Here is a 110,436-nt window from a genome sequence, read left to right on the forward strand (position 1 = left end):
TGCATACTTGGTAGCGTCGCGCGAGGCGCGCGCAAGCGGTCAGGCGGGCACCGCGTCAAATGCGACGGTCAACCGATAGTCGCGGCTCTTGAACGGGATCGTCCCGTGCCAGAAATAGGACGGGAACAGCACCAGTTCCCCCGGCCGCGGGATCTCAACGCGCCGCGGCGGCAAGTCCAGGCCGAGGCCGGCCTCCGGAATGCCAAAGGCCAGGGAACCGGGCGGTGCGGCGACTTCCGACGGCGTACCGACTTCGGGTGGCAAGGCGATGTGCATTGCCGAGCTTAGCCAGCCTTGCTGATGGATGTGGCTGACGTGAAAACCGCCGCTTCGCAGCCGCACTGACCAGCTGCCGAGGAAACGCGTGCTGCCCGTCGTCCGGGACAGAAACGGATGCGTGGGATCACGGGGAAGGCCTGCAATGCCCGCCTCGACTGCCTGCCGAATCGACGTGGCAAGCTGACGGACGCGCGGGCTGCGCTTGTCGAACAGATTGCCCCTCGTCTGCGTGCCCTGGCGAAGCGACTGATCGGCCGGATGGTCCTGGCTGTGATGAAGCGCGGTCAGCTCTTCAGCGACAGCAGACATGAAGTCTTCGCGGCTGCTGAATTCCGTCGGAGGCTCGAGCGGCACGCGCATCACGAGGCGCTCGTAATCGGCAAGCCAGCGCTCGCGCTCGTCTTCCAGCAAGCGCCAGATGATGGTCAGATACGACCATGCCGCCTGATCAACGGCGTTTGCCTCGGTCGCCGCCAGAGCGTGGCGTTCGGCCGCCTGCAAGTCCCCGGATTTCAGACGGTAATAAGCCGACGGCGATAGCGCCGGAGCGTAACCGGCGGCGCCAAGGGGTTCGATGATTGATAGCGCTTCAGCCGTGTCGCCGGCCAGGCCGTAAGCCATGCCAAGCATCATCCGCATCTCGGGCGAGTCGCCAAACTGTTGCAACGCGATCTTGGACCAGCGCTCGAGCGGGGCGGGCTGCTTCAGGTCCCAGGCCGCCTGAACGGCGGAGCGATAGAGTTCGATGCTCGGTTGACGCCTCAGGGCGTCCTCGTATGCCTGGAGCGCCTGATCCGCTTGCCCAATTTGCGGGAGCAAGCGTGCCAGAAGTTCATGCGCCTCGATGGACGATGGATTCTCGGTCACGATGGCGCGATAGCTTTCCGCCGCTTCCTGCAATCGCCCGACGTCCGCGATCAGATGCGACCTCAGAAGCCGGCTCTCCGGAGCATTAAGGCCGCGCGAAATCGCGCCTTCAAGCAGATCCAGCGCCTCAGCCGAACGATCGAGCAGCCGCAGCGTCACGGCGCGATTATGCGCTGCACTGAGTATCTCTTGGTCAATCTCCAGGGCGCGCTGAAGGCTTGCGTCCGATGCTTCGAGGTCACCCGCCTGCTGTTGCGCCGCGCCGAGCGCTGCCCATGCGGCAGCATTGCCGGCGTTTCTGTCGATCACCTTCGACAGCGCTTCGACGGCAGACGCGGCTTGGCCGGTCGAAAGAAGAGCGATGCCAAGATTGTACCAGCTACTTTCGCTCGTCGGCGCCAGCGCAACGGCGCGTTCGAGCGCGGGCACCGCTTCTGCTGCCCTGCCCGCGTCGATCAGCAGCCGACCGAAATGCGCCCATAGATCGGCCCGCTCGTCATCCTGCTGAATCGCAAGCTGGACGGCCCCGACTGCCTCGGTGGACAGTCCAAGCTGGTCGCATGCAGTTGAATAATTGAACAGCACATCGGGGTGCCGGGCGCCGGCGCGAATGGCTGTCGCCAGCGTCTCGGCCGCCTTCCGCACCGCGCCAGACGCAAGAAACCGCGACGCTTCCTGAAGCGCCGCGGTCTCTGAATACGTCAGCGGAGCCGGCACGACGAATGCCGGTCCAAAGCCGTTAGGCTTCGGTCTTGGCGGCCTCGCGGCGCGGGTCGCGGCGCTCGGCGATACGCGCCGACTTACCGGTGCGGCCACGCAAATAATAAAGCTTCGCGCGGCGAACGGCACCGCGGCGCACGACCTCGATCTTGTCGATGATCGGCGAATAGAGCGGGAAGACGCGCTCGACACCTTCGCCGAACGAAATCTTGCGGACGGTGAAGCTTGAGCCGACGCCCTTGTTGGCGCGGGCGATGCAGACGCCTTCGAACGCCTGGACGCGGCTACGGTCGCCTTCGATGACCTTGACGCCGACGCGAAGCGTGTCGCCAGGGCGGAATTCGGGAACGGGCTTGTCCTGGGTCAGCGCGTCGATTGCTTCGCGCTCCAGGGTCTCGATCAGGTTCATTTCAAATCAGCCTTCGTATCTCGTCGCCGCGCGCCAGAGGGCGGTGCCTGCGATGCGCCCCCGTGGCGCTCGATCAGGTCCGGCCGCCTTAGCCGTGTATCGTTGACCGCTTGCTCGTGTCGCCACGCCGCGATCTTCGCATGATCCCCCGATCGCAGCACTTCGGGGATCGTGCGTCCTTCCCATGTCACTGGTCGGGTATAGTGCGGATATTCCAGGAGCCCTTGTTCAAAGCTCTCTTCCTCTCCGCTGGAGGCCGCGCCCATTACCCCGGGAAGCAGCCTTACGCAAGCATCGAGGATCAGCATCGCGCCAAGCTCGCCGCCAGACAGGATGTAGTCGCCAATCGACACCGGTTCGATGTCCCGCGCCTCGAAAATCCGCTCGTCGAATCCCTCGAAACGCCCGCACAACAGGATCACCCCCTCGCCCGCCGCGAGCTCGCGGACGCGAGCCTGCGTCAGTGGCGCGCCGCGCGGCGTCAGCGCCAGGATCGGGCGGTTGTCGGCGACGCTGTCCACGGCGCTCGCGAGCACGTCCGGACGCAGCACCATCCCTGCGCCGCCGCCTGCCGGGGTGTCGTCGACGCTGCGATGCTTGTCGGTCGCAAAGTCGCGGATGTTCCAGGTATCGAGCGTCCAGGTTCTCTCGCTGAGCGCGCGGCCGGCCAGGCTCGCCCCCAGTGGTCCGGGGAACATGTCCGGGTAGAGCGTCAGGACCGTTGCGCGGAAGGTCACCGCTCGACCCGGCGGCTCGCCAGCGTGGCACCAACGAGCCCGCCAACCCATGCCAGCAGCGCAAACCCGCCTCCGAACGTGACAAGTGCTGCCAGTGCCAGGTCGGTCATCCGCTCGCCTTCGCCGTGGTCGGCGGTCGCCACGATGATCATGCCGATCGCGGTCGCAATGATCGTGATCGCTGGCAACACGACGGCGGCCGTCAGGCGACGCCGGCGCGCCGTCCATTCCGGACGCACCGTTTTCAGCAGCGAAACCAGCGCCGAACCCATGAAAACGGCCATTGCGAAGCCGATTAAAACGAAACCCCAGTTCATCGCCGTAGCGGCTAGTCGGGAACCGCCGGTGCGGCAATCCATTGGGCAGCGAATGGATCAACCCGTTCTTGACTGCCTGATCGTTGGCGGCGGCCCCGCGGGCCTCACCGCCGCCATCTACCTGTCGCGTTATCACCTCGACATCCTGGTGATTGACGGCGGCAAGAGTCGCGCGTCCTGGATACCCACGAGCCACAATCACGCCGGCTTTCCCAAAGGAATTCACGGGTCGGATTTGCTGGATCGGATGAAGGAGCAAGCGCGGCTCTACGGCACGCGTATCGAGGAGGGGCAGGTCACCCGGATCGATAAATGCGACGACGGGACTTTCGAAGCCGAGTGGGGCTCAGGGCCTTTTCGAGCGAAAACCGTTCTGCTTGCGACAGGGGTTACCAACCGCCGCCCGCCAATGGACGAGGAACTGCACGACGCGGCGATGGCTGAAGGGCTGATTCGCTACTGTCCCATCTGCGACGGCTATGAGGTCACCGACAAGAAAGTCGGCGTGCTTGGCAATGCGGAACGCGGACCAGCGGAAGCGATATTCCTGCGTAGTTATACCGCGGATGTCACCCTGATTGAGCCAGATGGCCCGCTAGCCCTCACGTCGGAAGACCGCGAACGCCTTCGACGCGCAGACGTAAAGATGATCGACGGACCCGTCTCGGTGATCGAACCCGGAGAGGGTGAGATCCACGTCGAAACGCCCTCCGGCTGTCTGAGCTTTGCCAGCATCTACCCGGCTCTCGGCAGCGACGTGCACAACAATCTCGCAAAGATGCTCGGCGCCAACCTCAGCAGCGACGATTGCGTTGTTGTCGATGATCATCAGCGCACCAGCGTTCCCGGCCTCTATGCCGCAGGCGACGTGGTGAAAGGGCTCGACCAGATCAGCCACGCCATGGGCGAAGGCGGCGTCGCCTCCACGACGATCCGGAATGATCTTTGCAAGGAAACGCCGCTGTACCGCGCGCCGGCGTCGTCGATGGAGAATGCCGAGGAAGGCAGTTAGGCGAGGAAGGCAGGGTCCAGTACAATGCGCCGGTCCTTGAGGTCCGCTATTCCAGCGCGGTAAGGAATCAGCGACCGCTTGCCATCCGCGAGCTCGATCTCGAGCAGATCGCCGGCCCCGTAGTTCTCGACCGCAACCACGGTGCCGATTTCTGCGCCTTCGGCGTCAGCCGCCGGCAATCCAATCAGGTCAGCGTGATAATATTCGCCCTCCTCGAGAGGAGGGAGGGCTGACCGATCGACCTCGATCAGCGTTCCTCGCAAGGCCTCGGCAGCGGATCGGTCGTCGACGCCCTCGAAGCGCGCGACACCTCCCTTGCCGGCCTCACGAACAAACAGGAGGCGCCGTTCGACGCCTCCTGCAAAGACCATCTTCTGCCGGGCCAGGCTTTCGACGCTATCGCTGAACAGCTTCAGCCGCACCTCGCCCTTGATGCCATGTGCGCCGGCGACCGCGGCAAGCGCGATCCGCTTTTCCGAAGCCGCCGGCGACATGATTACTCGGCCTTCGCGCCTTCCTCGGCGGCTTCCGGCGATTCCTCGGCCGCAGCCGTGGTCTCGGCCGTCGCTTCCTCAGCAGGGCCTTCAGCCGGCTCCTGGCTCGACTCACCCGTCACTTCCGCAGGTTGGTCACCGGCGTCGCTGTTCGGGGTCGCCTCATTGGCGTCCGCCGGAGCCTCTTCGCCAGTCGAAGCTTCAGCCGCGGCGTCCGAAGCGGCCGGCTCATCAGCGGGAGCTTCTTCCTGCGGCGCGGCGGCGGCCTCTGCGGCAGCGGCTTCGGCATCAGCAGCCTTCTTGGCGCGCTCTTCGATACGCTCCTTGGCCTTTTCGCCCGGCTCCGCCTTCTTGGGATTGTTGCGCGCAGCGCGTTCCTTGATGCCGGCCGCATCGAGGAAGCGGAGGACGCGGTCCGACGGCTGCGCGCCGACGCTCAGCCAATGGCTGATGCGGTCCGCGTCGAGCTTCACGCGCTCCGGCGAATCCTTCGCCAGCAGCGGGTTGTAGGTGCCGACCTTCTCGATGAAGCGGCCATCACGGGCGTTGCGGCTGTCGGCCACGACGATCCGGTAATAGGGGCGCTTCTTGGAGCCGCCGCGCGAAAGACGAATTGCAACTGCCATTATAACTTCCTTTCGTAATACGTTCTATTTCTTGATGAATTTGTCGAAACCTGGGGGCAGATTGAATGGCGCCTGGCCGCCGAGACCGGGGAGACCTCCCCCAGCTCCACCGAGCCCCGGGAGGCCGCCCGCGCCACCAGGTCCGCCGGCACCGCCTAGACCCCCGAGGCCCCCGCCACCGCCGAACATTGCCGCAAGCTTGCCGAGGCCGCCCATCTTCTTGAGCCGCTTCATCACCGTCGACATTTCCTGATGCATCTTCAGCAGCTTGTTGATTTCCTGCACCGTGGTGCCGCTGCCCTTGGCGACGCGGATCTTGCGCTTGGCGTTGATGATGTCCGGGCGCGCCCGCTCCTTGGCGGTCATCGACGACAGCATCGCTTCCATGTGCACGAGCGCCTTGTCGTCCTGCGCCTTGTCCATGGCGCCCTTCATGCCCTTGAGGCCCGGCATCATGCCGGCCAGCGCGCCAAGGCCACCCATCCGCTGCATCTGGCGAAGCTGGGCCCACAGGTCGTCGAGGTCGAACTTGCCCTTGGCCATCTTGGCCGCAAGCTTCTCCGCTTCCTCAACCTGAATCGTCTCCGCGGCACGCTCGACCAGGCTGACCACGTCGCCCATGCCGAGGATGCGTCCGGCAACGCGCTCCGGGTGAAAGGCCTCAAGCTTGTCGATCGCCTCGCCGACACCGGCGAACTTGATCGGCTTGCCGGTCACCGCGCGCATCGAGAGCGCCGCACCGCCGCGCGCATCGCCGTCCATCCGGGTCAGCACTACGCCGGTCAGGTCGACTTCGGCCGCGAAGCCCTTGGCGACGTTGACCGCGTCCTGGCCGGTCAGGCTGTCGACGACGAGCAAGGTTTCCGCCGGGTTCGACGCGGCTGCGACAGCCTTCATCTCGCCCATCAGCTGGTCGTCGACGTGCAGGCGGCCCGCGGTGTCGAGCAGGACGACGTCGTAGCCCTGCAACCGCGCCGACTGCAGCGCGCGCTTGGCAATGTCGACCGGCTGCTGCCCGGCGACGATCGGCAGCGTATCGACGCCTGCCTGACGCCCTAGCACCGCCAGCTGCTCCTGCGCCGCCGGACGGGCGACGTCGAGCGAGGCCATCATGACCTTCTTGCGCTCGCGATCAGTCAGGCGCTTGGCGAGCTTGGCCGTCGTTGTCGTCTTACCCGAACCCTGCAGGCCGACCATCATGATCACCGCCGGCGGCGCGACATTGAGGTCGAGCTCGGCCGTTTCGGCGCCCAGCGTCTCGACGAGCGCGTCGTGGACGATCTTGACGACCATCTGCCCCGGCGTGACCGAGCGCAGCACTTCCTGGCCGACCGCTTTCTCGGTGACCTGTTCGACGAAATCGCGCGCAACCGGCAGCGCGACGTCGGCTTCGAGCAGGGCGACGCGCACTTCGCGCATCGCGCCACGCACGTCAGCCTCGCTGAGCGCGCCGCGCCCGCGAAGCCGGTCAAATACGCTGCCGAGCCGATCGCTCAACGTGTCGAACATTCAAATCTCCTCAGTCGATGCGCGCCCATATGGGATGCGAAACGCAAAAATCGCCGGCGGACGAAACCTCGTCGGCCAGCGTGCACCCGTGAGCGCTACATCGATGTCTGTCCTAGGGACCCGGGGGCGCTTAGCGGCATCCGGCCCTAAGTTCAACCGCGGGGCTTGCCGCCTCCCGGTCCACCGCGACCGCCACCGCCGCCGGGCTTGCCGCCACCATTGCCGTTCCCGCCTCCGCCACGCGGCGGACGGCCGCCACGACGATGACCTTCGGCCGGACCACGCGGCGGGCCGCGGCGATCCGGACGCTGCCGCTCCGGCACGCGGTCGATCGGGCGCGACTGCTGCATCTGCTGGCGCGGGCCGACGGCATAGCCTTCCTTCAGCAGCTGCGTGAACGCGGTGCGGGTGGTCTCGGCGATCGCGTCCTGCAATTCCTTGGGCAGGTCGGCGAACGTCACATTGGCGTGGATCGCCTGGACGTCGCGCAGCAGCTGGTTGGGGAGCCCGCCTGACGCGCGCTTCAACGCCGCAATGCCGTCCAGCACCGCGGAGAAGATGATCGATTGCATGACGTCGTTGGCGGCTTTTTGCATTTTGGCCTCGTTGGTGGACTTGGGCATGGACCGCACCTAAGTCACGCGCCCAATGCGGCGCCCCTTCCACAAGATGCATGGCCTCGGCAACGATTTCGTGATCGTCGACGCACGGGATGAGCCGTTTGCGGTGACCCCGGCGCTCGCGAAGGCCCTTGCCGACCGCCGTACGGGCGTGGGCTGCGACCAGCTCATCGTGCTGGAGCCGAGCGATACCGCCGATCTCCGCATGCGCATCTGGAACAGCGACGGCAGCGAGGTCGAAAGCTGCGGCAACGCCACCCGCTGCGTCGTCCAGCTGACTGGCGCCAACGACATCGAGACCGACGGCGGAATGCTCACCGGCCACGCGCTGCAGGGTGAGGTCGAGGTCACACTGCCGGAGCCGCGCTTTGGCTGGCAAGAAATTCCCGTTGCCTATGCCATGGACACCAATGCCCTTCCGCTGGCGTGGGATGGCCTGGAACATCCCATGGCCGTCAACGTCGGCAATCCGCACGTCGTGTTCTTCGTCGCCGACGCCAGCAAAGTGCCGCTCGACGTGCTCGGCCCGCACATTGAGCATGACCCCGCCTTCCCCGAGCGGATCAACGTCAACGTCGCAACAGCTACTGACAACACACTGAACTTACGCACTTTTGAACGCGGCGCGGGGGAAACGGCAGCCTGCGGAACGGGCGCCTGCGCCACCGCCGTCGCCGCTATCGCGAGCCGGCGCGCGCAGTCACCGGTGCAAGTCCACATGGCGGGCGGCACCCTGACGATTGCATGGGCCCCGGGTGAGCCGATCCGGATGCGCGGCAAGGCCACGCATGTCTTCTCGGGCGAACTTGACCTGGACGCGCTGCAGTGAGCGTCGAGACCATCACCCTCGGCTGCCGCCTCAACTATGCGGAGAGCGAGACGATCGCGCGCACGGCGCCGGCCGACGAGGACTGGATCGTCGTCAACAGCTGCGCGGTGACCAATGAAGCGGTGCGTCAAACACGTCAGGCCATCCGCCGCGCGCATCGCCAGCGTCCGGAGGCTCAAATCATGGTCACCGGCTGCGCGGCGGAGCTGGAACCGAAAGCCTTCGCGACCTTGCCTGGCGTGTCGCGAGTCATTGGAAACGCGCGTAAACTCAAAGGCTTGGCAGCCAATGACGTCATGCCGCCAGTTCCCGCCGGCTTCATGGGTCATGTCCGCAGCTTCGTCGCGATTCAGACCGGGTGCGATCACCGCTGCACCTTCTGCTCGATCTGGCAGGCGCGTGGTCCCAGCCGATCGTACAGCTTCGAAATGATCCGCGATGCGGTAGCGCGCGAACTCGATCGCGGCGCGCGCGAGATCGTTCTGACCGGCGTCGACATCACCGATTACGAGGATGGACTCGGTAAGCTGTGCCAGCGCCTGCTCCATTCCCAACCTCGGCTCAAGCGCCTTCGCCTGTCTTCGCTCGACAGCATCGAAATCGACGATGCGTTGCTGGAACTTATCGCCGGCGAGCCGCGATTGATGCCGCACTTCCACCTCTCGCTTCAGGCCGGCGACGACATGATCCTGAAGCGCATGAAGCGCCGACATAGCCGCGCCGACGCGGTTCGGACGGTCGACCGCATCCGTTCGCTGCGAGCGGACGCCACCATCGGCGCCGACCTGATCGCCGGCTTTCCCACAGAAACTGAAGACATGGCCTTGAACTCACTGAAACTGATAGAAGATTGCAGCGTCGTGGCTGCACACATCTTTCCTTTTTCGCCTCGACCCGAGACGCCGGCCGCGCAGATGCCTCAACTTGGTCGCGAAGTCGTGAAAGCCCGCGCAGCGCGCCTCCGTGAAACGGCTGCTGAGCAACGCCGACGGTGGCTGGACGGTTTGGTTGGTTCGACCCAGCCAGTGCTCATCGAGAACAATGGCAAGGGCCACTCCGACAATTTCGCTCCCGTTGCGATTGCGGACTCCAAGCGCGGTGACGGCGGGCCGGCGCGTATCACGTCGTGCGAAGGCGACCTGTTGCAGGCGGTGTGGGCATGAGCTGGCTTGATCGTCTTCGCGGTGGTTTCGCCAAGACCGCCGAGCGCGTCGGTGACAACCTCACCGGCCTGACCAGCCGCGCTGCCCTCGACACGTCGACCCTCGACGACATCGAGGAAGCTTTGGTCGCGTCCGACCTCGGCCCCGAAGCCTCGCACCGCATTCGAGAAGCCATTTCGCGACAGAAGTTCGAGCGGCTCGACGAGCGCGGCCTTCGGTCGATCCTCGCCGACGAGATCGAAAAGATCCTGGCGCCGGTCGCGAAGCCGCTGGAAATTACCGGCTTCCCCCGTCCTCACGTCATCCTCGTCATCGGCGTCAACGGCTCAGGCAAGACCACCACCATCGGCAAGCTCGGCCACTGGCTGCGCGAGCAGGATTATGGCGTTCTGCTCGCGGCCGGCGACACCTTCCGCGCCGCAGCGATCGAGCAACTCCAGATCTGGGGCCAGCGCATCGGCGCGCCGGTGATCTCCGGGAAGGAAGGCGGCGACGCGGCCGGCATCGTGTTCGACGGGGTCAAGCAGGCGACCGCCACCGGCGAGGACGTGCTCATCGTCGACACCGCGGGCCGCCTCCAGAACAAGTCGCATTTGATGGAGGAGCTGGCGAAAATCCGGCGCGTCCTCGGTCGCCTCAATCCGGAGGCCCCGCACGACATCCTGCTCGTGCTCGACGCCACCACGGGTCAGAATGCGCTTGCTCAGGTCGAGGTGTTCCGCGAGACCGCAGGAGTGACCGGCCTCATCATGACCAAGCTCGACGGGACCGCGCGCGGCGGCATCCTGGTTGCCGCTGCCGAAAAGTTCGGCTTGCCCATCCACGCCATCGGCGTCGGCGAGAGCGCGGATGACCTTCGCCCGTTCGATCCGCGCGCCGTCGCCCGCGCCATCGCCGGGTTGCCACCCGAATGACCGCAAGGGCCGAGCCGCAGGGCGGCGCCAAGCTGTTGATCGACCTGGGTCCGCTGCTGGTCTTCTTCCTCGTCAATTTCTTCGCGCCCGTCCCGGCCGTGATGAAGATCTTCGTCGCCACCGGCGCCTTCATGATCGCCATGGTTGCCGCGATGCTGTTTTCGGCCATCCGCTACCGCAGCATCTCGCCCCTGTTATGGTTCTCCGGCGCGATGGTGGTGATCCTCGGCGGCCTGACGATCTGGCTGCACGACGAGACCTTCATCAAGATGAAGCCGACGATCTACTACGTGCTGGTCGCAGGCCTACTCGCTTTCGGTCTCGCTACCGGCAAGCCGCTGCTGCAGCGGGTATTAGGCTCAGCCTACCCCGGGCTGGACGAGACCGGCTGGAACAAGCTCACGCGCAACTGGGCAATTTTCTTCGCCTGCATGGCCTGCCTGAACGAAGCGGTCTGGCGAAACAGCAGCACCAGTTTCTGGATCGGATTCAAGCTGTGGGGCGCCCTGCCCCTCACCTTCATCTTCGCGGCGGCTAACATTCCAATGCTCATGCGGCACGGCCTCATGAAGGAAGATGCAGTTCCAGTTGAGCCCGGGCCGGTTGAATGAGCCAGCCGATCCTTTCCATCCGCCAGCTGCGCAAATCCTATGGCTCTGGAACGGAAGCGCTGAAGTCCGTTGACCTCGACATCAATCGCGGCGAAATCTTCGCCCTTCTCGGCCCGAACGGCGCGGGCAAGACGACGCTGATCAACATCATTTGCGGTATCGTCACGCCAACATCGGGCGAGGTGCTGATCGACGGCCGCAATTGGCAGTCCGATTATCGCTATGCCCGGGAGCGGATCGGCCTGGTGCCGCAGGAGCTGACGACCGAAGCGTTCGAGCCGGTGCAGCGTACCGTCACCTTCTCGCGAGGGCTATTCGGCAAGCCGCGCGACGACCGCAAGATCGAGGACCTGCTGAAGCGCCTGTCGCTGTGGGACAAGCGCAAGACGATCATGATGCAATTATCGGGCGGCATGAAGCGCCGCGTGATGATTGCGAAGGCGCTGAGCCATGAGCCAGCAATCCTCTTCCTCGACGAGCCAACCGCGGGTGTCGATGTCGAGCTCCGCCGCGACATGTGGGATCTCGTTCGCAAGCTCCGCGATGACGGCGTCACGATCATCCTTACGACGCACTACATCGAGGAAGCCGAGGAAATGGCAGACCGCGTCGGCGTTATCCGCCGCGGTGAGCTGATCGCCGTCGACGAGAAAAGGGCGCTGATGGCGCAACTCGGCCGCAAGACGCTCGACATCATGCTCGCCGACCCCCTTTTCGCCGTGCCTGCCGAGCTGTCCGACTGGAAAGTGAGCATCAAAGAGGACGGGCACGTGCTGTCCTACGAGTTCGACAGCAACGCGGAACGGACGGGCATCGCTTCGCTCATGCGCCGGCTGACCGATCTCGGCATCGCCTACAAAGACCTGTCGACCCATCAATCGAGCCTCGAGGATATCTTCGTCGAGCTGGTGCACCGCCCGAGGACCGACGCATGAACTGGCACGGGATCGCCGCCATCTACCGCTTCGAAATGGCGCGCTGGGGACGCACGCTCTGGCAGAGCCTGATCACCCCGGTGATCACCACCGCGCTTTACTTCGTGGTGTTCGGTTCCGCGATCGGCAGCCGGATGACCGACATGGACGGCGTCAGCTTCGGCAGTTTCATCGTTCCCGGCCTCACGCTGCTGTCGGTGTTTATGCAATCGATCTTCAATGCCAGCTTTGGCATTTATTTTCCGAAGTTTACGGGCACGATCTACGAGCTCTTGTCAGCCCCGATTTCGAGCTTTGAGGCAGTGCTCGCCTACGTTGGGGCAGCGACGACCAAGTCCGTGATTCTCGCCTTGGTAACGATCGCCACCGCGGTGTTTTTCGTCCCCCTGAGGATTGATCACCCGTTCGCGATGGTCCTGTTTCTGCTCGCGATTTCGGCCGGCTTCTGCCTGTTCGGGTTCGCGATCGGCGTCTGGGCGCAGAATTTCGAGCAATTGCAGATCATCCCGATGCTGATCATAACGCCGCTGACTTTCCTTGGCGGTGCCTTTTATTCGGTGAAGGCGCTGCACGAGCCGTTCCGGACGATCACGCTCTTCAACCCGGTCGTCCATCTGATCAGCGGGTTTCGCTGGAGCTTCTACTCGATTGCCGACGTGCCGGTCTGGTCCAGCATCGCCGTGACAATAGCGCTAATCGCCCTCTGCCTCGCAGTGATCGCCTGGATGTTCCGCACCGGCTATCGTCTCAAGCAGTAACAGCATTCTTCAGGGGGCTCATGTTGCGTAAGATTATCCTCTGCTCGGCGATTGCCGTCGTGCTGCCGCTGTCGGCCGTGGGCGCACAGCCGGTCCGGCCGATTCCCCCGCCCATTCCCACGCTCGTCCCACCGCAGCCGCCCCTCGTGAGAGCGAGCGGCCAGGTTCAAACTGGCGAAGGTGTTGTGGACGTCGATCTTCTGGTTCTTAACGATGACGCGGCGCTGCGTTTACGATGGCCGGGCGAGAATGATCGCGAGCTCAACTGGCTGACCAAGCCCGGGGACGTTCTGTCGCTCCTTGCCGACAAGAGAATGGCGTTTCTCTGGGCGCCACTTACCGAATGGGCAGGCCCCGCGCTGGAACGCATGCGTGACCGGCGCCTCGCGAAGCTTCAGGCCGCCGCGGCAGTTGGCGAAAGCGCTCAGGCGGCAGCCGCCACGATCGAATCGACGGTGCGCCCCCGCACCCGCGCCATCCTCCAACTTGCCGGCTTTCTGATCGAAACCGGGCAGCCGAATGAAGCCGAGCGCATCCTGCAGGAGCGCTTGGCAACGATGCCGCTCGCGCGCGACAAATCGCGCTGGAACGAGATCGAATGGTTCACGGTCGCGTCACGGATTGCCACCGCGCGCACCGCGCGGGGCGACATCCGGGGCGCATTGGCTGAATATGATCTGGCGCAAACCACACTCGGTGACAGTCCTTACGCAATCAACGCGCTCGTCAATCGAGCCGCCCTGCTTTTGCGCGATCGACGTTATGCCGAGGCCTTGAGCGTCATCGATCCCGCTTGGAAGCAGTGGCAAGCCACCCGGTCCGACGACAAGGTCGGGGGAAGCGAACGGCAGTTTGCGTGGATCAGGGCCTGTGCGCTCGAAGGCCTCGGCCGACGGGCCGAAGCGGACGAGGCATTTCAGCCGGTTCTGGCGGCCAAGGACAGCTGGGATCGCGATTTCGTCATCGACTCCGATCAGAAGCTGCAAATGCGCGGCCTGGTCTGCATGCGACGGACCGCCGCCGTCAAAGCGATGATCGCGGAAAATATCCGCAACGGCTTTTCGAGCAACGCGCTGCTGATCTTCCAGCCGGCTTATCGTCCGCTTTTCGATGCCGATTTCTGGGCCACGATCACCTCCGACCCGGAACTTCAAAAACTGGTTCGCGAGCGGATGCGGGAACTACCGCCGGAGTTGGCGCCAGCGCTGAACGGCTGGCGCCTCTAAACCTGCCTCCTAGGAGGCAAGCTCCGGGGAATGCGCGCCTTCGCCCTGGTTGGCCCGCTCAAAGCCCTGCCCATCCAGGTTCTGGGCGACGAAATCCCAATTGACGATCTTGGAGAGCACGGTCGACGCGAAGCGCGGACGCTCGTTGCGATAATCGATGTAGTAGGCGTGCTCCCACACATCGAGCGTGAAGAGCGGGACCATGCCCTCATGAACGATGGGCGTGTCGGCGTCGTGCAGTGACGTCACCCGCAATGCGCCGCGGTCGAGCACGAGCCAGGCCCAGCCGTTGGAGAAATGGTTGACCGCCTCTTCCTGAAGCTTGTCGAGCAGCGCCTGCGGCGTCCCGAAACCGTCCTCGATCAGCTTGGCAAGCTTGCCCTCGGGCTGCTGGCCCTGCGCTGGCGCCAGACATTGCCAGAAGAAGCTATGGTTCCACAGCTGGGCGCTGTTGTTGAACAGCTTCTGGTTCCCGCCCGCCTTGGCCTGCTTGACGACCTGCAGCAGCGATGCGTCGCCCAGATCCTTCTCCGCCTGGAGCAGTTCGTTCGTCTTCGTGACGTACGCCCGGTGGTGCTTGCCGTGGTGATATTCCAGCGTTTCCGCCGACATCACGGGGTCCAGCGCGTCCTTGGCGAAGGGAAGTTCGGGAAGTTCGAAGGGCATCGGGCACTCCTAAAGACATGAAGACCGCTCAGCGACGGCCTCGATTGCAAAGCCCCCGCCCGCAGAACTCCCCTCTGCGCTCGCCGCATGAAAATACAAGCCTGAAACGGTCGAAATGAGCGCGAGATCAGGCGGCGCTGTCCTGCAGCTTGTGCCGCTTGAGCGCGTGTCTTAGCTGGTCGTAGCTGAGGTTGAGGGCGGCCGCGGTTGCGCGCTGATTGAAGCGATTCCGCCGCAGGGCGTCTTCCAGCAACTGCCGCTCGTAATCCGCGATCGCTGCACGAAAGTCGCTCGTCGTGGCAATTGGCGTTGGAGCAGCAGCGGGCGTCAACGAAGGCTCCTCGCTGTCGGCAGTGCTCGATGCCGGGGCGATGGGTCTGCTCGAGGTGGGCGCCCACGGCGAATGGAATGGATCGAAGTTGATCTCATCGACCTGCCGTTCGGGGTCCTCGTGCCGGTACACGGCCCGCTCGACGACGTTGCGCAGTTCTCGGACGTTGCCGGGCCAGGAATAGGCTTCCAGCGCGGCGCTCGCCCGCGAGGAGAAGCCCGGCCAGTTGGACCAGTCCAGTTCCACTGCCATTCGCCGGCCGAAGTGCTCGGCGAGCAGCGGCACGTCGCCCTGACGCGCGCGCAGCGGAGGTAGCGTAATGACCTCGAACGACAGCCGGTCGAGCAGATCCGCGCGGAACTTGCCCTTGTCGACCTGCGAGGGAAGGTTCTCGTTGGTCGCCGCAACGATGCGCACGTCGACCTTGACCGGCTTCGAGGCGCCGATGCGGGTGATCTCACCATATTCGACCGCGCGGAGCAGCCGGTCCTGCGCGGGCATCGAGAGCGTACCGAGTTCGTCGAGAAACAGGGTCCCGCCGTCCGCTTCCTCGAACCGGCCATGGCGGGTTTTCGATGCCCCGGTGAAACTGCCAGCCTCGTGCCCGAACAACTCTGCCTCGATAAGGTTTTCGGGCAAGGCGGCACAGTTCATGATGATCAGCGGCCCCGCCCAGCGCGAGGACAGGTGGTGAAGTCGTTCGGCGATCAGTTCCTTGCCGGTGCCGCGTTCCCCAATGACCAGCACGGGACGATTTAGAGGGGCGGCACGGCTCGCCCGCTCGACCGCATCGAGGAACGCCAGGCTCTGGCCGATGAACTGATCGGAACGCTCCATTGATCCCCGTCCGGATTTGGCCGACTGTTGGTGGCGAATCCCACCATTTGGCAAGGATTTTCAGCCTTGGTTGTCGCCATTTTTCGACGAACTACAGGACTTTCGCCCTTTCGTTGATTTTGGCACGCCTGTTGCTTCTTAAAAGGCAAGTTAGGGCCCTAATTCGAATGCGGAGTGCTGAATGAGTATCTTTTCCCGGACGCGGGATATCTTCGCGGCGAACATCACCGAGATGCTCGACCGGTCGGAAGACCCGGCAAAGATGATCCGAATGGTCATCCTCGAGATGGAGGAGACGCTGGTTGAGGTTCGCGCCTCGGCAGCGCGCTGTATCGCGGATGGCAAGGAAATGCGCCGCGCCTTGTCGCGCCTCGACGAGCTGCAGCGCAGCTGGACCGAGAAGGCCGAGCTCGCGCTGAGCAAGGACCGCGAAGACCTGGCGAAAGCCGCGCTGATCGAGCGTCAGAAGGCGGCCGACATGGGCGAAGGCCTCCGCGACGAGATCAAGGTCATCGACGATACGCTGAAGAGCTACGAGGGCGACATCGCCAAGCTTCAGGGCAAGCTTCGCGAAGCGCGCGCGCGGCAAAACGCCATTGCGGTTCGGTACGAAAGCGCGGTCACCCGCGGGCGCGCTCGTGAGCTTCTGAATGGCGGCCGCACGGAAGATGCTTTCAGCCGGTTCGAAATCCTCGAACGCCGCGCCGATTTCGCGGAAGGACGTGCCGATGCGCTCGGGATGACCGGCCCGAAGAGCCTGGAAGAAGAGATTGCCGAATTGAGAGCCTCGGAATCGGTCGATGCCGAGCTGGAAGCCATGAAGGCCGCACTCAAGGCCAAGGGGAAGTAACTGATGGACGAAGTGATTATCCCGATCATGGTGGTCGGAATGCTGTTCATCGGCCTGCCGTGGCTGGTGTTCCACTACATTACCAAGTGGAAGACGTCGGCGACGCTGACGACTGGTGACGAAAAGCTACTCGACGAGCTCCATGAAGCCGCCCGCCGCCTCGATGACCGGCTGTGCACGATCGAGCGGATCATGACGGCCGAAAACCCGAACTGGCGTCAGCAATGCATGCCGGGCCGCGACGACCAGCGTCAGCGACTGCTTGCGGACGGAGAGTGACGATGGCCTACGATCGCTATCCAGCGCCGCAGGAACGCTCCAACCGGCCGCAATATGTGACGGAAAAACCGCAATACCTCAGCGAACAGCCCGCGAGCCGTACGCGCTTCTACCGCGACAAGCGCAATGGGAAGATGTTCGGCATTTGCGCCGGCATCGCCGATTACACCGGGTTTGACGTCGCCATCGTCCGCGTCTGCTTTCTTGCGGCGATGTTCATGAGCGGCGGCGGCATCCTTCCCTTCTACCTCATCGCCGCGATGGTCACGCCAACGAAGCCGCTGGCCCTCGAACGCGTCGACAGCGAGGACAAGCAATTCTGGCAGGGTGTCCGCGCCTCACCAACACGCGCCGCGCGCGACATTCGTTCGCGGTTCAAGGACATCGATCGCCGGCTGGCCGATATCGAAAGCTACGTGACCACCGAGAACCGGTCGCTCGCCCGCGAGATCGAGCAGCTTCGATAAACTTTCAAACAGGGGCTAAAGATGGATTCGTACGCACTCATTCCCATTCTCGGAATTCTTGTTGGCCTGGTCGGCGTCTGCGGCTGGGTACTGACCACCTGGATGCGCATTCGGCATGGCTATCCGCTCGATGGATTCGGCAAGCAGGTCTACCCCGCAAGCGATCGCGAGGCGGTGGAACGGGTCAGACTGCTCACCACCGAAAATGCTCAGCTTCGCGCCGAGATCGGCTCGATCAAGGACCGGCTCGAGACCGTCGAGCGGATCGTAACCGACAAACCCAGCAAGCTGAGCCGCGAGATCGAGGCGCTCCGCATTGGCCAGGAAGGGAATGCGTGATGGGACCGGGTGACGTCATGGCCCTGTTGATCACGGTTTTCCTGCCGACGGTCTTCCTGATTTACATCGCCCGGCGCTTCTTCATGTTCAAAGAGAAGCAGCTGGAGGTGAACGCCCGCATCGCGGCGGAAAAGGCCGCGGAATATGCGACGAGCAACAGCGAGCTGGAGCAGCGTGTGCGTGTGCTAGAGCAGATCGTCACCGACCAGGGCGCCCAGACCGCGGCCCAGATTGAGGCACTCCGCGCGCCGAAGCGGCTAACCTCGTCAGACGTAGCGGCTTGACCGGACGGCCGTTCACTCCGACATCGCGCGCATCGATCCGAAAGACCTCGATCAATGAATGACGTTGCCAGTTGGATTTGGGTGCTGATCCCCCTCGCCGCCATCGGCATCGCGCCGTTCAAGATGTGGCTGCGGATCAAGGAAAAGCAGATCGAGTCCCAATCGAATCTCGCCGCTGAAAAGAGCGCTCAGTACGCACAGCACATGGAGCGAGTAGAAGCGCGCTTGCGCGTGCTCGAGCAGATCGTCACCGACAAGGGCGTTGAAACCGCGGCGCAAATCGAAGCGCTGCGCGACCGTGCCCGCATTCCTTTGGAAGGCAACCAATGAATCCGTTCGAGTTCGTAATCGCCATCATTTTTCTGACCGGCATTTTCGCGCTCATCCGCCAGCGCATGGGTGTCCGCCATATCTGGGAGCGGCCCGCAAGCGAGGACAATCAGGAAGCGCTGCGCCTGCGCGACGAGGTCAAGGAGTTGAAGGAGCGGCTGAAGGTTCTCGAGCGGATCACGGTCGACAAAGAGAATAGTCTGGCCAACGAAATCGAGTCGCTCCGCGACCGCTAGCGATGTAGGGTCGGCCGATGGCTGGCCTTCCCGCGCTCAAGGACATTTTGGAAGAATATGAGCTGGTTGATGCGGAAGATCGCTACCGGCTGCTGATTGACCTCGGCCAGCAACTCGAGCCCATGCCGGAAGCTCTTAAGACCGAGGCTACCAAGGTGCGCGGCTGCTCGGCGTCGGTCTGGGTCTATCCGACAGAGCGTAACGGCCGCTTGCACTTCCTCGCTGACAGTAACGCCGCCATCACGAAGGGGATCGTCGCGCTGGTGCTGAGCGCGGTTCAGGACCGCCCGGCGATCGAGGTCGCGCGGCTCGATGTCGCCGCCTGTCTTGCGCCTTTCGATCTGTCGAAGCAACTGAGCGCGAACCGAACACAAGGTGTCCCCAACATGATTGCACTCGTCCGGGAAACCGCGGAGCGTCTCGCCGATGCGTGACGCCGTCCCGGCCAAGGCCTTCAGCAACCCCGTCCTTGACCACGACTTCCCCGATCCCGCCGTCATTCTGGCTCCGGATGGTTTTTATTATGCCTATGCGACGCAGACCTTGCGCGACGGCCACTGGATCAACATCCAGGTCGCCCGGTCACCGGACCTGATCAGCTGGGAGCATCTTGGCGACGCGTTGCCGACGAAGCCTGCGTGGGCCGGCGAGACGCAGGACTTCTGGGCCCCTTCGGTCATTCGCGATGGCGATCGCTACATCATGTATTACTCGGCGACGCCCGACGTATGCCACGAGCCTCAGCGCGGTCATTGCCTCGCGATCGCGACCGCAACGTCACCCACCGGACCTTTCGTCGACATGGGCATGCCGCTGCTTCTCGGCATGGGGTTCGAATACATCGACCCAATGGCGTTCCACGATCCCGCGACGGGCAAAAATCTGCTTTACTGGGGGTCGGGCTTCCAGCCGATCAAGGTGCAGGAACTCAGCGCTGACTGGATGTCCTTCGCGCCGGACAGCTCGCCGATCGATCTCATCTGGCCGAACCCCGTCGAGAATGCGTTTCCGCGGCTGGTCGAAGCCGCCTGGCTCGTCCTTCGCGACGGCTATTATTACCTGTTCTATTCAGGCGACAATTGCTGCGGCCCCGACGCCGAATATGGCGTGATGGTCGCCCGTTCGCGCAGCGCCATGGGCCCGTTCGAAACGCTGGAGGAAGCACGCGGGGTGCCACACAGCCTGATGCTCGTCAGGAACGAGCAATGGCTGGCGCCCGGCCACAACGCGATGGTCGAGGACAAGGCCGGCCAGCTGTGGATCGTCTATCACGCGATCGACGTGAACCGGCCCAAACAGCGGCAGGAAGATCAGGAGAACAGCCGGCGCATTCTTCTGATCGACCGGGTGGAGTGGCACGACGGCTGGCCGCACGTCGGTACGCCGACCAGCGGCCCCCAACCAGCGCCCGTCACCTAGCCGGCGGCGGCAATCTTTGTGGCTGGCACATCAAGCTCCTCGAAGAGAGCACGCTGCGCCTGCATTTCTTCCAGCAGCGCCGCATCGACATGCCGCGAGCCGTCGGCGGTCACAGTCGACAACAGCCCCGCCTCCGCGTGCCGGCTGTTGTCCCACCCCGGATAGGCTGTGATCGGGTACCAGCAGATCCCGCGCAGATCGACGCCGCGACGTACCGCTTCGCGTGCTTCGCTGCAGACATAGTGGAACCAGGATGGCCTGCCCGATCCTTCGGCGCCCGTCTCCGACAGGAAAACCGGCTTGCCGTAGCGCTGGCCGACTTCTTCCAGCATGTCGGCAAGCGGACGATATTCGTGGTGCCCAAGCGGGATGGTCGGGCCGTCGAGATACCATTGGTTGTGCGGGTAGAAATTAAGCCCGATGGCGTCCGCGAACGCTGGATCGCCGCCAAGTTCAGGCAGCGCCTTCCCCAGGATCCAGTCGTACGCCTCAAACTGCCCCAGCCGCGCCGCTTCCGCGTTGCGCTTCTCGCGGCGGTCGTGGCTGCGCGGCGCGACATGCACCAGCGGCTCCGCCCAGACGATCCTGGTCTCGGGCAATTGCTGCTTGATCGCCCGCGCCGCCGAGATACCGGCCTGCACAAGGTGCCGCTTGAGCCACCCCTTCTCGTCAGGCCCGCAGCGCGGGAAATATCCAACCTCTACCGCCCAGGAGAGAAAATTGATCTCGTTGAGCGGACAGACGGTCGCGGCACGCCCGGAAACGCGTTGCTGCTGCTCCAGCGCGGCCATGGCGAAATCCGTGAAGCGCGCAGCGAAGTCGGGAGATGCCTGGTCGACGTGATCGGGCGAACCGTAATGGAATAAGTCCCAAATCACCTGCACGCCAACCTCTTCGGCGGCTTCCAGCGCGGGCATCCAGCTCGACCAATCGTAGTTCCCGGGCGACTTCTCGACCAAATGCCAGCGCACGCCGTCGCGCAGCGTCGCGAGACCCAGGCTTTTGCACAGGCGATAATCGCGCTGGACGTGGCGATCGTGCGTGGTCGCCCGGATCAGGTCCAGCCGCACGCCGTCCTTGCGGCGATGGGACGAGCATTCGAAGCCCGCCATGAAGAAGCTGTCAAAATTCATTGCTAATCATCGGCCCCAATGACCGCCACCAATGCACGAGCGGCGGTTTTGAGCCAAACAGCCGTGCTTAGGCCGCCTTGCCATTCTTGCGGTCTTCGGCCTTCCGGAGGACGTCATAGGCAGCCTGAACCTGCTTGAATCGCTTCGCGGCCTCTTCGTTCCCGGGATTAGCATCGGGGTGAGTTTCCTTGACCAGGCGCCGGTGCGCGGATTTCACGGCGGCGAAATCGGCATCGCTTTCCAGTTCCAGCGCGTCGAGCGCACGCATCTCGTCGCGTGTCCGCGTCCCGTCTCCCGGCCCGGCCCACTTCCACTGCGCCGACTGGCGAAAGCCCTTGGCATCGGTTTCCTCGTCCGCGGCTCGACGGGCCGCCTCCTCCGGGCTCAAGCCCGCGAAGTAGTTCCAGTTACGGTTGTACTCGGCTGCGTGCGGCTCGCAGAACATCCAGCGCTCGCGGCTGTTCGGCGCCTTGGGCGCCGGCCGGTCGCCAACCTCGCTGCACCCCTCGCGGTCGCACAGGCGGATCTTGGCCGCCGTCCGGCCCTTGTCGCCATAGGAGCGCCAGCGAGGAAAGCCCCAGTCGTTCGATCGCGTTTGTTTGGCCATGCTTCCTGCGGTGTAAAACGCCGGTCGCGGAGAAGCGAGCCGACGCGTGAAGAATTTGCCAGAGGGCCTGTAAGCCGGGTTCTGTCCATCGCGCCGTCGCCGGCGTGACTGTGCGGCCATTCCTCTAGGCGACGGGTTGCCCCGCCGCTCCAGCAACCAACCCGGGCAGCGAGCCGGAACCAGGCCCATTTGCCGCCCCTATTCGGTCTTGCACCCGATGGGGTTTACCGTGCCGATCCTGTTGCCAGCATCGCGGTGCGCTCTTGCCGCACCCTTTCGACCTTACCTGGCCGAAGCCCGGCGGTGTCCTTTCTGTGGCACTATCCCTCGACCCCGAAGAGCCGGCCGGGCGTTACCCGGCATCGTGGTCCCATGGAGCCCGGACTTTCCTCGCCCCCGCTTGCGCGAGGCCGCGGCCGCCCGGCCCTCTGGCGGGGCGGATATAAGCTGACGTCGACTAGGATGCCAGCCTCCGACCTATGTATGCATTGGGTGAAACGCGGACACTAGCCTTCCGCACTGCTAACTATCGGCGTTCGGGCGCAAGGAGTGAATTATGAGCCCATCAGAACGGAGGAGGAAGACAGACCTCTTCGAAGCTAATGCCGGACAGGTCCTTGCCCCGTAACCGCTCGATGAAAGCGAGCTCCGCCTCGCCGCTTCGACCGGGAAGTTTCACAATCAACCCAGGCATCGGGCTCGCGATGTTCAAATATTCGAAGCCGCTTTGCAACGCGAGCGCCCTAACCCGCTGAAGATCCTTCTCCTTGCCGGAAAAGCGTAGATGGCAATCTCTCGAGACATTTTCGAAGATCGGCATGGGAGGAGGAATAACGACCGACAGCGGTTGCGCTGAAGACGCTTCAGTCACGGCGCAGATACCAAGCGCCAGAGAAAGCCGTGGATGCATGACCACTCTCTGTCAGAGCTGAAGCGAGAGCTGCAAGAGGGTCGAAGCCGGACGCGAGGCCGATGTCTGCTTTGGGTGGATAGCGACGCTAGCTAACGATCTTCTCGACCCGACAACTTCGTGCAACTTCTTTCGCGCGTAGATCGCAGGATAGGCGCACTTCGCGGGGATAGGCTGAACCGTTCCAGGTCACGCCGCCAACGATCGGATTGCCGTGCCTATCAAAGTCACGGACTTGGAGGCTTTGCGTCCTGCGGATACCGCTGCGGATGCCAGTGACCGCCGCATCGGCGGTGCACGTTCCTTCGTAGTCGGGGTAGCAAAAAGACACATGCTGATCGCGCCTCAGCGTTCCGTTCCGGAAAGGATCGCTTCCCTCGTCACCATAGATGAACATGAAACCTTTACGGACGGCACCCGAGCCATCGTGAGCTACTAGCTTAATCTGAGGCATTGCGGGTGCCCAATGCACGGTTGCGGCGAGTGCGCCGCCCGCGAGCAAAACCATCGTCGCAATGCCTGTGGCGAACAAAGTCATGCGCATGTCTTATCTCCGCCGAGCAATCACCTTCTATGCTGGCGAAGCTAATGTCCGCAATGGGTCGAACGCAGACGCTCCACCGTTGGCGTCGATTACCCGTGGAGACAGAGTAAAAGGAACAGCCCGAACGTTAGTGGGCTCGCGACGATGCCAAAGGGGCCATATGGTCGTTTCGAGAACTCCTCCCGGCTGTCGAACTCCGTGCCGTGATAGAACGGCACCAGCGCTCGTTTCATGATGAGCAACATCAGCGCGTTTCCAAACGCCACATAGAGGCTTCCTGCCGCTAATGCGGATAGCACCACCCCGGCGACCCCCAACTCAACGCCTCGCGTGGCGGCGAAGGTGATTAGAGCGGCGAGCCCGAGCGCACTTAGTTTGGCAAGATTCTCGCGCATCACATCACGCACTAATCTAAGCCGGTTACGCTCTCGCTAATGTCATCTTTGGGTGGAAAGCGGACGTTTTGCCATTGTAGCGAAGCTTAGTTTTCTGCTCTCACTTTCGGCGGAGCTAGCCGCTCACCTAGGAGAACTTTTTCGTTAGCAGTCTGGTAGAATGAGACCCAGTTTACCAAGCTCTGTTCAGCGCTCCTGAGCCGATAAAGCGAATGGACGGCCCGAGCGCATGATTGTGCATCCGAAGCACCCGCACGCAGGGCACTAACCGCCGCTTCGGCGTCGTTGAAAGACACCTGTGCATCTTGAAGGATTGGAATGAGCTGCTGGCCCGTGGCATCCAACTTCCAGTAGTTGTCGACAACATCCTTCGGCATCATCGGCAAGAGGGCGCTATCGCGAACGCCGAGCCATGCAGAGTCGGTGGCGAGAAGGACAAGCGGCCTTTTTACTGGAGGGAAACTGGTGACGTCCAAAGGGGCTCTGCAGCCATTCAGCATGCTAAGCTGATTGTTGACGGCGTTCAGCGACTTGCGGAGGCTCGCCAGATCGAAGTTCATACCATCGCGGTTTTCAAGGCTTTCCCTTCGTAGCCGAGCGGACATCTCATCGACCTGGCTTAAATGATTGGTCCATTCGACGAGTTGCTGCGCGCCGAGTGCGATGAGCACGCCCAGAACGATGATGCCGACCTCCCCGGCAAACTCTCGCCAGCCATGTATTGGCTTCGGTATGCTCAATTTCACGACAACGCCCCCGGGAAGAAGCTACTCGCGTTTATTGGAAATGGCTAATGTCCGCTTTGGGTCGAAAGCGGACATTGCCGCTCGCGAAAATGCTGTCCTGCACGCGATCTTTGCGACAGATCAGTTTGGTGCATGCTTTGCCAATTCGTTGAGAGCGGACACGCGATTTTCGCGCCGTCACCGTGAACATTCGGAACATTCGCCCGACACGACCGCTCGGCCGGATCGGTGACGGGTGTGTTTATTGCGGCCTGGGGAGCAGCAGCGACAGCAGCTTGGCCCGGCACTCGCCGTCGATGATGCCGTCGATCATGTCGGGACGAAAGCGGCGCTGAAACGCGATGACCGCCTTCTGCTCGTCGCTCACGTCGTAGCCGAACCGCTCAAGCGCGAGCAGGAAGCCGGCATCGGTCCAGTAAGGGTCAACCAGATCGCGGCTGGGGCTCGGCAGGGTGAGACGCCGCTTGGCCAGCTCCCACCAGGGGAACAATTCGCCGGGGTCTTCCTTGCGCGCCGGCGCGATATCGGAGTGCCCGACCACATTGCCGCGCCCAACACCGTGCCGGGCCTTGATGTCGGCAACAAGCGGGATGACCGTTGCCATCTGCTCGTCGGGAAATTCGCGATAGCCGAATTCGTGACCCGGATTGACGATCTCGATCCCGATACTGGCCGAATTGACGTCGGTAATGCCTCGCCAGCGCGATTTGCCCGCGTGCCAGGCGCGCTTTTCCTCGTCGACCAGCCGGTACAGCGTGCCGTCTTCGTCGACGAGATAATGACATGATACTTTGGCTTCCGGCGACGTGAGCCGGTCGAGCGCGGCCTCGCCGCTCGTCATGCCCGTATAATGGAGCACGATCATCGACACCGGCAGCAGCCGGTCGTCGAAATTGGGTGACGGCCGCTCGATGATGTCGAATTCCACGCCGCTAAGGCACACGGCTACGGCCGTTCGGTCAAGCCCCCGTCGCGGTGCGGCGGTCAGGGCCCGAGCGTTTATTGGTCCGCGCACCATCCACGAGCCGGTATAGCCCGCGCGCATTGATGTCGGCGCCGAAGCGGGTCGTCTGTCCGATCACCGTCTCGCCCGCGCCAAGCATCAGCCAACCGTCCGGCGCAAGCGCACCGGCAATGCGCTCGAACGCCAGGGTCTTCTTTTCCGCACTGAGATAGAGCAGCACGTTTCGGCACAACACGATGTCGAACGCGCCCGGATGCGGTGCCGGCTCAAGAATGTTGTGAACCTGGAAACGTACTGGCCGACGAAGCGCCTCGACGGCTCGCCAGCCATCGGCGCTCTCTTCGAACCATTTGATCATCTGGCCGATGCCAAGCCCGCGCTGCACCTCAAACTGGCTGTAGGTCCCGGTCCGCGCGCGCTCGACACATCCGCTGGAAACATCGGTGCCGAGCACGTCGATGGTCCAGCCACGCCATTGCTCGGGGTTCTCGGCAAACAGCATTGCCAGCGAATAGACTTCCTGACCGGTGGAGCAGCCGGCCGACCAGATGCGGAGTCGCTTTGATTGAGCGCGAGTCTTCGCAAGCTGGGACAGCACGTTGCGGTCCAGCACATCGAACGGCGCGCGGTCCCGGAAGAAATAGGTTTCGTTGTTCAGGAGCGCCTCGACGACCCGCTGCGACAAGCTTGGCTCGCGGCCCATCACCAGGATGGTGATCAACTCGTCCAGCGTGGCAATGCCGCGTTCGCGCATGAGTGTGGAAAGCGCAGTTTCAATCCGCCACCGGCGACTCATCGTCAGTTGCTGGCCGGTGCGCGCTTCGAGCAGTCCGGCGAGGATGCGGCTTGAACTGTCGCTTATTTGCACGCGGTAAAATCCTCTACGCGGGCGCCGATACGCCGCCCAATCTTGTCCGGCGGCAGTACCGCGCACGCCAAGCCCGCCTCCAGCACCGCACGCGGCATGCCCCACACGGCGCAGCTTGCCTCGTCCTGGGCCATGACACTGCCGCCGCAGTCGATCAGACGCGACGCGCCTTCCACTCCGTCGCGCCCCATCCCCGTAAGGACGACACCCAGTGCGCGCGATCCATAAAGCGAACCTGCCGAGGCGAGCATTGGGTCGACCGACGGCATGCAACCGCTGTTGCTGCGTCCGTGAAGCAAGCGAATGACCGGCGCCGGACTGCTGGGCTCAAGCGTCAGGTGCGCATCGCCCGGCGCAATGAAAATCCGGTCGGCCAACAGCTTCATGCCGTCCTCCGCCACGACGGCGTCGCGGCCGGCAACGACGCCAAGCTGGCGGGCGAAGACCGGCATGAAGGGGGCCGGGAGATGCTGCGTAACGAGGATGGGTATGCCAATCCTTGGCGGAAGCGCGGCGAACAGTGCGCCAAGCGCGTGGATGCCACCGGTCGAGGCGCCGACGGCGACGATGCCGATCGGGTCGACTGGCATGGCCCTGAGGGCGCCCTGCGGGCGGACGGATGCAATGGGCGTTCGCGCCGATTCGATGGACGCGTGACCCAAGGCCTTCAGCTTGGCGACGAGGATCTCGGAGAACTTGCCGTTGAACCGGCCGGTCCCGGGCTTTGGCATCGTATCCGCCGCGCCAAGCGCCAGCGCTGCCACGGTCTGCTCCGCGCCATCGTCGGCAAGCGATGATACGATCATCACCTTTGCGCCGTTGGCCGCCGCGATGATGCGGGGGATCGACTTGAGACCGCCGGCACCCGGCATCTCAAGGTCGAGAATGACGATGTCCACCTGGCACTCGCCCAGTGCATCGATCGCGTCTTCGGCCGTTCCGGCGACGGCAGAAATCTCGAACGCCGGATCGCTTTCGACCATCCGCGACAACACCGCCCGGGCTACCGTCGAATCGTCGACGATCATCAGGCGGATACGGCGAAGCATATTGCGGGGATCCGTCAGGCGGTCCCGCGATCTGGCGAGCGCCCGCTCCACGGCGGCGCCCTCAGGCGACGCCGACGAGCTGAAGCTTGATGTGCAGCGTTTCGCGGTCGAACGGCTTCATCACATATTCGTCCGCACCGGCTTCCAGCGCCGCGCGGATGTGGGCCATGTCGTTCTCGGTCGTGCAGAACACGACCTTGGGCTGGTCGGAATGACCACGTTGACGCAACAGCTTCAGAAATTCCATGCCGCTCATGACCGGCATGTTCCAGTCGAGCAGGACGACGTCCGGCATCTTTGCTTCGCAGCGGGACAGGGCCTCCTGGCCATCACCGGCTTCTTCAACCTCGAACTCGAGTGTTTCCAGGATGTGCCGCGCAACTTTGCGGATCACCTTGGAATCATCGACGATCAAACAACTTTTCATGCCTGACTTCCCACTCCGAGCGTGAGGCGTGTGATTAAACGCTAAGGGTAACGAAGACCTTAAGCCGCGGCGCGCACGTCGGGTCCGGCGATCAAGGCCGTTACATCGATGAGCAACAGCGGACCCGCCTCGGTCTCGACCATGCCGGTCGCCACGCGATCCCAGCCCGGCTCCATCGCTGCGCGCACGGAAGCAGGTTCGGAAAGCGCCTCGACGACATCTTCGACCTGATCCACGATCAGGGCGTAATGATGTGAATCGAGTTCGATGACTGCGGCCTCGCGGATCCCGTCCGCGCAGTCGGTGTCGCCCAATTCGAGCGAGCGCATGCAATCGATGACGGTCAGCACCCGGCTCCGAAGGGCCGACAGACCTGCGACATGGTGCGGCGCGCGGGGCACCGGCGTGAGCGTTTCAAGCTCGACGACGGATTCGACCGCCGCCGCCGGCAGCGCCACGCGCTCACCCGCGATCGTCACGATCAGCAGCAATTCATTCATCGGCTGTTCCCCCCGGCCGCGGACTTGAGCGCCATCAGCAGACCAGCACGATCGTACCGGTAAATGCTGTCGTCCTTTCCGCCCGAGGCCTCTGCATCGGACCGCAGGCGAATGGTGCGGTTTCTATCTTCCGGTGCCACTTCCGCATCGTGCGACACGATCGCCAGGTCCGCGAGCGCCTTGTCGTCTTCGTCGACCACCCGGTAGCCCGCCGCTTCGACAATCGGGCGAAGCATGTTCTGCATCCAGGGGTCTCCGGCAGGTAGGCGACAAACAGGCGGATTCCCTGTCCTGGCCGCGCAACCGACATGGTTCGCGAACAGCCAGTGCGCGTCGATAAGCTCGGCTGGTTGGTTGTTGACGAGCGATACGCCACTCACCTCGCCGGGCCGGTCGGCGTGAATAATCTCATGTTCGATCGCGGCGAAGTCGATGACCTCCGCGAACGCGTACCCCATCTCCTGCACCCCATCATTGAGGCGGAACAGGCGCACTTTGTCGGCGGCAATGTCGGCCTGGCGAGCACCGGCAAGCGGCAGGATCGTCTCACCGACCTGCACCCTGAGCTGTCCCGCCGCCTCGGTTACCGCGCTTGCGTGAACCTCCTCGATCCGATCGACGATGGCCAGACGGAGCGCGCGACGGCCTCCATCAAGTCCACGGAACAGCAAGACGGGCGTGTCCTGCGAGGGGGGAGAAGCAGCATTTTCAGCGATGCGCGCGCCCCGCTCGAGCGTCTCCAGCCGGATCCCGCCTACTTCCGCGAGCCCCGCCGGATCCATCAGCAAGATCGGACTGCCGTCGTCGGCCAACGTGGTGCCCGCATAAAGACCTGTCGCCATGATTCCCGGCGCTGCAGGCTTCACGACCAGTTCCTCGTGATCGTGAATGCGATCGACCGACAGGGCATAGACGTCGCCTCCGGCCGGACGCAGCACCACAAGTGTCCGGTCTGCTTCGGCGACGTCGCTGTCGAGGCCTAGGATCGTTGCAAGGGAGACTTCAGGAACGCGGCGTCCGCGGATCGTGGCTACTCCGGCGCCGCCGAGATGCTCGAGCGTCACGCTCTCGCCATTGGCGCGAACAATTTCCTCGATGGCGGACCGCGGGATTGCGAAGTGCTGGCCCGCAATCGACACGGTGAGCGCGGGAATGATGGTCAGGGTCAGAGGAACTCTGAGTGTCATGCGGGTGCCTTCGCCCAGTCGGCTGTCGACTTCGACGATCCCACCGATGCGTTCGATGTTGGAACGGACGACGTCCATGCCAACGCCGCGGCCGGATATGGCGGTCACCTGTTTGGCGGTCGAGAGACCCGCTTCGAAAATGAGCGCTAGCTGCTCGCGGTGTGACAGTTGAGCTGCGTCATCCTTGGCAACCGCGCCGCTTGCGATGGCCTTTTCGACCAATTTCTTTCCGTCGATCCCGCGTCCGTCGTCGTGGATGTCGATCAGGATCTGATTGCCGGACTGGCGCGCGGAAACGGCAAGAATGCCGATCTCACGCTTGCCCGCTTTCAACCGGTCGGACGGTGCTTCGATGCCGTGATCGACGGCATTGCGAATGATATGGGTCAGCGGATCGCGGATCATTTCGATCATCTCGCGATCAAGTTCGACGTCGCCGCCTTCGATATCGATCAAGACTTGTTTGCCGAGTTCGGCAGACAAGTCGCGAACCATACGTGGCAGACCGACGAACAGGTTTTCGATGCGCTGCATGCGTGTCCGCGTGATCGCGTCCCGCATCTCCGCAATGATCGAGGACAGGCGCTCGAAGGCACCGTCCACCGGCACGTCGGAGGCCGACTCTCGAAGTCGCCGGGCCAACTCGTTCCTGGCAAGGACCATGTCCGACACGGTACTCATGACCCGGTCGAGTAGCTCGACCGAAAGCCGGATCGTTCGTGGGGCTGCTGACGCTTTTGTAGCCCCTTCTAAAGCAGGAGCGGCCACCGGCGCAGCGGCGGCGCCCTCCGCGCCTCGCTCCAACGACGCGATCAACGCGCTGTCATCGCCGGCCGGCAATTCCTCCCCGGCCTCGATGGCAGCGACCATCTCACCAATGCGATCGATGACGGCCAGCACCGCGCTCACGAGCGCGCCATCAGGGTGGCGTCGACCCGCCCGAACATCTGCGAGCGCATCTTCCGCCGCATGGCTCAGCGCCTCAAGACGCGGAAATTCGAAGAACCCGCAATTTCCTTTGACGGTGTGGACAAAGCGAAAGATGCTATCGAGCCGCGCACGGTCATCCGGCTGCGCCTCCCACGCGACGATCTCCCCGCCCAACGCTTCGAGCATTTCGCGGCATTCGGCTACGAAATCGGCAATCAGGTCGTCCATCGGCGAATTCGCCCCTCGCGCTGCAGTCGAGAGGCTTATGCCGGGCAGGAGTTAATGCGGCGTTAGCCCTGTGCGGGCCGTCGCTGAACGTAAGTCGCACCGATCGTCAGCGCTTCCGCGCTAGCGTCCGACAGCTGGATTTCACCTTCCGCGCTGTCGACAAGATCGTGCGCCAGCCAGGCACAGACGGCGCGAGGTTCGATCTGGCCACCGCCGCCGCCGACCAACGTGTCCCGCAGGACAGGATCAAGCAGGATGCGAGGGCCCTCTGCCCTCACGGCCAACTCCACTTTGTCGTCTCGGCGCTCAGCGCCGACGTCAAGACGGCCTCCGCGAACGAGCGCGTCGCCGGCAATCATCGCCAAGTTCAGCAATAGCTTCACCGCATCCTTCGGCAGCTTCTCCTCGGCGACCCCCCAGCCCAGCTCGATTTTCTTTTCTGCTCCGAACAAGCCATTCAATGCGATCTGCGCCTCGTGCGTGTCGATCTCCTCGCCGAAGCTGCCGGCGGCACCGAATGCCAGCCGGAAGAACTTGAGCTTGTTGGCGGAGGCGCGGGCACTGTCGGCCAGCAGCTCCAGACAACGCTCACGCATCTCCTCGTCAGTTTCATCAGCAAGGAGTTCGATTCCATTGTTGAGTGCGCCAATTGGCGACAGAAGGTCGTGACACAGGCGCGAGCACAGCAAGCTGGCAAGTTCGGTCGGGCTCATCACCCTAGTTTGTGGGGCACGCGGACCGGAGGCGCAAGCTACCCAGGATTGAAGCTTAAATGCCGAATACCCATATCCCAGTCCGGATGGGGGGAATTCAGACGATCGATGTCCGCCTTGCGCCGGCTCATGCAGGCTGGCGTCTCGATCGTGCGCTTGCCGACGCCCTGCCCGCGCTATCGCGTGAGCGGCTCAAAACGTTAATTCGCACCGGCGCCGTCGAGACTGAGGGTAAGCCGGTCCGCGATCCGGCGACAAAGGTCCGCGGAGAAGAGGCCTTGCGCGTCGCAGTGCCGGAACCGACGCCGGCGCACAACGAAGCGCAGGACATTCCGCTGAACATCGCGTTCGAGGATGAGCACCTGCTCGTCGTCGAAAAGCCCGCCGGTTTGGTAGTGCACCCCGCCGCCGGCAATTTCGACGGGACGCTGGTCAACGCGTTGCTGCATCATTGCGGCGGATCGCTCTCTGGAATCGGCGGGGTTGCGCGGCCCGGCATCGTCCATCGAATCGACAAGGATACTTCCGGCCTGTTGGTCGTCGCGAAGAACGATGTGACCCACGAGGGTCTGGCGCGCCAGTTCGCCGCTCATTCGATCGACCGGCGCTACCTGGCGATCGTCAACTGCTTGCCGCTGACGGTCCATGGCACCGTCGATGCGCCACTGGCACGGTCAGCGGCAAACCGGAAAAAGATTGCAATCGTGCCTGAGGGCCGCGGCAAACGTGCCGTTACCCATTGGCGCCGGCTGGAAACCTTGCGCGATGCGGCTTTGGTCGAATGCCGGCTGGAAACTGGCCGGACCCATCAGGTTCGGGTCCACATGGCCTCGATTGGGCATCCGCTGGTGGGCGATCCGGTCTATGGCCGTTCGGGCAAGACCCATGGGAAGATACTGAAAGAATTGCAGTTTCAACGGCAGGCCCTGCACGCAGCGGAGCTTGGGTTTACGCACCCCGTAACCAAGGCCCAGCTGTCGTTTTCCAGTCCCATGCCGAAGGACATGCAGGAACTGTTCAACGCGCTTCGTGTATAGATTATGTGGCAAGGGCGATTTCCCGCGCGTACGGGCGTCCTTGCGAAGGGAGAAAGACGCTTAAGATGGCTACGCAAAAAGGGATTGTCTCGCTCCCCTCGTCCGGTGGGGAGGCCGGGCTCAACCGCTACCTCGCGGAGATCAAGAAGTTTCCGATCCTCAGCCCTGAGGAGGAATATATGCTCGCCAAGCGCTGGCGTGAGCATGGCGACACGGAGGCTGCCGCCAAGCTGGTGAACTCGCACCTGCGGCTCGTGTCGAAGATCGCCATGGGGTACCGCGGTTACGGCCTGCCGGTCAGCGAGCTGATCAGCGAAGGCAATATCGGCCTGATGCAGGGAGTGAAGAAGTTCGAGCCCGATCGTGGGTTCCGTCTCGCGACCTATGCGATGTGGTGGATTCGCGCCTCGATCCAGGAGTTCATCCTGCGCTCGTGGTCGTTGGTGAAGATGGGCACCACAGCCGCGCAGAAGAAACTGTTCTTCAACCTGCGCCGCATGAAAAACCAGATCGATGCCTTCGAGGAAGGCGATCTCAAGCCCGCCGACGTGACCAAGATCGCGACCGACCTTGGCGTCACCGAGGACGAAGTCATTTCGATGAACCGCCGCATGGGTATGGGCGGCGATACCAGCCTCAACGTCTCGCTGAAGGGCGATGAAGGCGGCGAGAGCCAATGGCAGGATTTCCTGGTCGATTCGGGTCCGCTCCAAGACGAGCGGATTGCGGAAGACGAAGAGACCCGCGTGCGCCATGATTTGCTGATGAGCGCGCTGGAAGGCCTCAACGACCGCGAAAAGCACATCTTGATGGAGCGCCGTTTGGCGGACGAGCCGAAGACCTTGGAAGAGTTAAGCCAGGTCTATGGCGTCAGCCGCGAACGGATTCGGCAGATCGAGGTGCGAGCATTCGAGAAGCTGCAGGCGGGGCTGTTGCGTCTCGCCGGCGAGCGGCGACTACTTCCCGCCGCCTGAGCCTTCGTCGCAGGCCAATTGTGGTGCTGCGGCGGTGAGACGCTCGCCCTCGCGAGACTCCTCAGGGCGATCCTGCACCTTGGCATCGCTAGCGACATTGTCCGCTGCCCACGCGCCGCGCCTGCCTAACGGTTTTGGCCTCCCGACGGTGCTGTCGTGCGCCGTCTGGTGCTCAATTTCGCTGTTGAGCTCGGCGCCAAAAATGAAAGCGTAGGCCGATAAATACATCCAGCTAAGCAGGGCTACGACGGTTCCAAGAGAGCCGTACGTGCGGTCATAATTCGTAAAGCGAGCGACGTAATAGCCAAAAGCCACCGTCAGGATCAGCAAGGTGATCGCCGCGAAGATCGATCCTGGAGAGATCCACTTCCAACGAGCCATCGTTCGTGACGGGCCGAAGCGGTACAGGGTTGCCGCGACGGCCGCGCCAAACAGCGTTACGAACAGGTAGCCCGCCGCCTTGCCCGCGAGCACGCTTCCGTAAGACGCCGCCGGGAAAAAACGCTGCAGCCCCGAGACAAGCGCCACCGCGACCAGCGCGACAAGGGCAAGAAGGAGTGCGCCAACCGTCATGCCGACGGCGAGGATGTAGAAGCGTAAAAGGCTCCGCTTCTCCTTCTCCTCGTAGGCGATATTGAGTGCCGTCAGGATCGCTGCGGCACCGTTAGTCCCGCCGTAGATCGCCACGGCGAATGCAAGCGCGATGGCAAAGCCCTTCGTCCCTTCGGAGGCTTTGACCGCATTCATCAGCTGATCGCCAATAAGCAGCGCCACGTCCCGGGGCAGAACGCCAGTGAGCGTCCGCATGTTCGTGATGACCGTATGGGGATCGGCCACCATGCCGTAGCTCAGCACAATCAAGCCCAGCAGCGAGAGAAGCGCGAAGAAACCGTAAAAGGCCACCCCTGCGGCAACGATTCCAACATTGTCGTCCCACGTTCGCTTGTAAGTCCGCGCCGCAATGTCCTTCCACGCTGCGGCCGGCATTCTCCACGGCGACTTCGCGAGATGCCCTTTGGGATCGATCATGGCTGCACAACAGCAGCGGCCCGATGCCGTTCCGCGACGAACCGTCAGCGATATTGGTAAGACCTCTTGCCAATCGCCGAAAACAGGCGGACGGTAAATCTTTCCAGATCGGCGCCGAAGCGCCTCTGAGAGAGCGGCTCGAGCGCCCGTGAACCGGACGAAGGAGAGTCGCATGGCTGGAGAATCTGCAAAAGGCACCCGAGTGATCGCGCTGGTGGGACCCGCCGGCGCGGGAAAGACGAGCCTTGCCGAGGCAATGCTGTTTGCAGCCGGTGCGACCGATCGCCTGGGATCGACGGCCAACGGCTCCAGCATCGGCGATTTCAGCGCGGAAAGCCGCCAGCGCGGTGGGTCGACCGAACTCAACCTCTATCATTTCGATTATCTCGGCGACCATTTTGCCATTCTGGACTGTCCCGGTTCCGTTGGCTTCGCTGCCGATGGCGCCAGAGCTCTCGCGATTGCTGACGTCGCGATCGTTGTGGTCGACCCCGATCCGGCGCGGGCGCCGCTTGCGGCGCCGGCGCTCCGCGCGCTTGATGAGCTGGGTATCCCACACCTTATCTTCGTCAATCGCATCGACCAGGCGCATGGCCGCATTCGCGACCTGCTGACCGCCCTGCAACCGATGAGCGTCTCTCCCCTCATCGCACGGCAGGTGCCGATCCGCGAAGGCGAGAAGATCAGCGGCTTCGTCGACCTGGCGTTGGAATATGCATTCAAATATCGCCCCGGCCAGGAATCCGAACGGATCGAAATCCCTGCGGACCTCCATGAGCGTGAAGCGGAAGCCCGCGCGCATATGCTCGAACAGTTGGCGGATCACGACGACGAGTTGCTTGAGCAACTGCTGATGGACGAGGCGCCATCCCGCGAGAAGATCCTCCAGGACCTCGCGCGCGAAACCGGCGACAATCTCGGCGTCCCCGTCCTGTTCGGCTCGGCGAACAGTTCCTGGGGCGTGCGCCGGCTGCTTAAGGCAATACGGCACGAAGCGCCGGGCCCGAGCGCCGCAGCCGACCGCCTGAGCGTTTCCAAGCCGTCGCTCTACGTGTTCAAGATCATTCACGGATTGATCGGACGGCTTGCCCTTTCGCGCATGCTGGGCGGCCGCATCAGCGAGGGTTCCGATCTGAAGACGGCGTCCGGGGAACACGCCCGGCTCGGTGCCCTCTTCCATGTTCAAGGCGAGAAAACCGCAAAGGTCGGCGAGGCCAACGATGGCGACGTCGTTGCGGTGGCGAAGATCGACAACGTTCGAGCCGGTGAATGGCTCGGCTCAGGCAAGCTGCCGCCGTCCGTCGACATCGGCTATCCAGCGCGCAATTGCGCGATCGCAATCGAGCCGGCCGACCGCAAGGATGACGTCAAGCTATCCGGTGCCTTGCAACGGCTCAGCGAGGAAGATTCGGCGCTAATTATCGAGCATGACGACCATAACCACGAGATCCGTCTGCGTGGCGTCAATGACGAGCATCTGAACACGGTTCTGGCGCGGCTGAAGCGGCGTTATGGCGTCGAGGTCAAAAGCCATCCACCCAGCGTCGGCTATCGCGAAAGCATCCGGAAATCGGTGACCCAGAAGGGTCGTCACAAGAAACAGTCCGGCGGGCATGGCCAGTTTGGCGACGTGATCATTGAGGTGAAGCCCCTCCCCCGCGGTTCGGGCTTCGTCTTCGAGGAGCGCATCCACGGCGGCTCCGTGCCCAAGCAATGGATTCCAGCCGTCGAAGAAGGTGTTCGCGAGGCCATGACCAAGGGCCCGCTTGGCTTCGAAGTGGTCGATTGCGCGGTCAGCCTTGTCGATGGCAGCTACCATAGCGTCGACAGCTCCGAACTTGCCTTTCGCCTCGCGGGCCGCATCGCCATGCAGGAAGCGCTGAACGCAGCGGGACCCCACTTGCTGGAGCCAATGCACAAGCTCACCGTCGTCTGTCCCACCAATGCCACGAGCCGCGTGACTTCGGCCGTAGCCGGGCGCCGCGGGCAAATGCTCGGCATGGCACCCCGCGACGGTTGGACGGGCTGGGACCGGATCGAGGCCCTCATTCCAGAGGCCGAGTTATCGGGCCTGGAGGCGGAGCTTCGCTCGCAAAGCCAGGGCCTTGCAACGTATGAAGCCCAGTTCGACCATCTCGCCGAACTGAACGGACCGCTGGCGGAGAAGGTCGTCCAGCAAAGGATGCCTGAGCCGGCGTAGCTTGCGCTCGCGGCCATGGCGGCTACGGCGCGGGAATGAGGCACTGGTTCAAAGACCAGCATTTCCGCTCGCTGCTCAAGAACACGAGCTATCTCGGCGCGTCGAAGATCGTTGCCGCGGTCTGCGGCGTAGCAACGCTGGCCCTCGCGGGCCGCGGGCTCGGCGTGCTGCTCTTTGGCACGCTGATCCTGATCACCAGCTACGTGAAGGCCGTTAGCGGCATTGCGAAGTTTCAGTCGTGGCAGCTTATCGTTCGCTACGGCGGTCATGGCCTGTCGCAGGGCGACCCCGAGCATTTCAAGGTCGCGACCGGGTTCGCCTTCGCGCTCGATGTCGTCAGCGGGATCGGCGGAATGCTGGTCGCGGTCATTCTCTTGCCGTTCATCGGCAATTGGGTCGGCATCAGTCCGCAGTACCTGTGGCTCGGCATGGCCTATTGCGCGCTTCTGCCGATCATGACCTCGGCAACCCCCGACGGGGTGCTGCGCGTTCTCGATCGGTTCGATCTCATCAGCTGGTCGGGCACGTTGAGCCCGATCGTCCGCGCAGTGCTTGCCGCGATCGCCTTCGCCACCGGCGCCTCGTTTCCTGTCTACGTCGCAATCTGGTTCGCAACCGACCTGATCGGCAATCTCTATCCCTGGTATCTTGGCTGGCGTGAGCTCCGGCGCAATGGACTCCTGGATGGCATCCGCCCAACTCTGCGGCCGGCAGCCCTCGAGGGCGCCTGGCGCTTTGCCATCGACGTCAATCTGGCGAGCAGCGTGCAGGCAGTCTGGGGACCTATCGGGCGACTGGTCGTGGGCGGGCTGCTCGGCCCGGCTGGCGCGGCGTTGTTCCGCGTTGCATCGACGCTCGCTGACAGCGCGCAGAAACCGGCCGATCTGCTGGGCAAAGCTTTTTACCCCGAAATCATGCGGATGGACCTGACATCAAAGAAGCCATGGAAGCTCATGCTCCGCGGCACCGCGCTGGTCAGCGCGGTCGCTGTGCTCGCAATCCTCATCCTGCTGGTCGGCGGGAAGCCACTGATGGTGCTGCTGTTCGGCAAGGATTTCGCCGGCGCCTACGTGCCCCTGGTCATCATGATGATCATCCCGTTACTCGGCATCTTCAGCTTCCCGTTAGCGCCGATGCTTTACGCCCTTGGTCGCTCGGACGGACCGCTAAAGGCAAAGCTGCTGGGGAGCGCGTTGTTCTTCATTACCATCGCGCCGCTCTCGTGGCGCTGGGACGTCATAGGCGCCGCCGTGGCGCTGGTCTTGGCCAATGTTGCCAATACTGGGGTGATGTTGCTCCAGCTCCGCACGGAGCACCGCCGCGTCCGGCCGCGAACGACCTAAAGCTGCTGCTCCTCGAAACCGCGCTCCTTAACCAGCCGATCAAGGTCCACGAGCGTCCGGAGTAAAGTCTCCATCCGATCGAGCGGCCAGGCGTTCGGACCGTCCGACTTGGCGTTGGCGGGATCGGGGTGCGTTTCCATGAACAATCCCGCGAGGCCGGTTGCGACGGCCGCCCGGGCAAGCACCGGCACAAACTCGCGCTGTCCGCCGGAGCTGGTCCCCTGTCCGCCTGGCAGCTGAACGCTGTGCGTGGCATCGAAAACGACAGGACAACCGGTTTCCCGCATGATCGCGAGACTCCGCATGTCGCTGACCAGATTGTTGTAGCCGAATGACGCGCCGCGCTCGCAGACCATGATAGTCTCGTCTGCGACGCCCGCGGCCCGCGCGGCGCCACGCGCCTTTTCGACCACGTTTGCCATGTCCTGAGGCGCCATGAACTGCGCCTTCTTGATATTCACGGGCTTCCCCGAGGCCGCAACCGCATGGATGAAATCCGTCTGCCGCGCCAGGAAGGCCGGCGTCTGGAGGATGTCGACAACCTCAGACACTGGCGCGATCTGCGAAACGTCGTGGACGTCGGTCAGGACGGGCAGACCCAGGGCGTCTTTGACCTTCTCGAGCACGCGAAGGCCCTCATCCATCCCCGGCCCACGATAGCTTCTGTCGGAAGATCGATTGGCCTTGTCGAAGCTGGATTTGAAGATGAAGTGAAGGCCCAGCCGTTCCGCGATTGCCTTCAGTCGCTCCGCAGTGCGTAATTGCAGCTCTTCGCTTTCGACCACGCAGGGCCCGGCAATCAGGAACAGGGGCTGGTCGAGCCCGACGTCACGTCCGCAGAGTTTCATTGTGCTCCCCTAGGCGAGGGAGTCGACAATCGCCACAGGCTGCCAGTCGCCCAGCCCGTGGTCGGCGCCGAAGTTCTCCGGAAATTGCTCGCCTGCATGGATCCCGCCAGTCACGAAGACGGCGTCGATTCCACGGCGAGCAGCGCCGAGCATGTCGGTCAGCAGCCCGTCCCCGATCGCGAGCACCTGTGCGGCGTCAGGATCGCCGGCACGGCGCAGGGCGTGCTCGTAGATTGCTGAGTGGGGCTTTCCGTACCAGGCAACTTCGCCGCCAAATGCCTCGTAGACGTCGGCTAGCGCGCCCGCGCACGGCTCGGAAACACCGCCGCGGATCACAACCCGGTCCGGATTCAGGCAATGCAGCGTCACGCCGCGCGCCGCATATTGCTCAAGTTCCTCTGCATACTCAGCCACCGTTGGCTTGTCTTCACTAAGGCCGGTGCAGGCTAGGTTCGCGAACATCTCATCAGCGGCGATCCGCACGCCGCGGCCCTCGAGCACCGCCCGATCGCCCTGCGTTCCGATGAAACCGACCGGCTCATTGAGCGCACGCAGGCCCTCGATACCTGCCTCGCCGCCCGTTTCGACAAAATCATAGGCATCCCTCGGCAGTCCCAGGCGCGCAAGTTGCGCGTCAACCTCATCAGCCGTTCGCGGCGCATTGGTAATCAGTACGACGCAGCGGCCCTCAGTCCGCCAAGCCCGTAAGCGTTCCGCCGCACCGGCGTACAGCGTCACCCCGTCATGGACGACGCCCCAAATGTCGCACAGGATAAGCCGGTAGCGCGCGTCCAGCGCGTCGAGGCTGCTCACTCGAGCCCTGCATCGACGAGCGCCTGCTCAATCGCCTCCATGTCCTCCGGGTTGTTCAGCTCGCGCAGTGCGAACGGCGGCGTCGCCACATCGACGACGGCAATCTTGATGCCGGCCGCCAGGAAGCGAAGCTGCTCGAGCCCCTCAAGCATCTCCAGTTCGCTCATCGGAGCCGAGACATACCGATCGAGTGCTTCGGGCCGATAGGCGTAAACGCCAACGTGCAACCGCACCGGTGACATCGCGCCCTCCAGCGCTCCCTTTGGAAGATGGGGGATCAAGCGCTTGGAAAAATAAAGTGCGTGCCCTTGGTCGTCAGTAACCACCGACGTCCCGCCGACCCGACCGACGGCCTCTTCGTCCTGAAGCGCGCGAGCCTCGCTGCTGCGAAGCCGCATGGCCGGGGTGGCGACGAGCGCATCCTGGTCCTGATCCATCCGGCCGATCAGCGCTTCGACGAACCCGGGCGGAGTCAGCAGCGCATCGCCCTGAAAATTAATGACGAGGTCGGGGGCGTGCAGCGACTTCAGCGCCTCTGCGCAACGTTCGGTGCCATTGCGGCATTCCGGCGAGGTCATGATCACGCCAACACTGAGGGCTGAACATGCGTCAGCGATGCGGTCGTCATCGGTCGTCACGAAGACTTCGGAAACGCCCGCTACGCGCCGCGCTGCCTCCACGCTCCGCTGAATCAGCGACTTTGCAGCTCCGTTCGCCCCCCTTATTTCCGCCAGCGGCTTTCCTGGATAGCGCGTCGATTGATAGCGCGCCGGGATTAGGATGACCGACTTCATCGGGCGGCGGGGCAGTCGTGGATGTGAAGCACGCCGACCGGTCGTTTTCCGCTCTCCTGCTCATCGACCACGAACAGCGCCGTGATCTTATATTCGTCGAACAGTGGCAGCGCGTCATCGATAAGATCGTCGGGGTGCACCGTCTTTGGATCGCGGGTCATGAAGTCTGCTGCAGGATGATCAAGGCCACGCTCGATGTTACGGCGAAGGTCACCGTCCGTGATTACCCCGATCAGAAAGCCATGTTCGTCAGTGACGCCAATTACCCCCAGGCGTTTGGCCGACATCTCGACGATGGTGTCGTGCATCGAGCTATCGGCGCGCGTTAGCGGAATTGCATCTCCGCGGTGCATGAGGCGGTGAATTGGGCGGAGGCGCGATCCCAGGGAGCCGCCGGGATGAAGCCAGCTGAAGTCGGTCCGGGTCACGCCCTTCTGCCGCATCACCGTCATCGCGAGCGCATCACCGAGCGCGAGCGTCATCGTCGTCGACGTCGTGGGAGCTACCGATTCCGGGCCCACCTCGGGCCAATGCGGCAGGAGGAGCGTGGCGCTTGCTGCGTCGGCGAGCATCGTCCCGGGATGGCCGGTAATGCCGATGATCGGGATCTGCGCACGCTGGAAATGATCGATGACCGGCTCGAGCTCCGCCGTCTCACCGCTCTGGGAAATGAGGATCGCGACGTCGCCCTTGGCCGCCATGCCCAGATCGCCGTGGATCGCCTCGGCCAGGTGGAGGAATACCGCGGTGGTCCCGGTGGACGCGAAGGTGGCGGCAATCTTGCGCGCCACGTGGCCCGACTTGCCGAGCCCGCTGACGATGAGCTTTCCGCGGCAGTCGTAGATGAGGGAGATGGCGCGTTCGAACGGCTCGCCCAAGCCGTCGGCGAGCGCATCGAGCGCCCGCGCTTCGTCGTGAAGGATCGCCCGTCCAAACTCGAGCACGCCTACCGGGGACGGATTGTCCGCTGCCATGATGCGCGCCCTAGCCACCTGCCTGCCCGCTGTGAAGCGCTTGACGTCAACAGCCGCAGCGGCTTGGGTCGGCGGCTTGAGGGGAGCCACATGGCCAAGAAACTGACGCGTTACATCCTGATTGCCTTGGTGCTGGGCATCATCGCCGGCTGGGCGATCAACGCTGCGATCGACGACGGCACGCCGGCCAGCGCCGCGCACCTGAAGTCGATTGCGGACTATCTGAGCATCGTAACCGCGCTGTTTCTGCGATTGATCAAGATGATCATCGCGCCCCTCGTTTTCTCAACGCTCGTGGCGGGCATCGCGCACATGGGTGACGTCGCGGCGCTCGGGCGCGTGGGCGTGCGCTCTCTCGCCTGGTTCATTTTGGCGAGCCTCGTCTCGCTGACGCTGGGCCTGCTGCTGGTGAACTTCCTTCAGCCAGGCGTGGGCCTGTCGCTGCCGATCCCTCCGACCACTGCCGCAAGCGGAGTGGATGCTGCCGCCTTCAACCTGAAGGACTTCGTCACCCACCTCGTGCCCGCATCAATCTTCGAGGCAATGAGCAAGAACGAGATCCTGCCGATCGTCATCTTCTCGATCTTCTTCGGCGTCGCCCTGACGGCCATCGGGGAAGCCGGGCGCCCAATCGTCAAAGGCGTCGAATCGCTGGTGAAGGTCATGCTGCAGGTGACCGACTACGTGATGCGCTTTGCGCCCTTCGCGGTGTTCACCGCCGTAGCCAGCGCCATCGCCGAAAAGGGCCCGGAAATCTTGTTCACCTTCGGAAAGTTCGTCGGCAGCTTCTATCTCGGCCTGGCAATCCTCTGGTGCCTGCTGATCGGTGCCGCGTTCGTGATCGTCGGTGGCCGGACCCGGCACCTGGTTCGGTATATCCGCGATCCGGTCGTGCTTGCCTTCTCCACGGCGTCGAGCGAGGCAGCTTATCCCCGGACGCTTGAGGCCTTGGACCGGTTCGGTGTGCCGCCGCGAATCGCCAGCTTCGTCCTGCCACTCGGTTATTCGTTCAATCTCGACGGCTCGATGATGTACATGACCTTCGCGACGATTTTCATCGCGCAGGCCTATGGGATCCATCTGAACTTCGGCCAGGAGATGACTATGCTCCTGGTAATGATGGTAACGTCGAAGGGCATGGCCGGAGTACCGCGTGCCAGCCTCGTCGTCATTGCCGCGACGTTGGGCATGTTCAAGATTCCCGAAGCCGGACTTCTGCTCATCCTCGCAGTCGACCACTTCCTGGACATGGGTCGTTCGGCGACCAACGTCGTCGGCAATGCCGTGGCCTCGACGGTCGTCGCCCGATGGGAGGGCACGCTCGACGCGCCTGAGCCTGCGGACATCGAACCACCGCATGCGCCGTCCCACCGCCCTGGCCCGGCCAAGGCGGAGGATCATTTCTAGGCGAAGGGCTGGTCGATCGACGGAGGCGGCGTCGTGAACCACTTTGGACCGGCTTCCGTCATGTGGAAGCAGTCCTCGAACCGGATGCCGAACTTGCCGGGGAGGTAGATGCCTGGCTCGTTGGAAAAGCACATGCCCGCGGCAAGCGGCGTCATCTCGCCGTGGACGAGATTGACCGGCTCATGGCCTTCCATGCCGATGCCGTGGCCGGTGCGATGGGAGGTTCCGGGCAGCTTGTACCCGGGGCCGTAGCCCCAGCTCTCGTATGCACGGCGCACCGCATCGTCGACGCTGCCCGCCGGCGCGCCGACCTTCGCGGCGGACATGGCGATGTCCTGACCACGACGGACCCGTTGCGCGACCTTGCGCTGCTCGGGTGTCGGGGCGGCGCCAAAGATGAAGCTGCGCGAGATATCCGATTGATATCCGTGCACAGAACAGCCGCAATCCATCAGCACCACTTCGCCGCGCCGCACTGCCTGCGGCTTATGGCTCCCATGCGGATAAGCCGAGGCTTCGCCGAGCAGGATCAAGCCGCCGTCATAGGCGCCACCCATTCTCTTGTGCGCAGCCGCGACCAGCGCATCGACATCGGCCGGACTCATGCCCTCGCGCATATGCTGTCCGGCGTATTTCAGCGATGCTTCGGTGATATCGGCTGCCGCCTGCATCAGAGCGAGTTCGGCGGGCGTCTTGATCATTCGGCAGCCGCGAACAACCGGATTTGCGGTCACCGCCCGCAGCTTCGGAAGTTGCTGACGAAGCCTGTCGAAGATGAAGAAGCGGTCGGTTTCCTCAAAGCCCACGGCACCGTCGGCCACGCGCCGTTCGCGAAGGACGTCAGCGACGAATTTCAGCGGCTCCTCGTCTTCGTTCCAGGTTCGGATCTCCGCCGGCACCGAAAGACTTTCCGCTACCGAAGGGCGCTCGAAGAACGGTGTAACGATGATGGGATCGCCCCGCATTGGGATGACCGCGGCGGTGAGGCGCTCGGAACGCCACCACTGCACGCCAGTGAAATAGTCGAGGCTGGCGCCGGGCTCGACAATGATCGCGCCGATGCCGTGCTTCGCCATCAGCGAGCGGGCCTTGGCGAGACGCGCCAGACGCTCGGCCGAAGTGATCGGTGGCGGTAGCGTAATCTTCGGCAGCTCGTCAGCGGCCTGGGCAAAGACGCGGTCCAGCGGCACGGTGAGCGCTGCGGCCATGGCTCCCGCACCTTGCAGGAAATGGCGGCGGCGAACTTTAGTATCGAGCATCGAAGAACCCCCGAAAGAGATCCGGCACTGTTGCACGGCGCAAGGCAATCGGCCAGCAGGCGCCGCTCCATGTTCGACTCCCTGGCTCATGACGGCGTGAAGCGCCCCGGCACCCGCGAGATGACCTTCATGCTCGCGGGGTTAATGGCGCTCAACGCGTTCGCAATCGACGCCATGGTTCCCGCGCTGCCGGCGATCGGCGATTCGCTTCGAGTAACGACGGAAAACGACCGTCAGCTGGTAGTGATCGCTTACTTCGTCGGCTTCGCCTCGACCCAATTGTTTTGGGGACCGCTCGCCGATCGGTTCGGGCGCAAGCCGATCCTCGCCGCCGGGATCAGCCTGTACACCTTGTTCGCCCTCCTCTGCGCGTTCGCAGGCACCTTCCCGCTGCTGATCGCCTCGCGGTTCGCAATGGGCGCCTCGGCCGCGGTGACACGGGTGCTGGTGGTCGCCATGGTGCGCGACCTGTTCGAGGCCGAAGCCATGGCGCGCGTGATGAGCCTGGTGTTCATGACCTTCATGCTGGTGCCGGTGCTGGCACCGAACATCGGGCAAGCCATCTTGCTGGTCGCCTCCTGGCGGGCAATCTTCATCGTGCTTGCCGGATACGCCCTTCTGATGCTGGCTTGGTCGGCGTGGCGTTTGCCCGAGACGTTGCACCCTGAATTCCGTCGCTCACTGCGATGGAGGGAAATGGGCGGCGCGATGATGGAAGCGGTGCGCGATCCCCTCTCTCGCGGCTACACGCTGGCGCTCGCCTCGACCTTCTCGGCCCTGATCGCCTATATCTCGTCCATCCAGCAGATCGTCTTCGATGTGTTTGACGAGGGCCGCTACATCGGACTGGTGTTCGCGGGGATCGCGGCGCCGATGGCCCTCGCCTCCTGGCTCAACTCCCGATTCGTCGGACGCTTTGGACTGCGGCGGGTCGGGCACAGCGCCGCGGTGATGTTCGCCGTCATCACCAGCCTGCACGCGCTGATCGGCCTGACGGGACATGAGAGCCTGCCGGTGTTCGTGGTGATGCAAAGCCTGGCGATGGCGAGCTTTGCCTTTACCTCGTCCAACCTTGGCACGCTGGCGATGGAGCGAATGGCGCCGATCGCCGGCACCGCTTCATCGATCCAGGGTGTGGTCGGGACGCTGGGCGCGGCGATTGTCGGCTTTGCGATCGGCCAGGCGTTCGACGGAACGGTGCGCCCGTATCTGATCGGCTGCGCGCTCGCTGCCATCGCCGCGCTCATCATCATCGTGCTGACCGAGCCGAAGCGGCTCTTCGCCCGGCTCGAGCCCAGCCGGCCGGCGACCTTCGGTGGCTGCGATCCCGAGGACCTTTGCTAGACCAGCTTGGCGGAAAGCGCATTGGACCGCTGCCCGCCGCTGGGGATCTTAACCGGCGACTTCTTCTTCCTCGGGTCCGGCCATGAGAGCCTCGCCCACTTCCTCGGTCTTGCCGCGGATCGCGTTTTCGATGCGCCGCGCGATCTCGGGGTTTTCCTTGAGGTAGGTCTTGGCGTTCTCGCGGCCTTGACCGATGCGGATCGAGTCATAGCTGAACCACGCGCCCGACTTTTCGACCAGACCGGCCTTGACGCCAAGGTCGAGGATTTCGCCGACCTTGCTGACGCCCTCACCGTACATGATGTCGAATTCGACCTGCTTGAACGGCGGCGCGACCTTGTTCTTGACGACCTTCACCCGGGTGGCGTTGCCGACGATGTCGTCGCGGTCCTTGATCTGGCCGGTGCGGCGAATGTCGAGGCGGACCGAGGCGTAGAACTTCAGCGCGTTGCCGCCCGTCGTAGTTTCCGGATTTCCGTACATGACGCCGATCTTCATGCGGACTTGGTTGATGAAGATGACCGTGCAGCGCGAGCGGCTGATCGAACCGGTCAGCTTGCGCAGGGCCTGGCTCATCAGGCGGGCCTGAAGGCCGACGTGACTGTCGCCCATTTCCCCCTCGATCTCGGCGCGCGGCACCAGCGCGGCGACGGAGTCGACCACCAGCACGTCGATCGCATTGGAGCGGACCAGCGTATCGACGATTTCCAGCGCCTGCTCGCCCGTATCGGGCTGCGACACGATCAGCTCGTCGATGTTGACGCGAAGCTTCTTGGCGTAGACCGGATCGAGCGCATGCTCGGCGTCGACGAAAGCGGCGGTGCCGCCCGTCTTCTGCGCCTCGGCAATCGCGTGGAGTGCCAGCGTCGTCTTGCCCGAGCTTTCCGGCCCGTAGATCTCAATGATGCGGCCGCGCGGAATGCCGCCGACGCCAAGCGCGATGTCCAGCCCGAGGCTGCCGGTCGAAATGGTTTCGATCTCGATCTTTTCGCGGCTGCCAAGCTTCATCGCCGAGCCCTTGCCGAAGGCGCGATCAATCTGCGCAAGGGCGGCTTCAAGGGCCTTCTGACGGTCCGTGCCTGAGCTGTTCAAGGTACTGTTTTCCAATGCGTTGCCAATGACTTTAAGCGTCGCTGCCATGTCCCTTGCCTCCGTTCAAGCTGCAATCGATGGCGGCCGAGCCCCGCCTGTGGAGAAGTGTTCGTATCCGATTTGTTCTCGTGGAACAAGTGTGGAACGTGCTTATCTTCATTAAGTTCACGCCGGGCGGCCGCATTTGCGTGAACTTAGGCCGCGCAGCCCTCTACAAACGGCGAATTCGCGGGCCATTCATGGCCTTTGCTTTCGCCAACATGCGGTCCAGTTCTTCCTGATAAGCCCGCGCGGCTTCCTCGCGCGCTTGGCGCTCGGCGGCGCGCTGTTCGTCGAGCGCCTTCATCTCCATGAAATAGGCATGACGGTTGAGCGCGTCGTTGCGGTAGTATTTGACGTCGTTGCAGCGGCCGCTGAGCAGGGCGAACGCAAGGCGGTCATTGCGGCGATGCTCGATTCGGACCAGCCGGCCCTTACGATAGACAGGCACCAATGAACCGTTCAGCGCACGGTCGAGCGCATCTTCGCGCATGCGATCGAGGCCCTCCTTCGCCGCCTGGTCCCAAGCGACCGCAAAGCCGTCGGCTCCCTCAACCCGAAGCAGGCGGTAAGCGCTACTGACGCTTCGTCCCACGGCGCGGGCGGCGACGCTGACACAGCCCGTCTGCTGCAGGCAGGCGATGAATTCGCGCTGCACTTGCTCCGACCAGCCACCGCGGCGGTTCCGAAGTCGGGGCACCGGATCGAACGCGATTGGATCCGGCGCCGGCTCGGCATCGCGGTCCGCGAGCAGGTCGGCGGCGGTCACAGTGACCGGGATGCGGGCAACAAGCTGATGGCTTAGCGTGAGGCGATCGGGTTTGTGCGTCATCCGCGAGGATATGCGGGATCAATCACCATGTAGGAAAGGCTTCGCGCGGCAACGGGACCATCGCGACGAAGCAGCGGATTGCTACGGGGTGCTGGGGGCAGGTCAATGGCCGCCCGCCCCCAGCGGGGGGCTCATCTCGACGCGCCAGCGATGCTGATCGTCATCACGAGCGGCGTGCCGAAACTTGCAGCACGAAACGCTTGCCGGATCTGCGGCCGCGCACCCGCCCAGGCGCCGTCCTGGCAATAATGGCGGTCGTAATCGGCGGTGTCGTCCACGCGGTCTGCCGTAAGTCTGACCGGGCAAACCTCGTCCACGGCCGCGTAAACGCGGTGAATTAGCAGCCGCTTGCCCTCGCGTGAAGTCAGCGACAGGTCGGCGTACGAAACGTAGCGAACCATCGGATCAACGCGCTTCGAAATGACGACGGGCTTGACCGGTCTGGCGGTTGAAGTTGCCGAGAACAGCATCGAACCGGCAAGGGCAGCTCCGACGAATGCTAATTGCCGCATGGGCATGCGAGCTCTCCTTGATTGTGAGTTCCTGAATTGCCGAAAAAAGGCCGGGGCAGGCCGGCGGCGGCCTGCCCTCGGCTCCCGCTCTACTTCTGCGCTCCCGTGATCCCGAGCGTCATGACGAGCGGCGTTCCGACCTCCGCTGCGCGAATGGCCTTGCGGATCTGCGGCTGCGCTCCGCGCCAGGCATAATCCTTGCAGTAGAGCCGGTCATAGGTCACCGCGAACTCCGCTTCGTCCGACGACAGGCTCAACGGACAGACTTCATCCACCGCCTGACCAACCCTTCGGTAAAGGAGGTGCTTCCCCTCCTTGGACGTGAGCGACAAGTCGGCGAACGACACATAGCGGGTCAGCGGGTCGATATGCTTTTCAATGACCACCGGCTGGCTGTTTTTCGCCATGGAGGCGGTGGCCGTGACGAGCAGCGATCCAACGAAGGCGGCTGCCCCGATACATGCGAGTTGACGTGCGTCCATGTTCTCTCTCCCTCGCTCTGCGGATTACGATCCGCGAACTCCGGAGATGAACCTTTCAGTTTATTGACGGAGGTTAATTTCGACGGGTTTCGGCGGTTTTTCAACGATTGGCACTTCCATCGACGAACCTTGCTCGGCGAGGGCACGAACGGTCTCGGCGGCATGAGACTTGGAAACGGGCTCGACCGACCCGTCGCTAAGCAACACCTCCCAATGACGGTGGTGATGCAGGAGTCGTTCGACATGCTGGCGGTTCACAATCGTCGAACGATGAATGTGTAAAAATCCCCATCCGTCGAGCATTTGCTTCATCTTGTGGATGGTGGTGTGGAGCAGCCAGCTGACATCGCGGGCATGGACCCGCATGTAATCCCGCTCCGCCGTAACCTTGATGATCGAGGAAAAATCAACGCGTTGCCGTCCGTCGGCGCAGGGCACCCACAAGCATTCGTCACCATCCGCGGAACGGACGAAGCGCTTGCAGACAAAGCTCGTTTCGTAATGGGTTACGAACTGGCGGAGGTCGGCGGCCATTAAATGCAACGTTTCGTTGAATTCGAGCAGAGACGAGAAGCGAAGCTGGACGATGAAATCGAACGCCCCTTCGGTCTCCAGCGACACTTCAGCCAAGGAAATGATGCTGCTTTTGAAGGCAGCAAGGCCAGCGGGATCCGCCCGGTGATCTATAGCCAGGCATAGCAACACCAGCAGGCCGTCATCGATGACTGCAAGTCTCGATGTCATAAGGCGCACCCCCTTCCGGCCGAGCCCGGAAGCGAGACTAATTTAACAGAAATCTAACGGCGGAGCGAATAACATCGCGCGGATTTGCGCGTGATGCGTGAACTATCTTTCCCGCAACTCGACAAGGGACTGCCGCGCGAGATCGATTTCCTTCTTCGTCAGGGGCCGCGCATCGGCCGGAACGCAGCGGCGGCCGAGGCTGTCGGACAGGGCGACGCACATCGCGATACCGTCGCGCAAAGCGTTGCTGAAATAGTTGAGGAAGACGACGTGCTGACGCGCGGCCGCAGCAATCTTGTTCTTGAACGCATGGTCCGCGCACAGGGCCTTTGAGTCATACTGGATCGCCAGCGGCTCACCGCCGGTGTCCGGACTGAAGCGGATCATAACGCGCGGATCGGTATTCGGGACCGGGTCCATGCTGATCGCGAACGACCGGAAATAGTCGATCTGTTTCTGGCTGAACTGCAGGGTCGACTGAAAGCGGGCGATCGCGGTGCGCACCTCCTTGCGTTCGATCGAGGCCAGGCCGCCCGCCCCCATCAACTCCTGATAGACCGACGTCGGGGCGGCGATCGCGGGCATCATGCCGAAGGTGTTGATCGCCTGGAAATCATCGGCCGACGGACATTCCCCGTTACCGAGAGCGGCGGCGAAGATCTCTTCCCGTCGAACGAACGGCGCCATCTGGTCGTGCATGTTGCGGATGACCGCGACGTCGCCTTCACTCTCCTCCTGCAACCGCTCCATCAACTCGTGATGACGGGCGGCTTCGCTGCGTCGTTGTCCCCACTCCTGCAGTTCGAACGCGATGAGGATGCCCGCAAGGACACCGAGCGTCTCCAGCGCGAGGAGCAGCCACTCGCGATCGTCGATGCGCCGGAATGCGTCCCCTACGCGACGGAACAGGACCATGTCGCCCGACCCCCGTGGTTAACAATTCGAAGGATGATTTCGATTGGAGCCGCACGCAAGAGGCGCGTCGAAGGAGAGTGACGAGGGGTCCGCCAAGATTTGTGTAACATATTGGCACAGGCGGTTTTTAACCAATGCAATTCAACTGGCGTTTAATTAACACTGCGGTTAACAGCTACTCACCTTTGTAGGGGCAACACCAAATGAAGAAGTTAGTTCTCGCGCTCTGCGCAATGGGCGCGGCTACCCTGGCGACGCCGGCGATGGCTGCCAATACCGTGGACACCACAATCGTCGATCCCTGCTCAGCGGGGTATGTGCAAGGTGCCGTCGCCTGCCAAGGTTATTATGGAAAAAATTGGATCACGGGCGGCGTCGGTTCGGCGACCACCCAGGAGCAGATGGACGCAATTTATGCTTTGCTGAACGGCACGGCGCAGGTTGGTGATCTTAAACCGACTGACAACACTAATTCGTACACGCCGCCTTACACTGGTGACTTCAGCCACGTCCTCGCAGCGGTGACCGGACTCAGCGGAGCCAATCAATTCGTTTTTTCAAACTTTTATATGACCGGCCTCACAGTCGTTGGAGCGCACTTCGGCAATAATACCGACAGCGATAAAAATAACGTGACAGCATTTTGGTTAGTTGACCTTGGGGCGACGCCGACAAACGCAATTTCACTGAATGGTTCTGGCGACGGGACCTCGAATGCGCAGGTGTTCGCGACAAATGTGCGTCCGGCGGTTCCGGAACCGGCGACCTGGGCGATGATGCTGCTCGGCTTCGGCGCCATCGGCATGGCTTCGCGCCGCAGCCGCAAGCCGGTGCTCGCGCAGATCGCCTAAGCTCAATTCCTGACTATCGAAGACGACGGGCGGTCCTCACGGGCCGCCCGTTTTCGTTTGGCAATCGGACGAATGAACAGCAGAAGCGGCGCATGACCGTGCGCACCGTTGCCATGCTGACCGCGGGGGGTCTCGCGCCATGCCTGTCGGCGGCGGTCGGCGGACTGATCGAGCATTATACCGAGGTCGCGCCCGACGTCCGCATCATCGCGTACCTCAATGGCTATGCCGGGCTGCTGACGGGCAAGTCGGTCGAGGTGACCGACAAGGTGCGTGCGACGGCGAAGCGGCTCCATGCTTTCGGCGGCAGTCCGATCGGCAACAGCCGGGTGCGGCTGACCAATGCCGAGGATTGCATCAAGCGCGGGCTGGTCCAGCCGGGCGAGGATCCGCTGCAAGTGGCGGCGGAGCAGTTGCGGCGCGACGGTGTCGACGTGCTCCACACGATCGGCGGCGACGATACCAACGGGACCGCGGCCGACCTCGCCGCCTTTCTCGACAGCCATGGCTATAGGCTGACGGTGGTCGGGCTGCCCAAGACGATCGACAATGATGTGATTCCGATCCGCCAGACGCTCGGCGCTTGGAGTGCGGCGGAACAGGGGGCGCTCTATGCCCGCAACATCATTGCCGAAAGCTCGTCCAATCCGCGGGTGCTGATCGTGCACGAGGTGATGGGCCGAAACTGCGGTTGGCTGACCGCGGCGACCGCGCTGGCGCATCACCAGTGGGTCAAGGACGCCGGGTTCGCCGAGTGGCTGGAGAACAGCGCGGCGCGATGGGACGTGCATGGGGTGTATGTGCCCGAGCGTCCGTTCGACATCGCCGAGGAAGCCGCGCGTCTGCGGCGGACGATGGACGAGCAAGGCGGGGTGAACCTGTTCATCTCCGAAGGCGCGGGCGTGCGCGAGATCGTCGCGGCGATGGAGACGGCTGGCGACCCCGTGCCCCGCGATCCGTTTGGCCACGTCCAGCTGGACAAGGTCAATCCGGGCGAATGGTTCGGCCGGCAGTTTGCCAAAGCGCTCGGTGCGGAAAAGGTGCTGGTACAGAAGAGCGGATACTTCGCCCGGTCCGCGCCGGCCAACGACGTCGATCTCGCCCTCATCCGCGCCTGCACGACTTACGCGGTCGACGCGGCGTTGCGCGGCGAATCCGGTGTCGTCGGCGAAGACGAAGAGCGCCGCAACGAACTGCGCGTCATCGAATTCGAGCGGATTGCCGGCGGGAAGGCGTTCGATACGTCGGTGCCATGGTTCACCCAGCTGCTGCGAGAATTGGGACAAGCTTGATCCCTGCGGCGGGTGACGGCGGGATTAAAGGTTGGTCACACTGAAACTGCCGATGAAGCGCGCCCGTTGAGCGAGCGGCAACGCCAATATCAACGAAGTATCGAGTATGAACCGCATCATTGCCGCGATCGTTCTGGGTTCGGCCGCCACGGCGCCCGTCATGGCCCAGATGCCGCAGCCCCGCCCACCGATGATGGCGTGGAATCCTGGCACCTTTTGGCGAGGCGCACCGGCCAATCCCTACGATCGCATCCAGTTCCTGCAGGAGCGCGTGAACCGCGGGGTCCGCAACGGGAGCCTCGACCGGCGCGAGGCCATGCGAGTCAATCGCGAGCTTGCCGGCGTGCGGGCCTGGATCCAGCAGAAGCATTGGCAGGACGGTGGGCGGCTGACGCCGCCGCAACGAGCGATGATCCAGGGGCGGCTCGACCAGATCAGTCGTCAAATCCGGTGGATGAAGCGGACCGACTGGTAGAACGACAGGCGCCCGGCCCAGCGCCGGGCGGCTAGCTGCTCGGGATAGTTGTGTTCGGCCCCGCCCCGCGCTGCTGCCAATAGGTCGTCAGCCCCAGCTCGTCGCATAGGGCAGCGAAGCGCCTGTCCTGGCGTACGCTTGCGAGCGGCGGCATGAACAGCCACTGCGTCCGGCACCAGCTTGGCGCGTTGGCGTTGAAGCTGCGCGGCTCGACTGGCCGACTGGCCACCAGCGGCCCTTTGCTGAACAGGAGCCCGTTGATCACGTCATAGGCCTCGTCGACAGCGCCCATCTGCGCCAATGCCATCGCCGCATATGCAGCCTGACCTGGATATGCTCGTGCTGCCGCCAAATTGGCTGTTGTCGCCGCGGCCACGTTGGCGGGCGTAGGATGCGCGAACGCATCCAAGGTGGGCGCCCATTGGGCAGGCTTGACCGGATGCGAGTTTCCGAGCGGCCCGGTTTTGTCGTTCATCATCGCGGCGGCTGCGCCCGTCCGGCCGCTGAACGCCAGGATCATGAACCGCGCATTCCAGACCAGCGAATGGCGCGGCCACAGAGGGATCAGCCGCTCGGACAAGCGAAGCGCGTCGTCGGTTCGGCCCCCGGTCCAAAGCCGCAGCGCGCGGCGCCAATGCGGGGTTGGCGAGCTCGGCGCGATCGCCGCGGCCTGTTCGTTGAAGATCCATGCCTGGGACAAAATTCCGGCGGCCTGAAAGAGGGACGATAGCGCACCGACGATATGGAAGTTGGTGGGAGCATCACGCCGAAGCGCCTGCAGCCCAGCCTCCGTTTGCGACCAATCGAGGCTGCCCGCCTGCATATCGAGCATTGCAAGCCGAGCGTGGGGTTCGCGACGATCCAGGCGAAGCGCCGCGCGCGCCTGCTGATCCGCGTCGCGCAAGGCGTCAGCAGCATTGGGACCGCCATTGAACGCCTGCGTCTCGTTCGCCAAGGCGGACAGGCCGAGCGCCCGGACGTTCGCGGGCTCCAGCGCAAGCGCCTGCTGCAAGGGCGGCAAGGCTTCACCCGCCAGCATCGGGGCGGCGTCGCGCAGCAACGTGTCGCCGCGATCGACGAGACGCGTCGCCCGTTGCGCCTTGTTCTCGCGAGAAATCCAAAGCCCGGCACCGCCCGCGCCAACCGCCAGGGCGGCTGCGCTTCCCGCCAGCACCGAACGACGCGTGATCGCGGGTTGCTCTTCGTCTTTCGTAGGCTCAGCGATGAGGCGGTAGCCGGTGCGAGGAACGGTCTCGATGACCACCTCGCCGCTGCTTGTCCGCTCCAGGACCTTGCGCAGTTCGGCGACGAGCCGATTGAGACTGGCGTCACCGACCTGCGCATTGCCCCACAGATGGCTGAAGAGCTCCCGCCGCTGCACCACTTCACCTGCGCGGTCAGCGAGACGAAGAAGCAATTGCATGACAAGCGGCTCGACCGCTTCGTCCCCGCCTTTCCCGCACACATGGCGGCGATCAGGATCGATCGTCAGCCCGGCAACACAAAGCGGGAAGTTTGCTGGAGCGTTCACGACACTCGGCCCCCTGATCAGCCCATCATCGTTTTCTGATCATGGGCCAATCGGGGCAAACCGCCAAGTCCCCGGATGCGGCGGGGAAGCGTGTTAGGCGGGCGTAACCTCACCGGCGCCAGTGCCCGCATCGTCGCCGGCATCGGGACGCTTGTCGAAGACGACGTCGATGAGACCGAACGCCTTGGCTTCGTCCGCCTCCAGGAACTTGTCGCGGTCCATCGCCTTCTCGATCTCCTCGAGCGGCTGGCCGGTGTACTTGGCATAAAGCTCGTTGAGGCGCTGGCGCATGCGGAGAATCTCGCGCGCCTGGATCTCGATGTCCGCGGCCATGCCCTGGGCACCGCCGGAGGGCTGGTGAATCATGATTCGGCTATTGGTCAGCGCGACGCGCATGCCGGGCTCGCCAGCGGCGAGCAGGAAGCTGCCCATCGAGGCGGCCTGACCGATGCAGACGGTGCTGATCTTCGGCCGGATGTATTGCATGGTGTCGTGGATCGCGAGGCCGGCCGTCACCACGCCGCCCGGCGAGTTGATGTACATGAAGATGTCCTTCTTCGGGTTCTCGGACTCGAGGAAGAGCAGCTGGGCGGTGATCAGCGAGGCCATGTGGTCCTCGATCGGGCCGGTGATGAAGACGATGCGTTCGCGCAGGAGCCGCGAGTAAATGTCGAAGCTGCGTTCGCCCCGGTTAGACTGTTCAATAACGATGGGGACAAGCTGCGAAACGATGTCTTGATGGTCGATCACGGGTGTGCGGTCCTTTGTTTGGTACAGCCTACATCGGCGCGAATGCTTCAAGGTTCAAGCGGGCGGCAAATGCGAAAAGGGCGGCCCGTTTCCGGACCGCCCTCTCCCCTCGCGTAATGCGAATTCTACTTGCCGCGCTCCGGGGTTGCTGCCGGCGGTGGCGGCGCAGACGGTGCCGGCACCGGCTCGACAACCGGCGCCGGCTCGGCCGCTGGTGGCGGCGGCGGGGCCGGCGGCGGCGTGTAGGCGACGGGAGCCTCGCGGCGTGCCCCAAGCTTCACCGCGAGCCGCGCATAATAATAGCGGCCCGGGGTGTCGTAGACGTTGGCATCGAAGTTGCCGCTAGTGTCGCAGCTGAGGCAGCCCGGCGTCTTCTTGTTGAAGAGGTTGTTGACGCCGACGGCCAACTCCAGGTCCTGCAGCAGGAAGTTGAAACGTGGCTTCAGACGCACCTGCGCATCAGTGTAGAAGACCGATTTCAACCGATTGTTGTTGTTCAGGATTTCCTTGAGCGACGAGATGTAGCGCCCGGTTACCGTGGCGCCGACGATGCCATAATCCCAGTCCAGCACGCCGATCGATTTCCACTTCGGGAAACCCTGCGTCGGCGAACCAAGCTCAAGCCCGGCGCGCTGCTCGACCGCTGTACCAGTCGCCGTCGGCGTGGTGACGTCGTACTTGGTAAGGAACGTGTTGTTCCAGGTCAGCCCAACCGTCCCCATGTTCGACAGACGTGTGCGGTACGCGAGGTTAAGGTCGATGCCGGTGGTGCGGATCGACGCGATGTTCTGCAGCACACCTTGAATCTGCAGGACGTTGCCGGTGCCCGGCGCACGCGAAACCGCAGCGCAGGCCAGCGGATCGTTCTGGTACACGCAACGGTACAAGGTGGTGGTGGCGCTGATCGACTGGATCGCGTCCTTCACCTTGATGTTGTACCAGTTCATTTCGGCGGTGAAGCCACGGATCGGATTGACGACCACGCCGAGGATGACGCTGGTCGAGGTCTCCGGAGTCAGGGCTTCGTTGCCGCCCGTGATCACCGACAGCTGATCGTTTGGCCCTGTGGTGGAGCCCGTCGCCGGCACGCCGCGCGCGACACAATTGGCGCGAACCGTCGCGTCGTTACTGAACCGACGCGCCTGAGCGCTGGCATTGGAGCACGGATCGTCGATCTGCGAGTCAAAGCGCGAAGGCGAACCTTCAAGCTCACCGATCGTCGGCGCCCGGAAACCCTCCGCGTAAGACGCGCGCAGGCGAACCGCGTCGACGGGCTTCCAGTTTAGGTCGGTCTTGAACACGCTGTGCGAGAAAGTGCGGCCGGAGTCCGTCTTGTAGTGCGAGTAGCGTCCCGAGCCGTTCAACTCGAGCAGCTCGGCGCCCGGACGCCCCTTGATGAAGGGCGCGTTGAACTCCGCATAGACCTCAGCGACCTTGTAGCCGCCGCGTGAAGCCTGGGCAGGAATGTCAGAGCTGTTGCCGGCCTGCACGACCGGATCCGGATCGAAGCGGCCGGTCAGCCGGCGATATTCCGCACCGACTGCCACGCCAAGCGGGCCGCCGCCGACGTCGAACCATTTGCCAGAGATGTTGGCCGAGGTGCCCCACAGCTTCTGTTGACTGGTATCGTGTTGATCGAAGCCGATGAACGCGAGCATCGCCGGGGTGATCGCACCGGGGGTGCCGAAGACGTTGAGCGGGACGCATGAGCCGGTGCAATTGGCGATCGGACCAAGGGCCTGGGCAACTTTGGCGGCATTCAGGTTGCCGTACATGACCTGGCTGGCCTTGTTCCTGCCCCAGATGCCGTTGACGTCCCAATACCACTCGCCGCCAAGGCGGCCGTCGAGGGTGGCGCTGCCATAGTAGGTCTTGACCGTCTGTTCGAAGCGGCGTGGGCCGGCTTCGACGACGCGGCGGCGGATGTCGTTGTAATTGCCGCCCGGCTGCCCGTTCGGGATGAGGTCGAAACCGAACGGATTGTACGGGTTGGTCCGCGAGATGGTGATATTGTCGAGCGGCGTTCCGCTGCCGGTGTCGGGACCGACGCCGAGCGGGATCGGCGCGGCCTGGTTGACCGATTCACGGCGGTTCCACAGCGCCTTGATGCGCAGGTGGGTATCGCCGTTCAATTCCTGCACGAGGTTGCCGAACAGGCCGTAGCGCTTCAGCGGAATATCCAGATAGTTGTACGGCGCGAAGTTGAAGCGATCAGTGACGGCGAATGGCCGGAAGCTGGCCGGATATGGCGGCGCGGTCGTCGTGAACGGTGCGTTCAAGGTCAGCGGTCCGCCAGCGAACACGAAGCTGTACCGGCCAGTCAGTGGATAGCTGGAGCAGGAAGAGCTGCACGCCGTGGTGTAGGGGCTTGGAAATGCCGAGATGGCGCGATCAGCGGCGAGGACGCCGTCCGACTTCACATAATTGCCGCCGACGACGATCTGCGTCGAGCTGTTGCCGCCATTGCCCCAGCTTAGCTGGTAATTTTGCGTCCAGCCGTCGTCATGATCTAGGTACGAGCCGACCTGCGCGGATGCGGCAAAGCCTTGCTGGCGTTCCTTGGTGATGATGTTGACAACGCCGGCGATGGCATCAGACCCATAGATGGTCGACGCGCCGTCCTGCAGAACTTCGACGCGCTCGATCATGCTTTCGGGGATCGAGTTAAGGTCGACCGACCCCGGCACGCCGCTGGCGGACGCGCCATTGAGGTAGCGCAGGCCATCGACCAGCACGAGGGTGCGGACCGAACCGAGATAGCGCAAGTCGATCTCGGCCGAACCTGCGCCGACACCCGCACCGTTCGGCGGATTGCCGAGATTGCCGGAGTTGTTGAATTTCGAGTTGATGCCACCGCCCGCGCTGGGCAGGCGCTGGAGCACGTCGTTGACCGAATTGAGGCCCGTCTTTTCCATGTCCGCTTTGTCAATGAACACGCGCGGCGCGTTGAGATCGAGCGGGCTGCGGCGAATGCGGGAGCCGGTGATCACAATGTCGTTACCCGCCGTCGGGACGGACGCCTCGGGCGGCGCGGCCGCCGGATCGACGGTGCCTTGCGCACTCGCCGTGGCGCCGATGGACAGCGCGGCAAAGGCCACGCCCGCATGAAGAACCGAGTTCAACCGCATCATATTCCCCCTTCTGTCGCGCATCTGACGGCGCGTTTCACAGCGAGCGGAATCTAACTCAGGTGAAGAATCGGCGGAAGGTGAGTGTCACGAGCCCGACACAAATGTCGGCGGGTGCGGCTATTCCGCGACAGTTATCGCGGAGCCTCTAACGAAAGATAGGCGAGCCTTCGGACCTCCCGACGGCCCCTTGTAACGGTGTCGAGAATAAGGCCCGCGAAGAAACAAAGCACCGCGATAATGATCATTCCCGTGACCAGGATCGCAGTCGGGAAGCGGGGCACAAGGCCGGTGTGCAGGTAGGTGATCACCAGCGGAACCGCGAGCACGATGGCCAGCGCAACGAGGAGCGCGCCGATGCTTCCGTAAAACAGAACGGGGCGTTCGACGCGGTAGAGCGTGCCGATCGTCTTCAGGATGCGCCAGCCGTCGCCGTAGGTGGACAGCTTCGAGGCGGAGCCCTCGGGCCGCGCGCCATAAGCTGTTTCAACTTCTCCGACCGGCATACGGAGTTCCAGCGCGTGAACACTGATCTCGGTCTCGATCTCGAAACCCGAGCTCAGCACCGGGAAGCTTTTCACGAAGCGGCGCGAGAAAACCCGGTAGCCGGAAAAGATGTCGCTAAAACTGCGGCCGAACAGCCCAGAAAGAAGGCCGGTGAACAGCTTGTTCCCGAGCACGTGACCGCCGCGATACGCACTTGCCTCTTCGTGCTTGCGCGTGCCGACGACCATGTCGAGCTGTTCGGAGAGCAATTGGTCGACCATCGCCGGCGCGGCCTTGGGATCGTAGGTCAGGTCGCCATCGGCCATCACGTAAACATCGGCATCGATGTCGGCGAACATCCGACGGACGACGTGACCCTTGCCCTGCTGGCGCTCGGTGCGGACGACGGCGCCCGCCTCCGTCGCAACCTCGCGGGTGCGGTCGCGACTGTTGTTGTCGTAGACGTAGACGGTGGCGCCGGGCAGCGCGGCGCGGAAGCCGGCGACGGTCGCGCCGATGGCCGCTTCCTCATTGTAGCACGGAAGCAGGACGGCGATGCGCGGTTGCTGACTTGCCAAGATCGTCCCCCGTTCGGGCTGAGCCATGTCGAAACCCTGCCCTTCTCTCGCGGTGTAGAAAGAAAGGCAGTCCTTCGACAAGCTCAGGACGAACGGACTACTTCTTCTTGGCCGGGGCCTTCTTCGCGGCCGGCTTGGCTTCGGCCTTCGCCTCGGGGGCCTTGGCGGGGGCCGCATCCTTCACCGGCTTGGCCGCCTTGGGCTTGGCCGAAGCCTTTTCGACCGGGCCCTTGGCCGGCGCTTCGGCAACGGCCTCGTCCTTGGCAGCCGCCTTCGCCTTGCCCTTGGCAGCCGTCTTCTTCGCCGGCTTCTCGCCGTGGTCGTGGCCGCAGCCTGGACCATGGACGTGGCCTTCTTCGGACTCGAGGTCCGCTTCCAGCTCGGCGCGGGTCGCCTTGCGGTCGTTGATCTTGGCCTTCGCGAACAGGAAGTCGACGACCTTGTCCTCGTACAGCGGCGCACGAAGCTGCGCGGCGGCCATCGGCTCCTGCTGGATGTAGCGGACGAAATTCTCGCGGTCCTTGGGCGCATATTGCGACGCGGCCTGCATCACCAGGCGCTGCATTTCCTGCTCGGTCACGTCGACGCCGTTAGCCGAACCGATTTCCGACAGAAGCAGGCCAAGGCGGACGCGGCGCTCGGCGATACGGCGGTAATCGTCCGCATCGGCCTCGATTTCGGCCAGCGCGGCCTTTTCGTCTTCCTCGTGGCTGGCTTCGTGGCGCAGCTGGGCGACGATGTTCTGATATTCGGCCTCGACCATCGACGGCGGAACCGGGAAGTCGTGACGCGAGGCGAGCTGGTCGAGCAGCTGACGCTTCATGTGCGTGCGGGTCAGGCCGTTAAGCTCCTGCTCCATCTGGCCGCGGATTAGGCCGCGGAGCTGCTCGAGGTCGGTCAGGCCGAGCGACTTGGCGAAATCGTCGTCGATCTTCTGCTCGCCGGCGGTCTTCACGTTCTTGACCGTCACCGCGAAGGTCGCGGCCTTACCGGCGAGGTTCTTCGCCTGATAGTCGTCGGGAAACTTGACTTCGACATTGCGGCTGTCGCCGGCCTTGGCCCCAATGAGCCCGTCCTCGAAGCCGGGGATCAGGTTGCCCGAGCCCAGCTCGACCTGCATGTCTTCGCCCTTGCCGCCTTCGAACGGCGTGCCGTCGATCGAGCCTTCGAAGTCCATGACCACGAGATCGCCGTTGGCGGCGGCGTGCTTCTTGGGCGCGTCTTCCCAGCGCTTGCTCTGGCTGGCGAAGGTCTTGATCTGCTCTTCCAGTGCGTCGGCGTCCGGCTCGACCGTCAGACGGTCGAGAGCGATGTCGTCGATCGATGGCGTCGGGACGTCCGGCAGCGCTTCGAGATTGACGCGGACTTCGGCGTCCTTGCCATGGGCATAGCCTTCGTCCAGCTCGACCTGCGGTTGCATGGCCGGACGGATCTTCTGTTCCGTCAGAAGCTGCTGAACGCCTTCCTGGACGGAGGCATTGAGCGCGTCGCCGCGGAGCGAGTCCTCGTGCATCTTTCGGATCAGGTTCGGCGGCACCTTGCCGGGACGGAAGCCGGGCATGCGCACCTGCGGCGCGATGCGCTTCACTTCCTGGTCAACCCGCGCTTCAATGTCCTTAGCGGGGATGGTCAGCATGAAGCCGCGCTTCAGGCCTTCGTTCTCAGTCTCGACAGTCTTGATGGCCACGTTGTTCGTTCCCGATGAAATCTATGTCTTGCGTGGATCACGCACTTTGCCCGTCCGCGGATGGGCAGAGTGGCGTGATGGTGCGGGCGAAGGGACTCGAACCCCCACATCTTGCGATACTGGAACCTAAATCCAGCGCGTCTACCAATTCCGCCACGCCCGCGCGGACGCCAAGGTGCGCGGCCTATAACAGGGCGGGCCCGTTGAGCAACCCGTCTGACGGCGGCAACCTCCGACGCATCAGCGGCGTTCAGCTTGCGAGGAGACCGACCATGCAACAGGAACCACCGCCGGAAGCCCCTACTCCGCCGACTGCTCCAACACCGCCAACGGCACCCGAGCCGCCAGCCGCACCGCAGCCGAGCCCCGCGCCGGCGGAGGAGCCCGGGGCGACGCCGGACGTCGACGTGCCGTCACCGGCCTCGCCGGGAACGCAGCCGCCGACAACGCCGATTTCGCCGGTCAGCTAGGCCCGCAGCTGAGCAGAAGCGACGACGGCTTCGAAATCGGGCAACGTGACGTCCCAGTAATGGGACTTCGCTGCGTCTAACAGGATCAGGTAAAGGTGCCCGTTGATGACGGTGCCTACCACACGCCCGCGTCGCCACAGCTCATCGCTGTCGAGATGCTCGTAATCAAGCTGGAAGCCGTTGGTGCCGAGGAATGGACGCGGCGCCAGCGAAAGCGTCTTGAAATCGACGGTCCCCGCGCGGACGCGGTACAGACTCTCAATCATCGCGGCGATCTCGGGCGGCGTCATGTTCGCGCGGAACAGCGGCACCTGCTGGTTGTCGGTCCGGCGCTGGCGGATCAGGCTCTTGTTGTCCTTGAGGCCACTGACGAAGCTCATGCCGTCGAGCAACGGGCCGTTGAGGGTCCAGTCCTCCACCTGGCGAATGTCCTCGAAGAAGATCGGGCGGTGCCTGTTCCACGGTCGTGGGGCGACGACGGACATGGTGTCGTCGCCGACGTTGACGCGCGCCACGCGGACGAAGCTGTAGTCGCTGTAACCGTAGTCGCCGCCGCCAAGTGACGAGCAGGCGCTGACCGCAAGGGCAGCGAGAGAGAGGAGAAATTTCTTCACGGGATCGCTCCTCATCCGGCCATCTGCCGCACCCAGGCAGCATCCGGTGCGTCAGGCTTCATGGTCAGGTAGCGGGCAAAAGCGGCCTTCGCCTCCCCGGCGCGGCCCTGCTTCATCAGGGCGATGCCGTGCCAGCGCCAAGCGTCCGCCGGCGCATCAGGATAAGCGACCGCAGCGGCATAGCTTTGCGCCGCCCGCGGCTCATCGCCCTTGCGGTTGCGCAGCCGCCAGACCTCGCCCTCGTAGAAGCGCAGCAGGCCGTTCCAGCCATCCTGCGCCAGCGTCTGGATCAGATACTGGCTGGCACCGGGGTCGTTCAGCTTGACCTGGTCATCGAGCAAGGTCGGGCGGATCGCGGCGATCATATCCAGGTAGCGCGCGCGTCGGGCACCGTACGGCTTGCCGGGCACGGTGATCTCGGCAGCATCGGCGCGCAGGTCAGTCATGCGGGTCACGTCCGAGGGGTGCGTGTCGAACAGCGAGCCGCGGCGTCGGCGTTTACCGCGATAGCGCGCGCTGGCGTCGGCCTCGCCGATCAGCTGCTGCCAGATGTTGGCCATCTCGACCGGCGGGTAGCCGGTGTCGGCGAGAAGCTTCGCGCCCATCGCGTCGGCTTCGGCCTCCATCAGCCGGCTGTACTGGAACAGCGACAGAATGGTGCCGAGTTGGGCGAGCTGGACGTAATCGCCGAGGTAGACGCCGGCCCCCGCCCCGCCGACACCGGCAAGCATGGCGCCGACCGCGAAGATGTCGCTTTTGCGCTTTTGGTCACGCCAGGAGCGGATCATGTGGCGGCGCAGGAAATGGCCGGACTCGTGCGCGATGACGCCGGCGAGTTGCGCCTCGTTGCGCATCCGCAGCAGCAGCCCCGAGAAGACCACCGCAAATCCGCTAGGAAACATCATCGCGTTGAAGTCCGGGATGCGGACCAGATAGATGCGGAAGTCCTTGGCGGCAGGACCGCCGACGGTGCCGATCAGGTTCTGCAGATAGCTGGCCAGCTTTGGATCGTCGACGACCAGGTTCGAGCCGGCGATCTCCTCCTCCACGCGCTCCATCTGCTGCCACAGGCCGATCTCGTCGCGCTCGGTCGGGCGGTAGCCGGGGCCGATCAGCGGGACCATGTCTTGGGGGCGAACGCGCGCGTGCGCGACGCCGGTGTGCAGCGCGGCCGCGGCAAGACCGCCGCCGACGAGCAGCGAGCGCCGGCTAAGCGCATCGCAGCGCAGGCACATCAGCGCCGCTCCTGCGCTTGCTGCTGGCGGACGGCACGGCCGGGCTTCATGCGGCCGAGCAGCCGGTCGACCATCTGCGCCGCGCCTTCGGGCGTGCGAAGGTCGCCGAACTTGATGCCGGGCACTTGGCTGCCGGCCTGGACCACGTTGAACCAGACGACCTCGCCGGTCTTGAGATCGACAAGCGAGGCGTAGTCGAGCTGTTGCTGGCCGCCGACATTGGGCGCGCAGAAGCCAATGAAGCAGCCGGCGAGCCCGATGACGCCGAGCGCGATGCGGCCACCGGAGGCAATCTGATCCTCCGCATGGAGAAATAGCGCGTAGTCGAAGCCGGACTTCTGCCCCAGCTTCACAGCGTCCTGTCCAAGCGTCCAGTCGAGTCCCTTGCCGCGCTTCGTCGGCAGCGTCTCGCCGAGATATTTGTGAAGAACGATCGACTGATCGACGACGTAATTGAGCCGCTCGACCTCGGCGAGCTCCTGCGCGGTGACGCCTGGAACTTCGTTGCGGTGCTCGACGATCGTCATCTTGCCGCCGCGACCGGCCTGCTGCGCACGAAGCGCCTCGGTGACGCTGCGGCGTGCCTGCTCGGTCCAGTCGGCGCGCGGCTCGACCATCCCGCCAGTGGTCAGCGAACCGACGGTGACATCGGGCCGAAGGACGAGCAGCTTGTAGTCGCCCGACGGCGGCGTGAACTGCATGTCGGCATATTGCCGCGTCTGGACGCAGCCGCCGAGCAACGCGGTCGCCGCCAAGGCCAGCCCAAGTCCCCGTTTACGCATGCACGACCCCTCTCCACCTGGAGTCATGCCTCAACTGCCGCTGAAAGAAAAGTAGCCTATTTTGAGACAGTTAGCGCCTGGGGCAGGTCGTGCCGGGAACGTCCGCAAGGCAGTGGCCGTCAATGCTGGACGCTTGCACCGGCAGACCGATCATCGAGGCGAGCGTCGGCAGGATGTCGGTCGTTTCCGCACTTCGCTCGACAGTCGTGCCGGCAACGCCCGGGCGCCAGAAGAGGATCGGCACGCGGCGGTCGTAGTCCCACACCGACCCGTGCGTCGCGACGGCGCGGCTGGTGTCCGCGATAGGCGTAATATCTCGTTTCAGGGCGACATAGAAATCGCCCGACCGGCCCGCGTGATAGCTCGCACGGACACGCTGGAGCAGCGTCCATTTGACGGGGTCGCCTTGCGGCATCGGCGTGGCGGCGATCTGCCGTGCGGTGAAGACGGCTTCAACCTGCGGATGCGCGCGGTAGGCCGCGAGTGCCGCCTTCAATAAACGATCGTGCTCACCTGCGCGAAGGCGCTTGTCGATGTACATGTCGCCGAAACTGCCTTCGCCGAGAAGGCCCGGCCCTGGCAAACCGAGCCTCGCCATCAGCGCCTTGCCCATGTTCGATACGTTGAGCGCCGGGTCGACGCGGGCAGCGTCGGCCACGCCGGCCAGACGCTCACGCTCCGGAACGTCCTTGCCGCCATGGTCGGCGGTCAGGGTCACGGCGTAATCGATACCGCGGCTGTCGAGCACCTTAAGGAAGTCGCCGATCTCGCGGTCGAGTTCCGTTAGCTGAAGACACATCTCCTCGCCTTCCGTGCCGAAGCCGTGGCCCACGTAATCTGTGGCGGACAGGCTGATCGCGAGAAGATCCGGGTCGGCGCGGCGGCCCAGCTGCATCTCGTCGACCAGCGCCGCCGCAAGCGCGAGCGTGTTGCCGTCGAACTCGGGGGACTGGCGGAAGGCGGTCTGGTCATTGGCGGCGCGGGCGAGCCTGCCGGTACCGACGGGCTTGCCGCCGCCGGTGACGGGCACCGCGCGGGCCTTGGTCTGGCAGAACGGCGTGGTCTCGAGCGGCTCGCGCGCGGTGGCCAGTCCCTGCGCGGCCAGTGCGTTGACCTTCGCCACGACGGCGGGCGGCGCGACATTGAGGTCGGTCGAATATTGCTTGCCGGTCCAGTACCAGCGCTGGTCGACGTTGTGCCCGGTCATCATGACGGCCGCGCGGTCCTTGCCCGACGCCGCGACGTTTCGGCTGCCCGGCCAGCGCGCCTTCATCAGCTCGCCGAGCGTTGGCACCAGCAGATGCTTCGGCGACACTTTGTACGCGGTCGAGCTGGTGCCCGGCTGCGTCTCGTCCTCCGCGCAATAGACCGACTTGTCGCTGCGCCCGACCGACTGGTCGATCCAGTTGTTGGCGATGATACCGGTCCGTGCCGGATGCGATCCGGTGAGGATCGTCGAATGGCCGGGGCAGGTCTCGGTCGCCGCGTGGCTCTGATATCCATTGCGGAAAACCGTTCCCGACGCGATCCGCGCAAGACCGGCGGTGAACTGCGGGCGGTATTCGTCGAACAGATTGGCCGAAAACTGGTCGACCGAGATGACGACGAGGAGCTTCGGCGGCCTGGCCGGTTGCGCGAGCGACGCCGAGGCGAACAGGGCCGCGGCGGCGGCGAACAGCTTCAAACGCATCAGCACCTCTTAGGAATCGAGCTTGGCGCGCAGCCTCTCGTTGACCACGCCGGGATTGGCCTTGCCGGCCATGGCCTTCATCGTCTGGCCGACGAAGAAGCCGAACAGCTGCTGCTTGCCCGCCTTGTACTCGGCGACCTTGTCGGCGTTGGCGGCCAGCACCTTGTCGATCTCCGCGTCGATCGCGCCGGTGTCGCTGGTCTGCTTGAGGCCTTCGCGCTCGACGATGACGTCAGCCGGGTCGCCGCTTTCGAGCATCTTTTCGAAGACCGTCTTGGCGATCGTGCCGCTGATGGTGCCGTCGGCGACGAGCTTCAGCAATCCGGCCGCATGGGCTGGCGATACCGGGCTCTCCGCAATGGTCGTGCCGAGGCGATTGAGCGCGCCGAACAGCTCGGCAACAACCCAATTCGACGCCTGCTTGGGATCAACGTCGTTCGAGAGGAGCGCGTCGAACCAGCCCGCGGTCTCGACCTCAGCCGTGAGCACGCCCGCGTTGTAAGGCGAGATGCCCATCAGCTCGAACCGCTTGCGCTTGGCGTCGGGCAGTTCGGGGATGGACTTGCGGCACTCCTCGAGGAACGCGTCGTCGAGTTCCAGCGGCAGCAGGTCGGGATCGGGGAAATAGCGATAGTCGTGCGCGTCCTCCTTAGACCGCAGTGGCCGGGTGACGCCCTTATCCGGGTCGAACAGCCGCGTTTCCTGCGCGACGATGCCGCCCTCCTCAATCAGCTCGACCTGGCGGCGCGCTTCATGCTCGACCACCTGCATGACGAAGCGGACGCTGTTGACGTTCTTCGTCTCGGTCCGGGTGCCGAACTCGTCACCGGGCTTGCGCACGCTGACGTTGACGTCCGCGCGCATCGAGCCTTCTTCCATGTTGCCGTCGCACGAGCCGACGTAGCGCAGGATCGAGCGCAGCTTGCGGAGGTACGCGCCGGCCTCGGCGGGCGAGCGCATGTCGGGGCGCGACACGATCTCCATCAGCGCGACGCCCGAGCGATTGAGGTCGACGTAACTCATGGTCGGGTGCTGGTCGTGCATCAGCTTGCCCGCGTCCTGCTCGACGTGGATGCGCTCGATGCCGATGGTCTTCGGATCGGCGCCTTCCGGCTCGACCTCGATCTCGCCCTCGCCGACCAGCGGGTGGTAAAGCTGGCTGATCTGATAGCCCTGCGGCAAATCGGCGTAGAAGTAATTCTTCCGGTCGAAGCGCGACCATTTGTTGATCTTCGCGTCGATCGCCATGCCCGTGCGCACCGCCTGGCGAATGCACTCGCGGTTGGGCACTGGGAGCATGCCCGGCATCGCCGCGTCGACCAGGCTGACCTGCGTATTCGGCTCGGCGCCGAACGCGGTCGCCGCGCCCGAGAATAGCTTGGACGCGGTAGCGGTGATCTGCGCGTGGACCTCGAGGCCGATCACGACCTCCCACTCGCCGGTCTCGCCCTTGATGCGGAAAGGAGCGCCTGCGTCAGCCATTACCACCACTTCTCCGGCCGGGCGGTGAACCCGGCGCGTTCTTCGATTGCGAGACCCGCGTTGAGGACCATCTGCTCGTCTAGCTCATTGCCGATCAGGTGCAGGCCGAGCGGAAGCCCCTGCCCGTCCAGGCCGCCCGGCACGCTCATCGCCGGCAGGCCCGCGAGGCTCGCCGGGACCGCAAACACGTCGTTGAGGTACATCGCCAGCGGATCGGTCGTTTCGCCGATGCCGAAGGCGGCCGACGGCGCGGTCGGGGTGAGGATGACGTCGCACTGCTCAAAGGCCTTGCGGAAATCCTGCTTGATCAGCGCGCGGACGCGCTGCGCCTTGGTGAAATAGGCGTCGTAGAAGCCGGCCGACAGAACATAGGTGCCGATCATGATGCGGCGCTTGACCTCCGCACCGAAGCCGTCGGCGCGGGTCGCGGCGTACATGGCGTCGAGATTGCCGCCCTCCGGCGCATCGCGCAGGCCGTACCGGACGCCATCATAACGGGCGAGATTCGACGAGGCTTCGGCGGGTGCAATGATGTAGTAGGTCGGCAGCGCGTACTTGGTGTGCGGCAGGCTGATCTCGACCGGCGTCGCACCGGCATCCTTCAGCCATTCGATGCCCTGATCCCACAGCGCGTTGATCTCCGCGGGAACGCCGTCGATGCGATATTCCTTGGGAATGCCGACGCGCTTGCCTTTGAGATCGCTGGACAAACCCGCTTCCCACCGCGGCACCGGCTGATCGAGCGAGGTCGAATCCTTGGGGTCGAACCCCGCCATGGCTTCGAGCAGGATCGCGCAGTCGCGAACTGTTTTGGCCATCGGCCCCGCCTGATCGAGCGAGCTGGCGAAGGAGACGATGCCCCAGCGCGAGCAGCGGCCGTAGGTCGGCTTGATGCCGCTAATGCCGACGAACGCGGCCGGCTGACGGATCGAGCCACCGGTGTCGGTGCCGGTCACGCCGGGCGCGATGCCTGCCGCAACCGCTGCCGCCGAGCCGCCCGAGGAGCCGCCGGGCGTCAGGCCGACATTACTGCCCTGGCGCCGCCACGGGCTAATCACCGGGCCGTAGGCGCTGGTCTCGTTCGACGAGCCCATCGCGAACTCGTCCATGTTGAGCTTGCCCAGCATGCCTGCGCCTGCCTTACGGAGGTTGGCGGTGACCGTGCTTTCGTACGGCGGCTTGAAGCCGCGCAGGATCTTGCTACCCGCCGTGGTGTCGACGCCTTCGGTGGCGAACAGGTCCTTGATGCCAAGTGGGATGCCGGCGAGCGATCCGAGCTTGCCTGAGCCACGCGCGCTGTCGGCGGCCTCGGCCGCGGCGAGCGCGTCCTCAGGCGTTTCGACGGTGTAAGCGTTAAGCGACTTCGCGCCCGCGACCGCCGCGTTGAAGCTGTCGGCGATTTCGCGCGCGCTGAATTCACCGCCACGGAAGCCGTCGCGCAGTTCGGCAATGGTCTTGGACGTAAGCTCCGACACTATTCGATCACTTTCGGCACCGCGAAGAAGCCGTGCTGCGCTTCGGGTGCGTTGGCGAGCACCTTGTCGCGGATGTCGCCGTCGTTGACGACGTCGTCGCGGAGGCGAAGCTTCTGGTCGATGACCGCGGTGAGCGGCTCGACGCCATCGGTGTTCACCTCGGCGAGCTGTTCGACCCAGCCGAGGATATTGTTGAGTTCGGGCACCAGCGCCTCGATCTGCGCGTCGTCCATGCCGATGCGCGCGAGCTTGGCGATGTGCCGGACCTGCTGAGAAGTGACTGACATTGCGCCGGGCGGATAGCGGGCGGGTCTCTCAGCGGCAAGCGGTGCGAATTAGTGCGCGATGGTGTCCGAGGCTGCCGCGGCCAGCTTGAGTTGAGGCACCGGGCCATCCGCAAAGGCGAGCTGGCCGTCGCGCACCGTCGCCGGCAAGTTCAGCAAGTAGACCGGAACGCCCTCGGTCAGCTGTTGATGATGCTCCGCGGTGTCCCCTGGAGGCGGCAGGTCACCCTTGAGCAGCCAGCGCGCAAGGTCCGCCGCACGTTCGAGGCGAACGCAACCGAGGCTGTAGTTGCGCTTGGCCTTGGCGAACAATTCACGGTGCGGCGTGTCGTGGAGGAAGATGTCCTGATCGTTCTCGAAGCTGAACTTCATCGCGCCCATCATGTTGTTCGTGCCGGGACGCTGGCGGATGAATACCTGCTGTGTGCCGTCCTTCACTGCTTTCCAGTCGATGGTGGCAGGATCGACCGGTTCGGACTTCATCCAGTCGGACACGGTCTCGTATCGAGCTGCCTTCAGATACGACACGCCGCGCTTAAGCACGACGGGTGCGACCTTTCGCTGCACCACCTCGTCGAGGATGTGCCAGTAAGGATTGAAGGTCACGTAATGGATGGTGCCCGCCAGTTCCGGCGTCGGCGAACCGCTCTTCCCGACGACGACCTTCATGCTGTCGACGACTTTCCCGTCTTCCAGCATCATCAATTGCGCCGCGCTGATGTCGACAAAAATTGCGCGGCCCGCTGCAGGGATCAGGCGAAGACGGCGAAGGCTCTCCGCGACCTGCGGGTTCTCCGCGCTGTTCGCCGACAGGGCAGCTGAGCGGAGAGATGCGTAGATCGGATTAACTGCCGCCACCTGGTCGACGTGCGCGCTCAATGAGGGTGCCTGAGCCGCCGCGTGAAGGATGGCGACCGCGCTTTGCGGTTTGAGCTGACGCGAGGGATCGCCGTATCCGACTTCCGACACTGGAGCCGCAAGTGCTCGGGCGTAGGTCACCCACGCTTGAGAGATAATGCGGTCGTCCGCGGCTGTCCCGCTTTTGATGGCGGCATCCACCCGATCCGCAAGCTGCGCCGATTCCGTGACGCCATCAATCCTGGAAGTCCTGATCAGGGCCGCGACGCGCGTCGCCGCGGCACGAGTGCGGTCGTCTGTGAACCAAAGCGGTGCGTTGTTGCGGGCGTTGTAGAAGGCTTCGACGCCAAGATCGACGGGCGGAGCAAATGGAACCGCTGATTGCTGCCCTTCTTGCGCGACGCATGGGCTGGCGGTGAGCAGTGCGAGCGAGATGAGAGAATGTCGTCGCACGGCGGCTTGCTATCTGCAGCGCGGGTGGCGGCCGACGTCGACGGCATTGCTCAGGACGCCGTTGACCGTGGTCAATTGGAGGCATTGATAGCCGTTGAACCAGATCGTCGCGTAGCTGTTCGGGCTCGTCGTGAAGCTGTCGACGTTCCGGAAGCCGTTCTTCCGAAGTCGCTCGTCGGCGCGATTGAAGCCCTTTCCGATCAGGCCGTTGAGAAGGGCCGTCCCACCGCCGATGCCGCCAACCGGCGGGCCCTGATAGCCACCACCGCAACGCGGATTGGTGCGGACGTCGCTGACGGACTCAACCCGTCCGCGCGAGGCGATCACCTGCAGGCATTGGCCGGAGCGGTCGCTGGACCAGACCGATCCCTCACGGCTGCGGCCGGCATCGAAGCTGTCGACCTGCCGAAAGCCACTGCGGCTGAGTTGATAGCGGGCGCTGCCGTAGTCGCTGCCGACCAGCCGCCCCCAATTGCCGTAGGCCGGGCCGTTATAGCCGTAGCTGTACGGCTGCTGCGGATACTGCGGCTGCGGATAATATTGGGCATGGGCCGGCGGTACGGTCAAAGCGGAAGCGGAGAGCGCGAGTGAAAGGCGGGCGGCGGTACGCATGCGAGACCCCTGCATTGGTGATCCCATGATACTCGCGAGGATTTTCGCAGGCAAAACAAAAGCGGCCCCGGTATCCCGGGGCCGCTCGAATCTTTCGCTGAAGCTGACTTACGCGACTTGCGCGAGGGTCGGCTGACGACGGCGACGCATCGCGAAACCGATACCGCCGAAGCCGAGCAGCATCATCGCCCAGGTGGCCGGTTCGGGCACCGCGTTAGCTACCGTAGTCGCGGAAAATGATGTCAGGCTGTTCGCTTGCGCTGTGAAATTGAAGCTCCCGGGGGTCGCGTCATAACCCAGCCAGTTGATCGTGCCATAAGCGGTGAACTGGAGAAGATCGTTCGGTCCGCGGGTAATGCTCTGGATCCCAAGAAGCGTGAAGTAAATGGGATTAACGTTGTTGCCGCCAGTAAGAGTGACGAAATTGTTGATCGTCTGCGCGCCAATAGCGAGCGATGCTAGATCAACGATGGAGCCGCATGGAGCCGAGGTACAAGCGACGCCTGCGAAAGATCCTGAACCGGCCCCATAGCTGGAAAGAACGCCTGGAGCTGAACCAGTGGTGCCCATTGCATCGGTGAAGTCAAGCGAGGTCGCTTGGCTGATGCTACCTGCAGGGCTTCCAACCACATAACCGTTCAAGCTTATCTGCGATCCTGCGATAAGCGGAGCGGCAGTAGTCGGTGCGGCCGCAAAAACCGCTGTAGCTGCGGCGGCCACCGCTAAAACATAACGCTTCATAGTGTTGCTCCCTAGTCTTCTACATTGCCCCCGAAGACGACAGCGTTATCGAGCCGAGTCGCCACTCTGGTTAACTCTCATTTAACAAAGGTTTGTTTCAGTTGCGAGTCAATGGGTGTTTTCACGGAGGCGGGAGCGCCGCTTGCCGCGGCCTTCGCGGCCCAATAGGGCGCTCGCCACATGTGTGCCCGCCGCTTTCTCCTTGCCATCCTGATCCTCATCCTGCTGTTCGTGGCCGGCGCTTTCGCTATCTATCAGTGGGGCGCGCGGGCGCTGGTTAGCCAGGCGGTGCCTCAAGGTCATTTCCGAGCCGCAGAAGCAGGCGCGGGTCCGGACTATAGTCAGGCGGCAAACTGGCTGGCACGTCCCGGGATTGCCGACGATCCAAGTCAGTGGTCGCCTGAAAGCGCGCCAACCGTCACACCCGTCGTCGCGGGCGTCCGCACTTTCTACCTGCAGCCAACGACCTATCTCGCACGCGATCGATGGAACGCGCCGCTAAACCCGGGTGGCGACAGCGAATATCGGAGCCGATTGTTCGTGCAGAGCCAGGCCAGCGCCTTTAGCCAGTTGGGCGAAATATGGGCGCCGCGGTATCGTCAGGCCGCTTATGGCGCTTTCCTTCTGAACAGCCGGGACGCTGAACAGGCCCTTGGCTTCGCCTATTCTGACGTGGCTGCCGCGTTCGATGAATTCGTGAAGACAATTCCGGCGGACGCTCCGATTATACTCGCCGGGCACAGCCAGGGCGCCTTGCATCTCGAACGGCTGCTGCGCGAGAAAATCGCCGGCAAGCCCATCGCGGGGCGAATCGTCGCGGCTTACGTCGTGGGCTGGCCGATCAGCACGACAGCGGATTTGCCTGCCCTCGGCTTGCCCGCCTGCACGAACGACAACGAAGGCGGATGTATCTTGTCGTGGATGACCTTCGGAGACCCGCCAAATCCCGATTTCATCTTCAACGAATGGGAGAAGACCAAAGGTTACGACGGCGGTGAGCGGAGGCACGCGGACACGTTGTGCGTGAATCCAATCACCGGAACGAAGGACGGCGTCGCTCCCCCTTCGCAAAATGCCGGCACGCTGATCCCATCGGCAGACATGCAATCGGCGGCCCTCAGCGTCGGCGCCGTCGGCGCACGGTGCGACAAGGGGCTGCTGATCCTGTCCGGGCAGGTCCCGCAGATGGGATCGTTCACGCTTCCGGGTAATAATTATCACGTCTACGATTACGCGTTGTTCTGGGGCTCGATCCGGCGGGATGCCGAGCGGCGGCTGGCGGCATGGTCGCATTAGTCACGTCTGACACGGGCACCTTCGCAGGGCAGCTTGCAGGCGGTAAGCTTGCCGGTCTGGACGTCGGAACCAAGACAATCGGCCTCGCCCTCTGCGACGCCGGCTGGCACTTCGCCGGGCCGGCCGAAACGATCCGGCGGACGAAATTCACGAAAGATGTTGAGGCGCTCAAAAACTTCATCGCGCGCGAAGGGAGTGTCGGCCTCGTCGTGGGTCTGCCGCTGAACATGGACGGTAGCGACAGCCCGCGCACCCAGTCGGTCCGCGCCTTTGCGCGCAACCTTGCCCCACTCGAGCTGCCGATCCTGCTGTGGGACGAGCGCTGGTCGACGCAGGCGGTCCAGCGGGCGATGATCGACGCCGATGTCAGCCGCGCAAAGCGGGCCGAACGCGTCGATGCCCTTGCGGCGGCGCATATCCTGCAGGGCGCGATCGACGCGCTGGTCAACCTTCCCGGCCCGCAATAAGCACTGCGGCTATGGATATTCTTTCGATCGACGGACTGCCGAATGATGAGATTGCGGCGATCCTCGACACCGCGGATCTCTATTTTTCCGGCAATCGCGGGCGGCGCGGCAGCGAACGCCTGCACGGGCGGATTGTATTTAACGTCTTCTACGAGAACTCGACACGAACCGCGATGTCCTTCGCGACCGCCGCGCACCGGCTCGGGGCCTCCGCCATTGCCTTGTCGGTCGAGCGAAGCTCGGTCGCCAAGGGAGAGACGCTGGAGGACACCGCGCGTACGCTCAATGCGATGCGACCGGACGCGCTCGTTATCCGCCACCGCGAGAATCACGCACCTGCTGTCGTTGCCGAAATCGTCGAGGCGCCAGTACTCAACGCTGGAGACGGGACGAACGAGCATCCCACCCAGGCGCTCCTCGACGCGGCGACGATCCGCCGTCGGCTCGGCCGCGTCGAGGGACTCAAAATCGCGATCTGCGGCGACATCCGGCACAGTCGGGTCGCGCGGTCGAACGCCAAGCTGCTCCCGCGCCTGGGTGCCGAGGTAAGACTTGCCGGACCGCCCGAATTGCTTCCGCCGGACGTCCCGCAACTGTCGGTCGCTGAAGCTATCGCCGGGGCCGACGTGGTGATGATGCTGCGCGTTCAGCGCGAGCGCCTGGAAGACGATTTGGGCGACGCGCCGGGCGAGTATCTTGCCCGCTACGGCCTGACCGCCGAGCGGCTAGCCACAGCGACCCCGGGCGCCGTCATCATGCATCCCGGGCCTATGAACCGCGGCGTGGAGATCGATGGCAGCATCGCCGACGATCCGGAGCGCTCGCTCATCGCCCTTCAGGTGGAGATGGGCGTCGCCGTTCGGATGGCCTGCCTCGAACGCGTGATCGACGCGCGCAATTAGCGCGAGGCGACTTGCACCGGCGCGTCGCCCGCAGTGTTGCGAACGAAGCAGCTTCCCCCCTGCCGACGCAGGGCTTCGCAGGTCAGACGGGCATCGCGATCGCTCGCAAAGCCGTGAACCGAAAGGCGATAGAAGGTGCCCTTAGCGCTGGCGAAGCGCGCGCTCATCGGGGCGTAGCCCTTGAGCGCGGAATATTTGCGAGCCGTCTCGTTCCAGGCGGCCAGCACGCGCTGCGGCGAACCGTAGGCTCCAAGCTGGACAACGGCCGCAGATGTACCTGAAGCGACCGGGCGAGACTTCGAGTAGCTAGCCTTGACCGGGCGAACCGTCGCCTTTGCGGGCAACATCGCCGCGACGGCCGCCTTGGCTTCGTTGACGGCGGCCATGGCAAAGGACGTCAGGGTCGTTGGCCGAGGCGGCGGCGGTGCCGGGGCGACCGCGAGCTGAACAGGAGCCGGCTGAGGCGCGAGCGGCGCTGGCTGCGGCTTCGCAACCGGGGCGGCTGCGGCAACCACGGCCGCAGCGACCGGCGCGGCAACGTCCGCAACTTGAGTATCGGTCTTGTTCAGAGCGAGCTGGACCGGCTGACCTGCATCGACGGCGGCAGGGGTTACGCCGACGAGCGACGCGACCTGGTCGGCCGCCGACTTGGGTGACGCCAGCTTCATCCACTGCTGGATGCGGCCATCGAGCTGACCGGCGGGCACATCCTGGCTGGCGATGACGCGGGCTTCTTCCCACTGACCCGCGAGCGCATGGGCAAGGGCGAGGTTTTGCCGAACGGTCGCGTCCGCGTCCTTGCTGCGCGCGGCCGAATCCAGAACGGCAACCGCCTCACCCGGCTGGCCCGCAAGCGCCAAAGCCAAACCGTAATCGGAAACGTTCAGGGAACCGCGATTTTGCGCAAGAAAGCCGACCGCCTGGCGATTCTTCCCCTGGGCGATCTGCACCAGCGCGAGCTTCAGCACGATCTGCGGCTGTTCCGGATAGAGCGTCAGCGAGTCGCGATAGGCGGCTTCCGCTGAACGGAAGCGTCCGCCGGCGAAATAGGCGTTGCCCAGCAAAGTGCGGAAGCCCGCGTCATTCGGCGTCTTCGCAACCGCGCGCTCGGCATAATCGATGGCCATCGGCACGTTGTTCGAGTTGAGCGCGGCAAGCGCCTTCGTCGCGAGACCGACGTTGACGTCGGCCTTTCCGCCGAACTGCGCACCGTTGACCCTGGTCGTGGATGTCGCGCAACCGGCGACCATCGAAGCGAGGACGACGAGCGAAGCGGCGGTGGTCGTGCGAAGCGACATATTCATGAACTTACCCCCTGCGATTTGCCTTTGCGGCTAGCCCGTCGAGTTCGGGCATACGCTCGAGCAACTGATCGAGCGCATCGGTCACAAGCTGCTGCGCCGACCTTCCACCGACGGCGCAAGCAAGCCGAAGCTTCAAATGGCGCTCCGGGTCTAAACGAAGCGTAAACGCGGCCTTGCCCTTCGAGCCCGGCGCAGCACGAGTGCGCGGCGCGCGGAATGCGGCCGGCTTGGCGATCGGCACGACGACGGGTTGAACGACCGGCTGGACAACCGGCTCGGTGACCGGTTTAGCTTCCGCTGCGGGTACCGCTTCGACCGATTTCGGCTCGTAAAGCTCGGCCGTTTCATCGGCGACGTCATCACCGTCGTTTGCGTCATAGATGCGCTCGACGATCTCAGCCTGCTGATGATGGACCGGCGACTCGACCGGCGTCAGGCCGAGCGAGTGAGCGCGCGGATGATCGACGACTTCGCCGAAAGCATCATGACTTTCGTCACGCGGCGCGACTGCCGGTTTCGGCGCTTCGAACCCCATGTCGTTCCAGCCGAGATCCTCGAGGCCGGCACCAACCTGACCGAAGCCCTGCGGACGCATGGCCGGACGAGCGGCGCCCTTGCGGGCGAGCAGGCCGGAAGACAGAGAGGCGAAAGGTTTGGCTTCGATGGCCACCCCGGTTGCTCCTTACTGGCCGACGACGCGGCGGCCGAAGCCTCCGACGGGCCGAGGGCTTGCCGCACCGATGCCCGGTGCCGCGCCCGGCGCCGCAAAGACGGTCCGGCGAAAATTCTTCTCGAGACGGTCGGAAATATATTCCCACAGTTCGGTCACTTCCTTGGCGGAGCGGCCGTTGGGGTCGACTTCCATGACGGTGCGGCCGTCGATCATCGAGGCGGCGAAATCGGTGCGATGATGCAAGGTGACCGGTGCCACGGTGCCGTGCTGCGACAGTGCAACAGCGGCTTCGTAGGTGATCTTGGCTTTGGGCGTGGCCGCGTTGACCACGAAGATCAGCGGCTTGCCCGCGCGGTCGCACAGATCAACCGTCGCGCCCACGGCGCGCAGATCGTGCGGGCTCGGCCGAGTCGGGATGACGATGAGTTCAGCCACCGCAATGACGCTCTGGATCGCCATGGTGATCGCCGGCGGCGTGTCGATGACGGCTAGGCGGAATCCCTGCTGCCGAAGAACTTCAAGATCGCTGGCAAGTCGAGCGACCGTGGTCTGGGCGAAAGCCGGCATGTCGGCTTCACGCTCATTCCACCAGTCGGCAAGGCTGCCTTGCGGATCGATGTCGATCAGGCAGACCGGGCCAGCCCCGGAGAGCTGTGCCTGCACCGCCAGATGGCCGGACAAGGTCGTCTTGCCGGATCCCCCCTTCTGCGATGCCATTGCCAGGACGCGCATGCTTTTCCCCTCGCGGTAAACGCCAATTCGAGGAGGGGAGTGACACCAGAGGCTCTAAAATCTGGTTAACATGCGACGACAGTGTTGGCGGTTAGAAATGCCTAGGCTAAGCTCGATCAAGGGTGAGTTAACGCATGAATTTGAAACACTTGATTGCAGCGTTTTTGCTCGTCGGCGCGGCCGCGCCCCTCTCGGCGCAGTCGGTAAAAGCGGGCATCGATGCGTGGCAGCGCGCCGATTATTCCAAAGCTGTGTCGATCTGGCGACCGCTCGCGGAGAGTGGCGATGCCGATGCGCAGTTCAATCTGGGCCAGGCTTATCGCCTCGGGCGTGGAACGACGATCAACCTCGGCGCTGCGAAGACGTGGTTCGAGCGCGCGGCGAATGCCGGGCATCTCGACGCACAGACGACGCTTGGATTGCTGCTGTTCCAGAATGGCGACCAGCAGCAGGGCCTCAAATGGCTGCGCCGCGCGGCCGACCAGGGGGAACCACGCGCGCTGCTAGTCTACGGGACTGCACTTTATAATGGCGACGCCGTCCCGCAGGATCGGCTGCTTGGCTACGCCTTCGTCAGCCGCGCCGCGCAGCAGGGCCTTGGACCCGCCAAGGAAACGCTCGACCAACTCGATGGCTTGATGGCCCCGGGCGACAGGCAGAAGGCGCTGGTGCTCGCGCGGTCGATCCCAAACGGCGCTGCGCGATCGGCGAGCAAACCGGTGAAGTCAGTACAGGCACCCCTGCCTAAGACACCGCCGAAGGCCGCTGCACCCAAGGCCCCGCCGCCGCGCGTGGCCAAGGCTGCACCTTCGCCCGCGACGGGCAATTGGCGCATCCAGCTCGGCGCTTTCACACAGCGCGGTTCCGCCGAGGCCATGTACCGGCGCGTCGCCGCAAAGCCGGCTTTGGCCGGGCGCGGCCCAGCTTATGTCGCTGCCGGGAATGTCATCCGCCTTCAGGTCGGGCCATTCGTCAGCCGGCAGGCCGCCGCCGCCGCCTGCGCAACGCTTGGCACCGCCTGCTTCCCAGTCCCGAAGGGCTAATCACTTCCGGAACCAGTCCCGCCGGCGAACGCCCTGGACCCACAACAAAGCATCGAGACCGTGATAGCGGAGCTCGGCATCGGCGACTTCAACGAGAGCAGGCTTGGCGCGGAAAGCGACGCCAAGCCCCGCTTCCTGGATCATCGACTTGTCGTTCGCGCCGTCCCCGATTGCCATCACGTCCCGCGGCTTCAACCCTAGTCTCTCCCGCGCTTCAATCAACGAATCGCGCTTGGCCATACCGTCAACGATTGGATCGCCAACCTCTCCCGACAGCTTGCCGCCAGCGAATACCAGCCGGTTCGCCTTGACGCGGTCAAACCCAACCATGCGCGCGACCGGCTCGGCGAAGGACAGGAAACCGCCCGAGACGAGCAAGCAGCTCGATCCACCGGCCCTCATCGTCTGGACCAAGGTGCGTGCCCCGTCGGTAAGATGCACCCGCTCCGTCAGGCAACGGTGAAGCTCGCGCTCGTCCAGGCCGGCTAGCAACCGCACGCGTTCCCGCAGGGCGCCGGGAAAATCCAACTCGCCCTGCATCGCCCGCTCCGTAATTCGCGCCACCTTGTCCTTCATCCCGGCATAGTCGGCGAGCTCATCGATGCATTCCTGGCCAATGATCGTGGAGTCCATGTCGGCGACGAACAGCCGTTTCCAGCGCGGCTCCTCCGGCTGAACGACGATATCCACCCCATCCAATCCGTCGAGAGCCCAGCGGGCATCGCGGCCGCTTCCGGAGAAGCGCAGGTCGGCGGCATCGCCTTCGTCGATCCAAGCGAGAAAGCTGGTCTTCGGATCCAGCTCGCGCAGCAGACCCAGCGTGCGGTCGAGCAGCCTGTCATCCAGCTTCCCCGATGCTATCAACGTCGCAATCGCCATGCCGTCGTCCAAGCCTCCTCTCGTCGTTATCGCCGGACCCACTGCGAGCGGGAAGTCCGGCCTGGCGCTGGCGCTAGCTCAGCAAATCGGAGGCGTCATCGTCAACGCCGACAGCGCGCAAATCTATCGTGATCTGCGGGTATTGAGCGCGGCCCCGACCGACGAGGAGCTGAGCCGCGCGGAGCACCGGCTTTACGGCGTGCGCGACGGCGCCCTGCCCTGCTCCGCCGCTGACTGGTCTGACTTGGCGAAAGGCGAAATCGCGAAAATTCACGGCGAGGGTCGGGTACCGGTCCTTGTCGGCGGGACGGGCCTCTATCTACGTACGCTTCTAGACGGCATCGCGCCCGTACCGGCGATTGATCCAGCCATTCGCCAACGCGTGCGCGCAACCCCGGTTGATGAGAATGCGGCGAAGCTGCGGACTCTCGACCCTATGGCGGCCGAGCGCATCCGACCGACCGACGGCGCGAGGATCAATCGGGCGCTGGAAGTCATGCTCTCGACCGGCAGGACGTTGGCCGAATGGCAGCAGGAAAAGCACGGAGGAATCGCCGAAGACGTCACGCTTCGGCCGATGATCCTGCTCCCGCCGCGCAAATGGCTTTACGCGCGCTGCGATGAGCGGTTTGGACATATGATCGATCAGGGCGCGGTAGCCGAAGTCGAAGCGCTGCTCGCACGGCATCTCAACCCGAACCTGCCCGTGATGAGAGCGATCGGCGTGAGCGAAATCGCCGACTATCTGCTGGGACGTCAAACGCTGGATGCGGCAATCGCCGCCGCAAGCCAGGCCACGCGCCGCTACGCCAAGCGGCAGTACACCTGGTTCGCGCACCAGCCGCCAGCGGACTGGCCGAGAATCCGGGAGGCGCTGGACGTCGACAATTTGCCCGAAGCCCTGTCCCTGGTGAGCCCGGGGGGCTAGGCGAAGCCCATGGACTGGATACGCGACGCCGACATCGACCCAGCGGCCCTTAGCGGCAAGCGAGTAGCGATCATTGGCTACGGCAATCAGGGCCGGGCACAGGCGCTGAACCTGCGGGACAGCGGCGCTGAGGTCGCGATCGGCCTCCGGGAAGGCTCTGCCAGTCAGGCCGAAGCTGAAAGGGAGCAGCTGACGGTGCTTTCCTTGGCCGCCGCGGCGGCTTGGGCCGACGTCACCATGATGCTGGCGCCGGACGAGCATCATGCGGCGATTTACGGAGAGATTGCTCAATCGCTTCGAGAAGGCTCCGCGCTCGGCTTCAGCCACGGACTGTCGGTGCGGTTCGGGCTGATCTCGCCGCGCTACGACCTGGACGTCTTCCTCATCGCGCCAAAAGGGCCAGGAACCGCGCTGCGGTCGCTTTACTTAGACGGCAAAGGCATGATTGCCGCCTGGGCCGTGGCGCAAGACGCAAGCGGACGGGCGCGCGACATCGCTCTGGCTTACGGCGGGGCTATTGGCAGCGGCCGTGCCGGCCTTATCGCCACCAGCTTTGCCGAAGAAGCGGAAGCGGACCTGTTCAATGAACAGGCGGTGGTATGGGGCGCCGTGCCCGAACTTCTGATCGCGGGCTATGAGACTTTGGTCGACGGTGGCTGTTCGCCCGAACTCGCCTATCTTGAATGCGTCGGCGAATTGAAGCTGCTCGCCGACCTGATCGAGGCGCGCGGCATTGCCGGCATGCGGGAAGCCATTTCGAACACGGCAGAATTGGGCGCGCTGCTGGGTGGCCGCCGGATTGTCGACAACGGCGTCCGCCAGCGCATGGCCGATATCCTCGCCGAGGTCCGTGCCGGCAAGTTCGCCGCAGCACTCACCGCCGAAGCGGGCGCTGGCTATCCCGCGTTGAACGCCGAACGGCGGGAAAACCTGTCGAGCGAGATCGAAAACACCCGCCGCCGGTTGAAGCCGGCCAGCTGATTATCCGATTGCTTCCGGCACGGTGGACGCCACGCGCTCTCCAACGCTTGCCCGCTCGAGATAGACCAGTCGCATTCGGCGATGGGCTTCCGCGGCGTTCGGATCGGTCGCCGACGAGGCCCGCTCCTGCTCTTCAGCCGCTCGCTGTGCGAAATAGATGCGGTCTTCGGTCGCCATGACCCCGCTCCTTTAGTGCTTGCCCAATGCGGGCTTAGCACAGGAGCAGGGCAAATCCTACCTCAGGCAGGGACCTTGCCGGCCTGCCGGGCGCGATCGATCGCCTCAACCAGAATGCGCGCTGCATCCGCTGCATCACCCCACTTCCCGATGCGCACCCATTTGTCCTGCTCCAGGTCCTTGTAGTGGGTGAAGAAGTGCTCGATTTGCTGCAGTACGATCGAGGGCAGATCCTGCCGCTCCCCAACGTCCGCGTAATAAGGGAACGTCGTGTCGACCGGCACGCAGATGAGCTTCTCATCGCCGCCGTGCTCGTCCTCGAGGTTGAGGACGCCGATCGGCCGGGCGCGGACGACGCAGCCAGGGACGAATGGCGAGCGCGCGATGACCAGCGCGTCGAGCGGATCGCCGTCCGGCGACAGCGTATGCGGCACGAAGCCGTAATTCGCCGGATAGCGCATTGGCGTGTGCAGGATGCGGTCGACGAACAAGGCGCCGGACTTCTTGTCGAATTCGTACTTCACCGGTTCCCCGCCGACGGGGACTTCGATGACGACGTTGATGTTTTCAGGCGGGTTATCGCCAGTCGGAATGAGATCGATGTTCATGAGTGCAATCTTAAGGGAAGGGCCAGCCCCTAGCGGCGGCAAGCCCCACGAACAATGCCGAAACGCTGGCGATGACCGATCCCAAAGCATAGCCCGCCGCCAAGCCATAGGCATGGCGCTCGATCAGCAGCGCAGCGTCCAGCGAGAAGGCGGAGAAGGTGGTAAAGCCGCCCAAGAGACCCGTGGTCAGGAACAGGCGCAGGTGCTGGTCGGTGCCCGGGCGGATCGCGAAATATCCGGCGAGCAAACCCATCGCGAATGAGCCAAGGATGTTGACGATCAGCGTGCCGGCAGGAAAGCCGAGGCCGAACAGGCGAGCAGCCCCGACATTTACGCCATGGCGGAGGGCGCCGCCGATGCCCGCGCCTAGAAACACAACCAGAAAGAGCATAAGTCCGACCGCTCGATAAGTTCACCACCATAGTGATGCCACTGCGGCGGACGCTTGGCTATTCGTCCTCGTCAGGCCCCTTATCCTGATCGCCCATCCTCCCAAGGTCGCTCTGGCCGCCATGACCCATGAAGGTATTCTGCGGATCGGCGTTGTCCGGATCATTGTGCGGACTGGGGTAAGCGCCGCCGCCAAATGGCCCCGGATTGGTCGCCATATCCGGGCGATCCGCGCTGGGCGTGTCTTTCTCTTCCGCCAGCTCCTCGCCAAGCCCGTCGGATCCCGACGCCTGCATCGGCTTTTTGTCGTCACTCATGTCGCGCTCCTTCGGCCAGTCAAAAGGCGTGAGGACCAAATGTTCCGCAGAGTAACATCCGTTGAGCCTTCCCGCTGCCCCAGCGAGTTATGCGCATATGGCCGACCGCGAGCAGATGATCCGCAAGGAAAAGCAAGGATCTCCATTGTCCAATCGGGAGATCGAAGAAGCCGACGAGCGATCGAGCACCTCCGCGAAGGTGGTTCATGAAGCAATTAGGCTGGAAGGCACCGAGGAGCTTGAGCGACATTCCTCATCAGTCGCCTGGTCGGGCCTTGCCGCCGGTTTGACCATCGGCACTTCGATGCTCGGACAGGGCGTGCTAATGGCCGCCTTACCGGACACGCCATGGCGACCCCTCGTCGCGGCCTTTGGGTACGCGCTCGGCTTCATCTTCGTCACGATGGGCCGACAACAGCTGTTTACCGAGACGACGCTGACGGCCATGCTCCCAGCGCTCCATGGCTCGCATTCCCTCTCGGCGGTCGGCCGCTATTGGGCCGTGGTGTTCGCAGCGAATATCCTGGGGACGACCTTGTTTGCCGCCGCGATGACGATGCCGCACCTCCTGAAACCGGAATATCTGCAGTCGATGACGGACCTCGGCGTGAAGGCAGTCGAGCCGGGCTTTGTGGCCGTGTTGGCCAAGGCGATCGTCGCCGGATGGCTTATCGCGCTCATGGTCTGGCTGATGCCGGCGGCGGGAGCAGCACGCATTCTGGTCATCGTCGCGGTAACCTGGCTGATCTCGGCCGGTGAATTCAGTCACGTGATCGCAGGCTCCGCCGAGACCGCGCTTGCCGCAATGCGGGGGGCGATCGGGAGGTCCGACTATGCGATGCGCTTCCTAATTCCCGCGTTCCTTGGAAACTCGATCGGCGGTGTGGTGTTCGTCGCACTGCTGAACCATGCTCAGGTGCGCAAGGAAGTCTGACGGCTGACTATTTCCGGCCGAACAGTTTCTCGATTTCGCCGTGGCCCAGCTTTACCCACGTGGGGCGGCCGTGATTGCACTGGCCGGAGCGCGGCGTGACTTCCATTTCGCGAAGCAAGGCATTCATCTCGGGGACCGAGAGGATGCGGCCGGCGCGAACGGAGCCATGGCATGCGATCGTCGCGGCGACGAGGTCCAGCTTGTCCCGCAGGCTGAGCGGGCCGCCCAGCTCCGCGATTTCCGCGGCAAGGTCGGCGAGAAGTCCCGCAGCATCCGTCTTGCCGAGCGCCGCTGGGACGGCGCGGACGAGCATGGTCGAAGGACCGAACCGCTCAAGATCGAGCCCCATGCCGCCGAGCTCCCCGGCGGCAGCTTCGAGACGGTCGCAATCGGGTTCGTCGAGCTCGACGACCTCGGGCAGCAGCAGCGCCTGCCGCGCGACCGCGCCACCTTCCCGCGCCGCGCGCATCCGTTCGAGAACGAGCCGTTCGTGAGCCGCATGCTGGTCGACGATGATCAGACCGTCTTCGGCTTCGGCGACGATGTAGGTCGCGGCCACCTGTCCCCGCGCAACGCCAAGCGGAAAGTCGCGGACCGGTTCGACCGCCGATTCGGCGCGGGCCTGCGGAACGAAGGTCAACGGTTCGAAGCTCCGCTGTTCCTCGCGAACGCATGGAACGCCGAGGCTGAGGCCTGGCTCCGGCGTGTAGCTGTTGCTGCTCGTCCACATAACCGGCGCGGCGGCCTGCTCTCGCGCAGCGCTGCGCTGACTTTCCTCGTCGAGCGCACGGCGGAGGCCGCCGACGATGAGACCACGAATGGCGGCGGGATCGCGGAAACGCACCTCGGTTTTCGCCGGGTGCACGTTGACGTCCACTTCGTCGAGCGGAACGTCGAGGAACAGGGCGGCGATCGGGTGCCGGTCACGGGCGATCAGGTCGCGATATGCCGCGCGCAAAGCGCCGACAAGCAGGCGATCCTTCACCGGCCGCGAATTGACGAACAGATATTGCTGGTCGGCGACGCCGCGATTGAAGGTCGGCAGGCTGATCACGCCGCTAAGGGACACGCCGTCACGGACGCACTCGATCCCAACGCCATGGCGGTCGAGCTCATGGCTTAGCAGCTCAGCTACGCGGGTCGGCGCATCGGCCGCCTGCAGCGTCAGGATGCGGCGGCCATCATGCTCCAACGTGAACCCGACATCGCTGCGAGCCATCGCGAGGCGGCGGATTGCGTCGAGGCAGGCGGCATATTCGGCCCGCGGGCTGCGGAGGAACTTGCGGCGGGCGGGCACCTTGTCGAACAGGCCTTCGACGCGGATGCGCGTCCCAGGCGGAAGTGCCGCCGGCCCTTCCCCGCCTGGTTCGCCATGATCGATGACGATGCGCCAACCGTCCCTCCCGCGCGGCCGGCTTTCCAGGGTCAATCGCGAGACGCTGGCGATGGACGGCAGCGCCTCGCCCCGGAAGCCGAAGCTTTCGATGCGGTCGATCGCATCGGTCGACAGCTTGGACGTTGCGTGACGCTCAAGCGCCAGCCGCATTTCGTCCGGCGTCATGCCCGATCCGTCGTCGGTCACTTCGATGAGTTCGAGGCCACCCGCCTGCAGGCGGACCGAAACCTGCCGCGCCCCGGCGTCGAGCGAGTTTTCCACAAGTTCTTTAAGCGCGCTGGCGGGGCGTTCCACCACCTCGCCGGCGGCGATGCGGTTGACGAGTTCCGGGGGCAGCCTTCTTATTGACATGTTAACCATTCCTAGCCCATTCGGAACGCGCCGGCGAAGTCCTGATTTTTCGCGGAAATTCAGGGCGCATTCAACGGGTTGGGGTGAATCATAACTTAAGTGGCGCGACGAAGATCGCGCCGCGAACGGGCGACAGCGAGAGGCGGGGTTTTAATGTTCTGGAATCGTTGGTTCAAATGGATGTCGCACGACATGGCGATCGACCTGGGAACCGCCAACACCCTTGTCTACGTTCGCGGCCGCGGCATCGTCTTAAATGAACCGTCGGTTGTGGCCATCGAGACCATCAACGGCGTCAAGAAGGTCAAGGCTGTCGGCGACGACGCCAAGCTGATGATGGGCAAGACGCCCGACCAGATCGAAGCCATCCGCCCCTTACGTGACGGCGTCATCGCCGACATCGATGTTGCCGAGCAGATGATCAAGCACTTCATTCACAAGGTGCACGGCGGCAAGATGCGCGCCTGGCGCTTCCCGGAAATCGTGATTTGCGTGCCTTCGGGTTCGACATCCGTCGAGCGCCGCGCGATCCGCGACGCCGCCTCGAACGCCGGCGCCAGCGCCGTCTACTTGATCGAAGAGCCGATGGCGGCCGCGATCGGCGCCGACATGCCGGTGACGCAACCGATCGGATCGATGGTCGTCGACATCGGCGGCGGCACGACCGAAGTCGCGGTGCTCTCGCTCCGCGGCCTTGCCTACACCACGTCGGTCCGCGTTGGCGGCGACAAGATGGACGAAGCGATCTCGTCCTACGTCCGACGCAACCACAACCTCCTGATCGGCGAAGCCACGGCAGAGCGGATCAAGAAGGAAGTCGGCATCGCCAAGCCGCCGGTCGACGGGATCGGCACGACGGTCCACATCAAGGGCCGCGACCTGGTCAACGGTGTGCCCAAGGAAATTTCGATCAACCAGGGCCAGATTGCCGAAGCGCTGTCGGAACCGGTCGGCACGATCGTCGAAGGCGTCCGCATCGCGCTGGAGAACACCGCGCCGGAACTCGCCGCCGACATCTGCGATCAGGGCATCGTCCTGACCGGTGGCGGCGCGCTGCTGCAGGGCCTCGACGAGGTGCTGCGCGACGAGACCGGCCTCCCCGTCACCGTCGCCGACGATCCGCTCACCTGCGTCGCGCTCGGCACCGGCCGCGCGTTGGAGGAAGAGCAGTTCCGCGGCGTCCTCCAGACCGCCTGACGAAAGTCTAGGCGGTGGCGACCGCGCGTCCCGGCTGGTCGCGTCGCGCCCAATACGGGCTGTTCATCAGCTTTCTCGCGGTGATGGCCGGCATCATCGTCGGCTTGATTCTGCTCGTCCTGTCGCTCGTTGCACCCCAGCAATTCGACCGCGTGCGAGGCGTCGCCCTGGATGTGACCGGGCCGATCTCCGGCGCCTTGCATGAGGTCACCGCCACGGCGGGAGGAATCTTCACGGGCGCTGGAAATTACTGGGACGCCGCGAGCCAGAACGCGAAACTGAAGCGCGAGCGCACGGCCATGCTTCAGCGAATGGTCGAAGCCAAGGCGATCTTCCAGGAGAACCAGCAGCTCAAGGCGACGCTGCAACTGCGGGAGCGGGAGCGGACGACCCTCGCGACCGGACGCATCGTTGGCTCGTCGTTCAACAGTCCGCGCCGTTTCGCGATCCTGTCGGCAGGAACCAGCGACGGGGTCCGGATCGGCATGCCGGTTCGATCGCCGAGCGGGCTGGTCGGGCGGATCATTGATGCCGGCACCCTCGCCTCGCGCGTACTGCTTATTTCGGATCGGTCGAACATCATCCCGGCAAGGATGCTCCGCGGCGGCATACCCGTCATCGCGCAGGGTCGCGGCGACGGGACAATCAGCGTTCGCCCGCTCGAGGTTGGCCGCAACCCCTTCAAGCGCGGTGACATCATCATCACCTCCGGCACCGGCGGACTGTACCCCCCGCTGGTTCCAATTGCGCGCGTGGTGAAGCTCGATGACGATGGCGCAATCGCGCTGCCACTTGCGGATCCATCGACGACGAGCTTCGCGATCGTTGAGCCGCCCTTCGAACCCGAAGCGGTCGCCGCTGAAAGCGCGGGCGCCGAGCCGGAGGCGCCTTGATGGTTCGCTCCGCCCTCGGACCTGCACCGGGTAAGCTTGGCCGGCAGCCATCGCCGTTTGCTGCCTACCTGCCTGCAGTCACCGTCGTCGCCGCATCGCTGCTAGCGGCCCTGCCAATCGTCTCCACTAATGGATGGTATCCGGATTTCGGCTACCTCCTCTTTATCAGCTGGCGCCTGCTACGCGCCGACCCCTGGCCGCCCTGGTGGGCGGCGCCGCTCGGCTTCGTCAACGACCTGTTCACCGGAAATCCGATAGGATTGTCGGTGGCATTGTGGAGCGCGACGATGCTGGCGCTCGACTTGATCGACCGCCGCACGATGTGGCGTGACTATTGGATCGAATGGGTGCTGGCAGCGGTGCTGATCGCAATTGACCAATGGCTGCAGTGGCGCGTCGCCAAGATCGTCGGCGGTGAGCCGGATTTCATCCAGATGGTCCCGCCCCTTATCATCTCCATCTGCATTTTTCCCGCAGTCGCATGGCTGGTCGCCCGAGCGGACCGTTGGAGGCTGGGCCGGTGAAGCACGTGCGGTTCACCAACGCGCATCAGTCGATCACCTTCTCCAGGCGAATGATGTTGCTGGGCGGAGCGCAAGTGGCTGTCGGCGGAATGCTGATCGGCCGCATGGGGTGGCTCGCCGTCGCCCAGAACGAAAAGTACCAGTTGCTCAGCGAGAGCAATCGCGTCCAGCTGATCCCGGTCCCGCCGCGGCGTGGCTGGATCATCGACCGCAACGGCAAGCCGATCGCCATCAACCGCTCAAGCTTCCGTGTGGACATCATCCCGCAGCAACTCGAAAAAGACCGGGATGTCGTGGGGGAACTCGCGAAACTCATCTCGCTAACCGAGGATGACGTCGGGCGCATCCGCCGTGAGCTTGAGGAATCGCGCGGCTTCCGGCCCGTGTCCGTCGCTGACAACATCTCTTATGAGAAATATGCGGCGGTGACTGTTCGCCTGCCCGATCTGCCGGGAGTGCAGGCGACGCGTGGCTATTCACGTTACTATCCCGACGGGCCCGCCGTGGCGCACCTGCTGGGCTATGTCGGAACGGCAAATGCCAAGGAATATGAAGCTGAGGACAAGAACCCACTACTCATCATCCCGGGCTTCAAGATCGGCAAGCAAGGCCTGGAAAAAGTTCTGGAGCCCTACCTCCGCGGGACGCCAGGCGGGCAGCGCGTCGAGGTCACGGCGCGGGGAAAGCTCGTCAAGGAACTTGATCCCAAGCCTGATCGGAGCGGTCAGACAGTTCAGCTGACCATCGACCAGGGGCTCCAGCAATATGCCGCACGCCGCATGGGCGATCAGTCGGGCGCTTTGGTGGCCATGGACGTTGCCAGCGGCGACATGCTGGCCTTCGTCTCCATGCCGGCGTTCGATCCGAACAGTTTCAGCGAAGGCATTGGGCAAACCGAGTGGAAGATGCTCTCGGCCAACGACCACATCCCCTTGCTGAACAAGGTCTCGCAGGGCCTTTACCCGTCCGGATCCACGATCAAGCCGGCGATGGCGCTCGCGTTTCTGCAGCAAGGGATCGATCCGAAACGCCGGGTTGTTTGCCCAGGCGGCTATCAGATCGGGAACCGCTACTTCCGCTGCGACGCGGTCCACGGATCAATGGACATGCATTCGGCGATCGAGCGAAGCTGCAACACCTATTTCTGGGCCACCGGCCTGATCACGGATCCGGAAAAGACCACCGAGATGGTCAATACGCTGGGCTATGGGCAGCAATTTGACCTCCCGCTTCCTAGCCAGCGGTTTGGCACCATGCCCAGCCCGAAGTGGCTGGAGAAGAAATATCACCGCAAGTGGCAGGGTTATGACTCGGCCAATACGTCGATTGGCCAGGGATACGTCCTGATCAATCCGCTGCAACTTGCCGTAATGCCGGCGCGCCTGGCTGCCGGGAAGCTGCTGCAGCCGCGTCTTCTGATGGGGCAGAAAACGAACCCGGCGCCGGACATCAACGCCGATCCGAAGCATCTGGAAATCATTCGCAGCGCCATGGCCGCCGTGGTCAATGGCAGCGGTACGGCGGTGGCTTCAAAGCTCCCTCTCGACGGGGTGTTGATGGCCGGCAAGACCGGAACGGCCCAGGTGTTCCGCCTTGGCGAGCGCGGGCATCAGGGTGCCTGGGCGCTGCGCGACCATGCGTTGTTCATTGCCTTCGCGCCCGCCGACAAGCCGCGCTACGCCATCGGCTGCATCATCGAGCACGGCGGCTTCGGGGCGTCGGCGGCGGCCCCGATCGTGCGCGACACGATGACCTACCTCTTCGACCAGCAGAAAGCCTGGGCAGCGCTCGAGCCGCTGGAAAAGCAGTGGGGCGGTACGCTGGCCGAGCGAAATGCGCGGCAGCTCGCGGCGTTCAAGGCGGTCTCGCAAGCCGCAAAGCCCGCATGATCACCTCTGCGATCATTCCAAAGCCGCTGGCGCGTTTGCCCTGGCGATTGATCGTGCTGGTCGCCGGCATCGCGACCTTCGGCCTCATCGTGCTCTATTCGGCGGCGGGCGGGTCCTTGCGCCCCTGGGCCCTCAAGCAGGCCATCGTCTTTTCAGGCTTCCTCGGCATCGCGGTCGCCATGTCGTGGATGAAGGAGTCGACAATCAAGGCCCTGACCTTCCCGGTTTACGGAGCGACGCTGATCATGCTGATCGGGGTCGAGGCCATGGGCTTCGTTGGCAAGGGCGCGCAGCGCTGGCTGGATATTGGCCCGATCCGCCTGCAGCCTTCCGAGTTCATGAAGCCGGCAATTGTGCTAGTCTTGGCCCGTTTCTACGAGCTCGTGCCCGCGGGCGAAATCCGTAAATGGCGCGCAATATGGCCTGCCGCCGCACTGCTCGGCGTGCCAGCCCTGCTGATTCTGGTGCAACCGGACCTCGGTACATGCATCATGGTCGTGCTGTGCGGCGTCACGGTGATGTTTCTCGCAGGCTTGCCATGGTGGCTGTTCGCAGCGCCGGTGGCGACGATCGCCGTCGCGGCGCCGATCGCTTACGGCATGATGCACGGCTATCAGCGTAAGCGGATCGACGTGTTTCTCGATCCCGAAAGCGACCCGCTTGGGGCCGGTTACCATATCGCGCAATCGAAGATCGCGATCGGCTCGGGCGGTATCTGGGGCAAGGGCTTCCTGCAGGGCAGCCAGAGCCACCTCGACTATCTCCCGGAAGGCCACACCGACTTCGTCTTCGCGACCATGGCGGAGGAATGGGGTCTGGTCGGCGGTATCATCCTCATCTGCGCGTTTGGCGCGGTGATTCGCTGGGGAATGCGAGTCAGCCAAAATGCCCGCACCCGCTTCGCCCAGCTTGCCGCCGCCGGCCTCTCGGCAACAATCTTCTTCTACGTCTCGATCAACCTGATGATGGTCATGGGACTTGCACCGGTCGTCGGCGTTCCCCTGCCCCTGGTCAGCTTCGGGGGATCGGCCGTGATGACGGTGATGCTATGCCTCGGCCTGCTGATGGCGTTGGAACGTCAGCAGCGCACGGTCTCCCGCCTCGCATAAAAGGTTTCACGCGGGCGGTTGCGCCCTACATGCCCCCATGCTACCGGCGCGCCGCTCCTGAAGCGCAACCGCGTCGGAGCATCCGCCGTATCGGCAGTGGACGCATAGCTCAGTTGGTAGAGCAGCTGACTCTTAATCAGCGGGTCCTAGGTTCGAGCCCTAGTGCGTCCACCATTTTCCCCATATTCGGCGGCGCATGACCGAAGCTTATATTTGCGACGCCGTGCGGACCCCAATCGGACGTTACGCGGGGGCGCTGAGCAGCGTTCGCGCAGACGACCTTGCCGCCGTTCCAATTCGAGCGCTGATCGAGCGCAATCCGAATGTCGACTGGGAAGATCTGGACGACGTCATCCTTGGCTGCGCCAACCAGGCCGGTGAGGACAATCGCAACCTGGCACGAATGGCGGGGCTGCTCGCGGGATTGCCGGACAGTTCGGGCGGCGTCACGCTGAACCGCCTGTGTGGGTCGGGGCTGGACGCGGTAGCCATGGCTGCCCGGGTCGTTCGCGGGGGGGAATCCAATCTGCTGATCGCGGGCGGCAGCGAAAGCATGAGCCGGGCCCCCTTCGTCATGGCCAAGGCGACCAGCGCCTTCGACCGCAATGCAGAGATGTACGACACGACCATTGGCTGGCGCTTCGTCAATCCGAAGATGAAGTCCGCTTATGGCGACGATACGATGCCGAGCACGGGCGAGAACGTCGCGCAAGAATTCGGGATCAGCCGCGAGGATCAGGACGCGTTCGCGCTGCGCAGCCAGGAGAAAGCCTCGCGGGCGCAGGCGAACGGAAGACTTGCCGCGGAAATCGTTCCCGTCGCCATCCCCCAGCGCAAGGGCGATGCGATCATTGTGGACACGGATGAACATCCACGCGCTACTTCGCTGGAAGCGCTAGCCAAGTTGAAGCCCATAGTTCGGTCCGACGGCACCGTGACCGCAGGCAATGCGTCCGGTGTCAATGATGGCGCCGCCGCGTTGATCATCGCCTCGGAGGAAGGCGCAAGGCGTCATGGTTTGACGCCGCGTGCCCGTATTCTCGGCGCGGCCGTCGCTGGCGTGCCACCGCGGATCATGGGGATCGGTCCAGCCCCGGCGAGCGAGAAGCTGATGAAGCGGCTAGGCCTCGGCATTGCGGACTTCGACGTGATCGAACTGAATGAAGCTTTCGCGGCGCAGGGGCTGGCAGTCCTACGCCAGCTTGGCGTCGCCGATGACGATGCCCGCGTGAACCCGAACGGGGGCGCGATCGCGCTCGGTCACCCTCTCGGAATGTCGGGCGCGCGCTTGGCGCTCACGGCGACGGAAGAATTGCAACGGACCGGCGCTAAGCGCGCATTGGCAACGATGTGTATCGGTGTGGGCCAGGGCATCGCGCTGGCCATCGAGCGTGTCTGACGAACCTTCGTCAGCCCTCTTTGTCGGTACGAAAGATCGCGGATGGCTGCGCGCGTAGGCTTGGGCGACACTCAGCCATTAGGTGGTCGCGGCGCTGCCGGTGAATCTTCGCCAACTCCAGATGGGATAACCTGCATTAGGGAGCGGCTTGTGCTGCCCGGGTCTATGGGGCTCCCCGCTCACGATCTTCAGCGCTACGGAATTCGGATGTTTGCCCCAGTCGTTCTTATCGCCACTGAAAGCGCGCCCATCGTCATCACCGGGCAGGGCCTTCGTCCGGGCGAGACCAATGGTGCGTCGATCGTCACCATTGACAAGGATCGCATCGCGCAGTCGGCAAGCGGCCGGCTCGAGGACGTTCTGCGCGACGTCGCGGGATTGCAGAGTTTCCGCCGCTCGGACTCGCGGTCGAGCCATGCGACAAACCAGTCGATCACGCTTCGGGGGCTTGGGGGAAATGCCTCGTCCCGCGCGCTCCTGCTGGTCGACGGGGTGCCTCAGGCCGATCCGTTCGGTGGGTGGATATCTTTCCCGGCCTATTCGACAGACCGCATCGGCCTGATCCGCGTGACGCGTGGTGGCGGTAGCGGCTATTATGGCCCGGGCGCGCTTGCGGGGACGGTCGAGATCGAGAGCGCGGTCCCAACCGAAGGGCTCTCCACCCTAGGCGGCGTTGCGTATGGAAGCCGAGACAGCGTCGACTTACGGGCGAGTGTCGGCGCGGCGTCAGACTCTCGCTTCTGGACCATTTCGGGTGCGTACGCCCGCGGCGACGGGTTCGTCCCGATCACCAGCGCGACCCGCGGGCCCGCCGATCGCGCTGCACCCTATCGGCAAGTTTCCGCCACTGCCCGCTTCGTTCAGACGCTTGGCCCAACGGAGTTGCAGGCAAACGTCAGCGCTTTCTTTGACCGTCGGGATCGAGGCGTCGCCTTCACGACCAACCGCGGTCGGGGCGTGGACACTTCGCTGCGCCTGGTTGGCAAGCGCTGGTCATTGCTCGGCTACGCGCAGAACCGCAGCTTCGCATCACAGTTCAGCAGCGTGAACGCCGGCCGGACCGCGAGCACTGAAACGCTCGACCAATATAGCGTGCCGTCGCGTGGCTATGGTTTCCGGGCCGAAGCGGCCCCGATCACCGGCCGGTTCGACGTGCGAGTGGGAATCGATGGGCGCTTTGTCCGCGGCCAGACGAACGAACGCTATCAGTTCGTTGCCGGGTCGCCGACGCGGTTGCGGCAAGCGGGCGGAAGCTCCGCAACGGTCGGCGCGTTCGCGGTGACCACGCTCAACCTCGGCCCGACGCGGCTTACGGGCAGCGTTCGTGAAGACCGGTGGTCTATTAGCGAGGGTCATCTTCTCCAACGGACGCTCGCTGGCAGCATCCTCGATGATGTTCATTTCAAGGATCGCCGCGGCTGGCAGACAAGCGGTCGCCTCGCGGCAGAATATCAGATGACGCGGCGCACCAAGTTGCGGGCGGCCGCCTATCGCGGCTGGCGCTTGCCGACGCTGAACGAGCTTTATCGACCGTTTCGTGCAGGGCCCGATGCCACGGGACCGAACGCAGCCCTGAGGCCGGAAACGATGACGGGCGCGGAGGCCGGGATCGACGTGAGCTTGGCGAAGTCATGGACCGGGTCACTAACGGCTTTCACCGCGCGGCTTCACGATGCCATCGCCAATGTCACGCTCGGGTCGGGCCCGGGCGCCTTCCCGATCGTGGGTTTCGTCGCTGCTGGCGGATCGTACCGTCAGCGCCAGAATATCGATCAAATCCGCTCCTCCGGGGTCGAAGCGGACGTGGCCGGCCGCGCCGGCCCATTCGACCTCAACTTCTCCTACTCGTTCGTCGACGCCCGCGTTCATGCCAGCGGCGCGGCGTTCGCCCTTCAGGGCAAGCGCCCTGCCCAAACGCCCCGGCACCAGGTTTCAGCAACCCTCGCCTGGAATTCGAAAACGGGACACTTGCTGTCCATGACCGCGCGAGCGCTTTCCGGCCAATTCGATGACGATCTCAACCAACGCCGGCTCAAAGGTGTGGTGACGTTCGATGCGTTTGGGTCGCTGCCCGTTACCAAGAGGCTCGCGGTAGAGGTTCGCGGAGAGAACATAACGAACTCGCTCGTGCAGACTGCGCTTGGTTCAGACGGCTCGGTGGAGCGTGCTTCGCCGCGGACCTTCTGGTTAGGTCTGCGCCTCAAATAGTCTTTCGTCGAAGCGCACCGCCCGCCTATCGAAAGTTAAGGTTGCTTCCGGGCACGTTCACAATCGGGCTTTAGGAGGGGTTGCATTCCCCCTTAACTATCGAAAATGCCGGCTTCGTGACATCAACGACTTTCAATAGCGCCCGCCTTGGCGCCGCTTTGGCGGCGCTTTTTTTGCTTGGCGCCTGCGGCAAGACCACCGAGGGCCAGGAACGCGGTGGCCGCGGCGGCCAGCGCGGTCCTGCGCAGGTCGGGTTCGTCGTTGTTCAGCAAAGCAGCGTCCCGCTGCAGGAATCGTTGCCCGGCCGGGTCGCGGCCTTCCAGGTTTCAGAGGTTCGTCCGCAGGTAACGGGCGTGATCCAGAAGCGCTATTTTCGCGAGGGGTCGATCGTTCGCCAGGGCCAGACCCTCTATCAAATCGATCCCAGCATCTATTCGGCGCAGGCCGCGCAGGCGTCCGCCAACCTTCAATCCGCCCGCGCCAGCGCAGTGGCCGCGCGCACCCGCGCCTCACGCTACAAGCCGCTCGCCGAGATGGAGGCGATTTCCAAGCAGGATTACACCGACGCTTTGGCGCAGGCGCGCCAGGCCGATGCCGCGGTCGCGCAGAACAACGCGACCTTGCGGGTCGCCCAGGTCAATATGCGCTTTACCCGCGTTCCCGCCCCGATCACGGGGCGGATCGGATTGTCCAACTTCACCGAGGGTGCGCTGGTCACTGCCAACCAGGCCGATGCGCTGGCGACCATCACCCGGCTCGATCCCATCTATGTAGACATCAAGCAATCGGCTGCCGAGCTTCTCAAGCTGCGGCAGGCGTTGGCCCAAGGCGGAGCGGTGCCTGCGTCGGCGCAGGTGCGGCTGAAGCTGCCGGACGGTTCCGATTACGGCTACACCGGCACGGTCGAATTTAGTGAGGTGATCGTCGATGAGCCGACGGGCACCGTCACGATCCGTGCGCGCTTTCCGAACGGCCAAGGCGTCCTGCTGCCCGGAATGTACGTGACCGCCCAATTCGCACAGGCCGTACAGACGGATGCGATCCTGGTCCCGCAGACTGCGATCAAACGCGATCCGCAGGGCAACGCGACACTGTTCGTCGTCGGACCAGGCAACAAGGCTGTTCAACGCACCGTGCAGACGAGCAGGACATCTGGGCCCAACTGGATCGTGACCGGCGGCCTGGCGCCGGGCGAAAAGGTGATCACGCAAGGCACGGGTACCCTGAAGGACGGCGCACAGATCAAGCCCGTACCGGCGACCGCTCCTCAGCGGGTCGCGGCGCGGCCTCAGGGCGCAAGGAACGGCGCGGGACCGAGCCGCTAGCCGATGTCCAAGGTCTTCATCGATCGCCCGATCTTTGCATGGGTGATCGCCATCATCATCATGCTGATGGGGATCGGCGCGATCGTGCAGCTGCCGGTTGCGCAATATCCCGACGTCGCGCCGACCCAGATCAATATTCGCGCCACCTATCCGGGAGCATCGGCCTCAACGCTGGAAAGCAGCGTCACCCAGATCCTGGAGCAGCAGCTCACCGGCATCGACGGAATGCTCTATTTCTCGTCATCCTCGACGGCGCGCGGGTCCGTGTCGATCAGCGTCGTCCTGCAGAAGGGGATCGATCCCGACATCGCGCAAGTGCAGGTGCAGAACGCGATCCAGGCCGCAATTTCGCGGCTTCCGACGCAAGTGCAGCAACAGGGCGTCCGCGTCACCAAGGGATCGCCCGATCTCCTGATGATCGTCGCCATCAGCGACACGACCGACAAAAGCACCAACGTCGACGTCTCGGACTGGCTGACGACGAATATTCAGGACGAGCTGTCGCGCGTGCCCGGCGTGGGCGACGTCAACGTCTTCGGCTCGTCCTACGCGATGCGCATCTGGCTCGATCCTCAGAAGCTTGCGGGCGTCAACCTGATGCCCAGCGACGTCATTAGCGCGATCCAGAACCAGAATACCGAAGTAGCAGCCGGTGAGATCGGCGGCCTTCCCGCGCCGGAAGGCCAAATGCTGAACGCTACGGTCACCGCCCAATCGCGCTTCCAGACGCCCGAACAGTTTCGCAACATCATCGTGAAGTCCGACCCGACCGGCGCCCGCGTCCTGCTGGGCGACGTCGCCCGAGTTGAGCTTGGCGCCGATAATTATTCGGCAACGATCCGCGCCAACGGGCACCCCGGCGCCGGCATCGGTATCTCGCTCGAGCCCGGCGCCAACGCGCTGCGCACTGCCAATCTGGTCAAGGCGAAGGTCAAGGAAATCGCCCCGCGCATGCCGGCCGGTTACACCTACGCCTTCGCCAACGATTCCACCGATTTCATCAAACTGTCGGTCAAGGAAGTCGTGAAGACGCTGTTCGAGGCGGTCCTCCTCGTTGTGCTCGTGATGTTTGTCTTCCTGCAAAGCTGGCGGGCGACGCTCATCCCATTCATCGCCGTGCCGGTGGTGCTGCTAGGGACGTTCGCGATCCTCTACGCGCTCGGTTTCTCCATCAACACCATGACGTTGTTCGGGCTGGTGCTCGCGACCGGTCTGCTTGTCGACGATGCGATCGTCGTCGTCGAGAACGTCGAACGGTTGATGGAGGAAAATCCGGACATGAGCCCGCGCGACGCGACGGTCGCGTCGATGGAGCAGATCCAGATGGCGCTCGTCGCCATCGCGCTGGTCCTGTCCGCCGTGTTTCTTCCGATGGTCTTTTTTGGCGGTTCGACCGGCGTCATCTATCGGCAGTTCGCGGCGACCATCGTCGCGGCCATGGTGCTGTCCGTGTTCATCGCTTTGACGCTGAGCCCCGCGATCGCCGCCAACCTGCTGAAGCGCAACCACGCGACGGTCGAGGAGACCTGGGTTGGCCGCAAGGCGCCGGGCCTTGCCCATCGGGTCGAGCGCGGCCGCATCTGGTTCAACGACAGCTTCGACCGTTTCCGCGATTGGTTCGTGAACTCCGTCATCCGAGTGGTCGACCGCAAGTGGCTGTTTCTCGCAATCTACGCGGGTGTCGTTGCGATCCTGATGATCATGTTCGTCAGACTGCCGACCGGCTTCCTGCCCACCGAGGACCAGGGCTTCGCCTCGGTGCAGTTCCGGCTTCCCGCCGGCGCGACGATGGAGCGCACCCGGCAGGTTCAGCGGCAGGTCGAGGACTACTTCTTGCGCGGGCCTGAGAAGAAGAACGTCAAGACCTTCTTCACGGTCGCCGGCGGTGGCCAGGGCGCGGCCGGCCAGAACACCGGTCAGGCGTTCCTCAATCTGACCGACTTTGAAAATCGCGGCGGCAAGGACAACACCGCCGACGCCATCGTGCAGCGTGCCTCCGGCGCTTTCCGGGGCCTTCGCGATGCGCAGGTTTTCGCGCTTGTCCCCGGCGCGATCCGCGGCCTCGGCCAGTCGAGCGGCTTCACCATGGAGTTGCTCAATACGGGCGGGCTCTCGCAGGAGCAGTTTGAGGATGCTCGCGATCGCATCCTGGCGATGGCCGAAGGCAATTCGCAGCTTTCGTCCGTCCGTCTGAGCGAACTTCCCGACGTTGCCAGTTTGAAGGTCAACATCGATCAGCAGCGCGTCGCCTCTCTTGGCTTGAGTTCTGGAGACGTGAACACGACGCTTTCGACGGCCTGGGGCGGACGCTACGTGAACGACTTCATCGACCGTGGGCGCGTGAAACGCGTCTACGTGCAGGGTGATGCGCCGTACCGGGCCGATCCGAAGAGCATCGACCAGTGGTTTGTCCGCAGCAACCAGGGCGCCATGGTTCCCTTTTCCTCCTTCGCGCAGACAAGCTGGATGACGACGCCGACCAGTTCCTCGCGCTTTCTCGGCTACCCATCGTTCGAATTGAATGGACAAGGCGCGCCGGGGGTCAGTTCCGGCACCGCGATGGACACGATCGAAAGCATCGCTCGACAGGTCCCGGGCATTGACGTGGCATGGGCCGGCCAGTCCTATCAGGAGAGACTATCGTCCGGTCAGGCGCCGATACTTTATGGCGTTGCGCTAATCGTCGTCTTCTTGTGCCTGGCAGCTCTCTACGAAAGCTGGTCGATCCCGGTTGCCGTGCTGCTTGTCATCCCGCTGGGCCTGGTCGGATCGATCTTCTTCGTCACCCTGCGCGGCCTGCAGAACGACGTCTATCTGCAGGTGGGCCTGATCACGACCATGGGGCTGTCCGCCAAGAACGCCATTCTGATGGTGGAATTCGCCGAACGCGCCGAGCGCGAGGGCGCGCGCGTGATCGACGCGGCCATCGAAGCGGCGAAAATCCGGCTGCGGCCGATTCTGATGACGAGCTTCGCCTTCATTTTCGGCGTCTTGCCGCTGGCGCTCTCGACCGGCCCGGGCGCCAATAGTCGCATCGCCATCGGCACCGCGGTGATTGGCGGCATGCTGACGGCCACGGCGCTGGCGATCTTCTACATTCCGTTCTTTTTCGTGATGGTCCGCCGCGGCGTTCGCGACGGCCTGAAGGCAGTCAGGGAACGGCTTCGCAATCGACGGCAGGCAGAAGCATGAAGCGCGCAATTTCCCTGATCGCTTTGCTGGCAACCTCGTGCGCGACGATGGAGCCGCAATATACGCGACCAGCTCCCGCGGTTCCCTCGTCGTGGCCTGTCGGCGATCCCTATGTCGCGCAGGCGGAAGTCGGTTTGCCGGTGCTTACGTATCAGCAAGTCTTCCAGGATCCTCGCTTACAGACCTTGATCGCACAGGCGTTGGTCAACAACCGCGACCTGATGGTGGCGGCGGCCAACATCGCGGCAGCGCGAGAACAGTACCGCATCCAGCGCGCCAATCAGCTGCCGACCGTCAGTGCCGGCGCGGGTGCAACGGTGCGCGGGACGAAGGACGACACATCCGCAAATTATTCGGCAGACATCAGCGTTCCGAATTTCGAGATCGATCTATTCGGGCGGGTTCGGTCCCTTACCCATGTCCAGCAGCAGCGCTATTTCGCGACCGAGGCTGGAGCACGTGCTACGCGACTTACCCTCGTTGCCAATATCGCCAGCGCGTGGCTGGATCATGCGGCCGACTCCAGCCTGCTGCTCATCGCACAGCAGACGGCGGCAAGCGCGGAAAAGAGCGTCCGGCTGACGCGCGCGCGGTTGGAAGGCGGCGTCGCGCCGCGCACCGACCTTCGACAGGCCGAGCAAATCCTAAGCGGCGCACAGGCCGATCTGGCGCGACAGCGCACGGCGGTGGCTCAAGACATCAACGCGCTTCAGCTGCTCGTGGGCACACCGATCGATCAGCGCCTGCTTTCCGGTTCGATCGATGAGGCGTTCGGTCGGATCACGCCGGTGCCGGCCGGCCTCGATTCCTACGTGCTGCTGCGCCGTCCCGATGTGCTGCAGGCCGAATATGAATTGAAGGCGGCGAACGCCCAGATTGGGGCCGCGCGCGCCGCGTTGTTCCCGCGGATCACGCTGACTGGCTTGCTCGGGTTCGCGAGCACCGCGCTGACCAAATTGTTCACCGGGGGTGCCTTCGCGTGGAGCGCCGGCGCCGATGGAACGTACACCATCTTCCAGTCGGGCGCGGGGCAGGCCAACGTGCGGCTCAGCAAAGCCCAGCGCGATGCCGCTGTCGCCAATTACCAAGGCGTGATCCAAACCGCGTTCCGCGAGGTGTCCGACGCGCTCGCCCGGCGCGGCACGATCAACGACGAAATCGCCGCTCGCGCGCGGCAGCAAGCGGCAACTGCCGACACGTACACCCTTACCGAAGCTCGATACCGCGCCGGCATCGACCCATTCCTGACCGTCCTCGACGCGCAGCGATCCTACTACTCGGCGCAACAAACGAGCGTGCAGGTCAAACTGACCGCGGCACAGAATATCGTAAGCACCTATCAGGCGATCGGCGGCGACGCCTTGTCGCAAGCCACGCCCGTCTGTCAGTCGCTGCCAGGCGAAAGCAGCGCTAGCAGCGCAAAGCTCGCGAGCCAGTGCTCGCCCATGTAATCTCCCGCGATGTGTGGGAGTGCTGTTTCCAGGTGCTGCGTCGCTGTTTCCCGCGCCACCGCCGCGTCGTCAGCCGGTAGCAACGGCGCGATCGATCGCCAGCACCAGGCTCGGCTAAGATTCGTGCCGTCGAGATGCGCAATCTTGCCGTCGCTGCGATCGCTGACGATGGCCGGAGTAAACAAGCTGACAGGTTCGCGATGAGCTGCGCGGGGCAGAAACTCGGCGAACCACGTCGGAAAGCCTGCGGCATCAACCCGCGCCATGCACAGTGCTTCGGTGAGTGCGGATGACAGGAACTCGTCACCGCCGGGCTCCCAAGCCTGGCAATCGCGATCATTGCCATACCATTCATGGGCGCTGCGTCTGATCAAATCGGCTAAACCGGGGTCGAAAGCTTCGGCCCATTCCAGGGATAGCGTCAGCGCAAATGCCGTGTTGAAGTGCGTGCCGACCCGGATCGGATAGGTCATGACCGAGAGATAGTCGCGCCACCTTGCGGCGAAGGCGCGTGCCAGCGGTTCTAAGTCTCCCGCCCAATTACAGTCGTGACGGCTTGCCTCAAGGTGCAGGTAAAGCAACCACGCCCACCCATAAGGCCGCTCGAAACCTCGGCTGGACGGATGGTCGAGATAGGCGCGCTCCACCTCAACTTTCGCGGCGGTAAAGCTGCTTTGTGCAAGCTCATCGATCGCGGCCGCTTCGGGAATGTCAGGAAATAGCCGGCGAACCGTCAGCAGCGTCCACCAACCGTGCACGCAGCTGTGCCAATCAAAGCTGCCGAAAAAGATTGGGTGCAGCGCGCGCGGCGTTTGCGCGTCAGCATCGGACGTCATCACATGATCGAGCTTGTGCGGATATTCGAGCGTGACGTGGCCGAGCGCGATACCCGCCATGCGCGACGCCATTGCGGCATCGAGCGTGATCACAGGTGGAACCCTGCAAGATAAAGGATCACGATATTTGCGATCAGCAGCGGGATTGCAGTTGGGATCTGCGCCTTGATTACACCGTGCTGATTCTTGAGCTCCAGCAGCGCGGCAGGCACTATGTTGAAGTTAGCGGCCATGGGGGTCATCAAGGTTCCGCAAAAGCCGGCCAGCATGCCGACGGCCCCGATCACCGCCGGGTTGCCGCCATCCGTGTGAATGAGGATCGGCACGCCGATCGCCGCGGCCATCACCGGAAACGCGGCGAAGGCGTTGCCCATGATCATGGTGAAGACGACCATGCCCAGCGCGTAGAGCAGCACGCCGAGGAAGATGCTTCCGCTTGGAATGATATTTCCGGCCATGCTCCCGATGGTGGTGCCCACCCCTGCCGCGGCGAAGATGACGCCGAGTGATGCGAGCATTTGCGGAAGGACCATTGCCCAGCCGATCCCGTTGGCAAGACGGCTCCCTTCCTCGACGGCAGCGAGCGCCGGCGGACGAAACCAGATGTAACCGATGATCAAAGCTACGATGACGCCGGCGCCAAGCAGCACCAGTGTCACCGCTTTCGGATCGATGAGATTCAGACCCTTCAACGGCGTGTAGTTGATGAGCAATGTTCCGACGAAGGCCATGAACGGGATGATTAGCGCAGGAAAAAACAGCCAGTTGCCGAAGCGTTTCGAGGACAGTTCACGCTCCGCCGAAGTCGTCATCTCCTTCGATCCGCGCCCGATCAGGTTGAAGCCGGCGATGCCGACAATGAGGAGTACGAGCACGCCATTGCCAATGTTGCCGAAAAAGTCGCCAAACCAGAAACTCGTCGTAAGCAACAACCAGAAGATGGCATTGCCCAAGCGCTTTGGATTGGTTTCGTCACGCAGGCTTCCCGCGGCGAAACCGGCGAACACTGCGCCGGCGACGACATAAAGCCAGTGCAGGTTGATCATGCGCGCGCGCCCAGCTTGCGATCGAGCAGCATCAGTCGAGTGGCGTGAATCAGGAACGCGCAGATGGCGCTGGGAATCGCCCAGACGGATAGCTGGAATGGCGTTAGGTGAATGCCGAAGCTCGCCAGCGATCCCTGGATCAGCAGGATCGAAGCAACGGCAAGAAAGATGTCCTCGCCGAAGAATAAGCCGACGTTGTCGGTTGCAGCAGACATCGCCTTGACGCGTTCGCTTGTGTCTTCATCGAGTGCACCGTGCTGCTTCTCCGCCGCGGCTATTGCCATCGGCGCGATCAACGGACGCACCGTCTGTGGATGCCCCATCACGGTGGTAAGCCCCAGCGCCGACAGGATCTGGCGCAAGCCGAGGTAGATGACGAGCAACCGGCCCGCGGTCGCGCCACGGATAGACACGATCAGGTCGCGCGCCCTCTCCTGCAGCCCGTAGCGCTCAAGCAGACCGACGACGGGCAGGATGATCCAGATCACCGTCACGTAGCGGTTTTCGTTGAAACCGTGTCCGAGCGTCCCCAGCACCTTCAGAAAATCGAGGCCGCCAAGCAACCCAGTGACGATTGCTGACGCCGCTACCACGAGCAATGGATTGAACCGCAGCGCGAAGCCGATGACGACAAGTGCAATGCCGAGCAGCGGCCAATAGTGAATCATTCGCTCTTCCCCCCAAAGCCTCCGCCGCCCGGCGTCTCGATCACGAAACGATCGCCTGGCTGCATCTCGGCATAAGCCGTCGCGCTCAGCATTTCGACCGTGCCATCGGTGCGTTCGACCCAGTTGCGCCCGGCCATCGCGTCGGCGCCACCCTTGATGCCGCGCGGCGGCACGCGGCGCCGGTTGGCCAGAATGTTCGCCCGCATCGGCTCAAGAAAGGTCATTGCGCGGACCACACCGTCGCCACCTCGATGCGCTCCATGCCCGCCGGAGCCGCGGCGGATGGCAAACTGATCGAGCCGCACCGGCAGCCTGGTTTCCAGGATCTCGGGATCGGTCAGGCGGCTATTGGTCATGTGCGTCTGCACGGCGCTGGTGCCGTCGTGATCAGGCCCGGCGCCGGAGCCGCCAGCAATCGTCTCGTAATATTGTGAGCGCTCATTGCCGAACGTGAAATTGTTCATCGTCCCCTGCGAGGGCGCCAGCCGCCCCGTCGCGGCGAACAAGGCATCGGTGACGGCCTGGCTGGTTTCGACGTTGCCCGCGACCACCGCGGCCGGCGAGCGGGGGTTGAGCATCGATCCCGCGGGCACGATCAACTCGATTGGCCGCAAGCAGCCGTCGTTCATTGGAATGGCATCGTCGATCAGCGTGCGCACGACGTACAGCGAGGCGGCGCGAACGATCGAGTATGGCGCGTTGAAATTGTCGGGCAGCTGGGCGCTGGTTCCAGTAAAATCGAAAGTGGCCGAGCGCGCTCCCTTGTCGATACGAATGGCTACGCGGACGTGGGCGCCATTGTCCATCTCATAGTCGAACTCGCCATCGTCCAGCCGGTCGAGCAAGCGCCGCACGGACTCCTCGGCATTAGCCAGCACGTGGCGCATGTATGCCGCAACCACATCGGCGCCGTAATCGCGCGCCGTCTGCTGCAGCACTTCAGCGCCGCGCGTGCACGCCGCCAACTGCGCCTTGAGGTCTGAAATGTTGCGATCCGGATTGCGCGCGGGCCATTCTCCAGCGCTGAGCAGCGCGCGCATTTCGGCTTCGCGGAAGCGCCCCTCATCGACGAGCAGTTCATTGTCGATCAAAACGCCTTCGTCAGTAATGCTGCGGCTGTCTGGCGGCATCGAGCCGGGCGCGATCCCCCCAATGTCGGAATGGTGACCGCGCGCCGCGACGAATGCGGATGGTTGGGCATCACCATCATAGAAGACCGGCACGATCACGGTGATGTCGGGCAAGTGCGTGCCGCCCCGATACGGATCGTTCAGCACATAGGCGTCGCCGCGCCGGATGCCTCTCCCGTCACGCTTTTCGCCGCGCGCCTCGATGATCGTGCGGATGCTCTCTCCCATCGATCCCAAATGAACCGGGATGTGCGGCGCATTGGCGATCAATTCGCCCGAGGCGTTGAAAATCGCGCAGGAGAAATCGAGCCGCTCCTTGATGTTGACGCTGGTCGCCGTCGACTGCAGCGCAACGCCCATTTCCTCGGCGATCGCCATGAACAGATTGTTGAAAATCTCGAGCCGCACAGGATCAACGTCTGTTCCAATGGCCCGTGCTCGCTCCAGCGGTACCGACCGAGTGAGCACCAAAGTCCCGTCGGCGGCGCGTTCCGCGCGCCAACCGGCTTCCACGACGATGGTCGAGGTCGGCTCGAAGATCAGCGCGGGTCCTTCGAAGCGCTCGCCGGCTTCGATCCGCGTCTCGGACTGCGTGAGTTTCGTTCGTCCAAGCGCCTCGACGACCAGTGCATCGACGATGACTTCCGCAGCCGCGTCCCAATACCCGAAACGCTGGCGATGCAGCGCTGCGAACTCCGCGTGCATCTGCGCCGGTCGATGGATCGGCACCTCGATGGTCGTATCGCTACCGGACGTTCGCAGCCTTGCGCGACGATGCAGCTCGATACGCTCACCGTGAAGCCCCTGTTCGATTAGTGTATTCCGCGCTCGTTCTTCGAGGTCGCGCAGCACCGCGGAGAAATCCTCGCCCAGCGGCTTCAGCCAGCTGATCTCGCGGATGGCCTTCACGTCGGCGATACCGATCCCGTAGGCGGAGAGCACGCCCGCGAGCGGATGGATCAGGATACGCTCCATGCCCAGCGCATCGGCCACCGCGCAGGCATGCTGACCGCCCGCGCCACCGAAGCAAGCAAGCGCGTATTTCGAGACGTCATGCCCGCGCGCGACCGAGATTTTGCGTATTGCTGCCGCCATGCTGTCGACGGCGATGTCGAGGAAGCCGCGCGCGATATCGGCGAGGCTTTTCTTGCCGCCAAGCTGGTCGGCGACCTCCTGTAACCGCGCCACGGATGCGGCTTTGTCTAGCTCCTCATCGCCGCCCGGCCCGAACACCGCCGGGAACTGCGCGGGATCGATGCGTCCAAGGAACAGATTACAGTCGGTGACCGTCAACGGTCCTCCGTTGCGATAGCAAGCCGGCCCGGGATTCGCGCCGGCACTCTCCGGCCCCACCCGAAAGCGCATGCCATCGAACCGGCAAATGGATCCGCCACCGGCGGCGACGGTGTGAATCTGCATCATCGGCGCGCGGATGCGCACGCCTGCCACAACGCTCTCGTCGGCCAGCTCGAACTGACCCGCATAGTGCGACACGTCGGTCGAGGTCCCGCCCATGTCGAAGCCAATCAAGCGCGCGTTGCCGTGCGGCTCGCTAGCGGCAACCATCCCGACGACGCCACCCGCCGGACCTGATAGGATTGCGTCCTTTCCGCGGAAGGCGATGGCTTCGGCCAATCCACCGTTCGACTGCATGAAATGCAGGTCTGTGCCATCCGGCAATCCCGCAGCGACGCGATCGACGTAGCGGCGCAGAACAGGCGACAGATAGGCGTCGACCACCGTCGTATCGCCGCGGCCGATCAGCTTGATCAGCGGCGCGACTTCATGGCTCACGGACACTTGTGAGAAGCCCAACTCACGCGCGATCTCGGCGAGCCGCGTCTCGTGCGCCCGATGCCGCCAACCGTGCATCAGCACGATTGCCAAAGCGTCGAACCCACGCTCTCGCAGCGCCCGCAGTGCCGCGCGTGCTGCAACTTCATCGAGCGGAACGATGACGTCGCCATCGACGCCAACGCGCTCCTCGATCTCGACAAGTTCCTCGTACAGCATCGTCGGCAGGACGATGTGCCGCGCGAAGATGTCGGGCCGCGCTTGGTAGCCGATGCGCAGTGCATCTCCGAAGCCGCGTGTGATCGCCAGCGCAACGCGATCGCCTTTGCGTTCGAGTAATGCGTTGGTCGCAACCGTCGTCCCCATCCGGACCTCGGCGACCTCGCCCCCTTCCTCCCCGAGCACGCGCCGGATCGCCTCCAACGCCGCGTCTTCATACTGTCCCTGGTTCTCCGACAGCAGCTTTTCGACGCGCACCCGCCCGTCCGATGCGCGGGCTACAACGTCCGTAAACGTACCGCCCCGATCGATCGCAAAGGTCCACGAAAGATTCACGCGCCCATCCCTAGGGCTTTTCAGCGGCGGGAAGCACCCCCTATGGAACGGCCATGGCTGTCCTGGTTACCGGCGCAGCGGGCTTCATCGGCGCCGCGACATCGCATGTCCTGCTCAATCGCGGCGAAACCGTGATCGGAATCGACAGCGTCAACGATTATTACGACCCGCGTCTGAAGGAAGCGCGCCTGGCGCGATTGCGTGACACCTACGGCGATAGTTTCCGGTTCGAACGCGTCGACTTCGCCGACGCTGAGGCGCTGCGCAGAGTTACGGAAAGCGCGTACTTTGATCGCATCGTTCATCTCGGCGCGCAGGCAGGCGTCCGCTACAGCATCGAAAATCCGTCGGCCTATGTGCAGTCGAACCTCGTCGGCCACTGCAACATGCTCGAAGTCGCGCGCCACAGGCATGTGAAGCACATGGTCTATGCGTCATCCTCGTCCGTCTACGGCGGCAACAAGACCCTGCCCTTTCGCGTCGAAGACAGAGTGGACCATCCGATGTCGCTGTACGCCGCGACGAAGAAGGCCGATGAGCTGATCAGCGAGAGCTATGCTAGTCTGTATCGGCTCCCACTAACAGGATTGCGCTTCTTCACCGTCTACGGCCCGTGGGGTCGACCAGACATGGCCATGTGGATTTTCGTCAAAGCCTTGTTTGCGGGCAATCCAATTCCCCTGTTCAACCGGGGAAAGATGAAGCGCGATTTTACCTATGTCGACGACATCGTCCGCGGCATCGTCGCCTGCCTCGACGGCCCTCCCGCCGACGATGGCGAGGTCAAAGCCGGCGGCAGCACCGCCACACACGCCGTCTACAACATCGGCAACAGCCGCAGCGAGGATTTGATGAAAGTCGTCGCGCTGCTTGAGCAGGAGACCGGGCGCAAAGCCGTGCTCGACCTCAAGCCGATGCAAGCCGGCGACGTCAGTGCAACCTTCGCCGACATCAGCGCGATCGAACGCGACCATGGGTTCGAACCCAGCACCACCATCGATGAGGGCGTTCCGCGCTTCGTCAAATGGTATCGGGAGTATCACCAGCTATGAGCCTTCCGCCGATCCTCCAGAACCTTCGTCTTCCGGTGATCGGCTCACCGCTCTTCATCATCTCCAACCCCAAGCTGGTAGTCGCGCAATGCACCAGCGGCGTCGTCGGCAGCTTCCCCGCCCTCAATGCGCGCCCAGCGTCGCTGCTGGACGAATGGCTGCACGAGATCACCGAGGCGCTCGCCACCTGGAACCGCGATCATCCGGAACGCCCCGCGGCGCCCTACGCCGTCAACCAGATCGTCCACCGTTCGAATGATCGGTTCGAGCATGACGTCGAGGTCTGCGCGAAGTGGAAGGTGCCGATCGTCATCACCTCACTCGGCGCGCGCGTCGAGCTCAACGATGCGGTGCATGGCTGGGGCGGTATTACGCTGCACGACGTCATTGACGATCGCTTTGCGCGCAAAGCCGTCGAGAAGGGCGCGGACGGCGTTATCGCGGTTGCGGCCGGTGCCGGGGGCCATGCCGGACGGTGGTCCCCGTTTGCGCTGGTTCAGGAAATCCGCAGCTGGTTCGACGGTCCGCTGATCCTGTCCGGCTCAATCGCGACCGGCGGCGCGATCCTGGCAGCGCAGGCTGCGGGGGCTGACCTCGCCTATGTCGGCTCGTCCTTCATTGCGACCGAAGAAGCCAACGCGCCCGAAGCCTACAAGCAGGCGATCGTCGACAGCAGCGCCGCGGACATCGTCTATTCGGACCTCTTCACCGGCGTGCACGGTAACTATCTGCGCTCCTCGATCGTCAACGCCGGGCTGGACCCGGACAATCTCGCGGCGGGAAGTCTCGACACGATGAAGTTCGGCTCCGAAGGATCGAACAAATCGAAAGCCTGGCGCGATATCTGGGGATCGGGCCAGGGCATCGGCGCCGTCGATCAGGTGCGCAAGGCTTCAGAACTCGTCGATCTGCTGGCGGAGCAATATGCCGCTGCGCGGGCGCGCATCTGCGCTAGCTGATCGCCGCGAAAGCCTCGCGCCAGCGCGCGGGGAATTCCGCCGGCCGGCGGCTTGCACGATCGACCAGCACGTGGACGAATTCGCCTCGCGCGGCAGCCGTGTCTTCTCCGGAACCGAAGATGCCGATACGGTATCGTACGCTAGAGCGGCCGACGTTGGCGATCGCCAGACCCACCTCAACATCGTGCGGGAATTCGAGCGGCGCGAAATAGGTGCAGCGCGTCTCCACCACGAGCGCGATCGGGTCGCCATGCTGGATGTCCAGCAGCTCTTGTTCGACCAGCCAGGCATTCACCGCACTGTCAAACCATTGATAATAGACAGTGTTATTGACGTGGCCATACGCGTCATTGTCCGCCCAGCGCGTCGTAAATTTACGCCAAACCCTGAAGTCAGATCTCGCCGCCGGCTGCTCGCGGCTCACCACGCCGCCTCATAGAGACGCTGGGCATCCGCCTCGCTGATCTCGCACGGATTATTCACCAGCAGTCGCGTCTGTTTCATCGCCTCGCGCGCCAGCGTCGGCGCTTCCTCGAACGCCAGGCCATGATCGCGCAGGCGCAACTCAAGCCCGCTGCGCTTGGCCAAGTCATCCAACCGCTCGATCAGCAGGGCAGCGCGTGCCTGACTCCCCTGCTCCGCACAGTCGGGCTCAATAATCTCCGCCAGCTCGGCATATTGATCCCGCGCTGCCTCCAGATTGTGCGCAAGGACGTGACGCAACATGAGCGCATTCGAAAGGCCGTGCGGCAAATGGTGAAGGCCTCCCAGCGGATAGGCCAAGGCGTGGACGCCGGCGACCGGCGCATTGGCGAAAGCGAGCCCGGCGAGATGAGCTCCAAGCAGCATCGCCGACCTCGCCTCGACGTCACCTGGTGTGTCGATCGCGGTGATGAGGTTGTTGGTAAGTAGCCGAAGCGCCTCTCGCGCTAACGCATCGGACAAAGGGTTCTTGAGCCGCGCGGAGGTGTACGCCTCAACGGCATGCACGATGGCGTCGATCCCCGTTGCAGCCGTCACATGCGTGGGCAGGCCAAGCGTGAGAGTGGCGTCGAGTACCGCCCAATCGGCAATCAGGGGCGCGGAGTTGACCGCAAGCTTCGTTCCACCCTCGCAGGTAATGACCGAGATCGGCGTCGCTTCAGACCCCGTCCCGGCGGTGGTCGGCACCAGCGCCAGCGGCAGCCGTTGACCCTGTGCGATCCCGACGCCCCATATGTCGTCCAGGACGTCACCCGACCCGAGCAGGTAAGCTGCGAGCTTGGCCACATCCATCGGGCTGCCGCCGCCGAGACCAACGACGCTTGCAGCACCGGCAGCTCGGCCGGCTTCTGTCGCAGCTAACAGCGTTTGCTTGCTTGGATCCGCCTCCACGGCGTCGAAAACGACGACGTCTCGCGTTGCGCCGATTGCCTCCCGATAGGCGTCGGTGAGGCCCAGGCGAACGAGATCGCGGTCCGTCACCAGCAGGCATGGACCTGGTGGCAGCTTCTCTGCGAGTGACCCAGCCCTGTCGGGGCCGGCCAGCAATCGCGGTCCGGGATTAAACGTAAAGGGTCTCATGACCCCGGGGATGTTAGTGGCTCAGGCCGCCGAGTCCACGTTCGAGCCGACCCATCAGCGCGCGCGCCGGACTCTGCGGAACATCGGCTTCGACCACTCCGTCGTCCAGCCGCTTCACCCGCGCATAGAGGTCGATGCTCGAATTGATCAGTTTGCGCGCCGAGGGCGGCAACGCGTTCACCACGACAGGATCGCTGTCCTGCGCTTGCCCCAATTTGCGCTCGGGGCGACGTCCCTCGCCCTGGATGATTTCGCCGGATTCGATCGCCCGCTGGGTAAGCAGCCAGGCCACGATATGCATGATCCGGGTTGTGACTTTCAGCGATTCGCAGGCAAATCCGACCCTCGCGAACGGCTCGAGCGTCGCCCGCTCGTCGCGGCCGGCGTCGTCGAAGTATGCCCGCGCCTCGTCGGCGAGCAGCATCGCTTCCGTATAGAGCGAGTCGATGAGGCGCGACGTGATGCGCACCTCAGGCTCCGGCATGTCCGATTCGTCCATCGTCATCACAGTGCCACTCTTCTTGCCGTGCGAAAACGTCCGAACTGCGCTCCGGTTGAAACGCTGCCGGCCCTGTCTCTGGCCGGGACGGTCTAAGCGATAATGTCTGGCACGCTGCTGTCGACGATCAGTTGGATCTGGTCCTTGATCATCAGCTTGCGGCGCTTGAGCCGCGCCAGCTCCAGTTGATCTCCTGTGGGTTCCGACGACAACATTTGAATACGCTCGTCCAGCGAGCGGTGCTCCGCCTTAAGGGAGTCTAGGATGCCGACCGGGTTGATGTCGCTCATAAGCGGTCAGATACCTCGTTGGAGATGCCGAAGCTTTAACGGCAGGCCGTCGCGAACTGCCGTTGAAGCGTGACAAGCCCCAAGACAAGGGTCGCGTTTCGT

At 63.8% G+C, this 110,436-nt stretch carries 113 protein-coding genes, 2 tRNA genes, 1 other RNA gene and 1 pseudogene (1 of these 117 running past the window's edge); 47 read left to right on the forward strand and 70 right to left on the reverse strand.

What is annotated here, in order from left to right; genetic code table 11:
- The 5 genes from QU596_RS03160 to QU596_RS03180 form a co-directional block, all read right to left on the reverse strand.
- On the reverse strand, position 1 holds a 1-nt sliver of the coding sequence (locus QU596_RS03160; protein ID WP_308517102.1) for a S9 family peptidase. The gene continues 2,201 nt to the left of window position 1, outside the view; just 1 of its 2,202 coding nucleotides falls inside the window; its start codon straddles the left edge of the window (only 1 of its three bases is visible, at position 1); its stop codon lies beyond the left edge, outside the window.
- A 38-nt stretch (positions 2-39) separates the two neighbouring features.
- On the reverse strand, positions 40-1,791 hold the full coding sequence (locus tag QU596_RS03165) for a putative 2OG-Fe(II) oxygenase (protein ID WP_420030937.1): 1,752 nt from the start codon (positions 1,789-1,791) through the stop codon (positions 40-42).
- Between the two features lie 94 nt (positions 1,792-1,885).
- Positions 1,886-2,275 (reverse strand): 50S ribosomal protein L19, encoded by a 390-nt coding sequence (gene rplS, locus QU596_RS03170; RefSeq protein ID WP_308517105.1) that lies wholly within the window; start codon positions 2,273-2,275, stop codon positions 1,886-1,888.
- Positions 2,272-3,012, reverse strand: coding sequence for a tRNA (guanosine(37)-N1)-methyltransferase TrmD (gene trmD, locus QU596_RS03175; RefSeq protein ID WP_308517107.1), 741 nt, complete (start codon positions 3,010-3,012; stop codon positions 2,272-2,274). The genes rplS and trmD overlap by 4 nt, the downstream gene beginning before the upstream one ends.
- Complete coding sequence (locus tag QU596_RS03180; RefSeq protein WP_308517109.1) at positions 3,009-3,329, reverse strand: hypothetical protein; 321 nt, start codon at positions 3,327-3,329, stop codon at positions 3,009-3,011. The genes trmD and QU596_RS03180 overlap by 4 nt, the downstream gene beginning before the upstream one ends.
- 52 nt (positions 3,330-3,381) lie before the next feature.
- On the opposite strand from QU596_RS03180, the gene QU596_RS03185 reads away from it, so the two are divergent.
- Positions 3,382-4,341, forward strand: a complete 960-nt coding sequence (locus tag QU596_RS03185; protein WP_308517111.1) for an NAD(P)/FAD-dependent oxidoreductase — start codon at positions 3,382-3,384, stop codon at positions 4,339-4,341.
- Here QU596_RS03185 and rimM read toward each other — a convergent pair.
- The 4 genes and pseudogenes from rimM to QU596_RS03205 form a co-directional block, all read right to left on the reverse strand.
- Entirely contained in the window at positions 4,338-4,835 is a 498-nt protein-coding gene (rimM, locus tag QU596_RS03190; protein ID WP_308517113.1) for a ribosome maturation factor RimM, read from the reverse strand. The genes QU596_RS03185 and rimM overlap by 4 nt on opposite strands.
- Positions 4,836-4,993: 158 nt before the next feature.
- Positions 4,994-5,461: pseudogene (rpsP, locus tag QU596_RS03195) on the reverse strand (30S ribosomal protein S16); the annotation flags it as partial.
- 24 nt (positions 5,462-5,485) lie between these two features.
- A complete protein-coding gene (ffh, locus tag QU596_RS03200; RefSeq protein ID WP_308517115.1) occupies positions 5,486-6,970 on the reverse strand; it encodes a signal recognition particle protein in 1,485 nt (494 codons plus the stop codon).
- Positions 6,971-7,122: 152 nt separating this feature from the next.
- Complete coding sequence (locus QU596_RS03205; protein ID WP_308517117.1) at positions 7,123-7,593, reverse strand: hypothetical protein; 471 nt, start codon at positions 7,591-7,593, stop codon at positions 7,123-7,125.
- 25 nt (positions 7,594-7,618) lie between these two features.
- On the opposite strand from QU596_RS03205, the gene dapF reads away from it, so the two are divergent.
- The 7 genes from dapF to QU596_RS03240 are packed head-to-tail and all read left to right on the forward strand — an operon-like array spanning position 7,619 to position 14,026.
- Positions 7,619-8,419 carry a diaminopimelate epimerase gene (gene dapF / locus QU596_RS03210; RefSeq protein ID WP_308517119.1) on the forward strand — a complete coding sequence of 267 codons (801 nt, stop codon included), beginning with the start codon at positions 7,619-7,621 and terminating at the stop codon, positions 8,417-8,419.
- Complete coding sequence (locus tag QU596_RS03215; RefSeq protein ID WP_308517121.1) at positions 8,416-9,582, forward strand: MiaB/RimO family radical SAM methylthiotransferase; 1,167 nt, start codon at positions 8,416-8,418, stop codon at positions 9,580-9,582. The genes dapF and QU596_RS03215 overlap by 4 nt, the downstream gene beginning before the upstream one ends.
- Positions 9,579-10,496, forward strand: a complete 918-nt coding sequence (gene ftsY / locus QU596_RS03220; RefSeq protein ID WP_308517124.1) for a signal recognition particle-docking protein FtsY — start codon at positions 9,579-9,581, stop codon at positions 10,494-10,496. The genes QU596_RS03215 and ftsY overlap by 4 nt, the downstream gene beginning before the upstream one ends.
- Positions 10,493-11,107, forward strand: coding sequence for a septation protein A (locus QU596_RS03225; protein ID WP_308517126.1), 615 nt, complete (start codon positions 10,493-10,495; stop codon positions 11,105-11,107). Before ftsY ends, QU596_RS03225 begins: the two co-directional genes overlap by 4 nt.
- A complete protein-coding gene (locus QU596_RS03230; protein ID WP_308517127.1) occupies positions 11,104-12,042 on the forward strand; it encodes an ABC transporter ATP-binding protein in 939 nt (312 codons plus the stop codon). The genes QU596_RS03225 and QU596_RS03230 overlap by 4 nt, the downstream gene beginning before the upstream one ends.
- Entirely contained in the window at positions 12,039-12,800 is a 762-nt protein-coding gene (locus QU596_RS03235) for an ABC transporter permease (RefSeq protein WP_308517129.1), read from the forward strand. Before QU596_RS03230 ends, QU596_RS03235 begins: the two co-directional genes overlap by 4 nt.
- Before the next feature lie 20 nt (positions 12,801-12,820).
- A complete protein-coding gene (locus QU596_RS03240; RefSeq protein ID WP_308517130.1) occupies positions 12,821-14,026 on the forward strand; it encodes a tetratricopeptide repeat protein in 1,206 nt (401 codons plus the stop codon).
- Between the two features lie 9 nt (positions 14,027-14,035).
- On the opposite strand, the gene QU596_RS03245 is transcribed toward QU596_RS03240, so the two are convergent.
- Together QU596_RS03245 and pspF are read right to left on the reverse strand one after the other, a co-directional pair.
- A complete protein-coding gene (locus QU596_RS03245) occupies positions 14,036-14,692 on the reverse strand; it encodes a superoxide dismutase (protein ID WP_308517131.1) in 657 nt (218 codons plus the stop codon).
- A gap of 127 nt (positions 14,693-14,819) precedes the next feature.
- The gene (gene pspF, locus QU596_RS03250; protein ID WP_308517132.1) at positions 14,820-15,860 is read right to left on the reverse strand and encodes a phage shock protein operon transcriptional activator; all 1,041 of its coding nucleotides are present in this window, start codon (positions 15,858-15,860) and stop codon (positions 14,820-14,822) included.
- A 181-nt stretch (positions 15,861-16,041) separates the two neighbouring features.
- Between pspF and pspA the strand changes: the two genes are divergently transcribed.
- From pspA to QU596_RS03295, 9 genes are all read left to right on the forward strand, one after another.
- Complete coding sequence (gene pspA / locus QU596_RS03255) at positions 16,042-16,710, forward strand: phage shock protein PspA (RefSeq protein ID WP_308517133.1); 669 nt, start codon at positions 16,042-16,044, stop codon at positions 16,708-16,710.
- Between the two features lie 3 nt (positions 16,711-16,713).
- Positions 16,714-16,989, forward strand: a complete 276-nt coding sequence (pspB, locus tag QU596_RS03260; protein WP_308517135.1) for an envelope stress response membrane protein PspB — start codon at positions 16,714-16,716, stop codon at positions 16,987-16,989.
- Between the two features lie 134 nt (positions 16,990-17,123).
- Entirely contained in the window at positions 17,124-17,456 is a 333-nt protein-coding gene (locus QU596_RS03265; protein WP_420030958.1) for a PspC domain-containing protein, read from the forward strand.
- A gap of 21 nt (positions 17,457-17,477) precedes the next feature.
- Positions 17,478-17,795 carry a hypothetical protein gene (locus tag QU596_RS03270; protein WP_308517140.1) on the forward strand — a complete coding sequence of 106 codons (318 nt, stop codon included), beginning with the start codon at positions 17,478-17,480 and terminating at the stop codon, positions 17,793-17,795.
- On the forward strand, positions 17,795-18,079 hold the full coding sequence (locus QU596_RS03275) for a hypothetical protein (protein WP_308517933.1): 285 nt from the start codon (positions 17,795-17,797) through the stop codon (positions 18,077-18,079). The genes QU596_RS03270 and QU596_RS03275 overlap by 1 nt, the downstream gene beginning before the upstream one ends.
- Positions 18,080-18,133: 54 nt before the next feature.
- Positions 18,134-18,409, forward strand: coding sequence for a hypothetical protein (locus QU596_RS03280; RefSeq protein WP_308517141.1), 276 nt, complete (start codon positions 18,134-18,136; stop codon positions 18,407-18,409).
- Entirely contained in the window at positions 18,406-18,645 is a 240-nt protein-coding gene (locus QU596_RS03285; RefSeq protein WP_308517142.1) for a hypothetical protein, read from the forward strand. The genes QU596_RS03280 and QU596_RS03285 overlap by 4 nt, the downstream gene beginning before the upstream one ends.
- A 17-nt stretch (positions 18,646-18,662) precedes the next feature.
- A complete protein-coding gene (locus tag QU596_RS03290) occupies positions 18,663-19,079 on the forward strand; it encodes a SufE family protein (RefSeq protein WP_308517143.1) in 417 nt (138 codons plus the stop codon).
- The gene (locus tag QU596_RS03295) at positions 19,072-20,064 is read left to right on the forward strand and encodes a glycoside hydrolase family 43 protein (protein WP_308517144.1); all 993 of its coding nucleotides are present in this window, start codon (positions 19,072-19,074) and stop codon (positions 20,062-20,064) included. Before QU596_RS03290 ends, QU596_RS03295 begins: the two co-directional genes overlap by 8 nt.
- On the opposite strand, the gene QU596_RS03300 is transcribed toward QU596_RS03295, so the two are convergent.
- The 14 genes from QU596_RS03300 to QU596_RS03365 form a co-directional block, all read right to left on the reverse strand.
- On the reverse strand, positions 20,061-21,197 hold the full coding sequence (locus QU596_RS03300; RefSeq protein WP_308517145.1) for a glycoside hydrolase family 1 protein: 1,137 nt from the start codon (positions 21,195-21,197) through the stop codon (positions 20,061-20,063). The genes QU596_RS03295 and QU596_RS03300 overlap by 4 nt on opposite strands.
- Positions 21,198-21,264: 67 nt before the next feature.
- Entirely contained in the window at positions 21,265-21,804 is a 540-nt protein-coding gene (locus tag QU596_RS03305) for a J domain-containing protein (RefSeq protein ID WP_308517147.1), read from the reverse strand.
- A gap of 54 nt (positions 21,805-21,858) precedes the next feature.
- Positions 21,859-22,236: RNase P RNA component class A (rnpB, locus tag QU596_RS03310), an RNA gene on the reverse strand.
- A gap of 133 nt (positions 22,237-22,369) precedes the next feature.
- The gene (locus tag QU596_RS03315; protein ID WP_308517148.1) at positions 22,370-22,714 is read right to left on the reverse strand and encodes a hypothetical protein; all 345 of its coding nucleotides are present in this window, start codon (positions 22,712-22,714) and stop codon (positions 22,370-22,372) included.
- Positions 22,715-22,802: 88 nt separating this feature from the next.
- Positions 22,803-23,258 carry a hypothetical protein gene (locus QU596_RS03320; protein ID WP_308517150.1) on the reverse strand — a complete coding sequence of 152 codons (456 nt, stop codon included), beginning with the start codon at positions 23,256-23,258 and terminating at the stop codon, positions 22,803-22,805.
- Positions 23,259-23,347: 89 nt separating this feature from the next.
- Positions 23,348-23,656 carry a hypothetical protein gene (locus QU596_RS03325; protein WP_308517151.1) on the reverse strand — a complete coding sequence of 103 codons (309 nt, stop codon included), beginning with the start codon at positions 23,654-23,656 and terminating at the stop codon, positions 23,348-23,350.
- An 83-nt stretch (positions 23,657-23,739) separates the two neighbouring features.
- Complete coding sequence (locus tag QU596_RS03330; RefSeq protein ID WP_308517153.1) at positions 23,740-24,399, reverse strand: hypothetical protein; 660 nt, start codon at positions 24,397-24,399, stop codon at positions 23,740-23,742.
- Between the two features lie 241 nt (positions 24,400-24,640).
- Complete coding sequence (locus QU596_RS03335; RefSeq protein WP_308517934.1) at positions 24,641-25,264, reverse strand: N-acetylmuramoyl-L-alanine amidase; 624 nt, start codon at positions 25,262-25,264, stop codon at positions 24,641-24,643.
- Positions 25,265-25,358: 94 nt separating this feature from the next.
- On the reverse strand, positions 25,359-26,231 hold the full coding sequence (locus tag QU596_RS03340; RefSeq protein ID WP_308517154.1) for a CheR family methyltransferase: 873 nt from the start codon (positions 26,229-26,231) through the stop codon (positions 25,359-25,361).
- On the reverse strand, positions 26,222-27,280 hold the full coding sequence (gene cheB, locus QU596_RS03345; protein ID WP_308517155.1) for a chemotaxis-specific protein-glutamate methyltransferase CheB: 1,059 nt from the start codon (positions 27,278-27,280) through the stop codon (positions 26,222-26,224). Before cheB ends, QU596_RS03340 begins: the two co-directional genes overlap by 10 nt.
- A gap of 61 nt (positions 27,281-27,341) precedes the next feature.
- Entirely contained in the window at positions 27,342-27,707 is a 366-nt protein-coding gene (locus QU596_RS03350; RefSeq protein ID WP_249831811.1) for a response regulator, read from the reverse strand.
- 59 nt (positions 27,708-27,766) lie between these two features.
- Complete coding sequence (locus QU596_RS03355; protein ID WP_308517157.1) at positions 27,767-28,207, reverse strand: chemotaxis protein CheW; 441 nt, start codon at positions 28,205-28,207, stop codon at positions 27,767-27,769.
- A complete protein-coding gene (locus QU596_RS03360; RefSeq protein ID WP_308517159.1) occupies positions 28,204-30,552 on the reverse strand; it encodes a chemotaxis protein CheA in 2,349 nt (782 codons plus the stop codon). The genes QU596_RS03355 and QU596_RS03360 overlap by 4 nt, the downstream gene beginning before the upstream one ends.
- Positions 30,553-30,614: 62 nt before the next feature.
- Entirely contained in the window at positions 30,615-31,265 is a 651-nt protein-coding gene (locus tag QU596_RS03365) for a histidine phosphotransferase family protein (protein ID WP_308517160.1), read from the reverse strand.
- Positions 31,266-31,324: 59 nt separating this feature from the next.
- Here QU596_RS03365 and QU596_RS03370 point away from each other — a divergent pair, with 59 nt between their 5' ends.
- Positions 31,325-32,302 (forward strand): RluA family pseudouridine synthase, encoded by a 978-nt coding sequence (locus tag QU596_RS03370; RefSeq protein WP_420030938.1) that lies wholly within the window; start codon positions 31,325-31,327, stop codon positions 32,300-32,302.
- A gap of 65 nt (positions 32,303-32,367) precedes the next feature.
- Entirely contained in the window at positions 32,368-33,276 is a 909-nt protein-coding gene (rpoH, locus tag QU596_RS03375; protein ID WP_308517161.1) for an RNA polymerase sigma factor RpoH, read from the forward strand.
- Here the strand turns inward: rpoH and QU596_RS03380 are convergent.
- Positions 33,259-34,305, reverse strand: a complete 1,047-nt coding sequence (locus QU596_RS03380) for a YihY/virulence factor BrkB family protein (RefSeq protein WP_308517163.1) — start codon at positions 34,303-34,305, stop codon at positions 33,259-33,261. The genes rpoH and QU596_RS03380 overlap by 18 nt on opposite strands.
- 172 nt (positions 34,306-34,477) lie before the next feature.
- Here QU596_RS03380 and QU596_RS03385 point away from each other — a divergent pair, with 172 nt between their 5' ends.
- Complete coding sequence (locus QU596_RS03385; protein ID WP_308517165.1) at positions 34,478-36,505, forward strand: elongation factor G; 2,028 nt, start codon at positions 34,478-34,480, stop codon at positions 36,503-36,505.
- 35 nt (positions 36,506-36,540) lie between these two features.
- Positions 36,541-37,848: a lipopolysaccharide biosynthesis protein gene (locus tag QU596_RS03390; RefSeq protein WP_308517168.1), complete on the forward strand. Its 1,308-nt coding sequence runs from the start codon at positions 36,541-36,543 to the stop codon at positions 37,846-37,848.
- On the opposite strand, the gene kdsA is transcribed toward QU596_RS03390, so the two are convergent.
- The 4 genes from kdsA to QU596_RS03410 are packed head-to-tail and all read right to left on the reverse strand — an operon-like array spanning position 37,845 to position 41,277.
- Positions 37,845-38,696, reverse strand: a complete 852-nt coding sequence (kdsA, locus tag QU596_RS03395; RefSeq protein ID WP_308517170.1) for a 3-deoxy-8-phosphooctulonate synthase — start codon at positions 38,694-38,696, stop codon at positions 37,845-37,847. The two genes, QU596_RS03390 and kdsA, sit on opposite strands and share 4 nt — an antisense overlap.
- A 9-nt stretch (positions 38,697-38,705) precedes the next feature.
- Positions 38,706-39,509, reverse strand: a complete 804-nt coding sequence (locus QU596_RS03400; protein ID WP_308517171.1) for a TIGR01459 family HAD-type hydrolase — start codon at positions 39,507-39,509, stop codon at positions 38,706-38,708.
- Positions 39,506-40,303 (reverse strand): 3-deoxy-manno-octulosonate cytidylyltransferase, encoded by a 798-nt coding sequence (locus tag QU596_RS03405; RefSeq protein ID WP_308517172.1) that lies wholly within the window; start codon positions 40,301-40,303, stop codon positions 39,506-39,508. Before QU596_RS03405 ends, QU596_RS03400 begins: the two co-directional genes overlap by 4 nt.
- A complete protein-coding gene (locus QU596_RS03410) occupies positions 40,300-41,277 on the reverse strand; it encodes a KpsF/GutQ family sugar-phosphate isomerase (protein WP_308517173.1) in 978 nt (325 codons plus the stop codon). The genes QU596_RS03405 and QU596_RS03410 overlap by 4 nt, the downstream gene beginning before the upstream one ends.
- A gap of 90 nt (positions 41,278-41,367) precedes the next feature.
- On the opposite strand from QU596_RS03410, the gene QU596_RS03415 reads away from it, so the two are divergent.
- Positions 41,368-42,684, forward strand: a complete 1,317-nt coding sequence (locus QU596_RS03415) for a dicarboxylate/amino acid:cation symporter (RefSeq protein WP_308517174.1) — start codon at positions 41,368-41,370, stop codon at positions 42,682-42,684.
- On the opposite strand, the gene QU596_RS03420 is transcribed toward QU596_RS03415, so the two are convergent.
- Complete coding sequence (locus tag QU596_RS03420; RefSeq protein WP_308517176.1) at positions 42,681-43,892, reverse strand: M24 family metallopeptidase; 1,212 nt, start codon at positions 43,890-43,892, stop codon at positions 42,681-42,683. The genes QU596_RS03415 and QU596_RS03420 overlap by 4 nt on opposite strands.
- 21 nt (positions 43,893-43,913) lie before the next feature.
- Here QU596_RS03420 and QU596_RS03425 point away from each other — a divergent pair, with 21 nt between their 5' ends.
- The gene (locus QU596_RS03425) at positions 43,914-45,287 is read left to right on the forward strand and encodes a multidrug effflux MFS transporter (protein WP_308517178.1); all 1,374 of its coding nucleotides are present in this window, start codon (positions 43,914-43,916) and stop codon (positions 45,285-45,287) included.
- Positions 45,288-45,335: 48 nt separating this feature from the next.
- Here the strand turns inward: QU596_RS03425 and recA are convergent, their stop codons facing one another.
- From recA to QU596_RS03455, 6 genes are all read right to left on the reverse strand, one after another.
- Positions 45,336-46,427 (reverse strand): recombinase RecA, encoded by a 1,092-nt coding sequence (gene recA / locus QU596_RS03430; protein ID WP_308517179.1) that lies wholly within the window; start codon positions 46,425-46,427, stop codon positions 45,336-45,338.
- A 163-nt stretch (positions 46,428-46,590) separates the two neighbouring features.
- On the reverse strand, positions 46,591-47,250 hold the full coding sequence (locus QU596_RS03435) for a hypothetical protein (RefSeq protein ID WP_308517180.1): 660 nt from the start codon (positions 47,248-47,250) through the stop codon (positions 46,591-46,593).
- 131 nt (positions 47,251-47,381) lie between these two features.
- A complete protein-coding gene (locus QU596_RS03440) occupies positions 47,382-47,762 on the reverse strand; it encodes a UrcA family protein (protein WP_308517182.1) in 381 nt (126 codons plus the stop codon).
- Between the two features lie 89 nt (positions 47,763-47,851).
- Positions 47,852-48,244, reverse strand: coding sequence for a UrcA family protein (locus QU596_RS03445; RefSeq protein ID WP_308517183.1), 393 nt, complete (start codon positions 48,242-48,244; stop codon positions 47,852-47,854).
- Between the two features lie 60 nt (positions 48,245-48,304).
- Positions 48,305-48,988 (reverse strand): LytTR family DNA-binding domain-containing protein, encoded by a 684-nt coding sequence (locus tag QU596_RS03450; protein WP_308517184.1) that lies wholly within the window; start codon positions 48,986-48,988, stop codon positions 48,305-48,307.
- A gap of 102 nt (positions 48,989-49,090) precedes the next feature.
- The gene (locus tag QU596_RS03455; RefSeq protein WP_308517185.1) at positions 49,091-49,903 is read right to left on the reverse strand and encodes a hypothetical protein; all 813 of its coding nucleotides are present in this window, start codon (positions 49,901-49,903) and stop codon (positions 49,091-49,093) included.
- Between the two features lie 203 nt (positions 49,904-50,106).
- On the opposite strand from QU596_RS03455, the gene QU596_RS03460 reads away from it, so the two are divergent.
- From QU596_RS03460 to QU596_RS03470, 3 genes are all read left to right on the forward strand, one after another.
- On the forward strand, positions 50,107-50,754 hold the full coding sequence (locus QU596_RS03460; protein WP_308517187.1) for a PEPxxWA-CTERM sorting domain-containing protein: 648 nt from the start codon (positions 50,107-50,109) through the stop codon (positions 50,752-50,754).
- Positions 50,755-50,846: 92 nt separating this feature from the next.
- Entirely contained in the window at positions 50,847-52,046 is a 1,200-nt protein-coding gene (locus QU596_RS03465; protein ID WP_308517189.1) for a pyrophosphate--fructose-6-phosphate 1-phosphotransferase, read from the forward strand.
- 106 nt (positions 52,047-52,152) lie between these two features.
- Positions 52,153-52,521 carry a hypothetical protein gene (locus QU596_RS03470; protein ID WP_308517190.1) on the forward strand — a complete coding sequence of 123 codons (369 nt, stop codon included), beginning with the start codon at positions 52,153-52,155 and terminating at the stop codon, positions 52,519-52,521.
- A 31-nt stretch (positions 52,522-52,552) separates the two neighbouring features.
- Here the strand turns inward: QU596_RS03470 and QU596_RS03475 are convergent, their stop codons facing one another.
- The 6 genes from QU596_RS03475 to QU596_RS03500 all read right to left on the reverse strand — a co-directional run bounded on the left by QU596_RS03475 (position 52,553) and on the right by QU596_RS03500 (position 60,844).
- Entirely contained in the window at positions 52,553-54,052 is a 1,500-nt protein-coding gene (locus QU596_RS03475; RefSeq protein WP_308517191.1) for a winged helix-turn-helix domain-containing protein, read from the reverse strand.
- Between the two features lie 93 nt (positions 54,053-54,145).
- Positions 54,146-54,802, reverse strand: coding sequence for an ATP-dependent Clp endopeptidase proteolytic subunit ClpP (gene clpP, locus QU596_RS03480; protein ID WP_308517192.1), 657 nt, complete (start codon positions 54,800-54,802; stop codon positions 54,146-54,148).
- 125 nt (positions 54,803-54,927) lie between these two features.
- Positions 54,928-57,933: a TonB-dependent receptor domain-containing protein gene (locus QU596_RS03485; protein WP_308517194.1), complete on the reverse strand. Its 3,006-nt coding sequence runs from the start codon at positions 57,931-57,933 to the stop codon at positions 54,928-54,930.
- A 131-nt stretch (positions 57,934-58,064) separates the two neighbouring features.
- Positions 58,065-59,021, reverse strand: a complete 957-nt coding sequence (locus QU596_RS03490; RefSeq protein WP_308517195.1) for a glycosyltransferase family 2 protein — start codon at positions 59,019-59,021, stop codon at positions 58,065-58,067.
- Positions 59,022-59,091: 70 nt separating this feature from the next.
- Positions 59,092-60,675: a trigger factor gene (tig, locus tag QU596_RS03495; protein WP_308517936.1), complete on the reverse strand. Its 1,584-nt coding sequence runs from the start codon at positions 60,673-60,675 to the stop codon at positions 59,092-59,094.
- Positions 60,676-60,759: 84 nt separating this feature from the next.
- A tRNA-Leu gene (locus tag QU596_RS03500) sits at positions 60,760-60,844 on the reverse strand.
- A gap of 109 nt (positions 60,845-60,953) precedes the next feature.
- On the opposite strand from QU596_RS03500, the gene QU596_RS03505 reads away from it, so the two are divergent.
- Positions 60,954-61,151 (forward strand): hypothetical protein, encoded by a 198-nt coding sequence (locus QU596_RS03505; protein ID WP_308517196.1) that lies wholly within the window; start codon positions 60,954-60,956, stop codon positions 61,149-61,151.
- On the opposite strand, the gene QU596_RS03510 is transcribed toward QU596_RS03505, so the two are convergent.
- From QU596_RS03510 to QU596_RS03555, 10 genes are all read right to left on the reverse strand, one after another.
- A complete protein-coding gene (locus QU596_RS03510; RefSeq protein ID WP_308517198.1) occupies positions 61,148-61,765 on the reverse strand; it encodes a hypothetical protein in 618 nt (205 codons plus the stop codon). The two genes, QU596_RS03505 and QU596_RS03510, sit on opposite strands and share 4 nt — an antisense overlap.
- 11 nt (positions 61,766-61,776) lie before the next feature.
- Positions 61,777-63,000: a M48 family metallopeptidase gene (locus QU596_RS03515; RefSeq protein WP_308517199.1), complete on the reverse strand. Its 1,224-nt coding sequence runs from the start codon at positions 62,998-63,000 to the stop codon at positions 61,777-61,779.
- Positions 63,000-63,782 (reverse strand): hypothetical protein, encoded by a 783-nt coding sequence (locus QU596_RS03520; protein WP_308517200.1) that lies wholly within the window; start codon positions 63,780-63,782, stop codon positions 63,000-63,002. The genes QU596_RS03515 and QU596_RS03520 overlap by 1 nt, the downstream gene beginning before the upstream one ends.
- A gap of 70 nt (positions 63,783-63,852) precedes the next feature.
- Entirely contained in the window at positions 63,853-65,472 is a 1,620-nt protein-coding gene (locus QU596_RS03525; RefSeq protein WP_308517201.1) for an alkaline phosphatase family protein, read from the reverse strand.
- A 9-nt stretch (positions 65,473-65,481) separates the two neighbouring features.
- Positions 65,482-66,954, reverse strand: a complete 1,473-nt coding sequence (gene gatB / locus QU596_RS03530) for an Asp-tRNA(Asn)/Glu-tRNA(Gln) amidotransferase subunit GatB (RefSeq protein WP_308517202.1) — start codon at positions 66,952-66,954, stop codon at positions 65,482-65,484.
- The gene (gene gatA / locus QU596_RS03535; RefSeq protein ID WP_308517203.1) at positions 66,954-68,429 is read right to left on the reverse strand and encodes an Asp-tRNA(Asn)/Glu-tRNA(Gln) amidotransferase subunit GatA; all 1,476 of its coding nucleotides are present in this window, start codon (positions 68,427-68,429) and stop codon (positions 66,954-66,956) included. The genes gatB and gatA overlap by 1 nt, the downstream gene beginning before the upstream one ends.
- Complete coding sequence (gene gatC, locus QU596_RS03540; RefSeq protein WP_308517204.1) at positions 68,429-68,716, reverse strand: Asp-tRNA(Asn)/Glu-tRNA(Gln) amidotransferase subunit GatC; 288 nt, start codon at positions 68,714-68,716, stop codon at positions 68,429-68,431. Before gatC ends, gatA begins: the two co-directional genes overlap by 1 nt.
- A 48-nt stretch (positions 68,717-68,764) precedes the next feature.
- Entirely contained in the window at positions 68,765-70,024 is a 1,260-nt protein-coding gene (locus tag QU596_RS03545) for a L,D-transpeptidase family protein (protein ID WP_308517205.1), read from the reverse strand.
- A gap of 9 nt (positions 70,025-70,033) precedes the next feature.
- Positions 70,034-70,636 (reverse strand): hypothetical protein, encoded by a 603-nt coding sequence (locus QU596_RS03550; RefSeq protein WP_308517207.1) that lies wholly within the window; start codon positions 70,634-70,636, stop codon positions 70,034-70,036.
- 108 nt (positions 70,637-70,744) lie between these two features.
- Positions 70,745-71,377 (reverse strand): PEPxxWA-CTERM sorting domain-containing protein, encoded by a 633-nt coding sequence (locus tag QU596_RS03555; RefSeq protein ID WP_308517208.1) that lies wholly within the window; start codon positions 71,375-71,377, stop codon positions 70,745-70,747.
- A gap of 180 nt (positions 71,378-71,557) precedes the next feature.
- On the opposite strand from QU596_RS03555, the gene QU596_RS03560 reads away from it, so the two are divergent.
- Genes QU596_RS03560 through QU596_RS03570 form a run of 3 tightly spaced genes read left to right on the forward strand, consistent with a single transcriptional unit; the run spans position 71,558 to position 74,042 of the window.
- The gene (locus QU596_RS03560; protein WP_308517210.1) at positions 71,558-72,673 is read left to right on the forward strand and encodes a DUF3089 domain-containing protein; all 1,116 of its coding nucleotides are present in this window, start codon (positions 71,558-71,560) and stop codon (positions 72,671-72,673) included.
- Positions 72,661-73,140, forward strand: a complete 480-nt coding sequence (gene ruvX, locus QU596_RS03565; RefSeq protein WP_308517211.1) for a Holliday junction resolvase RuvX — start codon at positions 72,661-72,663, stop codon at positions 73,138-73,140. The genes QU596_RS03560 and ruvX overlap by 13 nt, the downstream gene beginning before the upstream one ends.
- Before the next feature lie 11 nt (positions 73,141-73,151).
- Complete coding sequence (locus QU596_RS03570) at positions 73,152-74,042, forward strand: aspartate carbamoyltransferase catalytic subunit (protein WP_308517212.1); 891 nt, start codon at positions 73,152-73,154, stop codon at positions 74,040-74,042.
- On the opposite strand, the gene QU596_RS03575 is transcribed toward QU596_RS03570, so the two are convergent.
- Genes QU596_RS03575 through QU596_RS03585 form a run of 3 tightly spaced genes read right to left on the reverse strand, consistent with a single transcriptional unit; the run spans position 74,039 to position 76,751 of the window.
- The gene (locus QU596_RS03575; protein WP_308517213.1) at positions 74,039-75,346 is read right to left on the reverse strand and encodes an SPOR domain-containing protein; all 1,308 of its coding nucleotides are present in this window, start codon (positions 75,344-75,346) and stop codon (positions 74,039-74,041) included. The two genes, QU596_RS03570 and QU596_RS03575, sit on opposite strands and share 4 nt — an antisense overlap.
- Before the next feature lie 4 nt (positions 75,347-75,350).
- Positions 75,351-76,016, reverse strand: a complete 666-nt coding sequence (locus QU596_RS03580) for a hypothetical protein (RefSeq protein ID WP_308517214.1) — start codon at positions 76,014-76,016, stop codon at positions 75,351-75,353.
- A gap of 12 nt (positions 76,017-76,028) precedes the next feature.
- A complete protein-coding gene (locus tag QU596_RS03585) occupies positions 76,029-76,751 on the reverse strand; it encodes an AAA family ATPase (protein WP_308517215.1) in 723 nt (240 codons plus the stop codon).
- Positions 76,752-76,885: 134 nt separating this feature from the next.
- Between QU596_RS03585 and QU596_RS03590 the strand changes: the two genes are divergently transcribed.
- A complete protein-coding gene (locus QU596_RS03590) occupies positions 76,886-77,794 on the forward strand; it encodes an SPOR domain-containing protein (RefSeq protein ID WP_308517216.1) in 909 nt (302 codons plus the stop codon).
- On the opposite strand, the gene serB is transcribed toward QU596_RS03590, so the two are convergent.
- Positions 77,795-78,685 (reverse strand): phosphoserine phosphatase SerB, encoded by an 891-nt coding sequence (gene serB, locus QU596_RS03595; RefSeq protein WP_308517218.1) that lies wholly within the window; start codon positions 78,683-78,685, stop codon positions 77,795-77,797. It abuts the gene before it with no gap.
- Here serB and miaA point away from each other — a divergent pair.
- Together miaA and ilvC are read left to right on the forward strand one after the other, a co-directional pair.
- Positions 78,672-79,601 (forward strand): tRNA (adenosine(37)-N6)-dimethylallyltransferase MiaA, encoded by a 930-nt coding sequence (miaA, locus tag QU596_RS03600; protein WP_308517219.1) that lies wholly within the window; start codon positions 78,672-78,674, stop codon positions 79,599-79,601. The genes serB and miaA overlap by 14 nt on opposite strands.
- A gap of 9 nt (positions 79,602-79,610) precedes the next feature.
- Positions 79,611-80,582, forward strand: a complete 972-nt coding sequence (gene ilvC / locus QU596_RS03605; protein WP_308517220.1) for a ketol-acid reductoisomerase — start codon at positions 79,611-79,613, stop codon at positions 80,580-80,582.
- Here ilvC and QU596_RS03610 read toward each other — a convergent pair whose 3' ends face one another.
- From QU596_RS03610 to QU596_RS03625, 4 genes are all read right to left on the reverse strand, one after another.
- A complete protein-coding gene (locus tag QU596_RS03610) occupies positions 80,583-80,759 on the reverse strand; it encodes a hypothetical protein (RefSeq protein WP_308517221.1) in 177 nt (58 codons plus the stop codon).
- A 62-nt stretch (positions 80,760-80,821) separates the two neighbouring features.
- On the reverse strand, positions 80,822-81,367 hold the full coding sequence (gene ppa, locus QU596_RS03615) for an inorganic diphosphatase (RefSeq protein ID WP_308517223.1): 546 nt from the start codon (positions 81,365-81,367) through the stop codon (positions 80,822-80,824).
- Positions 81,368-81,377: 10 nt separating this feature from the next.
- Entirely contained in the window at positions 81,378-81,758 is a 381-nt protein-coding gene (gene crcB / locus QU596_RS03620; RefSeq protein ID WP_308517225.1) for a fluoride efflux transporter CrcB, read from the reverse strand.
- Between the two features lie 58 nt (positions 81,759-81,816).
- Positions 81,817-82,074, reverse strand: coding sequence for a hypothetical protein (locus QU596_RS03625; protein ID WP_308517226.1), 258 nt, complete (start codon positions 82,072-82,074; stop codon positions 81,817-81,819).
- A gap of 97 nt (positions 82,075-82,171) precedes the next feature.
- Here QU596_RS03625 and QU596_RS03630 point away from each other — a divergent pair, with 97 nt between their 5' ends.
- Complete coding sequence (locus QU596_RS03630; protein ID WP_308517228.1) at positions 82,172-83,008, forward strand: formate/nitrite transporter family protein; 837 nt, start codon at positions 82,172-82,174, stop codon at positions 83,006-83,008.
- Positions 83,009-83,015: 7 nt separating this feature from the next.
- On the opposite strand, the gene mutL is transcribed toward QU596_RS03630, so the two are convergent.
- On the reverse strand, positions 83,016-84,755 hold the full coding sequence (mutL, locus tag QU596_RS03635; RefSeq protein WP_308517230.1) for a DNA mismatch repair endonuclease MutL: 1,740 nt from the start codon (positions 84,753-84,755) through the stop codon (positions 83,016-83,018).
- Positions 84,756-84,908: 153 nt separating this feature from the next.
- Between mutL and QU596_RS03640 the strand changes: the two genes are divergently transcribed.
- The 11 genes from QU596_RS03640 (at position 84,909) to QU596_RS03690 (ending at position 99,942) form a co-directional block, all read left to right on the forward strand.
- On the forward strand, positions 84,909-85,952 hold the full coding sequence (locus QU596_RS03640) for a rod shape-determining protein (RefSeq protein WP_308517232.1): 1,044 nt from the start codon (positions 84,909-84,911) through the stop codon (positions 85,950-85,952).
- Positions 85,953-85,966: 14 nt separating this feature from the next.
- Positions 85,967-86,845: a rod shape-determining protein MreC gene (mreC, locus tag QU596_RS03645; RefSeq protein ID WP_308517233.1), complete on the forward strand. Its 879-nt coding sequence runs from the start codon at positions 85,967-85,969 to the stop codon at positions 86,843-86,845.
- Positions 86,845-87,369: a rod shape-determining protein MreD gene (gene mreD / locus QU596_RS03650; protein WP_308517234.1), complete on the forward strand. Its 525-nt coding sequence runs from the start codon at positions 86,845-86,847 to the stop codon at positions 87,367-87,369. Before mreC ends, mreD begins: the two co-directional genes overlap by 1 nt.
- Entirely contained in the window at positions 87,366-89,258 is a 1,893-nt protein-coding gene (mrdA, locus tag QU596_RS03655; protein ID WP_308517235.1) for a penicillin-binding protein 2, read from the forward strand. Before mreD ends, mrdA begins: the two co-directional genes overlap by 4 nt.
- On the forward strand, positions 89,255-90,367 hold the full coding sequence (rodA, locus tag QU596_RS03660) for a rod shape-determining protein RodA (protein ID WP_308517237.1): 1,113 nt from the start codon (positions 89,255-89,257) through the stop codon (positions 90,365-90,367). The genes mrdA and rodA overlap by 4 nt, the downstream gene beginning before the upstream one ends.
- Before the next feature lie 98 nt (positions 90,368-90,465).
- Positions 90,466-90,541: transfer RNA gene (locus QU596_RS03665), tRNA-Lys, on the forward strand.
- A 22-nt stretch (positions 90,542-90,563) separates the two neighbouring features.
- On the forward strand, positions 90,564-91,766 hold the full coding sequence (pcaF, locus tag QU596_RS03670; protein ID WP_308517240.1) for a 3-oxoadipyl-CoA thiolase: 1,203 nt from the start codon (positions 90,564-90,566) through the stop codon (positions 91,764-91,766).
- A gap of 207 nt (positions 91,767-91,973) precedes the next feature.
- Complete coding sequence (locus QU596_RS03675) at positions 91,974-93,974, forward strand: TonB-dependent receptor (RefSeq protein WP_308517242.1); 2,001 nt, start codon at positions 91,974-91,976, stop codon at positions 93,972-93,974.
- Positions 93,975-94,090: 116 nt separating this feature from the next.
- Positions 94,091-95,299, forward strand: a complete 1,209-nt coding sequence (locus QU596_RS03680; RefSeq protein ID WP_420030939.1) for an efflux RND transporter periplasmic adaptor subunit — start codon at positions 94,091-94,093, stop codon at positions 95,297-95,299.
- A 3-nt stretch (positions 95,300-95,302) separates the two neighbouring features.
- On the forward strand, positions 95,303-98,491 hold the full coding sequence (locus QU596_RS03685) for a multidrug efflux RND transporter permease subunit (protein ID WP_308517243.1): 3,189 nt from the start codon (positions 95,303-95,305) through the stop codon (positions 98,489-98,491).
- Positions 98,488-99,942 carry an efflux transporter outer membrane subunit gene (locus QU596_RS03690; RefSeq protein ID WP_308517244.1) on the forward strand — a complete coding sequence of 485 codons (1,455 nt, stop codon included), beginning with the start codon at positions 98,488-98,490 and terminating at the stop codon, positions 99,940-99,942. Before QU596_RS03685 ends, QU596_RS03690 begins: the two co-directional genes overlap by 4 nt.
- Here QU596_RS03690 and QU596_RS03695 read toward each other — a convergent pair.
- From QU596_RS03695 to QU596_RS03710, 4 genes are read right to left on the reverse strand one after another with little or no spacing between them, the layout of a single operon-like run.
- Positions 99,876-100,871 (reverse strand): DUF2891 domain-containing protein, encoded by a 996-nt coding sequence (locus tag QU596_RS03695; RefSeq protein WP_420030940.1) that lies wholly within the window; start codon positions 100,869-100,871, stop codon positions 99,876-99,878. The genes QU596_RS03690 and QU596_RS03695 overlap by 67 nt on opposite strands.
- Positions 100,868-101,824 carry a DUF979 domain-containing protein gene (locus QU596_RS03700; protein ID WP_308517245.1) on the reverse strand — a complete coding sequence of 319 codons (957 nt, stop codon included), beginning with the start codon at positions 101,822-101,824 and terminating at the stop codon, positions 100,868-100,870. Before QU596_RS03700 ends, QU596_RS03695 begins: the two co-directional genes overlap by 4 nt.
- Positions 101,821-102,492, reverse strand: coding sequence for a DUF969 domain-containing protein (locus tag QU596_RS03705; RefSeq protein ID WP_308517246.1), 672 nt, complete (start codon positions 102,490-102,492; stop codon positions 101,821-101,823). Before QU596_RS03705 ends, QU596_RS03700 begins: the two co-directional genes overlap by 4 nt.
- Positions 102,489-105,971, reverse strand: coding sequence for a hydantoinase B/oxoprolinase family protein (locus QU596_RS03710; protein WP_308517247.1), 3,483 nt, complete (start codon positions 105,969-105,971; stop codon positions 102,489-102,491). Before QU596_RS03710 ends, QU596_RS03705 begins: the two co-directional genes overlap by 4 nt.
- A 53-nt stretch (positions 105,972-106,024) precedes the next feature.
- Here QU596_RS03710 and QU596_RS03715 point away from each other — a divergent pair, with 53 nt between their 5' ends.
- Positions 106,025-107,023: an NAD-dependent epimerase/dehydratase family protein gene (locus QU596_RS03715; RefSeq protein WP_308517248.1), complete on the forward strand. Its 999-nt coding sequence runs from the start codon at positions 106,025-106,027 to the stop codon at positions 107,021-107,023.
- The gene (locus QU596_RS03720) at positions 107,020-107,982 is read left to right on the forward strand and encodes an NAD(P)H-dependent flavin oxidoreductase (RefSeq protein ID WP_308517249.1); all 963 of its coding nucleotides are present in this window, start codon (positions 107,020-107,022) and stop codon (positions 107,980-107,982) included. The genes QU596_RS03715 and QU596_RS03720 overlap by 4 nt, the downstream gene beginning before the upstream one ends.
- Here the strand turns inward: QU596_RS03720 and QU596_RS03725 are convergent.
- The 4 genes from QU596_RS03725 to QU596_RS03740 all read right to left on the reverse strand — a co-directional run bounded on the left by QU596_RS03725 (position 107,975) and on the right by QU596_RS03740 (position 110,334).
- Positions 107,975-108,406, reverse strand: coding sequence for an acyl-CoA thioesterase (locus QU596_RS03725; RefSeq protein ID WP_308517250.1), 432 nt, complete (start codon positions 108,404-108,406; stop codon positions 107,975-107,977). The two genes, QU596_RS03720 and QU596_RS03725, sit on opposite strands and share 8 nt — an antisense overlap.
- Positions 108,403-109,545: an iron-containing alcohol dehydrogenase gene (locus tag QU596_RS03730; protein ID WP_308517252.1), complete on the reverse strand. Its 1,143-nt coding sequence runs from the start codon at positions 109,543-109,545 to the stop codon at positions 108,403-108,405. Before QU596_RS03730 ends, QU596_RS03725 begins: the two co-directional genes overlap by 4 nt.
- Before the next feature lie 13 nt (positions 109,546-109,558).
- Entirely contained in the window at positions 109,559-110,044 is a 486-nt protein-coding gene (locus QU596_RS03735) for a DUF1465 family protein (RefSeq protein WP_308517253.1), read from the reverse strand.
- A gap of 92 nt (positions 110,045-110,136) precedes the next feature.
- A complete protein-coding gene (locus QU596_RS03740) occupies positions 110,137-110,334 on the reverse strand; it encodes a YdcH family protein (protein WP_308517254.1) in 198 nt (65 codons plus the stop codon).
- Positions 110,335-110,436: the final 102 nt, after the last annotated feature.

Source organism: Sphingomonas flavescens, from assembly GCF_030866745.1.
Classification (GTDB): domain Bacteria; phylum Pseudomonadota; class Alphaproteobacteria; order Sphingomonadales; family Sphingomonadaceae; genus Sphingomicrobium; species Sphingomicrobium flavescens.

What these genes read in the sequence shown, in the direction of transcription:
- rplS (WP_308517105.1), bottom strand. Translation starts at nt 2,275, where the DNA reads ATGAACCTGATCGAGACCCTGGAGCGCGAAGCAATCGACGCGCTGACC.
- QU596_RS03180 (WP_308517109.1), bottom strand. Translation starts at nt 3,329, where the DNA reads ATGAACTGGGGTTTCGTTTTAATCGGCTTCGCAATGGCCGTTTTCATG.
- QU596_RS03185 (WP_308517111.1), top strand. Translation starts at nt 3,382, where the DNA reads ATGGATCAACCCGTTCTTGACTGCCTGATCGTTGGCGGCGGCCCCGCG.
- rimM (WP_308517113.1), bottom strand. Translation starts at nt 4,835, where the DNA reads ATGTCGCCGGCGGCTTCGGAAAAGCGGATCGCGCTTGCCGCGGTCGCC.
- ffh (WP_308517115.1), bottom strand. Translation starts at nt 6,970, where the DNA reads ATGTTCGACACGTTGAGCGATCGGCTCGGCAGCGTATTTGACCGGCTT.
- QU596_RS03205 (WP_308517117.1), bottom strand. Translation starts at nt 7,593, where the DNA reads ATGCCCAAGTCCACCAACGAGGCCAAAATGCAAAAAGCCGCCAACGAC.
- dapF (WP_308517119.1), top strand. Translation starts at nt 7,619, where the DNA reads ATGCGGCGCCCCTTCCACAAGATGCATGGCCTCGGCAACGATTTCGTG.
- ftsY (WP_308517124.1), top strand. Translation starts at nt 9,579, where the DNA reads ATGAGCTGGCTTGATCGTCTTCGCGGTGGTTTCGCCAAGACCGCCGAG.
- QU596_RS03225 (WP_308517126.1), top strand. Translation starts at nt 10,493, where the DNA reads ATGACCGCAAGGGCCGAGCCGCAGGGCGGCGCCAAGCTGTTGATCGAC.
- QU596_RS03230 (WP_308517127.1), top strand. Translation starts at nt 11,104, where the DNA reads ATGAGCCAGCCGATCCTTTCCATCCGCCAGCTGCGCAAATCCTATGGC.
- QU596_RS03235 (WP_308517129.1), top strand. Translation starts at nt 12,039, where the DNA reads ATGAACTGGCACGGGATCGCCGCCATCTACCGCTTCGAAATGGCGCGC.
- QU596_RS03240 (WP_308517130.1), top strand. Translation starts at nt 12,821, where the DNA reads ATGTTGCGTAAGATTATCCTCTGCTCGGCGATTGCCGTCGTGCTGCCG.
- QU596_RS03245 (WP_308517131.1), bottom strand. Translation starts at nt 14,692, where the DNA reads ATGCCCTTCGAACTTCCCGAACTTCCCTTCGCCAAGGACGCGCTGGAC.
- pspF (WP_308517132.1), bottom strand. Translation starts at nt 15,860, where the DNA reads ATGGAGCGTTCCGATCAGTTCATCGGCCAGAGCCTGGCGTTCCTCGAT.
- pspA (WP_308517133.1), top strand. Translation starts at nt 16,042, where the DNA reads ATGAGTATCTTTTCCCGGACGCGGGATATCTTCGCGGCGAACATCACC.
- pspB (WP_308517135.1), top strand. Translation starts at nt 16,714, where the DNA reads ATGGACGAAGTGATTATCCCGATCATGGTGGTCGGAATGCTGTTCATC.
- QU596_RS03265 (WP_420030958.1), top strand. Translation starts at nt 17,124, where the DNA reads ATGTTCGGCATTTGCGCCGGCATCGCCGATTACACCGGGTTTGACGTC.
- QU596_RS03270 (WP_308517140.1), top strand. Translation starts at nt 17,478, where the DNA reads ATGGATTCGTACGCACTCATTCCCATTCTCGGAATTCTTGTTGGCCTG.
- QU596_RS03275 (WP_308517933.1), top strand. Translation starts at nt 17,795, where the DNA reads ATGGGACCGGGTGACGTCATGGCCCTGTTGATCACGGTTTTCCTGCCG.
- QU596_RS03280 (WP_308517141.1), top strand. Translation starts at nt 18,134, where the DNA reads ATGAATGACGTTGCCAGTTGGATTTGGGTGCTGATCCCCCTCGCCGCC.
- QU596_RS03285 (WP_308517142.1), top strand. Translation starts at nt 18,406, where the DNA reads ATGAATCCGTTCGAGTTCGTAATCGCCATCATTTTTCTGACCGGCATT.
- QU596_RS03290 (WP_308517143.1), top strand. Translation starts at nt 18,663, where the DNA reads ATGGCTGGCCTTCCCGCGCTCAAGGACATTTTGGAAGAATATGAGCTG.
- QU596_RS03295 (WP_308517144.1), top strand. Translation starts at nt 19,072, where the DNA reads ATGCGTGACGCCGTCCCGGCCAAGGCCTTCAGCAACCCCGTCCTTGAC.
- QU596_RS03300 (WP_308517145.1), bottom strand. Translation starts at nt 21,197, where the DNA reads ATGAATTTTGACAGCTTCTTCATGGCGGGCTTCGAATGCTCGTCCCAT.
- QU596_RS03305 (WP_308517147.1), bottom strand. Translation starts at nt 21,804, where the DNA reads ATGGCCAAACAAACGCGATCGAACGACTGGGGCTTTCCTCGCTGGCGC.
- QU596_RS03315 (WP_308517148.1), bottom strand. Translation starts at nt 22,714, where the DNA reads ATGCATCCACGGCTTTCTCTGGCGCTTGGTATCTGCGCCGTGACTGAA.
- QU596_RS03320 (WP_308517150.1), bottom strand. Translation starts at nt 23,258, where the DNA reads ATGCGCATGACTTTGTTCGCCACAGGCATTGCGACGATGGTTTTGCTC.
- QU596_RS03335 (WP_308517934.1), bottom strand. Translation starts at nt 25,264, where the DNA reads ATGATCGTGCTCCATTATACGGGCATGACGAGCGGCGAGGCCGCGCTC.
- cheB (WP_308517155.1), bottom strand. Translation starts at nt 27,280, where the DNA reads ATGCTTCGCCGTATCCGCCTGATGATCGTCGACGATTCGACGGTAGCC.
- QU596_RS03350 (WP_249831811.1), bottom strand. Translation starts at nt 27,707, where the DNA reads ATGAAAAGTTGTTTGATCGTCGATGATTCCAAGGTGATCCGCAAAGTT.
- QU596_RS03355 (WP_308517157.1), bottom strand. Translation starts at nt 28,207, where the DNA reads ATGAATGAATTGCTGCTGATCGTGACGATCGCGGGTGAGCGCGTGGCG.
- QU596_RS03360 (WP_308517159.1), bottom strand. Translation starts at nt 30,552, where the DNA reads ATGGACGACCTGATTGCCGATTTCGTAGCCGAATGCCGCGAAATGCTC.
- QU596_RS03365 (WP_308517160.1), bottom strand. Translation starts at nt 31,265, where the DNA reads ATGAGCCCGACCGAACTTGCCAGCTTGCTGTGCTCGCGCCTGTGTCAC.
- QU596_RS03370 (WP_420030938.1), top strand. Translation starts at nt 31,325, where the DNA reads ATGCCGAATACCCATATCCCAGTCCGGATGGGGGGAATTCAGACGATC.
- rpoH (WP_308517161.1), top strand. Translation starts at nt 32,368, where the DNA reads ATGGCTACGCAAAAAGGGATTGTCTCGCTCCCCTCGTCCGGTGGGGAG.
- QU596_RS03380 (WP_308517163.1), bottom strand. Translation starts at nt 34,305, where the DNA reads ATGATCGATCCCAAAGGGCATCTCGCGAAGTCGCCGTGGAGAATGCCG.
- QU596_RS03385 (WP_308517165.1), top strand. Translation starts at nt 34,478, where the DNA reads ATGGCTGGAGAATCTGCAAAAGGCACCCGAGTGATCGCGCTGGTGGGA.
- QU596_RS03390 (WP_308517168.1), top strand. Translation starts at nt 36,541, where the DNA reads ATGAGGCACTGGTTCAAAGACCAGCATTTCCGCTCGCTGCTCAAGAAC.
- kdsA (WP_308517170.1), bottom strand. Translation starts at nt 38,696, where the DNA reads ATGAAACTCTGCGGACGTGACGTCGGGCTCGACCAGCCCCTGTTCCTG.
- QU596_RS03405 (WP_308517172.1), bottom strand. Translation starts at nt 40,303, where the DNA reads ATGAAGTCGGTCATCCTAATCCCGGCGCGCTATCAATCGACGCGCTAT.
- QU596_RS03410 (WP_308517173.1), bottom strand. Translation starts at nt 41,277, where the DNA reads ATGGCAGCGGACAATCCGTCCCCGGTAGGCGTGCTCGAGTTTGGACGG.
- QU596_RS03415 (WP_308517174.1), top strand. Translation starts at nt 41,368, where the DNA reads ATGGCCAAGAAACTGACGCGTTACATCCTGATTGCCTTGGTGCTGGGC.
- QU596_RS03420 (WP_308517176.1), bottom strand. Translation starts at nt 43,892, where the DNA reads ATGGCCGCAGCGCTCACCGTGCCGCTGGACCGCGTCTTTGCCCAGGCC.
- QU596_RS03425 (WP_308517178.1), top strand. Translation starts at nt 43,914, where the DNA reads ATGGCGGCGGCGAACTTTAGTATCGAGCATCGAAGAACCCCCGAAAGA.
- recA (WP_308517179.1), bottom strand. Translation starts at nt 46,427, where the DNA reads ATGGCAGCGACGCTTAAAGTCATTGGCAACGCATTGGAAAACAGTACC.
- QU596_RS03435 (WP_308517180.1), bottom strand. Translation starts at nt 47,250, where the DNA reads ATGACGCACAAACCCGATCGCCTCACGCTAAGCCATCAGCTTGTTGCC.
- QU596_RS03440 (WP_308517182.1), bottom strand. Translation starts at nt 47,762, where the DNA reads ATGCGGCAATTAGCATTCGTCGGAGCTGCCCTTGCCGGTTCGATGCTG.
- QU596_RS03445 (WP_308517183.1), bottom strand. Translation starts at nt 48,244, where the DNA reads ATGGACGCACGTCAACTCGCATGTATCGGGGCAGCCGCCTTCGTTGGA.
- QU596_RS03450 (WP_308517184.1), bottom strand. Translation starts at nt 48,988, where the DNA reads ATGACATCGAGACTTGCAGTCATCGATGACGGCCTGCTGGTGTTGCTA.
- QU596_RS03455 (WP_308517185.1), bottom strand. Translation starts at nt 49,903, where the DNA reads ATGGTCCTGTTCCGTCGCGTAGGGGACGCATTCCGGCGCATCGACGAT.
- QU596_RS03460 (WP_308517187.1), top strand. Translation starts at nt 50,107, where the DNA reads ATGAAGAAGTTAGTTCTCGCGCTCTGCGCAATGGGCGCGGCTACCCTG.
- QU596_RS03465 (WP_308517189.1), top strand. Translation starts at nt 50,847, where the DNA reads ATGACCGTGCGCACCGTTGCCATGCTGACCGCGGGGGGTCTCGCGCCA.
- QU596_RS03470 (WP_308517190.1), top strand. Translation starts at nt 52,153, where the DNA reads ATGAACCGCATCATTGCCGCGATCGTTCTGGGTTCGGCCGCCACGGCG.
- QU596_RS03485 (WP_308517194.1), bottom strand. Translation starts at nt 57,933, where the DNA reads ATGATGCGGTTGAACTCGGTTCTTCATGCGGGCGTGGCCTTTGCCGCG.
- QU596_RS03490 (WP_308517195.1), bottom strand. Translation starts at nt 59,021, where the DNA reads ATGGCTCAGCCCGAACGGGGGACGATCTTGGCAAGTCAGCAACCGCGC.
- QU596_RS03505 (WP_308517196.1), top strand. Translation starts at nt 60,954, where the DNA reads ATGCAACAGGAACCACCGCCGGAAGCCCCTACTCCGCCGACTGCTCCA.
- QU596_RS03515 (WP_308517199.1), bottom strand. Translation starts at nt 63,000, where the DNA reads ATGTGCCTGCGCTGCGATGCGCTTAGCCGGCGCTCGCTGCTCGTCGGC.
- QU596_RS03520 (WP_308517200.1), bottom strand. Translation starts at nt 63,782, where the DNA reads ATGCGTAAACGGGGACTTGGGCTGGCCTTGGCGGCGACCGCGTTGCTC.
- QU596_RS03525 (WP_308517201.1), bottom strand. Translation starts at nt 65,472, where the DNA reads ATGCGTTTGAAGCTGTTCGCCGCCGCCGCGGCCCTGTTCGCCTCGGCG.
- gatB (WP_308517202.1), bottom strand. Translation starts at nt 66,954, where the DNA reads ATGGCTGACGCAGGCGCTCCTTTCCGCATCAAGGGCGAGACCGGCGAG.
- gatC (WP_308517204.1), bottom strand. Translation starts at nt 68,716, where the DNA reads ATGTCAGTCACTTCTCAGCAGGTCCGGCACATCGCCAAGCTCGCGCGC.
- QU596_RS03550 (WP_308517207.1), bottom strand. Translation starts at nt 70,636, where the DNA reads ATGCGTACCGCCGCCCGCCTTTCACTCGCGCTCTCCGCTTCCGCTTTG.
- QU596_RS03555 (WP_308517208.1), bottom strand. Translation starts at nt 71,377, where the DNA reads ATGAAGCGTTATGTTTTAGCGGTGGCCGCCGCAGCTACAGCGGTTTTT.
- QU596_RS03560 (WP_308517210.1), top strand. Translation starts at nt 71,558, where the DNA reads ATGTGTGCCCGCCGCTTTCTCCTTGCCATCCTGATCCTCATCCTGCTG.
- ruvX (WP_308517211.1), top strand. Translation starts at nt 72,661, where the DNA reads ATGGTCGCATTAGTCACGTCTGACACGGGCACCTTCGCAGGGCAGCTT.
- QU596_RS03570 (WP_308517212.1), top strand. Translation starts at nt 73,152, where the DNA reads ATGGATATTCTTTCGATCGACGGACTGCCGAATGATGAGATTGCGGCG.
- QU596_RS03575 (WP_308517213.1), bottom strand. Translation starts at nt 75,346, where the DNA reads ATGAATATGTCGCTTCGCACGACCACCGCCGCTTCGCTCGTCGTCCTC.
- QU596_RS03585 (WP_308517215.1), bottom strand. Translation starts at nt 76,751, where the DNA reads ATGCGCGTCCTGGCAATGGCATCGCAGAAGGGGGGATCCGGCAAGACG.
- QU596_RS03590 (WP_308517216.1), top strand. Translation starts at nt 76,886, where the DNA reads ATGAATTTGAAACACTTGATTGCAGCGTTTTTGCTCGTCGGCGCGGCC.
- miaA (WP_308517219.1), top strand. Translation starts at nt 78,672, where the DNA reads ATGCCGTCGTCCAAGCCTCCTCTCGTCGTTATCGCCGGACCCACTGCG.
- ilvC (WP_308517220.1), top strand. Translation starts at nt 79,611, where the DNA reads ATGGACTGGATACGCGACGCCGACATCGACCCAGCGGCCCTTAGCGGC.
- QU596_RS03610 (WP_308517221.1), bottom strand. Translation starts at nt 80,759, where the DNA reads ATGGCGACCGAAGACCGCATCTATTTCGCACAGCGAGCGGCTGAAGAG.
- ppa (WP_308517223.1), bottom strand. Translation starts at nt 81,367, where the DNA reads ATGAACATCGATCTCATTCCGACTGGCGATAACCCGCCTGAAAACATC.
- crcB (WP_308517225.1), bottom strand. Translation starts at nt 81,758, where the DNA reads ATGCTCTTTCTGGTTGTGTTTCTAGGCGCGGGCATCGGCGGCGCCCTC.
- QU596_RS03625 (WP_308517226.1), bottom strand. Translation starts at nt 82,074, where the DNA reads ATGAGTGACGACAAAAAGCCGATGCAGGCGTCGGGATCCGACGGGCTT.
- QU596_RS03630 (WP_308517228.1), top strand. Translation starts at nt 82,172, where the DNA reads ATGGCCGACCGCGAGCAGATGATCCGCAAGGAAAAGCAAGGATCTCCA.
- mutL (WP_308517230.1), bottom strand. Translation starts at nt 84,755, where the DNA reads ATGTCAATAAGAAGGCTGCCCCCGGAACTCGTCAACCGCATCGCCGCC.
- QU596_RS03640 (WP_308517232.1), top strand. Translation starts at nt 84,909, where the DNA reads ATGTTCTGGAATCGTTGGTTCAAATGGATGTCGCACGACATGGCGATC.
- mreD (WP_308517234.1), top strand. Translation starts at nt 86,845, where the DNA reads ATGGTTCGCTCCGCCCTCGGACCTGCACCGGGTAAGCTTGGCCGGCAG.
- rodA (WP_308517237.1), top strand. Translation starts at nt 89,255, where the DNA reads ATGATCACCTCTGCGATCATTCCAAAGCCGCTGGCGCGTTTGCCCTGG.
- pcaF (WP_308517240.1), top strand. Translation starts at nt 90,564, where the DNA reads ATGACCGAAGCTTATATTTGCGACGCCGTGCGGACCCCAATCGGACGT.
- QU596_RS03675 (WP_308517242.1), top strand. Translation starts at nt 91,974, where the DNA reads ATGTTTGCCCCAGTCGTTCTTATCGCCACTGAAAGCGCGCCCATCGTC.
- QU596_RS03685 (WP_308517243.1), top strand. Translation starts at nt 95,303, where the DNA reads ATGTCCAAGGTCTTCATCGATCGCCCGATCTTTGCATGGGTGATCGCC.
- QU596_RS03690 (WP_308517244.1), top strand. Translation starts at nt 98,488, where the DNA reads ATGAAGCGCGCAATTTCCCTGATCGCTTTGCTGGCAACCTCGTGCGCG.
- QU596_RS03700 (WP_308517245.1), bottom strand. Translation starts at nt 101,824, where the DNA reads ATGATCAACCTGCACTGGCTTTATGTCGTCGCCGGCGCAGTGTTCGCC.
- QU596_RS03705 (WP_308517246.1), bottom strand. Translation starts at nt 102,492, where the DNA reads ATGATTCACTATTGGCCGCTGCTCGGCATTGCACTTGTCGTCATCGGC.
- QU596_RS03715 (WP_308517248.1), top strand. Translation starts at nt 106,025, where the DNA reads ATGGCTGTCCTGGTTACCGGCGCAGCGGGCTTCATCGGCGCCGCGACA.
- QU596_RS03720 (WP_308517249.1), top strand. Translation starts at nt 107,020, where the DNA reads ATGAGCCTTCCGCCGATCCTCCAGAACCTTCGTCTTCCGGTGATCGGC.
- QU596_RS03730 (WP_308517252.1), bottom strand. Translation starts at nt 109,545, where the DNA reads ATGAGACCCTTTACGTTTAATCCCGGACCGCGATTGCTGGCCGGCCCC.
- QU596_RS03735 (WP_308517253.1), bottom strand. Translation starts at nt 110,044, where the DNA reads ATGGACGAATCGGACATGCCGGAGCCTGAGGTGCGCATCACGTCGCGC.
- QU596_RS03740 (WP_308517254.1), bottom strand. Translation starts at nt 110,334, where the DNA reads ATGAGCGACATCAACCCGGTCGGCATCCTAGACTCCCTTAAGGCGGAG.